The sequence below is a fragment of the Aeromonas sp. genome, from assembly GCF_051657805.1.
Classification (GTDB): Bacteria; Pseudomonadota; Gammaproteobacteria; order Enterobacterales; family Aeromonadaceae; genus Aeromonas.
Map to the genome: position 1 here is coordinate 166994 of NZ_JBOFLJ010000061.1, position 112232 is coordinate 279225.

Annotated in this window: 105 protein-coding genes, 1 pseudogene and 1 riboswitch (1 of these 107 cut by a window edge); of the genes and pseudogenes, 35 read left to right on the forward strand and 71 right to left on the reverse strand. The window is 62.4% G+C overall.

The features are described from left to right. The 3 genes from dapF to lptM form a co-directional block, all read right to left on the reverse strand. On the reverse strand, positions 1-462 hold the 5' portion of the coding sequence (gene dapF, locus ACRCYW_RS19520; protein WP_438551657.1) for a diaminopimelate epimerase. The gene continues 369 nt to the left of window position 1, outside the view; 462 of the gene's 831 nt are visible here — the first part of the coding sequence; it begins with the start codon at positions 460-462; the stop codon falls past the left edge of the window. A gap of 111 nt (positions 463-573) precedes the next feature. After that, the gene (lysA, locus tag ACRCYW_RS19525; protein ID WP_438551658.1) at positions 574-1824 is read right to left on the reverse strand and encodes a diaminopimelate decarboxylase; all 1251 of its coding nucleotides are present in this window, start codon (positions 1822-1824) and stop codon (positions 574-576) included. 20 nt (positions 1825-1844) lie between these two features. After that, on the reverse strand, positions 1845-2054 hold the full coding sequence (lptM, locus tag ACRCYW_RS19530) for an LPS translocon maturation chaperone LptM (RefSeq protein WP_438551659.1): 210 nt from the start codon (positions 2052-2054) through the stop codon (positions 1845-1847). A gap of 73 nt (positions 2055-2127) precedes the next feature. Here lptM and cyaY point away from each other — a divergent pair, with 73 nt between their 5' ends. Together cyaY and ACRCYW_RS19540 are read left to right on the forward strand one after the other, a co-directional pair. Next, positions 2128-2442, forward strand: a complete 315-nt coding sequence (gene cyaY / locus ACRCYW_RS19535) for an iron donor protein CyaY (RefSeq protein WP_438551660.1) — start codon at positions 2128-2130, stop codon at positions 2440-2442. Then, positions 2439-3092 (forward strand): alpha/beta hydrolase, encoded by a 654-nt coding sequence (locus ACRCYW_RS19540; protein WP_438551661.1) that lies wholly within the window; start codon positions 2439-2441, stop codon positions 3090-3092. Before cyaY ends, ACRCYW_RS19540 begins: the two co-directional genes overlap by 4 nt. 70 nt (positions 3093-3162) lie before the next feature. Here ACRCYW_RS19540 and ACRCYW_RS19545 read toward each other — a convergent pair whose 3' ends face one another. Then, on the reverse strand, positions 3163-5685 hold the full coding sequence (locus ACRCYW_RS19545) for a class I adenylate cyclase (protein ID WP_438551662.1): 2523 nt from the start codon (positions 5683-5685) through the stop codon (positions 3163-3165). 322 nt (positions 5686-6007) lie between these two features. On the opposite strand from ACRCYW_RS19545, the gene hemC reads away from it, so the two are divergent. From hemC to ACRCYW_RS19565, 4 genes are read left to right on the forward strand one after another with little or no spacing between them, the layout of a single operon-like run. Next, positions 6008-6937 (forward strand): hydroxymethylbilane synthase, encoded by a 930-nt coding sequence (hemC, locus tag ACRCYW_RS19550; protein WP_438551663.1) that lies wholly within the window; start codon positions 6008-6010, stop codon positions 6935-6937. A 46-nt stretch (positions 6938-6983) separates the two neighbouring features. Continuing rightward, the gene (locus ACRCYW_RS19555) at positions 6984-7718 is read left to right on the forward strand and encodes a uroporphyrinogen-III synthase (RefSeq protein WP_438551664.1); all 735 of its coding nucleotides are present in this window, start codon (positions 6984-6986) and stop codon (positions 7716-7718) included. After that, positions 7715-8785 carry a uroporphyrinogen-III C-methyltransferase gene (locus tag ACRCYW_RS19560; protein ID WP_438551665.1) on the forward strand — a complete coding sequence of 357 codons (1071 nt, stop codon included), beginning with the start codon at positions 7715-7717 and terminating at the stop codon, positions 8783-8785. Before ACRCYW_RS19555 ends, ACRCYW_RS19560 begins: the two co-directional genes overlap by 4 nt. Before the next feature lie 10 nt (positions 8786-8795). Continuing rightward, the gene (locus ACRCYW_RS19565) at positions 8796-9959 is read left to right on the forward strand and encodes a heme biosynthesis HemY N-terminal domain-containing protein (RefSeq protein WP_438551666.1); all 1164 of its coding nucleotides are present in this window, start codon (positions 8796-8798) and stop codon (positions 9957-9959) included. A 174-nt stretch (positions 9960-10133) separates the two neighbouring features. Here the strand turns inward: ACRCYW_RS19565 and ACRCYW_RS19570 are convergent, their stop codons facing one another. Beyond that, a complete protein-coding gene (locus ACRCYW_RS19570) occupies positions 10134-10385 on the reverse strand; it encodes a YkgJ family cysteine cluster protein (protein ID WP_438551667.1) in 252 nt (83 codons plus the stop codon). A 257-nt stretch (positions 10386-10642) separates the two neighbouring features. Further along, positions 10643-11653: a class II fructose-bisphosphatase gene (glpX, locus tag ACRCYW_RS19575; RefSeq protein ID WP_438551668.1), complete on the reverse strand. Its 1011-nt coding sequence runs from the start codon at positions 11651-11653 to the stop codon at positions 10643-10645. Between the two features lie 219 nt (positions 11654-11872). On the opposite strand from glpX, the gene ACRCYW_RS19580 reads away from it, so the two are divergent. Continuing rightward, entirely contained in the window at positions 11873-12931 is a 1059-nt protein-coding gene (locus ACRCYW_RS19580) for a porin (RefSeq protein ID WP_438551669.1), read from the forward strand. Between the two features lie 238 nt (positions 12932-13169). On the opposite strand, the gene ACRCYW_RS19585 is transcribed toward ACRCYW_RS19580, so the two are convergent. Together ACRCYW_RS19585 and ACRCYW_RS19590 are read right to left on the reverse strand one after the other, a co-directional pair. Next, positions 13170-13907, reverse strand: coding sequence for a class I SAM-dependent methyltransferase (locus ACRCYW_RS19585; protein WP_438551670.1), 738 nt, complete (start codon positions 13905-13907; stop codon positions 13170-13172). A gap of 463 nt (positions 13908-14370) precedes the next feature. Beyond that, a complete protein-coding gene (locus ACRCYW_RS19590) occupies positions 14371-14853 on the reverse strand; it encodes a GNAT family N-acetyltransferase (RefSeq protein ID WP_438551671.1) in 483 nt (160 codons plus the stop codon). Positions 14854-15125: 272 nt separating this feature from the next. Between ACRCYW_RS19590 and ACRCYW_RS19595 the strand changes: the two genes are divergently transcribed. The 4 genes from ACRCYW_RS19595 to ACRCYW_RS19610 all read left to right on the forward strand — a co-directional run bounded on the left by ACRCYW_RS19595 (position 15126) and on the right by ACRCYW_RS19610 (position 19797). After that, positions 15126-17168 (forward strand): TonB-dependent receptor, encoded by a 2043-nt coding sequence (locus tag ACRCYW_RS19595; protein WP_438551672.1) that lies wholly within the window; start codon positions 15126-15128, stop codon positions 17166-17168. 44 nt (positions 17169-17212) lie between these two features. Beyond that, a complete protein-coding gene (locus ACRCYW_RS19600) occupies positions 17213-17833 on the forward strand; it encodes a PepSY-associated TM helix domain-containing protein (RefSeq protein WP_438551673.1) in 621 nt (206 codons plus the stop codon). Positions 17834-18160: 327 nt separating this feature from the next. After that, positions 18161-19195, forward strand: a complete 1035-nt coding sequence (locus tag ACRCYW_RS19605) for an acyltransferase (RefSeq protein WP_438551674.1) — start codon at positions 18161-18163, stop codon at positions 19193-19195. Between the two features lie 167 nt (positions 19196-19362). Then, on the forward strand, positions 19363-19797 hold the full coding sequence (locus ACRCYW_RS19610; protein WP_438551675.1) for an N-acetyltransferase: 435 nt from the start codon (positions 19363-19365) through the stop codon (positions 19795-19797). 27 nt (positions 19798-19824) lie between these two features. On the opposite strand, the gene ACRCYW_RS19615 is transcribed toward ACRCYW_RS19610, so the two are convergent. Next, positions 19825-20157, reverse strand: coding sequence for a winged helix-turn-helix transcriptional regulator (locus tag ACRCYW_RS19615; RefSeq protein WP_438551676.1), 333 nt, complete (start codon positions 20155-20157; stop codon positions 19825-19827). Between the two features lie 121 nt (positions 20158-20278). Between ACRCYW_RS19615 and ACRCYW_RS19620 the strand changes: the two genes are divergently transcribed. Then, the gene (locus ACRCYW_RS19620) at positions 20279-20584 is read left to right on the forward strand and encodes a monooxygenase (protein WP_438551677.1); all 306 of its coding nucleotides are present in this window, start codon (positions 20279-20281) and stop codon (positions 20582-20584) included. A 31-nt stretch (positions 20585-20615) separates the two neighbouring features. Here the strand turns inward: ACRCYW_RS19620 and ACRCYW_RS19625 are convergent, their stop codons facing one another. Continuing rightward, on the reverse strand, positions 20616-21233 hold the full coding sequence (locus tag ACRCYW_RS19625) for an outer membrane beta-barrel protein (RefSeq protein ID WP_438551678.1): 618 nt from the start codon (positions 21231-21233) through the stop codon (positions 20616-20618). Positions 21234-21467: 234 nt separating this feature from the next. Here ACRCYW_RS19625 and ACRCYW_RS19630 point away from each other — a divergent pair, with 234 nt between their 5' ends. Beyond that, positions 21468-22106, forward strand: a complete 639-nt coding sequence (locus ACRCYW_RS19630) for an exopolysaccharide biosynthesis protein (protein ID WP_332504606.1) — start codon at positions 21468-21470, stop codon at positions 22104-22106. 77 nt (positions 22107-22183) lie between these two features. On the opposite strand, the gene ACRCYW_RS19635 is transcribed toward ACRCYW_RS19630, so the two are convergent. After that, on the reverse strand, positions 22184-23074 hold the full coding sequence (locus tag ACRCYW_RS19635) for a diguanylate cyclase (RefSeq protein ID WP_438551679.1): 891 nt from the start codon (positions 23072-23074) through the stop codon (positions 22184-22186). Between the two features lie 507 nt (positions 23075-23581). After that, on the reverse strand, positions 23582-24160 hold the full coding sequence (locus ACRCYW_RS19640) for a penicillin-binding protein activator LpoB (RefSeq protein WP_438551680.1): 579 nt from the start codon (positions 24158-24160) through the stop codon (positions 23582-23584). A gap of 307 nt (positions 24161-24467) precedes the next feature. Here ACRCYW_RS19640 and ACRCYW_RS19645 point away from each other — a divergent pair, with 307 nt between their 5' ends. The 4 genes and pseudogenes from ACRCYW_RS19645 (at position 24468) to ACRCYW_RS19660 (ending at position 27091) form a co-directional block, all read left to right on the forward strand. Then, positions 24468-24887 carry a GNAT family N-acetyltransferase gene (locus ACRCYW_RS19645; RefSeq protein ID WP_438551681.1) on the forward strand — a complete coding sequence of 140 codons (420 nt, stop codon included), beginning with the start codon at positions 24468-24470 and terminating at the stop codon, positions 24885-24887. A 72-nt stretch (positions 24888-24959) separates the two neighbouring features. Next, positions 24960-25167 (forward strand): annotated as a pseudogene (locus tag ACRCYW_RS19650) (chloramphenicol acetyltransferase); the annotation flags it as partial. Positions 25168-25352: 185 nt separating this feature from the next. Beyond that, the gene (locus ACRCYW_RS19655) at positions 25353-26405 is read left to right on the forward strand and encodes a DUF262 domain-containing protein (protein WP_438551682.1); all 1053 of its coding nucleotides are present in this window, start codon (positions 25353-25355) and stop codon (positions 26403-26405) included. Continuing rightward, a complete protein-coding gene (locus tag ACRCYW_RS19660; protein WP_438551683.1) occupies positions 26405-27091 on the forward strand; it encodes an MAE_28990/MAE_18760 family HEPN-like nuclease in 687 nt (228 codons plus the stop codon). The genes ACRCYW_RS19655 and ACRCYW_RS19660 overlap by 1 nt, the downstream gene beginning before the upstream one ends. A gap of 533 nt (positions 27092-27624) precedes the next feature. Here the strand turns inward: ACRCYW_RS19660 and thiH are convergent. The 6 genes from thiH to thiC all read right to left on the reverse strand — a co-directional run bounded on the left by thiH (position 27625) and on the right by thiC (position 34292). Further along, complete coding sequence (thiH, locus tag ACRCYW_RS19665) at positions 27625-28761, reverse strand: 2-iminoacetate synthase ThiH (RefSeq protein WP_438551684.1); 1137 nt, start codon at positions 28759-28761, stop codon at positions 27625-27627. A gap of 110 nt (positions 28762-28871) precedes the next feature. Continuing rightward, entirely contained in the window at positions 28872-29639 is a 768-nt protein-coding gene (locus ACRCYW_RS19670) for a thiazole synthase (protein WP_042032220.1), read from the reverse strand. A gap of 85 nt (positions 29640-29724) precedes the next feature. Beyond that, on the reverse strand, positions 29725-29931 hold the full coding sequence (gene thiS / locus ACRCYW_RS19675; protein ID WP_438551685.1) for a sulfur carrier protein ThiS: 207 nt from the start codon (positions 29929-29931) through the stop codon (positions 29725-29727). Further along, positions 29928-30722: a HesA/MoeB/ThiF family protein gene (locus tag ACRCYW_RS19680; RefSeq protein WP_438551686.1), complete on the reverse strand. Its 795-nt coding sequence runs from the start codon at positions 30720-30722 to the stop codon at positions 29928-29930. Before ACRCYW_RS19680 ends, thiS begins: the two co-directional genes overlap by 4 nt. Next, a complete protein-coding gene (gene thiE / locus ACRCYW_RS19685; protein WP_438551687.1) occupies positions 30712-32277 on the reverse strand; it encodes a thiamine phosphate synthase in 1566 nt (521 codons plus the stop codon). Before thiE ends, ACRCYW_RS19680 begins: the two co-directional genes overlap by 11 nt. Continuing rightward, entirely contained in the window at positions 32274-34292 is a 2019-nt protein-coding gene (gene thiC / locus ACRCYW_RS19690) for a phosphomethylpyrimidine synthase ThiC (protein WP_438551688.1), read from the reverse strand. Before thiC ends, thiE begins: the two co-directional genes overlap by 4 nt. Before the next feature lie 239 nt (positions 34293-34531). After that, positions 34532-34645: riboswitch (TPP riboswitch) on the reverse strand. Positions 34646-34729: 84 nt separating this feature from the next. Here thiC and ACRCYW_RS19695 point away from each other — a divergent pair. Then, positions 34730-36253, forward strand: coding sequence for an aryl-sulfate sulfotransferase (locus tag ACRCYW_RS19695; RefSeq protein WP_438551689.1), 1524 nt, complete (start codon positions 34730-34732; stop codon positions 36251-36253). Between the two features lie 90 nt (positions 36254-36343). Here ACRCYW_RS19695 and ACRCYW_RS19700 read toward each other — a convergent pair whose 3' ends face one another. The 3 genes from ACRCYW_RS19700 to ACRCYW_RS19710 all read right to left on the reverse strand — a co-directional run bounded on the left by ACRCYW_RS19700 (position 36344) and on the right by ACRCYW_RS19710 (position 39108). Next, on the reverse strand, positions 36344-37825 hold the full coding sequence (locus ACRCYW_RS19700) for an aerolysin family beta-barrel pore-forming toxin (protein ID WP_438551690.1): 1482 nt from the start codon (positions 37823-37825) through the stop codon (positions 36344-36346). Positions 37826-38129: 304 nt separating this feature from the next. Continuing rightward, complete coding sequence (locus ACRCYW_RS19705) at positions 38130-38609, reverse strand: hypothetical protein (RefSeq protein WP_438551691.1); 480 nt, start codon at positions 38607-38609, stop codon at positions 38130-38132. Positions 38610-38691: 82 nt separating this feature from the next. Then, a complete protein-coding gene (locus ACRCYW_RS19710; RefSeq protein ID WP_438551692.1) occupies positions 38692-39108 on the reverse strand; it encodes a DUF5666 domain-containing protein in 417 nt (138 codons plus the stop codon). A gap of 90 nt (positions 39109-39198) precedes the next feature. On the opposite strand from ACRCYW_RS19710, the gene ACRCYW_RS19715 reads away from it, so the two are divergent. Together ACRCYW_RS19715 and ACRCYW_RS19720 are read left to right on the forward strand one after the other, a co-directional pair. Beyond that, complete coding sequence (locus tag ACRCYW_RS19715) at positions 39199-39867, forward strand: response regulator transcription factor (RefSeq protein ID WP_438551693.1); 669 nt, start codon at positions 39199-39201, stop codon at positions 39865-39867. Positions 39868-39895: 28 nt separating this feature from the next. Beyond that, entirely contained in the window at positions 39896-41152 is a 1257-nt protein-coding gene (locus tag ACRCYW_RS19720; RefSeq protein WP_438551694.1) for a sensor histidine kinase, read from the forward strand. 79 nt (positions 41153-41231) lie between these two features. Here ACRCYW_RS19720 and rimK read toward each other — a convergent pair whose 3' ends face one another. From rimK to metH, 4 genes are all read right to left on the reverse strand, one after another. Continuing rightward, positions 41232-42128 (reverse strand): 30S ribosomal protein S6--L-glutamate ligase, encoded by an 897-nt coding sequence (gene rimK, locus ACRCYW_RS19725; RefSeq protein ID WP_438551695.1) that lies wholly within the window; start codon positions 42126-42128, stop codon positions 41232-41234. A 147-nt stretch (positions 42129-42275) separates the two neighbouring features. Continuing rightward, positions 42276-43337: a Gfo/Idh/MocA family oxidoreductase gene (locus ACRCYW_RS19730; RefSeq protein ID WP_438551696.1), complete on the reverse strand. Its 1062-nt coding sequence runs from the start codon at positions 43335-43337 to the stop codon at positions 42276-42278. A 132-nt stretch (positions 43338-43469) separates the two neighbouring features. Next, the gene (locus tag ACRCYW_RS19735; RefSeq protein ID WP_438551697.1) at positions 43470-43886 is read right to left on the reverse strand and encodes a hypothetical protein; all 417 of its coding nucleotides are present in this window, start codon (positions 43884-43886) and stop codon (positions 43470-43472) included. 28 nt (positions 43887-43914) lie between these two features. Next, positions 43915-47586 carry a methionine synthase gene (gene metH / locus ACRCYW_RS19740; protein ID WP_438551698.1) on the reverse strand — a complete coding sequence of 1224 codons (3672 nt, stop codon included), beginning with the start codon at positions 47584-47586 and terminating at the stop codon, positions 43915-43917. A 222-nt stretch (positions 47587-47808) separates the two neighbouring features. On the opposite strand from metH, the gene ACRCYW_RS19745 reads away from it, so the two are divergent. Beyond that, positions 47809-49086, forward strand: a complete 1278-nt coding sequence (locus ACRCYW_RS19745; RefSeq protein ID WP_438551699.1) for a cation:proton antiporter — start codon at positions 47809-47811, stop codon at positions 49084-49086. 466 nt (positions 49087-49552) lie between these two features. After that, positions 49553-49729 carry a hypothetical protein gene (locus ACRCYW_RS19750; protein WP_438551700.1) on the forward strand — a complete coding sequence of 59 codons (177 nt, stop codon included), beginning with the start codon at positions 49553-49555 and terminating at the stop codon, positions 49727-49729. A 73-nt stretch (positions 49730-49802) separates the two neighbouring features. Here ACRCYW_RS19750 and ACRCYW_RS19755 read toward each other — a convergent pair whose 3' ends face one another. Beyond that, entirely contained in the window at positions 49803-50324 is a 522-nt protein-coding gene (locus ACRCYW_RS19755) for a GNAT family N-acetyltransferase (RefSeq protein ID WP_438551776.1), read from the reverse strand. A gap of 194 nt (positions 50325-50518) precedes the next feature. On the opposite strand from ACRCYW_RS19755, the gene ACRCYW_RS19760 reads away from it, so the two are divergent. Together ACRCYW_RS19760 and ypfJ are read left to right on the forward strand one after the other, a co-directional pair. Continuing rightward, positions 50519-50782: a hypothetical protein gene (locus ACRCYW_RS19760; protein WP_438551701.1), complete on the forward strand. Its 264-nt coding sequence runs from the start codon at positions 50519-50521 to the stop codon at positions 50780-50782. Between the two features lie 74 nt (positions 50783-50856). Continuing rightward, positions 50857-51711, forward strand: a complete 855-nt coding sequence (gene ypfJ / locus ACRCYW_RS19765; protein WP_438551702.1) for a KPN_02809 family neutral zinc metallopeptidase — start codon at positions 50857-50859, stop codon at positions 51709-51711. 88 nt (positions 51712-51799) lie between these two features. Here ypfJ and ACRCYW_RS19770 read toward each other — a convergent pair whose 3' ends face one another. Next, positions 51800-52498: an ATP-binding protein gene (locus ACRCYW_RS19770; RefSeq protein WP_438551703.1), complete on the reverse strand. Its 699-nt coding sequence runs from the start codon at positions 52496-52498 to the stop codon at positions 51800-51802. 222 nt (positions 52499-52720) lie between these two features. Between ACRCYW_RS19770 and ACRCYW_RS19775 the strand changes: the two genes are divergently transcribed. The 3 genes from ACRCYW_RS19775 (at position 52721) to ACRCYW_RS19785 (ending at position 55228) form a co-directional block, all read left to right on the forward strand. Continuing rightward, complete coding sequence (locus ACRCYW_RS19775) at positions 52721-54037, forward strand: MFS transporter (RefSeq protein WP_438551704.1); 1317 nt, start codon at positions 52721-52723, stop codon at positions 54035-54037. Between the two features lie 168 nt (positions 54038-54205). Beyond that, positions 54206-54922: a MarC family NAAT transporter gene (locus ACRCYW_RS19780; protein WP_438551705.1), complete on the forward strand. Its 717-nt coding sequence runs from the start codon at positions 54206-54208 to the stop codon at positions 54920-54922. Between the two features lie 102 nt (positions 54923-55024). Beyond that, the gene (locus tag ACRCYW_RS19785; RefSeq protein ID WP_438551706.1) at positions 55025-55228 is read left to right on the forward strand and encodes a hypothetical protein; all 204 of its coding nucleotides are present in this window, start codon (positions 55025-55027) and stop codon (positions 55226-55228) included. Between the two features lie 111 nt (positions 55229-55339). On the opposite strand, the gene tldD is transcribed toward ACRCYW_RS19785, so the two are convergent. The 25 genes from tldD to ACRCYW_RS19910 form a co-directional block, all read right to left on the reverse strand. Then, the gene (gene tldD, locus ACRCYW_RS19790; protein ID WP_438551707.1) at positions 55340-56788 is read right to left on the reverse strand and encodes a metalloprotease TldD; all 1449 of its coding nucleotides are present in this window, start codon (positions 56786-56788) and stop codon (positions 55340-55342) included. A gap of 190 nt (positions 56789-56978) precedes the next feature. Continuing rightward, the gene (locus ACRCYW_RS19795; protein WP_438551708.1) at positions 56979-57785 is read right to left on the reverse strand and encodes a carbon-nitrogen hydrolase family protein; all 807 of its coding nucleotides are present in this window, start codon (positions 57783-57785) and stop codon (positions 56979-56981) included. Between the two features lie 124 nt (positions 57786-57909). Next, positions 57910-61806, reverse strand: a complete 3897-nt coding sequence (locus tag ACRCYW_RS19800) for a YhdP family protein (protein WP_438551709.1) — start codon at positions 61804-61806, stop codon at positions 57910-57912. Then, positions 61807-63276: a ribonuclease G gene (gene rng / locus ACRCYW_RS19805; RefSeq protein ID WP_438551710.1), complete on the reverse strand. Its 1470-nt coding sequence runs from the start codon at positions 63274-63276 to the stop codon at positions 61807-61809. A 92-nt stretch (positions 63277-63368) separates the two neighbouring features. Next, on the reverse strand, positions 63369-63956 hold the full coding sequence (locus ACRCYW_RS19810) for a Maf family protein (RefSeq protein WP_438551711.1): 588 nt from the start codon (positions 63954-63956) through the stop codon (positions 63369-63371). A 52-nt stretch (positions 63957-64008) separates the two neighbouring features. Continuing rightward, on the reverse strand, positions 64009-64494 hold the full coding sequence (gene mreD, locus ACRCYW_RS19815; protein ID WP_332503961.1) for a rod shape-determining protein MreD: 486 nt from the start codon (positions 64492-64494) through the stop codon (positions 64009-64011). Then, entirely contained in the window at positions 64494-65402 is a 909-nt protein-coding gene (mreC, locus tag ACRCYW_RS19820) for a rod shape-determining protein MreC (protein ID WP_438551712.1), read from the reverse strand. The genes mreD and mreC overlap by 1 nt, the downstream gene beginning before the upstream one ends. 41 nt (positions 65403-65443) lie before the next feature. Further along, complete coding sequence (locus tag ACRCYW_RS19825) at positions 65444-66484, reverse strand: rod shape-determining protein (protein ID WP_005308111.1); 1041 nt, start codon at positions 66482-66484, stop codon at positions 65444-65446. A gap of 216 nt (positions 66485-66700) precedes the next feature. Further along, positions 66701-70471, reverse strand: coding sequence for a DUF6701 domain-containing protein (locus tag ACRCYW_RS19830; RefSeq protein ID WP_438551777.1), 3771 nt, complete (start codon positions 70469-70471; stop codon positions 66701-66703). Then, the gene (locus ACRCYW_RS19835; RefSeq protein ID WP_438551713.1) at positions 70471-70929 is read right to left on the reverse strand and encodes an MSHA biogenesis protein MshP; all 459 of its coding nucleotides are present in this window, start codon (positions 70927-70929) and stop codon (positions 70471-70473) included. Before ACRCYW_RS19835 ends, ACRCYW_RS19830 begins: the two co-directional genes overlap by 1 nt. Next, positions 70919-71704 carry a PilW family protein gene (locus tag ACRCYW_RS19840; RefSeq protein ID WP_438551714.1) on the reverse strand — a complete coding sequence of 262 codons (786 nt, stop codon included), beginning with the start codon at positions 71702-71704 and terminating at the stop codon, positions 70919-70921. The genes ACRCYW_RS19835 and ACRCYW_RS19840 overlap by 11 nt, the downstream gene beginning before the upstream one ends. Further along, positions 71704-72321, reverse strand: a complete 618-nt coding sequence (locus ACRCYW_RS19845; protein ID WP_438551715.1) for a type IV pilus modification PilV family protein — start codon at positions 72319-72321, stop codon at positions 71704-71706. Before ACRCYW_RS19845 ends, ACRCYW_RS19840 begins: the two co-directional genes overlap by 1 nt. After that, positions 72308-72787: a pilus assembly FimT family protein gene (locus ACRCYW_RS19850; RefSeq protein ID WP_438551716.1), complete on the reverse strand. Its 480-nt coding sequence runs from the start codon at positions 72785-72787 to the stop codon at positions 72308-72310. The genes ACRCYW_RS19845 and ACRCYW_RS19850 overlap by 14 nt, the downstream gene beginning before the upstream one ends. A gap of 57 nt (positions 72788-72844) precedes the next feature. Further along, positions 72845-73291, reverse strand: a complete 447-nt coding sequence (locus ACRCYW_RS19855) for a prepilin-type N-terminal cleavage/methylation domain-containing protein (protein ID WP_438551717.1) — start codon at positions 73289-73291, stop codon at positions 72845-72847. Between the two features lie 18 nt (positions 73292-73309). After that, positions 73310-73969 (reverse strand): type II secretion system protein, encoded by a 660-nt coding sequence (locus ACRCYW_RS19860; RefSeq protein ID WP_438551718.1) that lies wholly within the window; start codon positions 73967-73969, stop codon positions 73310-73312. Positions 73970-74041: 72 nt separating this feature from the next. After that, positions 74042-74506: a hypothetical protein gene (locus ACRCYW_RS19865; protein WP_438551719.1), complete on the reverse strand. Its 465-nt coding sequence runs from the start codon at positions 74504-74506 to the stop codon at positions 74042-74044. Between the two features lie 24 nt (positions 74507-74530). After that, positions 74531-75754: a type II secretion system F family protein gene (locus ACRCYW_RS19870; RefSeq protein ID WP_438551720.1), complete on the reverse strand. Its 1224-nt coding sequence runs from the start codon at positions 75752-75754 to the stop codon at positions 74531-74533. A gap of 3 nt (positions 75755-75757) precedes the next feature. Beyond that, positions 75758-77470 carry an MSHA fimbrial ATPase MshE gene (mshE, locus tag ACRCYW_RS19875; protein WP_438551721.1) on the reverse strand — a complete coding sequence of 571 codons (1713 nt, stop codon included), beginning with the start codon at positions 77468-77470 and terminating at the stop codon, positions 75758-75760. A gap of 29 nt (positions 77471-77499) precedes the next feature. Then, positions 77500-78666, reverse strand: a complete 1167-nt coding sequence (locus ACRCYW_RS19880) for a tetratricopeptide repeat protein (protein WP_438551722.1) — start codon at positions 78664-78666, stop codon at positions 77500-77502. After that, complete coding sequence (locus tag ACRCYW_RS19885) at positions 78663-79553, reverse strand: ExeA family protein (RefSeq protein ID WP_438551723.1); 891 nt, start codon at positions 79551-79553, stop codon at positions 78663-78665. The genes ACRCYW_RS19880 and ACRCYW_RS19885 overlap by 4 nt, the downstream gene beginning before the upstream one ends. A 133-nt stretch (positions 79554-79686) precedes the next feature. Next, a complete protein-coding gene (mshL, locus tag ACRCYW_RS19890) occupies positions 79687-81363 on the reverse strand; it encodes a pilus (MSHA type) biogenesis protein MshL (protein WP_438551724.1) in 1677 nt (558 codons plus the stop codon). Between the two features lie 70 nt (positions 81364-81433). Then, on the reverse strand, positions 81434-81763 hold the full coding sequence (locus ACRCYW_RS19895) for a SctD/MshK family protein (RefSeq protein ID WP_438551725.1): 330 nt from the start codon (positions 81761-81763) through the stop codon (positions 81434-81436). 28 nt (positions 81764-81791) lie between these two features. Then, complete coding sequence (locus ACRCYW_RS19900) at positions 81792-82439, reverse strand: MSHA biogenesis protein MshJ (RefSeq protein WP_438551726.1); 648 nt, start codon at positions 82437-82439, stop codon at positions 81792-81794. Next, a complete protein-coding gene (locus ACRCYW_RS19905) occupies positions 82439-83032 on the reverse strand; it encodes a PilN domain-containing protein (protein WP_438551727.1) in 594 nt (197 codons plus the stop codon). Before ACRCYW_RS19905 ends, ACRCYW_RS19900 begins: the two co-directional genes overlap by 1 nt. Next, a complete protein-coding gene (locus ACRCYW_RS19910) occupies positions 83032-83895 on the reverse strand; it encodes an MSHA biogenesis protein MshI (protein ID WP_438551728.1) in 864 nt (287 codons plus the stop codon). Before ACRCYW_RS19910 ends, ACRCYW_RS19905 begins: the two co-directional genes overlap by 1 nt. A gap of 69 nt (positions 83896-83964) precedes the next feature. Here ACRCYW_RS19910 and ACRCYW_RS19915 point away from each other — a divergent pair, with 69 nt between their 5' ends. Then, positions 83965-84900 carry a 1-aminocyclopropane-1-carboxylate deaminase/D-cysteine desulfhydrase gene (locus ACRCYW_RS19915; RefSeq protein ID WP_438551729.1) on the forward strand — a complete coding sequence of 312 codons (936 nt, stop codon included), beginning with the start codon at positions 83965-83967 and terminating at the stop codon, positions 84898-84900. 52 nt (positions 84901-84952) lie between these two features. On the opposite strand, the gene ACRCYW_RS19920 is transcribed toward ACRCYW_RS19915, so the two are convergent. Next, the gene (locus ACRCYW_RS19920; protein WP_438551730.1) at positions 84953-86881 is read right to left on the reverse strand and encodes an EAL domain-containing protein; all 1929 of its coding nucleotides are present in this window, start codon (positions 86879-86881) and stop codon (positions 84953-84955) included. A gap of 509 nt (positions 86882-87390) precedes the next feature. Between ACRCYW_RS19920 and ACRCYW_RS19925 the strand changes: the two genes are divergently transcribed. After that, positions 87391-88923, forward strand: a complete 1533-nt coding sequence (locus ACRCYW_RS19925; RefSeq protein WP_438551731.1) for an EAL domain-containing protein — start codon at positions 87391-87393, stop codon at positions 88921-88923. A 161-nt stretch (positions 88924-89084) separates the two neighbouring features. After that, a complete protein-coding gene (locus ACRCYW_RS19930; RefSeq protein WP_438551732.1) occupies positions 89085-90176 on the forward strand; it encodes a calcium:proton antiporter in 1092 nt (363 codons plus the stop codon). 118 nt (positions 90177-90294) lie between these two features. On the opposite strand, the gene hutH is transcribed toward ACRCYW_RS19930, so the two are convergent. The 10 genes from hutH to ftsY all read right to left on the reverse strand — a co-directional run bounded on the left by hutH (position 90295) and on the right by ftsY (position 102404). After that, the gene (gene hutH / locus ACRCYW_RS19935; protein ID WP_438551733.1) at positions 90295-91827 is read right to left on the reverse strand and encodes a histidine ammonia-lyase; all 1533 of its coding nucleotides are present in this window, start codon (positions 91825-91827) and stop codon (positions 90295-90297) included. Position 91828: 1 nt separating this feature from the next. Next, positions 91829-93532 (reverse strand): urocanate hydratase, encoded by a 1704-nt coding sequence (gene hutU, locus ACRCYW_RS19940; RefSeq protein WP_438551734.1) that lies wholly within the window; start codon positions 93530-93532, stop codon positions 91829-91831. Positions 93533-93582: 50 nt separating this feature from the next. Next, positions 93583-94521, reverse strand: a complete 939-nt coding sequence (hutG, locus tag ACRCYW_RS19945; RefSeq protein WP_438551735.1) for a formimidoylglutamase — start codon at positions 94519-94521, stop codon at positions 93583-93585. Further along, complete coding sequence (hutI, locus tag ACRCYW_RS19950; RefSeq protein WP_438551736.1) at positions 94514-95749, reverse strand: imidazolonepropionase; 1236 nt, start codon at positions 95747-95749, stop codon at positions 94514-94516. The genes hutG and hutI overlap by 8 nt, the downstream gene beginning before the upstream one ends. Positions 95750-95905: 156 nt before the next feature. Then, positions 95906-96610: a histidine utilization repressor gene (hutC, locus tag ACRCYW_RS19955; protein ID WP_438551737.1), complete on the reverse strand. Its 705-nt coding sequence runs from the start codon at positions 96608-96610 to the stop codon at positions 95906-95908. A gap of 11 nt (positions 96611-96621) precedes the next feature. Then, positions 96622-97278, reverse strand: a complete 657-nt coding sequence (gene can / locus ACRCYW_RS19960; RefSeq protein ID WP_349920686.1) for a carbonate dehydratase — start codon at positions 97276-97278, stop codon at positions 96622-96624. 138 nt (positions 97279-97416) lie between these two features. Further along, positions 97417-98271: an RNA polymerase sigma factor RpoH gene (rpoH, locus tag ACRCYW_RS19965; protein ID WP_349920685.1), complete on the reverse strand. Its 855-nt coding sequence runs from the start codon at positions 98269-98271 to the stop codon at positions 97417-97419. A 456-nt stretch (positions 98272-98727) separates the two neighbouring features. Next, positions 98728-99681 carry a permease-like cell division protein FtsX gene (gene ftsX, locus ACRCYW_RS19970; protein ID WP_438551738.1) on the reverse strand — a complete coding sequence of 318 codons (954 nt, stop codon included), beginning with the start codon at positions 99679-99681 and terminating at the stop codon, positions 98728-98730. Next, entirely contained in the window at positions 99681-100355 is a 675-nt protein-coding gene (gene ftsE / locus ACRCYW_RS19975) for a cell division ATP-binding protein FtsE (protein WP_438551739.1), read from the reverse strand. Before ftsE ends, ftsX begins: the two co-directional genes overlap by 1 nt. 198 nt (positions 100356-100553) lie before the next feature. Further along, a complete protein-coding gene (gene ftsY, locus ACRCYW_RS19980) occupies positions 100554-102404 on the reverse strand; it encodes a signal recognition particle-docking protein FtsY (RefSeq protein WP_438551740.1) in 1851 nt (616 codons plus the stop codon). Positions 102405-102515: 111 nt separating this feature from the next. On the opposite strand from ftsY, the gene rsmD reads away from it, so the two are divergent. Together rsmD and ACRCYW_RS19990 are read left to right on the forward strand one after the other, a co-directional pair. Further along, positions 102516-103145, forward strand: coding sequence for a 16S rRNA (guanine(966)-N(2))-methyltransferase RsmD (gene rsmD, locus ACRCYW_RS19985; protein ID WP_438551741.1), 630 nt, complete (start codon positions 102516-102518; stop codon positions 103143-103145). A 121-nt stretch (positions 103146-103266) separates the two neighbouring features. Further along, positions 103267-103578 (forward strand): DUF1145 domain-containing protein, encoded by a 312-nt coding sequence (locus ACRCYW_RS19990; RefSeq protein ID WP_438551742.1) that lies wholly within the window; start codon positions 103267-103269, stop codon positions 103576-103578. A 43-nt stretch (positions 103579-103621) separates the two neighbouring features. On the opposite strand, the gene ACRCYW_RS19995 is transcribed toward ACRCYW_RS19990, so the two are convergent. Both ACRCYW_RS19995 and fabR read right to left on the reverse strand, forming a co-directional pair. Further along, positions 103622-103987: a YijD family membrane protein gene (locus tag ACRCYW_RS19995; RefSeq protein ID WP_438551743.1), complete on the reverse strand. Its 366-nt coding sequence runs from the start codon at positions 103985-103987 to the stop codon at positions 103622-103624. Between the two features lie 17 nt (positions 103988-104004). Continuing rightward, on the reverse strand, positions 104005-104625 hold the full coding sequence (fabR, locus tag ACRCYW_RS20000; protein WP_349920678.1) for an HTH-type transcriptional repressor FabR: 621 nt from the start codon (positions 104623-104625) through the stop codon (positions 104005-104007). Positions 104626-104774: 149 nt separating this feature from the next. Here fabR and ACRCYW_RS20005 point away from each other — a divergent pair, with 149 nt between their 5' ends. Continuing rightward, on the forward strand, positions 104775-105893 hold the full coding sequence (locus ACRCYW_RS20005) for a fatty acid desaturase (RefSeq protein WP_438551744.1): 1119 nt from the start codon (positions 104775-104777) through the stop codon (positions 105891-105893). Between the two features lie 464 nt (positions 105894-106357). On the opposite strand, the gene ACRCYW_RS20010 is transcribed toward ACRCYW_RS20005, so the two are convergent. Beyond that, positions 106358-107608 (reverse strand): phospholipase D family protein, encoded by a 1251-nt coding sequence (locus ACRCYW_RS20010; protein WP_438551745.1) that lies wholly within the window; start codon positions 107606-107608, stop codon positions 106358-106360. Positions 107609-107683: 75 nt separating this feature from the next. Between ACRCYW_RS20010 and ACRCYW_RS20015 the strand changes: the two genes are divergently transcribed. After that, positions 107684-107836 carry a hypothetical protein gene (locus ACRCYW_RS20015; RefSeq protein ID WP_438551746.1) on the forward strand — a complete coding sequence of 51 codons (153 nt, stop codon included), beginning with the start codon at positions 107684-107686 and terminating at the stop codon, positions 107834-107836. Between the two features lie 3 nt (positions 107837-107839). On the opposite strand, the gene ACRCYW_RS20020 is transcribed toward ACRCYW_RS20015, so the two are convergent. From ACRCYW_RS20020 to tatA, 3 genes are all read right to left on the reverse strand, one after another. Next, positions 107840-109300, reverse strand: a complete 1461-nt coding sequence (locus tag ACRCYW_RS20020) for a transglycosylase SLT domain-containing protein (RefSeq protein WP_438551747.1) — start codon at positions 109298-109300, stop codon at positions 107840-107842. A gap of 122 nt (positions 109301-109422) precedes the next feature. Then, a complete protein-coding gene (locus ACRCYW_RS20025; protein ID WP_438551778.1) occupies positions 109423-109719 on the reverse strand; it encodes a YfcZ/YiiS family protein in 297 nt (98 codons plus the stop codon). A 14-nt stretch (positions 109720-109733) separates the two neighbouring features. After that, a complete protein-coding gene (gene tatA / locus ACRCYW_RS20030) occupies positions 109734-109895 on the reverse strand; it encodes a twin-arginine translocase TatA/TatE family subunit (protein WP_100858833.1) in 162 nt (53 codons plus the stop codon). 270 nt (positions 109896-110165) lie between these two features. On the opposite strand from tatA, the gene ACRCYW_RS20035 reads away from it, so the two are divergent. Further along, on the forward strand, positions 110166-111134 hold the full coding sequence (locus ACRCYW_RS20035) for a LysR substrate-binding domain-containing protein (RefSeq protein ID WP_438551748.1): 969 nt from the start codon (positions 110166-110168) through the stop codon (positions 111132-111134). A gap of 34 nt (positions 111135-111168) precedes the next feature. Here the strand turns inward: ACRCYW_RS20035 and ACRCYW_RS20040 are convergent, their stop codons facing one another. After that, positions 111169-111768, reverse strand: a complete 600-nt coding sequence (locus tag ACRCYW_RS20040) for a YhgN family NAAT transporter (RefSeq protein ID WP_438551749.1) — start codon at positions 111766-111768, stop codon at positions 111169-111171. A gap of 99 nt (positions 111769-111867) precedes the next feature. Next, positions 111868-112113, reverse strand: a complete 246-nt coding sequence (locus ACRCYW_RS20045; RefSeq protein ID WP_438551750.1) for a YecH family metal-binding protein — start codon at positions 112111-112113, stop codon at positions 111868-111870. Positions 112114-112232 lie beyond the last annotated feature (119 nt).

Genomic DNA, 112232 nt, shown 5'->3' on the forward strand with positions numbered 1-112232 from the left:
CACACCGCACATCACAGTATGCTCCTGCGCGCGCAGCAGGTAGGTTTTTTCTGCCTTCTGGGCCCGGAACGGCACCTTGCCCGGTTCGAACTGGGGCACCCCCATGTTGACCGTGACCTGGTTCTCCCCCTCCAGCTGCAAGGTGATGCGGCCGCGGGCCGTGCTGACCGCGATCCTGTCACGGTTGACCAGCCCCTTCAGGCGCACGAAACGGGCGAAGCAGCGGGCACCGTTGCCGCACTGCTCCACCTCGCTGCCGTCAGCATTGAAGATGCGGTAGTGAAAGTCGAGCTCGGGATCATAGGGGGGCTCCACCAGCAGCAGCTGATCGAAGCCGATCCCGAAATGGCGATCCGCCAGCTTCTTGATGACATCGTTGCTGAAGAACACCTTCTGGGTGACGCCGTCCACCACCATGAAGTCGTTCCCCAGCCCATGCATCTTGGAAAAATCTATCAACATCCTGCGTTCCTCTACCCCTTGGGCAGTAAATCTCACCACACCGGCGACTGGTCAACGGCTCACGCTCTCGACTCGGCGGAACGTCTGGAAAACTCCGTGAAACCCGCGCACTCAGGGCAGCAGGTGCTCCCCGCGCCAGAGATCCGCCAGTTGCTCCCGCTCCCGGATGAGAAACGCCTTGTCCCCGTCCACCAGCACCTCGGCCGCACGGGGACGGGTGTTGTAGTTGGAGGACATGGTGAAACCGTAGGCACCGGCGGAACGCACCGCCAGAAGCGACCCTTCGGCGATCGCCAGGGTGCGCTCCTTGCCGAGGAAGTCGCCGGTCTCGCACACAGGGCCCACCACGTCGTACAGCGCCTTCTCGTGGCTAGCGCGGCTGTCCACCTCGATGATGTTCATCCAGGCGCCGTAGAGGGAGGGGCGCAGCAGGTCATTCATGCCGGCGTCGATCAGCGCGAAGTTGCGGGTCTCGCCCGGCTTGAGGAACTCGACCCGGGTCAGCAGCACGCCGGCGTTGGCGACGATGGCGCGGCCTGGCTCGAACAGCAGGGTCAGATCCCGACCCGCCAGCTTCTGCTTGAGGGCCTCGGCATACTCGCTCGGATGAGGGGGCTGCTCGGCGCCGTAGTTGACCCCGAGGCCACCACCCACGTCCAGGTGATGAATATGGATGCCTTCGGCAGCCAGCTCGTCGATGAGCCGCAGCAGCTTGTCCGCCGCCTCCATGAAAGGATTCAGTTCGGTGAGTTGAGAGCCGATGTGGCAATCCACCCCCTTGATCTCGATGTGGGCCATGGCCGCCGCCTTGCGGTAGATGGCGGGGGCCTGCTCGATGGGGATGCCGAATTTGTTCTGCTTGAGGCCGGTGGAGATGTAGGGATGAGTGCCCGCGTCTATGTCCGGGTTTACCCGCACCGACACCCGAGCCACCTTGCCCATGCTGCCGGCCACCCGGTTCAGGCGCTCCAGCTCGGCTTCGGACTCCAGATTGAAGCAGAGGATCTCTTTCTCCAGGGCGAGGCGCATCTCGGCCTCGCTCTTGGCCACCCCGGAGAAGACCACCTTGGCCGGATCACCGCCCGCCGCCAGCACCCTGGAGAGCTCCCCGCCGGAGACGATGTCGAACCCGGATCCCAGACGGGCCAGCAGGTTCAGCAGCGCCAGGTTGGAGTTGGCCTTGACCGCATAGCAGATCAGATGGGGGATGTCGCCCGCCGCCTGATCGAAGGCGTGCCAGTGGCGCTCAAGGGTGGCGCGGGAGTAGACGTAGAGCGGGGTGCCATACTGCTCGGCAAGTTGTTGCAGGGGCAGTTGCTCGGCCTGCAGCTGGCCGTCGGCGTCGTAGTTAAAGTGATCCAAGGGGGCGGTTCCTTCCTAAATTATTGCGGCGCGGCCTCGGAGGCCGGTTTGGCGGTCGCAGACGAGGTGGCTTGCGGTGTACTCTCTGTCTTGGATGGGGCAGGCTTGGGCTGCTCCGTCGGAGCGGGTTGCTCGGGGGGCGGCATGTAAAGCGGCCCCGTCAGACCACAGGCGCCCAACCCAAGGGAGAGAAATGCGGCCAACAGGCACTTGGTGAACTGGGTAGTCATAATGGTTCGCTGCGAAAAAATTTTTGGCCCTCTATAATCGCACTCACATTGTTAAAAGCAACAGGATAAACCGATGAAGGATCACGAGTATCACGCCCTGACAGACGCCTTTTTCCAGTATGTGGAGGACGTCATCGACGAGGGGTATCCGGATATCGACTGTGAACGGGCCGGCGGCGTGCTGACCCTGAGTTTCGAGAACAAGACCAAGGTCATCATCAACAAGCAGGAACCCCTGCACCAGATCTGGGTCGCCACCCGGGAGAACGGCTTCCACTTCGAGCTGCGCGGGGAGAGCTGGATAGACAACCGCTTCGGCGAGGAGCTCAAGACCCTGCTGACCCGGGCCTGCACAGCCCAGGCCGGCGAGCCGGTACACTTCCCATGATCGATCTGCACCCCGACGGCGCTCGCCATGCGGTGATCTGGCTGCACGGGCTGGGGGACTCAGGCGCCGGTCTGGCGCCCCTGGTGGATGCCCTGGCGCTGCCCGACTCCCTGCCGGTGCGCCACCTGCTGCCGGACGCGCCGGAGCGGCCCATCACCATCAACATGGGCTACAAGATGCGCGGCTGGTACGACATCCGGAGCTTCGAGCACCCGGAAGATCGCGCCGTGGAGTCCCATGTCCGTGAATCCGCCGAGCGCATCCAGGGCCTGCTGGACAGCCTGATCGCCGAGGGCTTCGCCCCCGAGCACATCGTGCTTGCCGGTTTCTCCCAGGGGGGCGTCATCGCCTCCTTCACCGCCCTGCGCTGCCCTCAGCCCCTGGCGGGCCTGCTCTGCATGTCCACCTATCTGGCGGCGCCCGATGCCCTGATGGCGGAGATGAGCGAGGCGGCTCGCGCCCTGCCCATCTGCTACATGCACGGCATCTATGACGACGTGGTGGCGCTCTCCATGGGCTGGGACGCGAAGAACCGGCTGGAAGCGGCCGGGCTCACCCCCGAGTGGCACGAGTACCCCATGCGCCACGAGATCTGCCGGCCCCAGCTCGCCGACATACGCGGCTGGCTGCTGGCCAGCCTCGACGGCTAAGCCCGGACGACGAATATGACAACGGCCTGCATCTGCAGGCCGTTTTCGTTGGGTTCAATCCGGTAGCACATCAACCTACCTCGCGGGCAGGCCCCGGATTATCCCGCTGCGGGTTCTGGCTGCGGTAGGGGATCACCTCAAGCTCATCGCCCTGCTGCACGATTTCGTAATACTGGGGCAGGTTGAAGTTGCTGAACTGGCCGGCGTCGCTGAAGCGCTCATGACCCGACGAGGTGTAGAAACGGTTCACCCCCTGCACCAGCTCATCCTTGTTGCCGGCGAAGTGTTGGTAGATCTCCACCCGGTTCGCCTCGTCCAGAATATAGATGTTGGTGCCGGCGTTGCGGGTGTCGAAGAAGAACTGCACCAACCCCTCGCTGGCATAGGCGTCGACGATACCGGGCAGGTGCTGGCTGTGGGTCTTGTCCAGGCGCAGGGGCAGGTGATCCAGCTTGTTGTGGGAGATGTGGCGATAGAAGTCGATGGCGTTCTCCAGCTTCTTCACCGAGACCCCGCGTCGCTCGAAGAAGATGCCGTACTTCTCCTTGCCGAGGGCGAGCGTCTTGACCAGCTGTTGCTTGTCCCGCGCCAGGCGCAGCTCGATGCACTCGGCCACCAGCTGCTGGAAGCGGGAACGCACCAGGGAGCGGAAGTGCTGGCTGTAGCAGAACACCTCTATCATCTCGGGGGCGGCGGCATCCTGGTGCATCTTGCCGAGTATGGTGGTGAGGGCATCCACCACCGCCTCTTCCCCCTGGAAGTGCAGGGTGCGGATCTCGCTCCAGGAGTTGCGATAGACGAGATCCACCGAGCCCACCAGGCACTCCTGATTGCGGCCGAAGGAGAAGACGTCGGCGGCGTTGGCATCGAACTCGATAACCTGCCCCACCCAGTGGCTGGACGGATCCGTCTCCAGGTTGAGGAAGATGGAGAGCTGATGGATCTCGCAGGGGCGGCTCAGGGCCAGGTTGGTGGCGCGCGGATACTTCACCGGGAAGGTGCCGGAGAGATCGCGACAGAACTGGTGCAAGTTGTCGATGTGCAGATCCGAGCCCTGATTGAACAGGTGCACCCTGGACTGGGGCGTCATCAGGCCGTTGAAGTAGGCCCAGGCCACCAGCTTGCTGATGTAACCGTTATATTCGAGCGGCGCCCGGCCTATGATGTCCACCGGCTCCAGGGAGTGCTTGTAGAGATACCAGCCGGCGCGGTTCAGGCGACCGTGGGGTACCTGCACCAGGCTGAGATCCGGCTCGCTCAAATCCGGCGCTATCTTGAGGTTGATGCGCTGCACCTTGCCCGGCAGGCTCTCGAAGGCGGCGTAGAGCTTGCGCGACAGTATACCGATGTCTTCCGGGTTGATGGACTCGCTGATGTTGTTGCGCCGGGCGAACTGGATGAGATTGCGGTAGCTCTGCATCAGGGCTTCCAGCAACTCGGCGTAGGCCACCTTGACCTCCTCGACCTTCCACTCCTCCCGGTGATCCAGGTGGTGCAGGCGCTCCGGGCTCCAGCCCCAGTAGGAGACCAGCTGCGCCATCAACTCTCGGCGCCAGCTCGGGCTGTGCTCCTCCTTCGGATGACTCAGGCCGTCGCACACCTTGAGGTAGAAGCAGCGGCGCACCAGGTCGAGGCGCTGCATGTCGCCGATGGACTTGAGGTAGTTGGTCACCTTGTCCAGCATCAGGCAGTAGTTGTCGAGCCGGTAGTGCATCCCCTCGTTGTGCTGGAACCAGTCGCGACTGGTCACCGACAACAGACGGGTGTTGGGATACTCGTGGGAGTAAGCCTCCATCAGCAGGGACTTGAGCACCGCCTTGTAGGGGGAGTCGATGCCCTTGTAGAGCTGCCAGAGGGCAGAGCCGAAGTACTCCTCCGCGGGAATGCGGTTGAAGCCGCCGAGATCGAGCCAGTCATCCTGGCTCAGCTTGCCGTGGGCAAACAGGCCGTTCACATAGTCGTCGTAGTGGTCGTCATAGTCGCCGGGCACCAGATACCAGAGCAGGCGCTTGCCGGCGATGTGCATGGCGCTGCGGTAGAACTCGTCGAGCAACAGCAGGTGCTGGGCGCTGCCGCAGCTCTCCCCCTGCATCTGGGCATCGTTGCGCTGGCGGAACTTGTCCTCGGGGATCAGGAAGAAGTTGAGATCGACTCCGCGCTGTTCGGCCCATTTGGAGAGGAGCTGGCACTTCTGATCCAGCAGGGCGAGCCGCTCCTGCGACAGACCCGCCACGTGGCAGACCCAGATGTCGAGATCCGAGTGGCAGCACTGGCCGATGGAGGAGGTGCTGCCCATGGAGTAGAGGCCCTGGATCGACTTGTCGTGGGTGTTGAGGCCACCCTGACAGTTCGCGTTCTGACACAGATCCTGGATGAAGGCCTGCTGGACATCGCTCGCGACAAAACTCCAGATACCATGGGGCACGTCACCTGCCACATAGCCGGGCAAGAGAGGGTGATTGAAGTGCAGCATGACGGGCAGCAACTGAAACACCTGCTGCCCATAGCGACTCATGAGATCCAGCGCCCGTTGCGTCTTGAGACGATTGATCTCGTCGTAGCGCGCCACCAGCGTGTCGAGTTTTACCAGCAATGCCCTACCTATCGGGGATAGAAATGACGCACCAAAATGGGGAGACGTCAAAAAAGTGTGATCATGTTAACAATGCAAACCGCCGTGGTAAACAAGCCCGCATGGAATCACCGTATTATTTCTGGTGGTGTCAATAATGGTATCGTAGGAAAGCAATAAATTTTAATGTTTTCAATCAATTAAATATCTATAGCGGATTAATGAAAATCATTTTCAGCCGCCTTTTTTGAGCCTGCCCCCGCTTTTGCCGGCTGCGCCATGAAAGCCCCTGCAAAGGGTGATAAGATCGTTTGCCTCACTAAAGATGAAACAACTGATTGATATGGCAGCCCGAACCCTGAGAATCGCCACTCGCAAGAGCCCATTGGCCCTGTGGCAGGCCAACTTCGTGAAAGAGCGCCTCGAGGCGCTCTATCCCGATCTGCACGTCGAACTGGTGCCCATGAGCACCCAGGGGGACAAGATCCTGGATACGCCCCTCGCCAAGGTGGGCGGCAAGGGCCTGTTCGTCAAGGAGCTGGAGACTGCCATGCTGGAGGGGCGCGCCGATATCGCGGTCCACTCCATGAAAGACGTGCCGGTGGAGTTCCCCGAGGGGCTCGGCCTGCACACCATCTGCGAGCGCGAAGATCCGCGCGATGCCTTCGTCTCCAACCGTTTCAAGCAGATAGACGATCTCCCCCAGGGTGCCGTGGTCGGCACCTCCAGCCTGCGCCGCCAGTGCCAGTTGCGGGCCGCCCGCCCGGATCTGGTGATCCGCGACCTGCGTGGCAACGTCAACACCCGTCTCGCCAAGCTGGATGCCGGTGAGTACGACGCCATCATACTCGCCGCCGCCGGCCTGAAACGGCTGGAGATGAGCCATCGCATCACCGCCTTCATCGAACCGGAACAGAGCCTGCCCGCCAACGGTCAGGGCGCCGTCGGCATCGAGTGCCGCGTCGACGATCACGAGTTGCACGCCCTGCTGGCACCGCTCGAGCACGGCGAGACCCGGGTGCGGGTGCTGACAGAGCGCGCCATGAACCGCGCCCTGCAGGGGGGCTGTCAGGTGCCTATCGGTGCCTATGCCCTGGTGCAAGGGGACGAGGTCTGGCTGCGTGGCCTGGTGGGCAGTCCGGATGGCAGCCGTATCATCCGTGACGAGATCCGCGGTCCCCTGGCGGACGGCGAGGCACTCGGCCACACCCTGGCTCAGCGCCTGCTGGCCAATGGCGCCGACGTCATCCTGGCCGAGGTGTACCACCCATGAAGGCAGGCCGGTCAGCCCTCCGGCCCCTGTCGATGAGGGGGATCGGATGATCCCGCTGGTGGTACGCCCGGCCGAGCAGGCCGGCGAGCTGGCGCAGCTGCTGCGCCAGCAGGGCCACCACCCCCTCTGCTGCCCCCTGCTGGAAACCCGGCCGGGGGACGAGCTCTTCCGTCTGCCAGAATGGCTGCCCGCGGCGGACATCGTCATCGCCGTCAGCATGCATGCGATTCATTTTGCTCATCATTTTCTGTTGCAAACTGGTCAGACCTGGCCACATATTGATTACTTTGCGGTCGGCCAGGCGAGTGCAGATGCCTTCGCCGAGATAGGGATCCAGGCCCAGAGCCCGGACGATCCCCGCAGCGAGGGGCTGCTGTTGCTGCCCGCCCTGCAAGGGGTGACGGGCAAGCGAGTGCTGATCCTGCGCGGCAATGGCGGGCGGGATCTCATCGCCCGGACACTGGCCTCACGCGGCGCACTGGTGCACTATTGTGCCACTTATGAGCGCCACTACCCCGAACTCGACGGGGACGCATTGACCCGCCATTGGCAGAGTGCCGGCCTCGACAGCCTGCTCATCACCAGTGGTGAACTGCTGCAGCGGCTGCTGGAACTGGTGCCAAGCCAGCAGCAGCCCTGGCTTTATGACCGCCTGCTGGTGGTACCCAGCCCCCGCGTGGCCGAGCAGGCCGAGGCGGCTGGCTTTACCCGTATCGTGATTGCCCAAGGTGCATCCAACCAGGCTCTGGTGGCCGCCCTGGAACTGAGGAAAATGGAATGACTGAACAACAAGAACCCGAGGTCAAATCCCAGCCGAGCAGTGCGGCCCCTTTGGCCAACGAAGTGGCAGGCAAGAAGCAGGGCCGCTCAGGCGCTCTCCTCGGCGGTGTCGCCATTTTGCTGGCCCTGGGGCTGACCGGCGGGCTCTATCTGCACGGCCACAAGAATGCCGTCACCCAGCAGGCGGAGATCGGTGCCCTCAAGCAGCAGCTGGCCGATATCATGGGCAAGCTGGATCAGAGCAACAGCCAGGACGCCGAACAGCTGGCCACCCTCGGCAAGAGCCAGCAGCAGCTGCAGGAGGCGCTGGACGCCCTGCAGCACAAGGTGCTGGATCTGGATGACAAGCGTCCCAACGACTGGATGCTGGCCGAATCCGAATACCTGGTCCGCATGGCAGGACGCAAGCTGTGGCTCGAGCATGACCTCATCTCCGCCATCACCTTGCTCGGCAACGCCGACGAACGGATCAAGGCCCTCAACGATCCCAGCCTGATGCCCATCCGCAAGGCGCTGGCGGAAGATATCGCCCAGCTCAAGGGCATGCCGCGGGTGGATCGCGAGGGGCTGACCCTGAAGCTCGCCGCCCTCTCCGATCAGATCGAGCTGCTGCCCCTCTCCACCGTCAGCATGCCGGAAGCCAAGGCCGAGGCCGACCAGGCCGTCAGCACCAACCCGGACGAGTGGGAGAGCAATCTCAAGAAGAACTGGGTCAAGTTCACCGAGAACTTCATCACCATACGTCGCCGCGATGGCGCCGTGGAGGCCCTGCTTTCCCCCCAGCAGGAGATCTTCCTGCGGGAGAACCTCAAGACCAAGCTGCTGCAGGCCCAGCTCGCCGTCTATCGTGAGCAGCAGGCGCTCTACACCGACAGCCTGGACAAGGCCGAACGCTGGCTGACCCAGTATTTCGACGTCGACAACAGCGCCACCCAGTACATGCAATCCGAGCTCGACAAGCTCAAGGGGGAGCAGATCCAGTTCGACTATCCGGATCAGTTCAAGACCCAGGCCATGCTGGAACAGGTGCTGACCGAGCGCCTGCAACGCATCCTGGCCGGCAACTGAGGAGGGCACCATGATCCGTCTTATCGTCATCGTCGCCGTCATGGTGGCGGGCCTCATCTTCGGCCCGCAGGCCTCCGGCAACAAGGGCTATGTGCTCATCTCCCTTGGCAACTACACGGTGGAGTCCTCGGTCACCAGCGCCGTCATCCTGGCGGTGCTGTTCTACGGTGCCCTGCTCATCGTCGAGTGGCTGCTGACCCGGGTATTCGGCCTGCGCCGCAAGACTCTGGGCTGGTTCGGTTCCCGCCGCCGCCGCAAGGCGAACCTGCAAACCGTCAACGCCACCCTGGCCATGGCCGAGGGGCACTATAGCCAGGCCGAGAAGCTGCTGATCAAGGGCGCCGACAACAGCGACACCCCGCTGCTCAACTACCTGAGCGCCGCCAGGGTGGCCCAGGCCCGCGGGGATGAGATCCGCCGGGATCACTACCTGCAAAAAGCGCAGGAGGAAAACCCCAAGGCCGAGCTGGCGCTGACCCTGATCCAGACCCAGTTGCAGATAGAGCAGGGGCAGTACGACAGCGCCCTCGGTCGCCTCGAGTCCGTCTATGCCCTCAACCCGCGCCACCCCATGGTGCTGGACCAGCTGCGTCAGGTCTATCTGGCACGGCAGGACTGGGCGGCCCTGATCGATCTCGCCCCCGCCCTGCGCAAGGTCGGTAAGCTGACGCCCCAGCAGGAGGACGATCTGCTGCAACAGGCCTGGTGTGGCCGTCTCGAGGCCGCCGGGGATGCCCTCGACAGCCTGCGCCCGGTCTGGCAGGAGCTGCCCCGCAAGCTGCGCCAGGATCCCGCCCTGCTCGCCAGCTACGGGGATCGTCTGCGCCGGCTCGGTGCCGACACAGAAGCGGCCGAGCTCTGGCTGGAGGCGCTGCGCAAGCAACCCGCCGCCGAGCTGTTCGCCCGCCTGCCCAAACTCAAGCTGGACGACTACCAGCCCATGCTGACCCAGCTCAAGAAGATGCAGGATCAACCGGGCGCCGAAGCGGCACTGGCCCAGGTCTATCTGCTGGCCGGCCAGCTGGATGAGGCCCAGCGCCTGCTGGAGCAGGAGGTGGCCAAGGCGCCGAGCCCGGCCCTCTGCCACGCCCTCGGCCAGCTGATGGACAAGCGCCGGCTCACCAACAAGGCCAACGAGTACTATCGCCAGGCCCTGGAGCTGGCCGGGATCTGATCCCGAGCCATTGAGTCATCGAATGAAAAAGAGGCCGCATGATGCGGCCTCTTTCTATTGGTGTTGCTCCGGATGATGTTGCCACGCTTTTCTCCCTTCTCCCCTCGCGGGAGAAGGGCTGGGGATGAGGGACGACAGGCAAGCATCCTCTCCCTGAGGGAGAGGGCCGGGCGTTCAGGCCGTCAGTCGCTCCAGCTCGCCGATCAGCCAGATGGCCTCCTGGCGGTGAGTGCCGCACACATCCGCCATGGGGCGAAAGCCGCTGCACACCGCCGGGCGTTCGGGCTGACCGAAGATCTTGCAGCCGAGCTTGGCATCGAGCTGGATGCAGGGGACGCCGGCCGGTTTGCCCTGGGGCATGCCGGGAATGGCGCTGCTGATGCTGGGGGCGATGCAGCAGGCACCACAGCCCTGACGACATTCCATGTGATTCTTCCTCAGTAGGGCGAAGCAGTGTAGCAAGGAGTCTGATTTCTCCTAAGCCTTATCCCTGCCAGAAAGCACGGCGCCCTGCCGCGGGCAACAAAAAGCCCGACGAGTGTCGGGCTTTGGCATTCCGATGACGGCATTGACACATCACAAGATGATATCGCGCACCACGCTGTCCTTGCGATCCAGGAAGTGGATCGACTCGATGCGGCGGCATGAGAGCACGTGACTTGCCGCCACTGCGCCCATCCCTCTTACAGGATGATATCCCGCACCACACTGTCCTTGCGATCCAGGAAGTGGATCGACTTGATGCGACGGATGGTGCGCGACTTGCCGCGGATCAGCAGGGTCTCTGTGGTCGCCATGACGCCGTCGCTGGTGATGCCTTCCAGCAGGTCGCCCTTGGTGATGCCGGTGGCCGAGAAGATGACGTTGTCGTTCTTGGCCAGATCTTCCAGCTTGAGCACCTTGGTCACGTCGATGCCGAGGGCCTCGCAGCGGGCGATCTCCTGCTCACCCAGGGCACGCACGTCCGGGCTGTCGCCCTTGACCTGATGGCGCGGTACCAGGCGGGCCTGCATATCGCCGTCCAGGGCACGGATCACCGCCGCCGAGATGACCCCTTCCGGTGCGCCGCCGATGCCGTAGAGCATGTCCACTTCGCTGTCCGGCAGACAGGTCAGGATGGAGGCGGCCACGTCGCCGTCGGGGATGGCGAACACTCGCACGCCCAGTCCCTGCATCTCCTTGATCGCCTTGTCGTGGCGCGGTTTGGCCAGGGTGATCACGGTCAGGCGGGAGAGCGGCTTGCCGAGCGCCTTGGCCACGGCCTTGAGGTTCAGCTCCAGGGCCTGATCGAGGTCGATGGCGCCCTTGGCCTTGGGACCGACGATCAGCTTCTCCATATACATGTCGGGGGCCTTGAGGAAGGAACCCTTGTCGCCGACCGCCAACACCGCCAGGGCATTGGCCTGACCCATGGCGGTCATGCGGGTGCCTTCGATGGGATCGACCGCGATATCCACCGCATCGCCCTGACCCGTACCCACCTTCTCACCGATGTAGAGCATGGGAGCCTCGTCGATCTCCCCTTCGCCTATCACAATCTCACCGTCGATCTGGATCTGATTGAGGATGTGACGCATGGCCGCCACGGCCGCCCCATCGGCGATATTCTTGTCACCACGTCCGAGCCACTTGTAGCCAGCCAGTGCAGCCGCTTCCGTCACTCGGGAAAACTCGATTGCCAGTTCACGTCTCATCGCAATATCCAACCTTTGGAGCCCGAAAACGGGCGGCATTCTATCACAAGGGCAAACCTTTGCGCGTAAAAGTGGCGGATCGCCACATAAATCGCGGCTTTCATCGGAATGACACCAAACCGCAATCCCTTGTTCACGGCACGGTCACCCCGCTGTCATCTGCCGCTTCTAGCATGGCCCCGTCTTTTAAAACAGAAGCTTGCAACACAAGGGATTAAGATGAAAAAGCTGACAGTAGTCGCATTGGCGCTCACCGCGGCCTTCCAGGCTCAAGCCGTCGAAGTATACAAGAATGACAGCACCATGCTGGACATCTACGGCCGCATCTATGCCGGTCAATTCTTCGGAGAGAAGAAGGAACTGGATACCAACGGCGACATCAAGAACGAATATAGCGACAAACAGGGTGCCAACCAGTTTGTTCGCCTGGGCGCCAAGGTAGAGAGCGCCATCAACCCGGGCCTCAAGGCCCTGGCCCAGTACGAGCTGCAGTTCTACATCAACGACAGCGAGAAGACCGTCAGCGAGAACTCCGACAACCTGCGCACCCGTCTGGCCTTCGCCGGGGTCGGCGCCGACTGGGGCAACGTGACCTTCGGTCGTCAGCAAGGCGCCCCCGGCATGCTGGCCAACTGGACCGACGTATCCCTCTCCGATGGCTATGGCAACGACGCCCTCGGCGCCAAGACCGACACCTTCGCCACCAACCGCGCCGGCTCAGTGCTGAAGTACTCAGGCCTGTTCAACGGCTTCCAGGTCGATACCAGCTACAAGTTCGATGGCGGTGATACCGAAGAGACCACCAGCAAGGACAGCGATGCCGCCTACGGCGCCGCCGTCTCCTACACCTTCCCGTTCAACCTGGCGCTGGGCACCGCTTACAACGTGGGGATCCGCGACAAGAGCAACGAGGAAGACGCCAAGCTGTGGCTGCTCTCCGCCAAGTATGACAACAAGGCCGTCTACGCCGCCCTGAGCTACGCCGACGGCACCGACTTCCTCGCCACCGGCAAGGATCACACCGGTTGGGAAGCCGCCCTCGGTTACAACTTCGAGAACGGCATCGGCCTGATGGCCCTGTGGAACAAGCAGAAGGTGGAACAGGACGGCAAGGCCGACTACGACTCCATCGACTACTACACCCTGGGCGCTCAGTACAAGTTCAACAAGAACCTGAGGGTCATCGGCGAGTACCGCATCAATAACCTGGACAGCCATGACAGCGGCAAGCTGAACACCAAGGATGACTTCCAGCTGGCAGCCCGTTACGACTTCTAAGTCGGGCCTGACTTAAGCTGAACACCATAGAAAAACGGCGCGCAGAACCCTCTGCGCGCCGTTTTCATTTCCCCCTGGTCTCAGAAGCTATTTACGATCTGTCGCGAGAGGCCGTCAACAAGGTGAAGAGCAGCGCAGGAACCGGAGTGTATGCGAATACATGAGCCTCTTTACCACACATAAGAGAGCAGCACATGAGCCTTGATCACGGCCTCACAGCAAGATCATGAACAGTTTCTCAGCGCAGCGGCTTTTGCACCGCTACCAACAGCAGCATGGGACGCTCGGCCTCCTCCGCCAGCGACGGATTGGCGGCGATCTGCTCGGCCGTGGGGCCCCAATCCTCCATGTGACGGATCTCGAATCCCGCCGCGATCAGCGCATTGAGGTAGGTGCCCAGGGTGCGGTGATACTTGATCACCCCGTCCGCCAGCCAGTTGCTGACCCGCTTGCCCTCCGCCTGATAGCCGTTGATGGGCCAGGAGCGGCGCCCCTCCCCATCCACCAGCCAGCCTTGCGGCTGGGGGCAGGTGAAGATGGGATGCTCCACCGAGAACACGAAGCTGCCGCCCGCCCCCAGGGCGCCGTGGATCTGCGCGAACAGGGGGGCGACTTCCGGCAGGTAGTGCAGCGCCAATGAGCTGTAGACCAGATCGAACGATTCCCCCGCCAGATCTAGTCGACTCAGATCCCCCTGCCGATAGTGGATCCCCTCGTCCCGGGTCAGCTCGGCGGCGCGGGTCAGCATCCTGGCGGAGAGATCGATGCCGACCGTCTCGGCCGCCCCCTGCTCCCTGACGGCGCGGCAGAACCAGCCATAGCCGCAACCCAGATCCAGTACCCGCCTGCCGCCAAGGGGTGGCAGCATGGCCTGCAAGGCCGGCCACTCGGGTGCCCCCGCCAACCCCTGTTGAGAGCGGGGCAACTGGGCGTAACCTTCAAAAAAGCCTGGATTATCATAGATATTTTGTGACATTTAACGCTTCCTCATACTGGTCAGGAGCAAGACGGGTATCCATGAGCATACCCCGCCACTCGTGACCAGAGACCAAAAAAAAAAGCAGAGAACCCGGGCGGGCCTCTGCTCTGCTTCGCGCCCGCATCCTGGATGCGGGCCAACAAAAAAGGCCATAGACGAGGCAGCGTCTATGGCCTTGATTCATTCGCACGGTCGCGACTCGGCGCCCGCGTCAGCGCGGGCTCCGATAGGCAACGATGCGATGAATGAGTGGGAGGCTCAGGCCTCCCCGGGCTCCGGACAATGCTTCATCGCGCGCATCTGTTCGGAGTTCACTCGGGTCACTCGCTGATCCGAGGCATAAAGGGTCATCTGATTCACCGGGCCAAGGCTGGCCGTTGAGAGAATGGAGAAATTGGGCGTCACTCTAGGGGCTGATCGGCCCGATGACAAGCAGACTGTCCCGATTCTGCCGGACGGCTCACGCCAGCTTTTTCTGCCAGAACATAGCCCGCCCCACCTCTGGGCTCAGCTCATAACCCGCGAAGCCGCTTGCGCGATAGGCGGCCTGGGCTACCTTGTTGCCCTCCAGCACCTCCAGGGTCAGCTTGCAGCAGCCGAGCTCGCGGGCGAGGCGCTCCGCCTCCGCCAGCAGCCGCTTGCCAAGGCCCCGACCGCGGTAGTCCGGGTGCACGGCGATGTCGTGGATGTTGAGCAGGGGCTGGCAGGCGAAGGTCGAGAAGCCCTCGAAACAGGTGGCCACCCCGGCGGGCTGCCCGTCCACCCAGGCCAGCAACACATGGGCATTCGCTCTCGCCGCCAGCGCCTTGGCCAGGTTCGCCTGCACCTCATCGGCGAGGGGGCTGCCGCCCCCCATCTCGTCTTTCGCGTATTCGTTGAGCAGATAAACCAGCGCCTCGCCGTGCTGCCGGTTATGAAGATCTGCCTTGATGATCTCGTCCATGTCTCTCTCCTCCGTGTCCCTGAGATGGATGATGAGAGCCGATGGTAAACCAGCACCTCGCCCTTACCAAGACTCGCCCGATACGCATAAACGCCCTAATAGGCGCCATCTGGCGATCCAACTGGTCGTAGGTGTGGACTTTTTGCATCTTTGCCTTGCCAGCCAAATGAAAATAAATATCATTAGCGCCCTCCCGGTTCGGGAGCATTTTAATAATTACTAATAAATCAATAAGTTCAGGCCAACAGGTCGATTAGAAGAGTCACACGCAGATGCAGAACCCCAACCACCCGCGCGCCCTGCTGGGCGTCGCCTTGCTGTCCCTTTGCGCCAGCGCCCAGGCCGAGGACGAGACCCTCACCGTCGTCGGCAAACGCAGTCAACACGAAGAGGTCGCCACCGCGACCCGTACCGCCACCCCGGCCAAGCTGGTGCCCCAGACCATAGAGAGCGTGTCCGCCAGCGAGCTGACCGCCTACGGCCAGCCGACCCTGAGCGAAGCCCTAAGTGGCATTCCCGGGGTCAACGCCAGCGGCGACACCCGCTTCGATAGCATAAATATCCGCGGCTTCAACGCCAGCAACGACTTCTACCTGGACGGTCTGCGTGACGACATGCAGTACACCCGCGACCTTGGCAACATAGAGAGAGTCGAGGTACTCAAGGGCCCGGCCGCCGTGCTCTACGGCCGTGGCAGCACCGGCGGCATCGTCAACCGGGTCAGCAAGAAGCCCCAGCGGGGTCAGGCCTCCAGCGTTACCGCCCGAGTCGGCAGCTTCGACAGCCAGCGTCTCGCCGCGGATCTCAATGCCGAGGCAGGCGAGCGGGTACAACTGCGCCTCAACATGGCGCAGGAAGACAAGGAGAGCTTCCGCGACGGGGTGACCAGCAAACGCACCCTGCTGGCCCCGTCCGCCAACTGGGAGATCACCGACAACCTGAACTGGCTGGTGCAGTACGAGCGCAACGGCAGCGATCGCACCCCGGATCGCGGCATCCCCGGCGTCAATGGCCGTCCGGCCGATGTACCCATCGAGAGCGTCTACAGCGACACCAGCCGCGACTACATAGATGACGTGGCCCAGTCCACCCGCTCACAGCTGACCTGGGATCTGAACGAGCAGTGGCAGCTGCGCCAGCAACTCGGCTACACCACCCTCGACAGCCAGTTCGACAACACCTATGTCACCAGCGTCAAGGGCGACCAGGTGACCCGCGCCCGCTGGCAGCAGGCTCTCAAGGCCAAGAGCCTGACCAGCAACACCGAGGCCGAAGGCCAGCTGCAGACCGGCCCCGTCGAGCACCGCCTGCTGGTCGGGCTGGAGCAGAGCTGGCAGGAGCGCACTCCCAAGCTGTACCAGAACGCCACCGCTATCCCGCCGGGCAACCTGTACGATCCGGGCTCACTGCCCACCTACAACGGTGCCATGAAGCTCTCCAGCGACGCCAACCACAAGGTGCGTGGCTACGGCCTCTATGTGCAGGATCAGCTCAGCCTGGGTGACTGGCACCTGCTCGGCGGCCTGCGCCGGGACGAGTTCACCGTCACCAGCCGCCGCAACGACCTCAACAAGGAGGAGACCCTCTCGGTCACCAGCCTGAGCCCGCGTCTGGGTCTGGTGTGGAACCCCATCGAGGAGCACGCCTTCTACACCTCCTACAGCAAAACCTTCACCCCGGTCGGTGGTGAGCTCATCGGCATCACCCCGGGGGACAAGAACAACAACCTGGATCCCCAGCACACCCGGCTTTACGAGGGTGGGGTGAAGAGCGACTGGCTGGATGGCAAGCTGGCCACCACCCTCTCCATCTACCGGTTGGAGATGTACAACAAGCGCAGCAAGGATCCGCTGGATCCCACCAAGGTGATCCTCACCGGCCTGCAGCGCACCGACGGCATCGAGCTGAGCGCCCGCGCCCAGCTGACCGACGAGATCTACCTGCACGGCGGCGTCGCCATCCAGGACGCGGAGCAGGTCAAAGCGGATGCGGATCTGCAGGGCAAGCGACCGATGAACGTCTCGCGCGAGAACGGCCAGCTGTTCGCCGGCTACCAGAGCGGCCCGCAAGGCTGGTATGGGGAAACCGGGGTGACGGCGGTGGGGGATCGCTTCGCCGACAACGCCAACACTACTGTGCTGCCGGGCTACGCCCGCTATGACGCCCGCGCCGGTTACCGCTGGCAGCACTGGGATACCCAGCTCAGCGTGGAGAACCTGACCGACCACCAGTACTACGTCAGCGCCACCAGCGCCTCCCAGATCATGCCGGGCAGCCCCCGTCAGCTGAACCTGACCGCGGCCTACCGCTTCTGATCCCCCCCTGACCAGACTGGCCGGCGCAAGCCGGCCAGATACGTATGAAAACCAAGAAACTCCCGCTCCACAACAACAAGTGGGTGCGCCGCATCCACGCCTGGGCCGGCTTTGCCACCCTGGCCCTGATGCTGATCTATGGCCTCACTGGCCTCTGGCTGCAGCACAGGGCCGTGCTGCCCCTGCCCGGCCCTCATACCGACAAACAGAGCGAGACCCTGGCGCTGACGACGCCGCTGGCGGATCCCGCCGCGCTCACGACGCTGTTGCAACAACACTATGCCGACGGGTTGGCAGAGGCGCGTACCAATGTGACCCCACCCCAGATCCTGCCTACCCCGAACGGTACACTCACCCTGCCTGCGCGCTGGGAGCTCAAGGGGGTCACCCTGAGCGAGAGCCTGGCCGCCAGCTATGTGGTCGGCACTCTTGAGGTGCGCATCGAGCGCCAGCAGGCCAACTTCGCCGCCAGCCTCAACCGGCTGCACCGCGGCATGGGCACGGGGCTCTCCTGGCAGCTGATGGGGGATCTCGCCGCCCTGGCACTGCTGCTGCTCGCCCTCACCAGCTTGCTGATGTGGAACAAGCTGCACGGCCCGTCCCGCCGCGGTATCACCTTGCTGCTGGGGGGGACTCTCGCCACCCTGCTGATCGCCCTGCTCTAGACCCCAGCCCTGTTATCTGCACCGAAGCGGGATCTCCCTCTCAGAGCCTGTTCACGGTCTGCGACGAGAGGTCGTCAGCAAGGTAAAGAGCAGCTAAGGAACCGGAGTGTGTACACACACATGAGGATTCCGAGCAGCACATGAGCCTTGATCACGGCCTCGCAGTCAGCGCGTGACCAGGTTCCCACAGGGGGTAACGCCTTTTTTGAGGGAGGTAACAAAGGGTAACCGGGCGCTGGCCCGGGTCACAGTTGCGGCCACCGCGGCTGGCGGGGGTCAGGCGCTGCTGTTAGGGTGCGGCCAGAACTCCAGATCCCGAGAGGAATCATGCGCATCGCCAGCATAGAGTGTGGGCGGGTACTGGCCATCCTGGCCGTGATGACCATTCACATCTCCCCCTTCAGCAGCCCCTTCGATCCCGACCTCTGGGGTGACCCCTTCTATCTCTGGCTCGGGGGCATCATCAACCAGCTGTGCCGCTTCGCCGTGCCGCTGTTCTTCCTGTGCGCCGGTTACTTCCTGCAACCCAGGCTGAACCAGGATCCCATGGGGGTGGCTCTGCGCTACTGCCGCCCCCTGCTGCTGCTCTGGCTGGGCTGGAGCCTCATCTATCTGCTGGTGCCTTTCAACCCGCTGGCGGCGGTGCAGCAGGGTTATCTGCCGACCATGGCGGGTCAATGGCAGATGCAGATTGGGGATCACCTCAACGCCTGGCTGGTCGGCGGCATGATCCATCTCTGGTTCCTGCCCGCCCTGATGCTGGCGGTGCTGATCCTGGGGCTGTGTAGGCACGTGGGGCTCCCCGGCCTGGCGCTGGTGATGGGTGCCCTGCTCTATCTGCTGGCTCTGCTCGGCGGCTCCTATGGCAAGCCGCTGCTGGACGGTGAATGGGCCCTGCTGACCCGCAACGGTCCGTTCTTCTCCCTGCTGTTCGTGGCCCTCGGCGCCTATCTCAAGGCCCGTAACTGGCGACCGGATACCGCCTCGAGCCTTCGTCTGCTGGGGGCGGGTCTCGCCCTCTACGCCCTGGAGGCCTGGGGGCTGCTGCGCTTTGCCGAGGTGCCCCTCAATCGTCACGACTTCCTGCTGGGCTCCATCCCCTGGGCCCTGGGCTTGTTCGGCCTGCTGCTGGCCAATCCCTCTTGGGGTGAGGGGAGCTGGCTGGCGCGCCAGGCCCCCAAGGTGCTCGGCCTCTACTGCGTGCACATGATGCTGGTGGTCTGGCTGATGGTGTTCGGCCCACAAGGCAAACACCTCTGGTGGGAACTGCTGAAGGTGCCTGCCCTGCTCGCCAGCTCCCTGCTGGTCTATCGACTGCTGGAGGTTATTCCGGCCAGCCGCTGGCTGCTGCGGGCCCGCTGAACATGCACCTGTAAGGACAGCGATGGAAGCTGCGCCCAGTCGGGGCGGCTCAGCCGCACACCATCAAGCCAGTTGTGATGGGTGCGACAACTTGGGCCCCCATCAGGTGACGACGGAACGCCCCCTGCTACCATGCCCTCTTTATCACCAACCCAGACGAGACCATCATGCAGATCCGTCCATTCACCCCTGCCGATATGGAGGCCGTCCTCACCATCTGGCTGGAGGCGTCCCTGCAGGCTCATCATTTCATTGCGCCAGCATACTGGCATGCCAATGTGGGCCCGATGCGGGAACACTATCTGCCTGCCGCCGACAACTGGCTGCTCTGCCAGGATGCTGTCGTTCTGGGCTTCTACTCCCTGTACGAAGAGAATCTGGCAGCCATCTTTGTCGCGCCGGGGAAGCAGGGACGCGGCCATGGCAAGGCCCTGCTCGCTCACGCGAAACAGCAGCGACAACACCTACAACTGCGGGTGTACCAGCAAAACAGGGCCAGTTGCGACTTCTATCTCTCTCAGGGTTTCCAGATCGAGGAGGAAGGATTGGACAGTGACACAGGCAGTCCTGAGTGGCTCATGGGCTGGTCGGCAGAGGACTAGCACAGATTTGAGGAGCGCTGAGGAGACTCACTCGCCGAGATCACTGCGTGCCAACAGCTCGCCATGACTCAAGGCGAAGTCGTGCATCTGTTGCAGCAAGGGGATGAGGGCGATGCCGAGCGGGCTCAGGGCGTATTCCACCCTGGGGGGCACCTCGGGATAGAGGGTACGACGTATGACCCCATCGGCCTCCAGCTCCTTGAGCTGGGCGGTGAGCACCTTCTGGCTCACATCCGGCAGGCAGCGGCGCAAGTCCCCGAAGCGCAGGGTCTGCTCACGCAGATGAAACAGGATGGCGGGCTTCCACTTGCCGGTCAGCAGGCGCAGCACCTCGTAGGCGGGACAAAAAGCAGAGGTCACGGCACGTCTCATGAGTGGTTACTTTGGGGTAAATATGCCACGAAAAGGTGCCTTCTTGCAGCCAAGATGCCGGCTTCTTATGATGTGGACTCAGCCATTCCAGCCCATCGAGAGGTAAATCATGCCCAGCCTGCTGCAGATCCATTTCAACTTCCCCCGCGAGATGATGGGGCCGGCCCTGACCGAGGCGGCCCTGCCGCTGGCCGAATCCATCACCCGGGAGCCCGGCTTCATTTCCAAGATCTGGACCGAGAACCCGAGCACAGGCGAGGCCGGCGGCATCTATCTATTCGAGGATGAGGAGAGCGCCCTCACTTACGCGACCATGCACGAGCAGCGGGTGCTCGCCATGGGTGCGAGCGACGTGCAGTACAAGCTGTTTGAGGTCAACGAGCCCCTGAGCCGGATCACCAAGGGGATCCTCTGAATCGAGTCCATAGTGGATATGATCGAGTCACTTAGAACCTCAGGGTCAAGCCAAGATTGGCCTGCCACTGGGTGACCAGATCCCCCCGCACCCGAAAGGCGCACACCTCTGGGTTGCAGAGAAAATTCGTGTCCTCGTTGAGCAAGGAGCCGTAGCCGCGCACCTCGGCCCGCAGCGCCAGCATCCTGGTCAGGCGTGGCTGCACCCCGAGCGCCAGGGACATGGAGGGGGCCGTCTCGCTGCCGTAGGCATCGAAGTGGGTCACCCCGATCCCGGCGCCTATGTAGGGGGCCATGATGTTGTCCGACAGGGTCAGGGCACCGGCGAAGTGCAGGGTATCCACCGTCAGTCGATCCGGCTGATCCGGTGACATGGGGGTGGACTGATGGCTGTAGAGCAGCTCTATCATGCCGGGATCGTCCACCTCCTTGCTGATGAAGAAGCCCCAGTTGGCCGAGCTCTCTCCTTGCAAGGAGTCCAGGCTGGTCGACACGGGCGCCGGGGCCGGCTCGTCCGCCTTGTCAAAGTCGATGGCCGAGCTGTAACCCATGAAGGGAGTCAGCTGCCAACTGAGATCCCCATCCTCGGCCGCCCAGCTCTGACCCAGCGGCAACAGCAGCCCCATCACCATCATTCCTGCTCTCGTCACGGCCCTCTCCCTGCTCGTCAGTTGATTGCAACTCGTTGTGCCAAAAGCATATCAGAGCCCTTCGCTTCCCATCCTAAATAGGGGCTGTATCGCACCGATTTGGTGGCAGGCAAGGGGCATAGCCCCTAGCACCCATAAAGATCCATCCGGTTTACGCCATTCATCTGGGATTAACCTCCACCCCGTAAGCTAGCGGCGCCACAGAGGTGGCATTCACAGACGAGGATTTCAGGAATGGTTGCCGCGCAACTCAACGACCCACAGAACAAGCTGTCCGATACCTTGCGTACCACGGCCCATGCCATCGAAGAGAGCCACATCAGCCTGCGGGAGATGCTGACCCTGGTGGGCGAGCAGGGCATGCTGCTGTTTTGCGTGCTGCTCACCGTGCCCTTCCTGCTGCCCGTCTCCATCCCGGGCGTCAGCACCCCGTTTGGCCTGCTGATCCTGTTTATCGGCATCGGCATCACCCTCAACCGGGTGCCCTGGCTGCCAAGCATACTGATGGAGCGCCGCTTCGCCGCCGAGCAGCTCAAGCCGACCCTGCACAAGGGGGCCGACCTGCTGGCCCGCATCGATCGCTTCATCCGCCCGCGCCTGCTGCTGTTGACCGGCAGCACCACCATCAATCGCTGCAACGGCCTGCTGATCATGCTGGCGGCCATGTTGCTGATGCTGCCCCTCGGCGCCATTCCCTTCACCAACGCCATGCCCGCCTGGGCTATCCTGCTGCTGGCCATCGGCATGCTGCAGCGAGACGGCCTCTTCGTCGCCGCCGGCTACGCCCTGGTGAGCGCCACCGTCGTCTGGTTCAGCGTGCTGGCCCTGGGGCTGCTGATGGCGGGCCAGAACGTCTCGACCCTGTTCAGCTAAGGCAGGCTCGGCCAAGGCCGGGAGAAACGACAAGGGCGACCCTGGGGTCGCCCTTGTTCGTTGGAACGCCTTGCCATTCAAGGATCGGAGTCGTGGGCCACCCGGTTGCGCCCGCCCCGCTTGGCCCGGTAGAGCCACTCATCCGCCCGCGCCAGCACGGCGCTGACCGTCTCCCCGGGGCGCACTAGCGTGGTGCCCAGGCTCACCGTGATGGGGGCGGGATCCGGCGCCATGGCCGCCACCGCGACGCGGATGCGCTCGGCCACCTTCAACAGGATCTGCTCGTCGATCTGCGGCAGCAGGATCAGAAACTCCTCACCGCCGCTTCGCACGAACATGTCCTCGGCCCGCAGCTGGGCGGCCACGCACTCGCTGAAGCTGCACAGCACCCGATCCCCGGTCTGGTGGCCGAAGCGATCGTTGATCTGCTTGAAGTGATCGATATCCAGCATGATGAGGCCGGTGCGCCCCTCCCCCTGCAACTTGTGGTGATAGTGCTCGAAGAAGAAGTGCCGGTTGTAGAGGCCGGTGAGCTGATCCGTCTCGCCGAGCCGCTTGAGCCGCTGCTGCAGTTCGTACTGGCGGGTGATGTTGCGGGTCATCCAGGCCACCGCCCGCTTGCCCTCGTACAAGGACGGCAGCGGCGCTATCTTGCCCTCGAAGCGCTGCATCCCCTGGGGACCCGCATCGGCATTGATGCCCTCCACCTCGGCCGGAGAGAGGTCGTACTCCACCACCTGCACCTCGCCGGTGGCGAAGGAGCGAGCCACCTGCTCCAGCACCCACTGCGCCTTGTCGATGGGCAGAATATCCAGCAATCGCTTGCCAATCAGCGGGTTACCATCCTGATAGGACTGCTGCTCCACCCCGCCGATGTATTCCACGTAGTAGCCATCCTCGCTGAGGATGAAGACGGGATCGGGCAGTTGGGTCATCACTTCATAGAGTTGTGCCACCGAGAGTGCCATCTGTTTTCCTTTCACTACGCGGTCGAGCGACCCAGTGTTGTTTGTTATACACGACCCGTTAAGTATCGCACACGGTCCCACCGCCCGTATGGCGGGCACCCGAGTGCGACATGCCGCCGTTGTCAGGGCGACCGACAGGGAAAGAGGGGGAATTTGCCGATTGCTTGTCGCCAGCCGGCTCACCGTCAAGACCCCTGGTGGCAACCGACATGGCGGGCGAGGCAGTGACTTATGACAGGCCAGTTCCGTTCGGCGTCGATACTAAGTCAGCACATGGCCATCGGATAGTGATTAATATCAAAAAACAAATCATCTGTAGATTTATGCACTTAAAAACCGGAAAACGATGGGGTTGAGGCGAGAGGGTCAGGATATTGCGCTACCAACAAGGTGGGAGTCAAAGGCTGGTGGTGCGGCCTCCCCAGCCCGCCATCTAGCCCCGGGGTGAAAACAAAAAAGCCATCGGACAGGGCGCGATGGCTTTTCGGGAAGGTGTTGGGAGAGGCCTTAGCGATTGGCGGAGCGGCTCCCGTTCCACAGCAGCTCGCCGCTTTTCAGATCCATCAGGCTCATGGCGAGTCGGTAGCGGCTCCCCTCGGAGACCAGATCCCCGTACAGCATGTAGTTGGCCCCGGTCTGGCGACCCAGACGTACCAGAGACGCCGGGTTCATGCCCCCCTGCTGATATTCCAGCTGGCCGGTGATGGCCGCCACCTGGCCAGGGTCGGCGAAGCTGAAGCCACCGTGCTGCTGGATGCGCTGGCTCATGGCCACCGCCATGGGCTGGGTGCTGAACGGCTCACCCGTGCCGTTGCGTGGCGGGGTCAGCAGCAACACAGGGTTGCTACCCGCCAGCGCCCGTACCTCCGGGGCCTTCAAGAAGGCATCCGCCATGGCGAGCGCCAGGCCGGTCGGCGCCTCGGGTTTGGGGGCAGGTTTCACCACCTCGGGCTCGGTCACCGGTTTCTCCGGCTGGGTCACCGGCTGCTGCGGCTCTGACACCGGTGCCTGAGTGCCACCATAGGGATTGACCGCACAACCGCCCAGCACCAGGGCACCCAACACCAACAAGGAACGCAGCTTCATCTCTTCTCTCCACCAAAAGTCCGTAACCGAACGCCACCAACATCCGCAACCGGGCGCCATCAACCCCCATCAACCGGGCAGCGCCAACCATCCATATAACGGAGCCCGGCTCCGCGCCCCTCCATGCTAGAGAAAAACCGGCCCGAGCGCGAGACGCCTTGCCCACCAAGCGACAGGGATTGGCCCAATCAAGCTCTCATCCCCACCTGGGCAACGGTGAGAGAGGACCGACAACCACTCATTCTCCACCTTGACCCTCTGCCGTTGCCGGGTGATGCTGCTCACTCTTCATTTGGAGCTAACCACCATGCAACTGACCCCACCCCAGGCCCCACAGAGCGATGATCTGGATGCCCTGCGCGCCGGCCTCTCCGGCTACAACCTGGCCATGGCGGGCGCCCATCAACGGGAACAGATCGCCAGCTTTATCAAGGACGAAGAAGGCAAGGTACTGGGAGGCATACTCGCCGACATCAAGTGGGGCTGGCTGCACGTGGACTGGCTCTGGATAGACGAACGTATTCGCAAGGATGGCTGGGGCGCCCGCCTGCTTGGCGCCATGGAGCAATACGCCAGGAGCCAAGGCATCACCAATTTTCACCTCGAAACCACCAGCTTCCAGGCCCTGCCCTTCTACCAGAAACAGGGCTATTCCGTCTTTGGCGAGCTGCCGGATATGCCACCGGGGCATGTCAGTTATTTTCTGAGGAAGATGATGAAATGCTGAGACGCCAAAACCATCAGAGAATGCGGTTTCAGCACACAGAGATTGGTAGTCGGAAAGTGTGTTTGAACCGACTATGAGACCTTCATCATGTCCTGTGTGAAAGTCGGCATTGGCGTACCCAATTACGTAGTCGTCAGCGGCAACCCAGCCCGGGTGCTTCAACGATCACACCATAGCCCGTCTCAACGCCATCGCTTGGTGGGACTGGCCAGTGGAGCGGATCAGCCGGAATTTGAAGCTGACTGGCAGTGGGGAGATAGCGGAGTTGGAGAGATCTGCCATAACTCATGGAAGCACGAGCTTGTTCGGCCATAACGATGTCACCACATCTAACTCCTCTTGATAGAGGGCTTCATGAAATACCTAGATAGCGGTACACTAGGTTTCATTGAACAGTTGAATACATGAATAATTAATTAAATAAAAACTGAGATACTTCCCAGAAATAAATAAAAAGGTTTAAATATGAAAATAGATATTCTTGCAATACAAAGCCAGCTAGACAGCAATAGACGTTCAGTCGCCTTCGATAGTTATGACATAACACTCAAACAATTATATGACATGCTTTTAGAAGGAATGATAGATATAGCTCCAGAATATCAACGGCATTTCGTTTGGGATGCAACTAGACAGTCTGCCCTAATCGAGTCATTATTCCTTGGCATTCCTATACCTAGCTTATTTATGGCAACAAATCCTGATGCATCTTGGGAGGTCATTGATGGTCTACAAAGAATAACTACTATTTTGAACTTCATTGGTAATCCGGCTGAGCTAGAAAATGTGAAAGCAAACTATCATGAGCTGGAGCTAGCAGATTTAGAAAAGCTAGAAACAATGAATGGTTTAACCTTTAAAGAACTACCAAAATCCATGCAGTTTATGCTACTAACTAGACCACTAAGGGTTACTGTTCTAAATGATAGAAGCGACTTTAGCGTTAGATATGACCTATTTGAGAGGTTGAACACTGGCGGGGTTAAACTTCATGAACAAGAGATTAGAAACTGCATTTTCATTGGCGAATTTAACGATTTCATTAAAGAGCTATCTGAGCACCCCGATTTTAGAGCTGTTGTAAAAATGACAGCAAATGCCGAAAGGAGTGGTAGCTATGAAGAACTAGTTTTACGATTCTTTGCCTATTTTTATAACTCAGAAGAATTTGTACATAGCGTCAAAGGTTTTCTCAATGACTTTATGGCTAAGAAAACTGAATCGTTTAAAGACAAAAAAGAATACTCCAAGCTATTTGAGATCACATTTAAGTCTCTCAAAGATAACTTGCCGGATGGTATTGTAAGAGGAAACAGAAAAAATATAACACCAGTTATCCTTTTTGAAGCAATTTCAGTTGGTTGTGCAAAGGCAATAAAAAGCGGAAAAAAAGTTGACCTAACTAAACTTCTTACTCTCTTAAATGATTCAGAGCTCAAAAAATACACTACTGGTGCAACAAACAATAGAACTTCGGTATTGAAGCGTATTGCAATAGTAGAAGAGGCGCTTATCTAATGCCATTCAATATTGTCCGGTCCAACTCAAGAGGGCTGTTCAATGAGGTGCTCGTTAATTTAAATTTCATTGAGTCACTTGAGCCAAACGAGCCTCAAAAAGAGACACCAATAAATGTGAAAATTTTAAGGGGTCTCTTTTATGTTCATTTGTATGCAGCTCTCGAAAAGGTCGTGAACGAAACTGTTGAACAAGTAATGTTAATTATTAAAAGCAATGCAATAAAAAATAAGCATTTTGCTATGCATCTTAATGTAATAACCCTAAATTCCAAGATGCAAAGTTTTAAGGAGTGTGGATATAAAGACTATTTTAAAAAGTCACGTGATATTTTTAACAACATTGATTCAGAAGAGTCATTTGAAATTAGCAATACTGTTTTCTCAGGTGGATTACAGAACATTTGGTTCAAGACAATAGAGGAAATCCTTGATAGTTTTGGTGTACAAGAAATGCACGTGCCCCCTAGAGTAAAAATGACAATTGACGAGGTTGTTGATAAAAGAAATTCTATAGCCCATGGAAGGGAATCTCCAACCAAGGTCGGAGAAAGACATAGATGTTCAAATTTAAGAATCAAAACTCAAGAGATCCAGCTATTTTCTGAGGACTTCATAAGTGCATTTGAAATTTATATTTTAGAGAAAAAATACTTAAAACCAGAATGTGTAAATGAATACCCTTGATATAGATAAAGCAGATATTATTGTGGGAAGAAAGAAATTTGGAATATTCATCGTTTTTATAGGTGCATAACTGACCAAATTGAGAATCCAGTATGAACAAGAGATGCTCTTCAAGCGAAAGCAGGCACGGTTTTGGTTCCCCCTCTTATTCGCTGAGGCGAGCCCGCTTGTCCAGGCCGCGAGACAGGATGTCGAGCGAGCGGCGCCGGGCCATGGACGGCCCGTCGCCGCGTGCCGTCGGACAAGTTGGTGAGCCTAAGGAACTCGACGAAGTCGGGTGAATAAGCGGGGGTGGCCTTTCTTTTGGTGACTTTTCTTTGGCCACGCAAAGAAAAGTTACTCGCCCAAGCCCGAAGGGCGGGCGAAACCCCTTCGAGGCCAGCGGCCTCGCGTCCTGCACGGCGAAGCCGCGCCGTATTCCTTCCAAAAGCAGCAAAACAGACGATTACACGGCGCAGCCGTGCCTGCTCGCCACAGGCACGGAGTCTGGCTGAACGCCGGGAAGCCACCGACAAAGGGGGCATGGCCGCCCCCTATCGGCCCAGGAAAGGCTCCCAGTCCTTGAACACCGGCTGCAACCCGGCCTGCCGCACCGCGGCGGCCACTTCCCCCACCGGGCGGTCGTCGTGGATGGCGAACTGCTCCAGCTCCTCCGCATCCCCCTCGGCATAGCCACCCGGCTGGGTGCGCGACTCGGCCGACATCTGGGTAATGCCAAGACGCACCGCACCGTTGCGAAAGGTGGCCGACTCGCGGGTGGAGAGTGACAAGTCCAGCGTGGGCGAGAAGAGGCGCCAGGCGCAGATAAGCTGGGCCAGCTGGCGATCCGACATGACCACTTCAGGTTCCAGCCCACCGGTGCAGGGGCGCAGGCGCGGAAACGACAGCGAATAGCGGCTCTGCCAGTGGTGGCGCTCAAGCCAGCTCAGGTGCTCGGCGACAAAGTAGCTGTCGGCACGCCAGTCCGAGGAGAGACCGATGAGCGCACCCAACCCGATTTTGTCGATACCGGCGCGGCCCAGCCGATCCGGCGTGGCGAGACGCCATACGATGTCCCGCTTGTTGCCACGCAGATGGTGGCGGGCGTAGGTGGGGGCGTGGTAGGTCTCCTGATAGACCATGACGGCGTCGAGGCCGAGGCTTTTCAGCTCGGCATATTCGGCCTGCGAGAGGGGCTGCACCTCCATCCCCACCGTGCTGAAGTGGCGGCGGATGATGGGCATCACCTCGCGAAAATAGGCGAGCCCTACCTTGTGTTCGTGCTCGCCTGTCACCAGCAGCACGCTGTCGAAACCGCGCGCCTTGATGGCCAGACACTCGCGCTCAATTTCTTCGCTATTCAAGGTCTTGCGCTTGAGGCGGTTGCTCATGGAGAAGCCGCAGTAGGTGCAGTCGTTGGCGCAGAGGTTCGACAGATAGAGCGGCACATAGAAGCCGATGGTGTTGCCAAAGCGCTGGCGGGTGAGCCGCTCGGCCTCGGCCGCCATCTGCGGCAGGTACGCCTCGGCGGCTGGCGAGATCAGTGCCATAAAGTCCGCCAGCGTGCGGCGCGATGCGCTCAGGGCTCGCGCCACATCGGCGTCGGTCTTGGCGCGGATCTGCATGCCGATATCGTCCCACTCCAGATCCTGCCAACGGTCGAGAAAGGAGGGGGCTGTCTCTGATTCCATTGCCCCCTGAGCCCTCACCCCCAGCCCCTCTCCCAGAGGGAGAGGGGAGCAAACCTCTGGCTGCGCTTGGGGCAAGGGGGAGATGTTCATGGTCGCCCCTATTTCATGACTCATAACGCCCCCAGAAAATCGGTGAGCGGGCTTGAGGCCTGGGCCTGCAGGGCGCGGGCGCCGAGGCCTGCCTCATAGGCGCTGCGACCGGCAGTGCAGGCCAGCGCAAAGGCGCGGCCCATGGCGACCGGGTCGCCGCTCACCGCGATGGCGGTGTTGACCAGCACGGCGTCGGCACCCAGCTCAAAGGCGGCGGCGGCGTGGCTCGGCGCACCTATGCCCGCATCAACCACCACAGGCACATTGGCCTGCTCGACGATGATGGCGAGAAACTCCCGCGTCACCAGCCCTTGATTGGAGCCGATGGGTGCACCGAGCGGCATCACGGCGGCGCAGCCCACCTCTTCGAGCCGCTTGCAGAGCACGGGGTCTGCCCCGCAGTAGGGCAGCACCACAAAGCCCTCTTTCACCAGCTGCTCGGCAGCTTTGAGCGTCTCGATGGGATCGGGCAAGAGATAACGGGGATCGGGGTGGATCTCCAGCTTGAGCCAGTTCGTCCCCAGCGCCTCGCGGGCGAGGTGGGCGGCAAACACTGCCTCGGCGGCGGTCTTGGCGCCGGAGGTGTTGGGCAGCAGCTTGACCCCGAGTTGCAGCAAGGGGCTCAGGATATCGTCGTGAGCCTTGCCCGGTTCGAGCCGCTTGATGGCCATGGTGACCAGCTGGGAGCCGCTCGCCTCGATGGCGGCGGCCATCAGATCCGGGCGGGCAAACTTGCCGGTACCGGTAAAGAGACGCGATGAGAAGGTGTGATCGGCAATTGTCAGCATGTCAGCCTCCCGCCACTGCGATAAGAAGAGATGAGGCCCCGCCGCAAGGCTGAGCACTCAAAGATGGGACTGCGAGCATCATGGGTCAGCCTCCGGCAATGGCGGTAAAGAGGTGAAGTTCGTCTCCGTCATTGAGACGGGTCTCGGCCCAGCGGCCACGGGGCAGCACGGCGCCGTTAAGGGCCACCGCCACCCCCTGGGGGTTGACCCCTTGCGCCGCCAGCAGGTCGGCCACGCTCTGCCCTGTCGCCAGCGGCTGGGCTTTATCGTTGAGTCGAATGGTCAAGGTCATGGGGTGATCTCCTTATCGTGTGTCGGGCATCGGCGCTGCCCGCAGACCGGGCAATCGGGATCGGGGGCCAGAGTGAGGGTCTGCCACTGATGGGCCAACGCATCGAAACGGCGCAATGTGCCGGCCACCGGGCTCGGCATCCCGAGCAGCAGTTTCAGTGCCTCCAGCGCCTGCAAAGAGCCCATCACTCCGACCAGCGGGCCGGTGACGCCGCTGCTCTGGCAGCTCTCTTTGATCTTGGTATCCAGCGGATAGAGGCAGGCGTAGCAGGCGTGATCCGTACCTGTACGCGCCATCAGCTGCCCCTGCCAGCCCACCGCAGCGGCACAGATCCAGGGCTTGCCCTGCTCCACGCAGGCGGCGTTGATGGCCTGGCGGGTGGCGAGGTTGTCGCAGCAATCGATCACCAGATCTACCTCGGCCACAAACTCCGGCAGGCTGGCGGCATCGAGTCGCTGGTTGATGGCAATCAGCTCCACCAGCGGGTTGTGGGCCGCCAAGCGCTCGCGGGCCAGCTCCGCCTTGGAGTGGTTGACCGCCTCGCTATCGAACAGGATCTGGCGCGGCAGATTGCTGGAATCCACCGTGTCGCCATCGGCCAGCCAGAGGGTGCCCACCCCGGCCCCGGCCAGATAGAGGGCCAGCGGCGAGCCCAGGCCGCCGAGGCCGACCACCAGCACCGACTTCTCTTTGAGCCGTGCCTGCCCCGCCTCACCGATCTCGGCCAGCATCAGCTGGCGGCCATATCTCAGGTACTCTTCGTCACTGAGAGGCACCTCGTCAGAGAGCATGTGCAGCCTCCTTTGCCGGGATGGCGGAAAGTGCCGGATCCCCTGCCCCCACGGCGGCCAGCAGCCGGGCCGTGGCACTTTGCCAGTCGTCGCTGGCTGTGATGGCAGAGACCAGGGCTATGCTGCCGACCCCACTCTCCTGCACCGCCGCTATGCGCGACTCGCCTATGCCGCCGATGGCGACCGTGGGCCAGTCCGCCATCAGGGAGCGGTAGTGGTACAGCCGCACCAGCCCCTGGGGGCGGGACGGCATCTGCTTGGTGTTGGTGGGGAAGATATGGCCAAGCGCGATGTAGGACGGGGCGAGTTCCCGCGCCCGCATCAGCTCGAAGTAACCGTGGGTGGAGATGCCGAGGCGCAGGCCGGCAGCCTGGATGGCGGCAAGATCCGCCGTCTCCATGTCCTCCTGCCCCAGGTGCACGCCGTAGGCGCCAGCCTCGATGGCTTGCTGCCAGTAATCGTTGATAAAGAGCCGGGCCCGATGCTGGCGCCCGAGCGCTACCGCCCTGGCGATGGCAGGCGCCACCGAAGCAGCCGGTAGGTCTTTTATCCGCAGCTGGATTGTCTTGACCCCCTCACCCAGCAGCCGCTCCAGCCACTGCACCGAATCCACCACGGGATAGAGGCCGAGGCTGTGTTCGGTTTGGGCGAAGGGGCCTCGGGGCAGGCGAGCCTCGCTGGCAGGACAGAGACCGAAGCGGCGATCCAGTTCAGACCCCGGCAGCACGGCGCGGGGGAACCGGGCGAGCTCGGTCGGCCAGCCGAGGTGGGCGATGGGGCCTGGGCCGGCCCCCACCCCTTGCGCCCCTGCCAGCCCTTGTTGCAAATAGGCGCGCGCTAGCGTGATGGCATCCTCCACCGGGTAATCCAGCGCCACGACGGCGGCGATGGCGCTGGCGTAACAGCAGCCGGTGCCGTGGCCGTGACGGGTGGCGAGGCGCGGCGCTGCCAGCCAGAACTCACGGTCCTCATCCTGGTAGTAGTCGAGGCAGTGATCCCCGCTCCAGCCGAGGTGGCCGCCCTTCACCAGCACGGCGCGGGCACCGAGTTCACGCAGCCGAGCCGCCCCCGCCCGCACCAGCGCCGGGCTGGTCGACGGAATGCCGGTCAGGGCTTCCAGCTCTGGGCCGTTGGGGGTGATGAGGGACAGCTTTGGCAGCAGGTGATCGCGCACCGCCGCCAGCATGTTTGGCTCCGCCATGGGGGTGCCTGTGCTCGCGATGGCGACCGGGTCATAGACAACGAAGGGGGCGCTCAGGGTATCGAGCCGCCGGGCCAGCACCTCCACGTGCAGCCGGGTCGGCAGCAGGCCTATCTTGATGGCGGCGGGGGGCAGATCGACGCCGAGGGCGTCGATCTGGGCACAGAAGCTCTGCATCAGCACGGGATCCACCATCTTCACCGCCACCGAATTCTGGGCCGTGATGGCGGAGATCACCGAGCAGCCGTGCACGCCGAGGGCGTGCATCGTATGCAGATCGGCCTGGATGCCGGCGCCGCCCCCGGAGTCCGAACCAGCTATGGTCCAGACGATGGGTTTGGATTCGCCACTCATGCTTCTTCCCGCTCCTGCTTGAGCGCGGCGGCCTGATGGTAGAGCTCGCCCCCCTTCTCCTTGAACACTTCGGCCATCTGGGCCATGCCGGTTTCCACCTCGGCCATTACAGACTCGGGCTGACCATCCATACCCACCAGTTTCACCTCGACCGCTTCCAGCTTGGCGGCGTAGTCGCGCACGTCCTGGGAGATCTTCATGGAGCAGAACTTGGGGCCGCACATGGAGCAGAAGTGCGCCACCTTGCCGGACTCCTGGGGCAGGGTCTCGTCGTGGTAGGCGCGGGCGGTCTCGGGATCCAGCGCCAGGTTGAACTGATCCTCCCAGCGGAACTCGAAGCGCGCCTTGGACATGGCGTTGTCGCGGATCTGGGCACCCGGGTGGCCCTTGGCGAGATCCGCTGCGTGGGCGGCGATCTTGTAGGTGATGAGGCCTTGCTTCACGTCTTCCTTGTTCGGCAGCCCCAGGTGCTCCTTGGGGGTGACGTAGCAGAGCATGGCGCAACCGTACCAGCCGATCATGGCGGCGCCAATGCCGGAGGTGAAATGATCGTAGCCGGGGGCAATATCGGTGGTGAGCGGCCCCAGGGTGTAGAAGGGCGCCTCATGACAGTGTTCCAGCTGCTCGGTCATGTTGCGCTCGATCATATGCATGGGCACGTGGCCCGGCCCCTCGATCATCACCTGCACGTCATACTCCCAGGCGATCTTGGTGAGTTCACCCAGGGTGTGCAGCTCGGCGAACTGCGCCTCGTCGTTGGCGTCATAGACGGAGCCCGGACGCAGGCCATCCCCAAGGGAAAGTGCCACGTCGTAGGCCGCGCAGATCTCGCAGATCTCGCGGAAGTGCTGGTAGAGGAAGTTTTCCTTGTGGTGGGACAGGCACCACTTGGCCATGATGCTGCCACCGCGGGAGACGATGCCGGTGAGGCGCTTGGCGGTCATGGGCACGTAGCGCAGCAAGACGCCGGCGTGGATGGTGAAGTAATCCACCCCCTGCTCAGCCTGCTCCAGCAGGGTGTCGCGGAACAGCTCCCAGGTGAGATCCTCGGCGATGCCGTTGGTCTTCTCCAGCGCCTGATAGATGGGCACTGTACCGATGGGCACAGGGCTGTTGCGCAGGATCCACTCGCGGGTCTCGTGGATGTAGCGACCGGTGGAGAGATCCATGACGGTGTCGGCGCCCCAGCGGGTGGACCAGACCAGCTTCTCCACTTCCTCTTCGATGCTGGAGGTGACCGCCGAGTTGCCGATATTGGCGTTGATCTTCACCAGGAAGTTTCGGCCGATGATCATGGGCTCGGCTTCCGGGTGGTTGATGTTGCTGGGGATGATGGCGCGGCCGGCGGCCACTTCATCGCGCACGAATTCCGGCGTGATGTTCTCGGGCAGACGGGCACCGAAGCCCTGACCGGGATGCTGGCGCAGCAGCAGCTCGGAGCGCACGCGCTCGCGGCCCATGTTCTCGCGAATGGCGATAAATTCCATCTCGGGGGTGACCATGCCCTGGCGGGCGTAGTGCAGCTGGGTTACCCACTTTCCAGCCTTGGCGCGGCGGGGTTTTGGCAGGTGTTCGAAGCGCAGATGATCCAGCCCCTCGTCCGCCAGGCGCTCCTGGGTGAAGGTGGAGCTCAGGCCCGGCAGCGGCTCTGTGTCGCCCCGCTCCAGTACCCAGGCTTCCCGCAGGCGCGGCAGGCCGAGGCGCACGTCGATCTGGGCGTTCTCGTCCCCGTAGGCGCCCGAGGTGTCATAGACGGGCACGGGATCGTTCGGCTCGAACTTCGGCTCCTCCTTGCTGCCACCGACGAAGGTGTCGGCCAGGGCGATCTCCCGCAGCCCTACCCGGATATCGGTGCGAGAGCCCTGGATGAAGATGCGCCTGGAGTTGGGATGGGCCATGCCCTTCAAGTTGTCGATAAAACGCTGGGCGCTGGCACGCTGCTCGCGGCGGCCGGCAGGTTTGGCTTGTTCTGAAACGGACTGGACTTCTGGTGCGGACTGGATTGGGGTAGACATAGCAAAACTCACATTAACTGGTTGAAGTTATGGGTGTTTGCTTGTCTGGAGTTCGAGGAGAAGATGAACCTGCGAGCGGATGTGCGTCGAGAGTGAGTGGTGCCAGTCTGCTGACCCCTCCTGCCCTGCACAGACCCTCCCTGATGGGTGGTTCGGCGAGGCTGGCTCCCTCTCGTGCGCTGGCTTGCCGGGGCTGACCCTGTAGCAAGCAGGAAGCTGATGCTCCCAAGCGCGGCAACTCGCAAGTTACCCTTGTTTCCCTTCGCAGGTTCTAGCCTGATCAGGTTCCACGGATCCCGAATTAACGGTCTCAGCTTAGCGTCGTTCGACGGTCAGCACTCCGACAAGATGGCGCCAGTATATACGGCTCCGTCACTAACTCAACTGTGATTTTTTCACTACAATGGAGGCGGTTCATTAACATAAGGATGATGTTTATGAAGATGCATGAACGAGCTTGTCTAATTAGTCTGGTTTGCTTGGGGATCAATGGATGCAATAGCGAGAATGATAGCAAGACGTTGGCTGAGCAACTGAACTTTGATACCACAACACAAGCCGTCGAGAATGACATTAGTCCATCCGTCTTTGTGTCCGCCATTGACTTGAAAGGACTGGATGCTGCTAATATAAAGAATATTTCTTTCACGATAAGACCAAAAGGGGGAAACTATGCGAAACCCGTTTCTGCGACTTACAGTCAGGAATATTTATCTCGCAACGGCTTGTATGACCCCGTGAGTCAAAAAATACAAATACCTGTATTTGGGCTTTACAGCAGCTACAGCAATGAACTGACACTGAACATTTCATTTGTCGACAACAGTATTTATTCATTCCAAAAAACTCTTATGACAGAGCGTTATACAGACAGTTTCGGTGTCTATGATAACCCTGGAATTACTATCAGGCCGACCGCGACCCCAAGTTACAGCTATTTTTATCTTAAAAGCTCGTTGAAGTCGCCCATCATCATGGATATAGATGGTGAGATTCGCTGGGATATAGATATTAAGAGAGTATCCAGCTCATCAATTTTCATCAATAATGCATTTATTACCGGTAACCCAAAGAGTAAAACAATGGACAGTGTGTCACTCTATGGGGTGCAAAAATCAATCAGCCTCAATGGTACATCCATGGGTTCCGATGCCTACTTCCATCACAATATAGACCCAGGTAAAACTGGAATGCTTATTGAATTGGACGGCACCACTGATGGGGCATTAAAGATTGAGTCTTTCTTGAGTGAAATAGATACAGATGGCAATGTCATAAAAGAGTGGGATCTCGGGAAAATATTCTCCGAATATATGCTGCAGGAAGGTGATGATCCCAGCAATTTCGTTCGTAACGGCATTGACTGGTTTCATATGAATGCAGCTGCCTATGATCCCTCGGATGATACGCTAATCATTTCCAGTCGTGAAAATTTCGTCGTAAAACTGGATTACAACACAGGGAAACTAATCTGGTTGCTGGGAGATGAGACCAAGCATTGGTATTCCTATCCTTCACTGCAGAAGCTAGCCATTTCTCTCACCTCAGGCCAAGTCCCCATAGGTCAACACGCCGTCTCGATCACCAATGAAGGGAAATTAATGCTGTTCAACAATGGACGGAAAAGCTTCAATAATCCATCAGGGACTCCGGCCGGCATTGATCTGGCCAGCAGCCAGACTGCGATTTTTGATATAGATTCTCAGAATAGAAAGGGCCAGATGGTATGGAACTTCGATGATGGGATCTACTCAGATATTTGTTCGAGCATCTATCAAGACAAAACCACGCCTCAAGGAGATTATCTTATTAATTATGCTGCAGCAGAGAATAGAACTCGCGTCGTAATCCAGGGTGTGGATCAGAACAAGCAGAAGCTGTTCGAGTTTACCTATCCGAGCCCCTGTCCAACCTCATGGAATGCAATCCAGATCCCCTTGGAAAACATTACTTACCAGTAAAAAGGCTGGCAGTGAAAAGACTAAAATGCCCCCCACAAATAAAAACCGGGCCAAGGCCCGGTTTCACATACTGTTCTCACTGCCACAGGATCACTGGTCGGTGGCGGGCTCCAGCTTGATCTGAACGTTGTCAAAGCCCAGCGCCGAGAGCTCGCTGGCATCCAGAGGCATCTCCAGACGCAAGCCTGGTGTCGGGCTATCGACGCTGCGGGCGCGGCGCACCTTGCTGTCAGCCCCGATGGGCACGGGGGCGCCGATTTCGATGTTGCCGGCAAACTGGCTCTCGGCGTGGAAGTCACCCGTGATGCTGGCGCGCACCGGGCGCAACACCCTGGCCAGGGCATTCTTCATGGTATCGGCACCGTTCTGCTGTATGGTCCAGTTCCAGTCCCACCACTTCACCTCACCCGGGATGTAGCGCTTGTCCCACTGGTAGCGGATGCTGCTCGCCTTGTCCTTGAACGGACCCATGACGAAGGTGTGGTTCCAGGTCGGCCGGTTGTCCGGATGGGTGTGCCAGGCGTTGCCGCCCCAGCGCAGGAAGCCATTCAGAGCGAGATCATAGCTGACGTCCGCCTTGAACTCGTAGGGGTAGGAGATGTTCGCCTTGTAGAGCTCGATCTTCACCGGGATCTTGGAGCGGGCAGGCACGGTCGGGCGCGCCGACTGGGAGAGGGAGGTGGTGGTCGCCCCCCCGTTCTGGGAGGCCCAGGACTGGCTCGCGGCGATCTCGATGGAGAGCTCAGTCTCCCCCACCAGGGGCCACTTGAACTTGTTCTTGGTGGAGACCTTCTCGCTCAGGCCATAGGTGTTGGTCTTGGACCAGTTGGTGGCCGTGTCGTAGCGCAGGGTTACGTCATAGCCGGACTGGGGGGTATCGCTGTCGTTGACGGCCCAACCCACCACCGTCTTGATCAGGGTGCGATCGGACTGGGTCACCTCACCGTGGCTGAAGCTCTCGGGATCCAGGGTGTAGGCGAAGTTGCTGACCCGGATGCTGGTCTTCTCGCCGCAGCGATAGCCATCGCAGCCGCCGCTGTTGTTGCCGCGGATCAGCCAGCTGTCGCCGTCTTGGGTCACGTCCATGTCCTCGCCCACATAGGGGCTGTGGTTACCACCGACCCAGGCGTAACCGAGATAATGGGCGAGGTAGCTGGCGGGCTTGATGAAATTCGCGCTGTCATGGACCAGCCGCCATTGCACGTCCACTTCATCCCCGTCAGGAATATTCAGCGCAGGCAATACGGGTATTTCGCTGGTGACCGGGTTGGTCGGATAACACCAGGTGTTTGACGCCTTGCCGGGCTTTATTTCGCCATTGTATCCCGACCCCATAATAACCCAGCCATTGGCCAGTCCGGTTATCTGCCATTGCCCCATCATGGCCACAATATTATTGCGGACACTCTGTGCCTCTTCCCGATTAACAGGGCGATAATTGGCCCCGCACACCTCTTCCCCGAGCGAGAAGAGACGCAACTGGTCAGGGTAGATGGGCTCTGCCCCGTAGGCCTGGCTCATCATCAGCGTCGAGATGGTCAACGCCAAACCGGTTATTTTCAGTTTATCCATAGCTCCCCCAATATTGTAGGTATAGGCATGCGAATGATATTTATCTTGCTGCATGCCAGAGGGAACATATCAGTCAGAAAAATGATTGATTGCGATCGAGTCCACACTTTAATTATCAAATGATGTTCTAAACATAATTAATTGGTGAATTTCCATTTGATGACAAATTAAATATCAGAGTAATTACTTTATTATTTAATTTGTAATTTTCGTGGTGTTAAAGTTTTTAATTATTGAATATGGGGCCGATGCCATTAACGCTGGCTATCACTCCGTCAGATATCTTCGTCATATTCCAGGCAAACTATTCGGGATCCTCTTCCGGATTGGGGATCAGCACCTCGGTCAGCCGTCCCTCCTCATCCCGGGTCAATACCAGTCTGCGGCCCACTTGCAGATCCGCCGGGCTGCCGTTCAACCAGCGGGTCTGGGTATCGAGCACCAACACCCCCAGCTCCTGCAGCAACAGGGTTTGCCCCACCACGGCGAGCAGCCGATCTTCGGCCCGCGACCACTGGCCGCTCTGGGCCGCGCTCGGCGGTCTGCTGAGGAGGTGGATCAGCTCGGCGACCCCATGGCGGCTCTCGATGGCGAGCCGCATGCCTGGCCTGAGGGCATCCGGCCCGTCGATGCCCACCAGATCGGCGCTGCCGAGCTCCAGCTCAGCCCCCTGAAACTGCAGGCGGATGCCGTCGTTGTGTTCCAGTTCCACCAGCCAGAGCTCGGGCTCCATGGCCAGGGCTCCGAGTGGCAGCATGCAGAGGATGAGCGGGGTATTTGTCATGGGGGACCTCAGGGTCGTGGCGACTCGAGGTTTAACTATGGGCCGGGTCTGGCCTTTTTTCCGGCCGTCGGCAATCCGGGGGTCAGTCCTCTTCCTGGCAGCGGCTCAGACGCATGCCGTCAAACTTGCACTCCAGCTCCAGCCAGCGTCCCTCGAAGGGGGCCAGGCTGCCGTCCGAGGCAACATAACCCCAGATCCGTCCCTGCTCCACCGGCCCCTCCAGATCCATCTCATCCTCCTCCTCCAGCGCCTCCACCTCGCGGATCAGGCGGCGATCACCCCGCATCTCCCCCTCCAGCTCGACCCAGGTGCCGCCGAGATGGTCTTCATCGAGGCCATCCTTGAAGCGGGTCTCCTCATCGATGACGAAGGGAATGCCGTTGACCATCAGCTGACCCAGCTGCCAGCTGGTGCGGCCGATCAGCTTGAACTCAGATGCATGCGCCGCGCCAAAGGGCAGCAAAATCAATAGCAAGAGAGCACACAGGGGCTTCGTCATCGGGGATCCTCGGGGTTACACTGGCACACAGCATGCCTCATCCGGTGTGAAGCGGCCGTGAAATCGCGGCCACAACCAGGAGATCAGAACATGAAAATACTGGTGGTGGAAGACAATCCCCAGGTGACGGAGACCATCATGGACTACCTGGAGCTCGCGGGGCACCAGCTGGACTGCGCCTATCACGGCCAGGCCGCCCTGCAACTGCTGGCGGAACAGCGCTTCGATGTCATCATCATGGACGTCATGATGCCGCGCCTCGACGGCCTGCGCACCGTGGAGCAACTGCGGGCCGACGGCATCCCGACCCCTGTGCTGTTTCTCACCGCCCGGGACAGCCTGGACGACAAGCTGGCAGGCTTTCGCGCCGGTGGCGACGACTACCTGGTCAAGCCTTTCGCCATGGAGGAGCTGGAAGTCAGGTTGCAGGCCCTTGCTCTGCGTGGCCCCCGCGGCGATCTGGGGGTGCTCAGCTTCGGCGAGCTGACGGTGGATCCCGCCAGCGGCCGGGCCAGGCGAGCCGGGGTTGAACTCAAGCTCGGCAAGATCCCGTTCCAGATCCTCAGCCTGCTGGTCAAACGCGCCCCCCAGCTGGTGACGCGCCAGGAGGTGCTCGATACCGTCTGGGGGGATGAGGAGCCGGACTCCGACGCCCTGCGCAGCCACATCTATGCCCTGCGCAACGCCCTCGACAAGCCCTTCCCCACCCCCATGCTGGAGACCCTGCACGGCCAGGGTTACCGGCTGGTCTCCCCATGAGACGGTCACCGATGCCGAGGGCCATCCCATGAGCCTGCCGAGACTGCGCCATCGGCTGATCCTGGTGCTGGGGGGGGCCGGGCTCCTGCTGCTGGCCACCCTCAGCCTGCTGATGGTGGTAGCCGAGAACAAGATGGAGGAGCTGAGCCTGCGCCACTGGCTGGAGGCGGAAGTCACCCGTTACGGCGACGACTGGCTGCGCCTCGGCGAGCTGGCCCCCGCCCCCAGCCCTCGCCAGTTCTCCAGCTACTGGACCCAGGCCGGGCGCCTCCCCGCCTGGCTCAAGCCCTACCAGACCCCGGGCTTCTATGAGCACCAGCTCGGCGAGGAGGACAAGCACTTTCTGGTGCGCCCCCACCCCTCCGGTCAGGGCCTGCTCTATCTGGTGTTCAACGACGACGCCGACGACTACCTGGATCCTTACGAGGACAGGCTGCACCTGATCACCCGGCTGATCGGCCTCACCCTGCTGCTGGGCTGCGTCGCCTTCGGCATCTGGCTGGTGCGCCACATCACAAGGCCGCTGGAGCGGCTGCGTCAGCGAGTCGCCCACCTCACCCCGGATCAGGCCGACTTCGTGCCGGACGCCCCCTGGCAGGAGCTGCGGGAGATAGAGCTGGCGCTGCTGGCGGGCAAGCAGGAGGTCGCCGCCGTGTTCGCCAGGGAGCAGGAGTTCAGCCGTTTCGCGAGCCACGAGCTGCGCACCCCCAACATGGTGATCCAGGGTTCCGCGGCCCTGCTCGGCAAGGTCACCGACCTGCCCGCCCCGGCGGCCCGGGCGGCGGGGCGCATCCGCGCCGCCAGCGACGAGATGGCCCTGCTCACCGAGACCTTCCTGCTGCTGGGTCGCAAGGAGGCGGTGGAGCGTCCGTCCCAGCAGGTCGCCCCGCTGATCCGCCGGGAACTGGCCCGACTCGCCCCCCTGCTGCAGCGGGAGAGCGTCGAGATCAGGTTGCAGCTGGACGAGCAGAGCGAGGTAGAGGCCCCCCTCTCCCTGCTCGCCATCGCGCTCGGCAACCTGCTCAAGAATGCCCTCAGCTACGCCGACGGCCACATCGAGATCACCCTGAACCAGCAGACCCTCACCATCAGCAACCCCACGGCGGCGGCGCCGGATCAGATCCTGGGATACGGCTGTGGCCTGACCATCATCCAGCGCATCTGCGAGAAGCTGGGCTGGCATATCAGCACCCGGCTGGAAGAGGGGGTGTTCAGCGCCAGGCTGGAGATGAGCCCAGGCACCTTGAGCAGTGAGGCCTCATCAAACGCTGATGAGGCGGGGTGAGGACTCTAAACCCCACCAGGAGCCAGAAACGACAAGGCGCCCGAGGGCGCCTTGTCTGTTCCAACCATCCGTTGTGCCGTCACTCCGCCGGCTTGTGCTTGCGGCTGGCCTTGAGTTCGAGGAACTCGATGATCTTGCCCGCCACGTCCTTGCCGGAGGCGGCTTCCACCCCCTGCAGGCCGGGGGAGGAGTTCACCTCCAGCACCAGGGGGCCACGGGCGCTGCGCAAGATGTCCACCCCGGCCACGTCCAGCCCCATGATCTTGGCGGCCTGCACCGCGGTCGCCCGCTCTTCGGGGCTAATCTTGATCGCCTCGGCGGTGCCGCCGCGATGCAGATTGGAGCGAAACTCCCCCGGCTGGGCCTGACGGCGCATGGCGGCCACCACCTTGCCGTTGACCACCAGGCAGCGGATGTCGGCGCCGTTCGCCTCGCGGATATACTCCTGCACCAGGATGTTGTTGTTGGTCTGGATGAAGGCCTCGATCACGCTCTCGGCAGCCTTCTGGGTCTCGCACAGAACTACCCCTATGCCCTGGGTGCCTTCCAGCAGCTTCACCACCAGGGGCGCGCCGCCCACCATGGTAATCAGATCCGGTACGTCGTGGGTGCTGTGGGCATAGCCGGTGATGGGCAGGCCGATACCGTGGCGTGACAGCAGTTGCATGGCACGCAGCTTGTCGCGGGAGCGGGAGATGGCCACCGAACTGTTCAGGGCCATAGTATTCATCATCTCGAACTGGCGCAGCACGGCGGTGCCGTAGAAGGTGATGCTGGCGCCGATCCGCGGGATCACGGCGTCATAGCTCTCCAGCTCCCGGCCCTCGTAGTGGATGGAGGGGCTGTGGGAGGCGATGTTCATGTAGCAGCGCAGGGTGTCGAGCACCTCGACCTGATGCCCGCGGGCCCGGGCCACCTCGACCAGGCGGCGGGTGGAGTAGTTGTTGGGCTCGCGGGATAAAATGGCAATATTCATGGAAATGGCAGACCTGATAATCGGACTGGAGAGTATAAGGTGCCATGAACGACTGGCAACGCCAATCCTTTCCCCTCACCATGCGCCGTTCTGCAAGAAGGCGCCAAGACAGAGAGCGTTGTTTTGCAAACGCCCTCCAAGACAGTTTCAATGCGGGCCGCGCAGCCTCTGTTGCAGTCCGAGCAGCAGCCCCACCTCCTGCAGACGACGTGCCGTGACCCCGGCCCATCCCGCAGGGGGGATTGGCGCCAGCAGGGTCTGTGCGATACAGTGACGATAGAGGGGCCCCTCCAGTTGCCAACTCTGTACCAGGCCGTTCTCGTGATGGTGCAACCAGGCCCGGTTGCCACTGCGCAGCAGCTCCAGCACGCGGCCATCTTTGAGCGTCAGGCATACTCCCTTCTTCTCCATCCCGGGTCCCGCGTACTTGTCGAGCCAGAGGGTCAGCGGCACCCCGGCCGCCTCCCCGCGCAGGCAGGCGCGCCCCTCGGCGGTGCTCAGATCCCCGAACGCTATAGGCTGGCCCAGCCGATCGCAGACCCCCTCCGCCACCAGACGCAGGCTGTTGTCCCCGCCGAGGGCCACCAGCAGCTCGCGGATCATGGCCAGCACATGGGTGCCGATGTCGAGGATGACCCCGTCCGGGTGATGGAAGATCCGCTGATCCGGCTCACCCGTGGCGAAGTTGAGGGCGAAGGGATGACCCTCTGCATCTATGCCGCAGGGCTCCAGCAGGAAGCCCTCCACCTCGGCCACGTCCAGAATGGTCGCTGGCCGAACTCTGGTCTCCCCCGTCAAGGGCTGCCAGCCGGCATCCAATCCACCGCCGAGCAGTTGCTGAACGGCAATGCGCGCCATCCAGTGATCCAGTGCCAGCACCCGACCCGCCACGGCGGGATCCGCCAGCAGGGCCTGCAGGCGGTCGTGCTGGGCCAGGCTGGCCACCACGGGCTTCTCCACAAGGATGAGGGGGATGGCGCTCGCCAGCGCCTGCTCCAGCACCGGCAGGTGCAGCAGAGAAGGCGTTGCGATGACCAGCCGGTCCAGGGGCAGAGCCAGCAGGGCCTCCAGACTCGGGGTTTGCGTCACCCCAGGCAGGGTTCGCGCCGGATCAAAGCCCCAGATCTCAGCATCTTCCGCCAGCGCAGCGAGGGCAGGTAGATAGGCGGTCTGTACCACGGCCCCCAGGCCGACAAATCCAATCTTCATAACAACCTCGCTGCAGAGTCCATAGACCCGTGAATGGGCCAACCGGGTGGCAGGTTACACTGAGCTGGCACAGGTCAGGTGACACGCCGAGAGAAAGCATCACCTTCATATCAATAAAAAGAGGAAGCTGACTCAATGGAGGTGGCCGACACCGCTTTGCTCCATGCGCCAGCGCAGCACTGCCCGATCAAAATCTGCCCTGGCCCGGGTGATGTATCGCTCCGACCGTTGCAGAAAGCACGCAAGATGATCCCGATGGATCTGCGCCCTCTTCACCACGAACCGGGCCGGTTCATGGGAAGTGCCGTCCCGCCGCTTGCGTTCACGCCACTCCACCCTGTGGTTCAATCCTTCACGCAGGGCCACCATCTCCGGTGAGTCATAGAAGCGATCCCGCTCATGGAAGAAGCCGGCCAGCGCAGAGGCCGATACATCCAACGCCCGGCAGAAGACCTTGAAGTCGATAAATCCCTCGTCATCCGCTTCGGCCAGACAGCGGCTGATCAGTGCCTCATCCGGCCATGCCTCATTATCTCTTGCCTTGTCCATGTCTTCTCCTAGCCACTTACTGACCTGATCAATGCAGGTTAGGTCCCAGCCAGCGCTCGGCTTCCACCAGCGTCATGCCCTTGCGCACCGCATAGTCTTCCACCTGATCCTTCTGGATCTGCGCCACCGCGAAGTACTTGCTGTCGGGGTGGGAGAAGTACCAGCCGGACACCGCCGCCCCCGGCCACATGGCGTAGGACTCGGTGAGTTTCATGCCGATGGCCTGTTCCACCTCCAGCAACTCCCAGATGCTCCCCTTCTCCGTGTGCTCCGGGCAGGCGGGGTAGCCGGGTGCCGGGCGTATGCCGCGGTAATTTTCGCGAATGAGCTCTTCGTTGCTGAGCGCCTCGTCCGGGGCATAGCCCCAGTGCACTTTGCGCACCTGTTCGTGCAGGTACTCGGCGAAGGCCTCCGCCAGACGGTCGCACACCGCCTGGATGAGGATGGCGTTGTAGTCGTCATGCTCCGCCTTATAGGCGTTGGCGATGGCCTCCTCGCCGATGCCACCGGTGACGGCGAAGGCACCGATCCAGTCCGCCTTGCCGCTCTCTTTCGGCGCCACATAGTCCGCCAGGCAATAGTTCGGGAAGCCCTGCTTCTCGCTCTGCTGGCGCAGGTGATGCAGCACTTTTCTGACCTGGATACGCGACTCATCGGTATAGACCTCTATGCTGTCTCCCACGGCGTTGGCGGGGAACAAGCCTATGATGCCGGCGCAGCGCACGCTTTGATCCAGCTCGAGTTTATCCAACATGGCGTTGGCATCGGCAAACAGCTTGGTCGCCTCTTCACCAATGATCTCGTCTTCCAGGATGCGCGGATACTTGCCCGCCAGCTCCCAGCTCAGGAAAAACGGCGTCCAGTCGATGTAAGGGCGCAGCACGGAAATGGGCACGTTCTCGAATTTCTGCACCCCGGGCTCGCGGGGCGCGGGGGGCTCATAGCCGACCCAGTCCAGCTGATGACGGTTGGCGCGGGCATGGGCCAGGCTGACCGGCTTGGATCTCGGTTGCTTGCGGGCGTGCTGATCCCGCGCGATCTCGTACTCCTTGTCGATGCGAGCGACGAAGGCGGGCTTGAGCTCAGGGCTCAGCAGGCTTTGGGCCACCCCGACCGCGCGCGACGCGTTCGACACATAGACCACGGGCTCGGAGTAGTTCTGCTCTATCTTGACCGCGGTGTGAGCCTTGGAGGTGGTGGCGCCGCCGATGAGCAGGGGCAGCTTGAAACCCTGACGCTCCATCTCTTTGGCCACGTGCACCATCTCGTCCAGGGACGGGGTGATCAGGCCCGACAAGCCTATGATGTCGGCGTTCACCTCCCGCGCCGTCTTGAGGATGGTCTCGCAAGAGACCATGACCCCGAGATCGACGATCTCGAAGTTGTTGCACTGCAGCACCACGCCGACGATGTTCTTGCCGATGTCGTGCACGTCCCCCTTCACGGTGGCGAGCACTATCTTGCCGTTGCTGAACCCCCCCTGCTTCTCCGCCTCGATATAGGGCTGCAGATAGGCCACCGCCCGTTTCATCACCCGGGCGGACTTCACCACCTGGGGCAGGAACATCTTGCCGGCACCGAACAGGTCGCCGACCACGTTCATGCCGTCCATCAGGGGGCCTTCAATGACGTGCAACGGCCGCTCTGCTCCGGCCCGCGCCTCTTCGGTATCCTCCTCGATGAAATCGGTGAGCCCCTTGACCAAGGCGTGCTCCAGCCGCTTGCCCACCGGCCAGCTGCGCCACTCCTGATCCCGCGGATCCTCGGCCTGGGCACCGGCGCCGCGGTACTTCTCGGCGATGGCCAACAGCGCCTCGGTGGCATCGGGATTGAGGTTGAGCACCACGGCCTCAACCTTCTCTTTCAGCTCCGCCGGTATGTCTTCATAGATGGCGAGCTGGCCAGCGTTGACTATCCCCATGTCCATGCCGTTCTGGATGGCGTGATAGAGGAAGACGGCGTGGATGGCTTCACGCACCGGCTCGTTGCCGCGGAAGGAGAAGGAGACGTTGGAGACGCCGCCGGAGATCATGGCGTGGGGCAGGTTGTCTTTGATGTCCTTCACCGCCTCGATGAAGTCCACCGCGTAGTTGTTGTGCTCCTCGATCCCGGTCGCCACCGCGAAGATGTTGGGATCGAAGATGATGTCTTCCGGCGGGAAGCCCACTTGATCCACCAGGATGCGATAGGCACGCTGGCAGATCTCGAACTTGCGTGCGCGGGTGTCCGCCTGGCCCACCTCGTCGAACGCCATGACGATGACGGCGGCGCCGTAGCGACGCAGCAGTTTGGCCTGTTGGATGAATTTCTCCTCCCCCTCCTTCATGGAGATGGAGTTGACTACCGGCTTGCCCTGCACGCACTTGAGGCCAGCCTCCAGCACCTCCCACTTGGAGGAGTCGATCATCACGGGCACTCGGGCGATGTCCGGCTCGCCGGCGATCAGGTTCAGGAAGCGCACCATGGCCGCCTCGGCGTCCAGCATGCCCTCGTCCATGTTGATGTCGATGATCTGGGCGCCGCTCTCCACCTGCTGCTTGGCCACCTCGAGGGCCTCGTCGTAGAGTCCCTCCTTGATCAGCCGCTTGAACTTGGCCGAGCCGGTGACGTTGGTGCGCTCCCCCACGTTCACAAACATGGAGTCCGCCTGGATGATGAGGGGCTCGAGGCCAGACAGCCGGCAGGCCACCGGGATCTCCGGCAGGGCGCGAGGGCGGATGCCGGCGACCGCGTCGCTCATGGCGCGGATATGGGTCGGGGTGGTGCCGCAGCAGCCCCCCACCAGGTTCAGGAAGCCGCTCTGAGCCCACTCGCGGATATGTTCCGCCATCTCGACCGCGTCGAGATCGTACTCACCGAACGCATTGGGCAGGCCGGCGTTGGGGTGGGCGCTGACATGGGACTCGCTGATCCGCGACAGCTCCTCCACGTACTGGCGCAGCTCGTCCGGTCCGAGGGCACAGTTGAGGCCGAAGGAGATGGGTTTGACGTGGCGAAGCGAATGATAGAAGGCTTCCGTGGTCTGGCCGGAGAGGGTACGACCGGAGGCGTCCGTGATGGTGCCGGAGATCATCACCGGCAGGGCGTGGCCCAGCACCTCGAATACCCCTTCCACCGCGAAGGCGGCGGCCTTGGCGTTCAGGGTGTCGAAGATGGTCTCGATGAGGATGATGTCGGCGCCCCCCTCGATCAGGGCGTGGGTCGACTCCGTGTAGGCGGCCACCAGCTCGTCATAGGTGACGTTGCGCTTGCCGGGATCGTTGACGTCCGGCGAGATGGAGGCGGTGCGGTTGGTGGGCCCCAGCACCCCGGCCACGAAGCGCGGCTTGGACGGATCTTTCGCGGTCCACTCGTCCGCCACGGCGCGGGCCAGACGGGCGGCCTCCCGGTTGATCTCGGCGGAAAACTCCTCCATCTCGTAATCGGCCATGGCGATACGGGTGGCGTTGAAGGTGTTGGTCTCGAGGATGTCGGCCCCGGCGGCGCAGTATTGATCGTGGATCTCTCGGATCACCGCGGGCTTGGTCAGCACCAGCAGGTCGTTGTTGCCCTTGATGTCGGTGTGCCAGTCGGCGAAGCGCTCGCCCCGGTAGTCCGATTCACCGAGCTTGTAGCCCTGGATCATGGTGCCCATGGCCCCGTCGATGATCAGGATCCGTTCCTTCAGGCAGGCTTCCAGCTTCTTTTTTATGTTCGACATTGTGTTCGACACCGCTCGTTCCTCTTACATCCATGCAACTGCGCGAAGCCCATCCTAGCAGCAAACAAATCAAATGGAAATCTAGCCGTCTATCTGTCTATTTCAACGATTAAATATAACCATAAATAGGTAATGAGTGCATCAGGTGCCGAGAGTACCCTATGCCCGTCCTCCATCGGGATACGTGCTTGCTGTTTACTAAAGATAAAGAGAAAAATAACTATGAGCGTCTACTACACACTCTGCTTCCTGGCAGCCTTGGCGATCTTCATCGCCTTTGCCAATCAGTATGTTGTGAAGATCCAGACCACCATCGCCATCACCGCAGGATCCATGCTGATCTCCGCCCTGATGGTGCTGTTTGGTAAGTTGGGATGGTTCAATCTGGAACCTCTTGCCGTCAAGACCATGGAGAGCATCGACTTCCAGAATTTCCTGTTGAAGGGGATCCTGGGCTTCCTGCTGTTCGCCGGTGGCCTCGGCATCAATCTGAAGGCGCTGCGTAGCCAGAAGTGGGAGATCACCATTCTCTCCATAGTGGCGACCCTGCTCTCCACCTTCCTCATCGGCTACGGCTTCTGGTTCATCGCCAAGCTGCTGGGCTGGGAGCTGCCGCTGGTCTACTGCATGCTGTTCGGCGCGCTGATCTCCCCCACCGACCCCATCGCCGTACTGGCCATCGTCAAGAAGATGAAGGCGCCACCCCAGATCGCCATCCAGATCGAGGGGGAATCCCTGTTCAACGACGGCGTCGGCCTCGTCATCTTCGCCACCGTGTTTGCCGTGGCCTTCGGCGGCGTGGAGCCCACCTTCACCAGCGTGGCCGGCCTCTTCCTGCATGAGGCCCTCGGCGGCATCCTGTTCGGCGCCGTGCTGGGCCTCATCGCCCACGTGATGATCAGCGCCACCGACGACGGCTCCCTCGAGCTGCTGCTGACCCTGTGCATCCCGACCGCGGGCTTCGCCTTCGCCAACATGATCGGCGTCTCCGGCGCCCTGGCCATGGTGGTCACCGGCATCATGATCGGCAACTGGACCCGGAACGTGGGCTTCTCCGAGCAGAGCAAGCATCACCTGGACCACTTCTGGGAGTTGATGGATCAGTTCCTCAACGCCCTGCTGTTCCTGCTGATCGGTCTGGCGCTGGTACTGCTGGAACTCGAATGGCAAGACTGGATCCTGCTGGTCATAGCAGTGCCACTCTGCCTGGCCGCGCGCTTCATCAGCGTCTCCCTGCCCTATGTGGCCTTCCGACGTTTTCGCCGCTACAACACCTTCTCCATCCGCATCCTGACCTGGGGCGGCCTGCGCGGTGGCCTGGCCATGGCCATGGCCCTGGCGCTGCCCTCCGGCGTCATGGTGCTGCCGGAGCACGGTGTCGATCTGCGGGAGGTGATCCTGGTGATGACCTATGCGGTGGTGATGTTCTCCATCGTGGTGCAGGGGATGACCATCACCCCCATGATCACGGCAGCCAAGAAGGCCAGCGGCGGCTACTAAGCTGTCGTTTTGAGCCATCACGGCCAACAAAAAGGGCTCCCTATGGGAGCCCTTTTGCTGTACTGTCACTGGTGAACCCGGTGGCTTTTCTACTCACCAGCGAAATATCTGTTTGCTTTTCATTCATTTTGCGGAGAGAATGCGCGCCGGCTAGTTAATCAGCCCTGATTATGTTCGTAATGCTTCACCGTTAGATGAATCCTGCCAGTACACACATAACCTCCCTCTGATTTACTCGCCTCGAAAACCGTCAGGCTGTCTGCCTGCGTTGCCCGGTTTTCACGGCGCAGACCCGATCTGCCCACTCCCAAGTAGCACCATGCCTTCGCATGATCCTTGGCTCATTCCTTGAAAAGTGCAGACGCCCCTGTAGGGCTGGGTATTCCTGCGTGGATCTGACCACGCCCATCGACCTGATATTTGCAAAAACAAGGAGCAAAACACCTAATTTATATAGAGAAATACCATGATGAAAGCAGTACAAACACACAAACCCCTGCGTCGCAGCAAGCCCATCAACCTGCCCCCGCAAGAGCAGGATCATGATGCCTTCCTGATCCAGTTCAGCACCCGTTTCAGCGGTGGCTTCGCCATCTCCTGTGACGGCATCCCCGGCGAGTTCTCTATCGAGGATCTCAACTGATCACCCTGCCTCACGGCAGACTCGACGCAGACAGGCCGCAACTCACGGCGGCCTCCTTTGCTATCTCGCCGACTCAGACCGGCACGCTCTCCCTGCCCGGATCCTCCAGCAGCAGGCACTCCTCCTCGCTGTCACCCAGTTTGACCAGTTTGCCCTGACTCAGCCCCAGCTTGGCCAGCAGCGCGACCGAGCGCTCGTTGCCCGGGGTGACGATGGCGATCACCCGCTCTATGCCGAGCCGCTCCCGCCCATCCTTGAGCGCAGCCTGCGCCGCCTCGACCCCGTATCCCAGACCGCGGTAAGCCGGCAGGAAGGCGTAACCGATGTCTTCGCAGGGCAGGGTATCGCGCTTGATGAGACCGCAGATGCCGATCCTGGCGTCATCCTCCCGCCGGCTCACCAGATAGAGGCCGTGCCCGTGCCGGGCATAGCTGACCACCGGCCCCTGCTGGATATAGTCTTCGGCATCGCTCAGGGTGCGAACACCCCGATCGCCGATCCAGCGGTGGAAATCCCCATCGTTGAGCAGTTCGAGGATGAAGGGGGCATCGGTGAGATTGAGCTCGCGCAGGGCGAGACGCTCGGAGAGGATCATGGCAAGGGCTCTTCTTCTGGTCATAAACGGGAACACGACGAGCCAACAAGACTGCCCCCCCGCTTCGCCCTTGGCAAGGGGGGTGGGTAAAAAGTGCGGCAACCCTGTCGCCACATGGCCGGGAGTCACGAGCCGGAACCGGCTATACTGCTCCCCCTATTCAGACAATCAGTACCAAGATCAGGACAGAGACCATGACGGAATCCACCGAATTTTTCGACGAACAGACCCTGCTGGAGATGGTTGATAACCAGCTCGCCGACGGCAACCCGCTGCAGGTGAAGGCTACTCTGATGCGGCTGGTGATGAAGGGCACCCCGCGGGAAGAGGCGCTGCAATACATCGCCTGCGCCCTCGGCGCCGAGCTGATGGCGATGGAAGCGGACCAGGGTCCCTTCAACCTGACCCGCTACGCCGATTTCCTCGACAGCCTGCCCGAGATGCCCTGGGCCGAATGACCTCCCCTCGTTAGGCAAGGCGCTCTGCCAGCCATTATCATTACTGCCACGGCCAATCACGGGAGCAGGCAGACATGCGCTGGCAAAATCGTCGGGAGAGCAACAACGTGGAAGACAGGCGCCAGGAGGGCGGTGGCAGTGGGGGCGGCGGCTTTCCCATCGGCGGCAAGGGTCGTCTCATCCTGGTGGTCGTGGTGATGATCGCCGGCTACTACGGCGTGGACTTGAGCCCGCTGCTCAACGATCCTGCCCCGCAGACCCAGGCACAGCGCCAGAATGTGTCTCAGCCGGCCAATGATCCCCTCGCCAAGTTCACCTCAGTGATGCTCGCCTCCACCGAGGATGCCTGGAGCGAGATCTTCGCCCAGAGCGGCAGCCAGTATCAGCCCCCCAAGCTGGTGCTCTATCGCGGCGCCACCCGTACCGGCTGCGGTCAGGGCCAGTCGGTGATGGGCCCCTTCTACTGCCCGGCGGACAGATCCGTCTACATCGATCTCTCCTTCTATCAGGACATGCGCGACAAGCTCGGGGCCGACGGCGACTTCGCCCAGGGCTATGTGGTCGCCCACGAGGTGGGTCATCACGTGCAGAACCTGCTCGGCATCTCCACCAAGGTGCGCCAGCAGCAACAGGGGCTGAGCCAGGCCGCCCAGAACAGGCTGTCGGTCAAACTCGAACTGCAGGCCGACTGCTTCGCCGGGGTCTGGGGCCACTACATGGAGCGGGAGCAGGTGCTGGAACACGGCGATCTGGAGGAGGCCCTCAACGCCGCCCAGGCCATAGGTGACGACCGACTGCAGCAACAGGGTCAGGGCCGGGTGGTGCCGGACAGCTTCACCCATGGCAGCTCGGCCCAGCGTCTCGCTTGGTTCAAGAAGGGCTTCGACAGTGGCAAGCCCGCCAGCTGCGACACCTTCGCCGCCCGCTAGGCGAAGATGCAGCAAGTTAAAGAGCCGACCTCAGGGTCGGCTCTTTGTTATGGATCCGTCGGTGTTATGGTCTATCGACATCGCCGGATCAGGACTCGTCACTCGCCTCGGCCACTGAGCCGACCGGCAGCAGATCCGTAAAGACGAAGCCGTCCCGCACCACGGTTTCCCCTGTTTCAATGGCCAGCGGCCGCTGGAACATGGGGCCATCGTAGGCCAGGGTGTGAAACTCCCCGTTCTCCCCGCAAGGGTCCACTCCATCGGGCAGGGCCGCCAGCAAGGCTTCATCGAAGTCATGCCCCCCGAGGCTCATCTCCAGCGTCCTGGGATCCAGCGTGCTGATCCGTGCCTTGAGCCCAGCCACCATCATCTCCCGCGCCAGGACCCGGGTATCGCTACCCCAGAGCGGGAACAGGGCCGTGATGCCGGTTCCCTCGAGCTGGCGCTCCCGATAGGCACGCACATCCTCGAGGAAGAGATCCCCGAACGCCATATGCCGGATCCCCCGCGCCACCACCTCTTCGATGAAGCCGGTCATGATGCGGCCATACTCCTCGTTGCTACAGGGCCAGGGCAGATCGATGGCCTCTATGGGCAACCCCACGCACTCGGCCTGCTGCATCAGCAACTGCTTGCGCACCCCGTGCATGGCGACCCGCTCGAACGCCTGGTTGAGGGTGGTGAACAACCCCACCACCTCGATGGCCGGGTCTTGGCGCAACCGATGCAGCGCCCAGGCGCTGTCCTTGCCGCTGCTCCAGGAGAGCAGTACCTTGGTCTTCGTCATTCTCTATCCAACCCTCGTTTATGGGAACCATGCAACCTCTGCCACGGATCCGGGCTCCACGGCCGGTCGCCATCAGGTCCGCTTGTGACCTCAGTGTTGCAAGACTGTGTTGCGAATTGTGCGATTTACATTTCGGGATACAAAAGCATACCCTCGTGGGTGAGCGTATCCCCGCAAAGGATGGGGAACAATAACTAAAAAAATGATGGGAAACATAAGGATATGACTACAGTCCACACACCGCATGAGCACAATCGCCCCCTCAACCGACAGGATTACAAGACCCTGAGCCTGGCGGCCCTCGGCGGCGCCCTCGAATTCTACGACTTCATCATCTTCGTCTTCTTCGCCGTGGTCATCGGCGAGCTCTTCTTCCCGGCCGACATTCCCGAGTGGCTGCGCCAGTTCCAGACCTTCGGCATCTTCGCCGCCGGTTACCTGGCTCGCCCCCTCGGCGGCATCATAATGGCGCACTTCGGCGATCTCATCGGCCGCAAGCGCATGTTCACCCTGAGCATCATCATGATGGCGCTGCCCACCCTGCTGATCGGCCTGCTGCCCACCTATGCGGCCCTCGGCATCGCCGCCCCACTGCTGCTGCTGCTGCTGCGGATCCTGCAAGGAGCCGCCATCGGTGGCGAGGTGCCCGGCGCCTGGGTCTTCGTGGCGGAACACGTGCCCGCCAAACGGGTCGGCGTCGCCTGCGGCACCCTCACCGCCGGGCTGACCGCCGGCATCCTGCTCGGCTCCCTGGTGGCCACCGCCATCAACCGCGGCATGAGCCCGGTCGAGGTGAGCGAATGGGGCTGGCGTCTGGCCTTCGTGCTGGGCGGCGTGTTCGGCATCGTCGCCATGTACCTGCGCCGCTGGCTGCACGAGACCCCGGTGTTCGCCGAGATGCAGGCCAACAAGGCGCTGGCCGAGGAGCTGCCCCTCAAGACGGTGCTGCGCGAGCACAAGGGCAGCGTCATCGTCTCCATGCTGCTGACCTGGTTGCTCTCCGCCGGCATAGTCGTGGTGATCCTGATGACCCCGACCTATCTGCAGAAGGTGCACGGCATCAGTCCGACCGACGCCCTGACCGCCAACTCCCTGGCGATCCTGGCCCTGACATTAGGCTGCGTCTTCTACGGCCGGCTCATCGACGCCATCGGCAGCGGCCCCACCTTCATGCTGGGCTCCTTGCTGCTGGCCGGCACGACCTACGCCTTCTACCACGGTCTGGCGGCGGGCATGGATCAGCTGATCCCCCTCTACGTCCTGGTCGGCTTTTCCGTCGGCATCGTCGGGGCCGTGCCCTATGTCATGGTCAACGCCTTCCCGGCGGTGGTGCGCTTCTCCGGGCTCTCGTTCTCCTACAACGTGGCCTACGCCATCTTCGGCGGCCTGACCCCCATGCTGGTCACCCTCTGGATGAAGGAGGACCTGCTGGCGCCGTCCCACTACGTAGTCAGCCTGGCTGCCCTGGGCTTCGTCCTTGGCCTGATCTTCTGGTTCCGCCAGCGTGGCCAGCATCAGGGCCGTCCACAAACCGCCTGACCCAGGCAGCGTCAACTCGTGCCACAAGAGATCCGATGTGAACAAGGGCCCCGACTTTCGGGGCTCTTCCGTTCCGGCTATATTCAGCCGGGCTCCCGTAGAGTAGCCCCCCTTTCGGACCAGACCCGCGTCTGGTCCCTGTGTTTGCCAACCCTTCCGAGGTGAAAGATGTTCTTCCAGGTCGTATTCATCGCCTTGCTGGCACTGCTGCCCATGGTCAATCCGCCCACCACCGCCACCCTGCTGCTGGGGCTGAGCAAGGGCATGTCCCGCGAGCATATCCGCCGCCAGATCAATCTGGCCGCCATCTACCTGTTCAGCACCCTGTGCGTCAGCTTCTTCATCGGCTCCTCCATCCTGGATCTGTTCGGGATCTCCATTCCCGGCCTGCGCCTGGCCGGCGGCCTCATCATCGCCTTCATCGGTTTTCGCATGCTGTTTCCGGCGCCGTCCCAGGCCACCGAGAATGACATCAACCAGAGCATCGCCTTCGTGCCCCTGACCATGCCCAGCATGTGCGGCCCGGGTACCATGGCCCTGGTGATCAGCGGCGCCGCCCAGATTGCCGAGCTGCCGGCGGACTACAACCGCTTCGTCATCTACTCCGGCATGGTCACCGCCTTCGCCCTGATGAGCCTGCTCAGCTGGGGCGTGCTCAAGCTGGCGGATCCCGTGTGCAAGATCCTCGGCGCCACCGGCATCGACGCCATGACCCGCATCATGGGCTTCCTGCTGGTGTGCATGGGCATGCAGTTCTGCATCAATGGCATCAAGGAGGTGGCGCAAGATCCCGTGTTCCACGGTGCCCCTGCTCCCCAGGTGCAACACCATATCCCCGCAGGCGAGCACGGCATCAAGCCCGGTCTGGTCTCCCCCGGATCCTGAGGACGGCAGCAGCCCAATTAGCATGTTTTTTGTACAGCAAGGGTTCAGCTTGTGAGGCCTACAGTGGCTTGGCCCGTCAAGCTACCACTTAGGAGAGATGGAATGGATAAGATGCTGACCGAGATCCGTAGCTACAGTCTGTTTCATGAGTACCTGAACGTGGTGGGTGCCACCAGCCCCAATCCGGCGCAAGTCACGCAGGACTGGGAGTACAAGAGCGCCAACCGTCTGCTCGCCAGGATCAAGAAGGATCCCCAGGGCAACACCCGCTACTACATAGATGCCCGCGCCATTTCGGTCAATTGACCCGCCTCTGCCCAGCCCCGGCCTTCGCCGGGGCTTTTTATTGCCCGCTCACCCAACAAAAACCCCGGCACAGGGCCGGGGTTTCTATTGGATAGGTCAGGGAGAGCCGCCCTACTGGGTGCCGCCCACGGTGAGGCTGTCGAGCCTGAGGGTTGGCTGACCCACGCCGACGGGGACACTCTGCCCCTCCTTGCCACAGATTCCCACCCCGCGATCCAGCTGCAGATCCCGGCCCACCATGGAGACCTGGCTCATGGCCTCAGGGCCGTTGCCGATGAGGGTCGCCCCCTTGATAGGTGCGGTAATTTTTCCGTCCTCGATGAGGTAGGCCTCGGAGGCGGAGAAGACGAACTTGCCCGAGGTGATGTCCACCTGACCGCCGCCGAAGTTCGGGGCATAGATCCCCTTCTTCACCGAGGCGATGATCTCCGCCGGATCATACTGACCCGCCAGCATATAGGTATTAGTCATGCGCGGCATCGGCAGGGCGGCGTAGGACTCGCGCCGGCCATTGCCGGTCAGCGGCACGCCCATCAGGCGGGCATTCTGCTTGTCCTGCAGATAGCCCTTGAGGATGCCGTTCTCGATCAGGACGTTATAGCCACCCGGCGTCCCCTCGTCGTCGATGGAGACCGAGCCGCGACGCCCTGGCAGGGTGCCGTCGTCGACTATGGTGCAGTGCTTGGAGGCGACCTGCTCGCCGATGCGGCCGGCGAAGGCGGAGGATCCCTTGCGGTTGAAGTCCCCCTCCAGACCGTGGCCCACCGCCTCGTGCAGCAAGACCCCTGGCCAACCTGCCCCCAGCACCACGGGCATGGCACCGGCCGGCGCATCGATGGCCTCCAGGTTCACCAGCGCCTGGCGCACGGCTTCGCGCACATAGCCGAAGGCACGGCTCTCCAGACCATCAAGTTCCAGGAACCAGTCGTAACCGAAGCGGCCACCGCCACCGGCGCTGCCACGCTCGCGCTTGTCCCCCTTCTCGGCGATCACGGTCACCGACAGCCGCACCAGGGGGCGCACGTCGGCGGCTAGGGTGCCGTCGGTGGCAGCCACCAGGATCTCTTCATAGACGCCGCTGATGGAGGCCATCACCTGATTGATGGCGGGATCCAGGCTGCGGGCAAACTTGTCCATCTGCTCGAGCAGGGCGATCTTCTGCTGCTTGTCGAGGGTCTGCAGGGGATCCATGGCCGGATAGAGCAGGTTTGCCGAGGTTCTGGCCCAGGCCTTCACCTTGCCCTGGGCCCCGGCGGCGGCGATGCCACGGGCGGCGGTCACAGACTGCTGCAAGGCCAGCAGGCTCAGCTCGTCCGAATAGGCGAAGCCGGTCTTCTCGCCGCTGACGGCACGTACCCCCACCCCCTGATCGATGTTGTAGCTGCCATCCTTGACGATGCCATCCTCCAGCATCCAGGACTCGTGCCAGCTGCGCTGGAAGTAGAGGTCACCGAACTCCACCTGATGGCTCATCAGGCTGCCGAGCAGCTGCTGCAGTCGCCCTTCATCGAGATCGTTCGGGGCCAACAAGGAGGCACTAACCTGGCTCAATAGACTCAATTTCTTCTCCAATCTCGATATGAGATGTCATGACGGTTCATTCATGGGGGCCAACCCATGGGGATCACAGCAAACCGGCGTGGCTCAGTACCGGCAAACGGCTGCGTTTCGATTCACTTTATATCCATCACAGTAGTCGGGCGTGGCTCAGTACCGGCAGACGGCCGCGTTTCCATTCTTCACCACACCATCAGAGCAAACGGGCGTGCTCCATCACGGGCATGGTGCGTTTCAATTCATCGATAAGCCCGGCATCCATCCGCGCCAACACGGTGGCGCAGCCCGATGGCTGGCAGGCCAACACCCGACCCCAGGGGTCGATCACCATGCTGTGGCCCCAGGTCTGGCGCCCCGTCTCGTGGGTTCCCCCCTGGTTGGCGGCCACCACGTAACACTGATTCTCGATGGCGCGGGCCCGCAGCAGTGGCTCCCAGTGCGCCTCCCCGGTCACGGCGGTGAAGGCGGCGGGCACCAGCAGCACCCTGGCACCGGCGAGGGTCAGCCGACGATAGAGCTCGGGAAAGCGCAGATCATAACAGATAGAGAGGCCGAGGGGACCAAAGGGGGAGTCCACCAGTGCGGGCTCGCGGCCCGGGCTGAAGGTTTCAGACTCCCGGTAGCGGCCGTGGTTGTCCGCCACGTCCACATCGAACAGGTGGATCTTGTGATAATGCCCCTTGCACTCCCCGTCCGGCGCGAACACCAGCGAGCTGGTGTGAATATGCTCGGAGCCTGCGATGGTGGTGGGCATGGCTCCGGCCACCAGCCAGATCCCGTGGGTTTTGGCCCAGTCGGCCAGCTGTCGCTGGATGGGGCCATTCCCCAGGGGCTCGGCGCCATCCAGATAACCCTGCCGCTCCCCGAAGAGGGCGAAGTTTTCCGGCAGCAAGGCCAGCAGCGGGCGTTCCGGTGGCAGAGCAGCCAGCTCAGCGGCGATCCTTGCCTGGTTGTCTTGCCAGTGACGGCCTGAAATCAACTGTATGGCGGCTAACCACATGACGCGCTCCTTGTCGTTGGGCAAGCCATGGGGGTCTCCCTCTCGCTTGCCGGGATTACAGCACTATGAGGACTTTGGGGCCGGGGGGAAAGGGAAATGAGCGGCCCCTTGCAAGGGCAGGCACTCAACGCTGGCCTGAACCCTGATGCTTGGGATTGAGCAGGAAGGGGGTCACCTCTTGCGCCGGCAGGCTGGGGGCGACCGCATCTACCGCCTCTTTCTGCTGCTGGTTGAGCTTGATCCGGGCCCTGTCCCGTCCCGCCTCGATGAGCTTGGGATCGTCCAGCGGGCCCGAGACCCGGAAGTCGATGCGGGTCACCACGTCCACCACCGGCTCCAGCAGCTTGGAGAGGGCCAGCACATAGAGGCCTGTGATGGGCGTCAGGGAGAAGGCGGCCACCACAGGCAGGGTGCCACCCAGGTTCGGGGAGAAGCTCAGCTCGTAGTCGAGGCGCCAGCGCACCAGATCGGCGATGCCCTCTCCGCGCAGGTTGCCCGCCGCCCCCTTCATGTAGAAGTCCTTGTTCTCCGCCACCCCCTGCTTGATCCTGGCCGAGGCGGACATGGACTCGAAGTAGAAGCCCTTGTCGAACACGTCGCGAAAATCGAGGCGCAGCTTGCGCAGCAGGGAGTCCAGGCTCAGCAGGGAGAGCAGGCGTGCCCCCTTGTCGTTGACCTCCCGCAGGGTCCCTCCTTCCAGCTGGTAGTCGGCCGTGCCGGTCAGGGTCGGCAGGTTCAGGCGGTAGGGGACGTCCTGCCAGTTCAGATCCAGCGCCAGCTTGCCAGGGGCGTCGCCTATGGGGGAGGTGAAGCCGAGTCGCTTGAGCAGCAGCTCGCTGTTCTGGGTGCTGAGCCGGGCGCTGGCCCGGGTCTGCATCTGGCCGGACCGGGACAACCATTGCGCGTTGCCCTTGAGGGTACTGCCGGCGAGCTTCATCTCCAGCCCTTTCAGCGAGAGGCTGTTGGTGCCGGGCACCAGCTCCCCTTTCAGCTCCCCGAGGGGCAGCTTGCCGAAACGGCAGTCCACGCAGCTGAAACGCAGCCAGGGGATGGCATCCATGATGGCCCGATCCTGGCGGGCATCGGCCTTGGGACTGAGATCCGACCCCTTGCCGGACCAGAAGATGCGGGCGAACTTGGCGTCTATGGGTTGCTTGTCGGTGACGGGCACCCGCACCACCCCCATGACATCCGGGCTGTCTATCATCACCTCGGTGGCCTGGCTGACCGGCCCCACGGTGAAGTGCACCGCCTTGAGGTTGGCGCTGCCGATGTCGGCGCGGGCCAGCTGACCATCCACCCACCACTCCTGGGGCAGGAAGGAGGGGCCGACCACGGCGTTGCCGCTCTGTACCTGGCCTGGCAGCCACTGCTTGAGCCGCGCCAGCCAGCCGGCCACGTCCGCCTGTTGCTGATTGATGGCGAGCAGCATGGGCTTGTCCTGCAACACCCGGGCACCAGGCTGACCGACATCGACCCGCACCCGGCTCAGGTAGGGGGCCCCTTCGCCGTACACCAGCCGGCTCTGCATATCCACGTCCGCCCCCAGCACGCCGCGAATGTCGGCGCTGCCGTCGCGCCCCCGCGCCGTGACCTTCAGCGGCAACCGGCTGTCGGCGGGCTTGGCGAGGGGAGACGGCAAGTCCAGCCCCATGCCCTGCAGGTTGGAGTCCAGCGCCAGCTGGAAGCTGAACGGCTTGTCGTGGGGCAGGGTCAGCCCCAGGGTGCCGCTCCAGTTGCTGCGTCCCTTGAGCAGATCGAGGGCCGGAATATCCCGGCGCTGGCGGCTGCTGTCCCAGATCCCCCTGAACTTGAGGTCGACCTGGTAGTGATTGGGCTGTTGCTTGCCCTGATAATCCAGGGTCAGCGGCTGGTTCCACAGGGTCGCCTTCAGGTTGCTGAAGCGCGTGTGCTCGTTGTCATACTCGAGTCTGCCCTGAACCCCTTCCAGCGGCATGTCCAGGGTAGCGATCCTGACCTTGTTGTTGTGGAAGCTGGCATCCCCGCTGGCCTTCACCTCCCCCTCTCCGTCGAGGGGGATGTCCAGCTTGACCGTGCCCTTCATGGGCCCGCGGATCTCGATTTCCCTCAGCGCCTGACCGACCGAGCCACCCAGGGGGGAGTCCTGCAGATAGTCGCTGATGGCCTTGCCCTCACCCGCCACCTTGGCATCCACGTAGAGGTGGGCACCGGGGGAGAGATCCGGGATCCAGGCGTGCACCGAGTCGGAGCTGGCCTTGCCGAGGCGGGTGGACCGGCTGTTCATGTCCAGGCCCGCATTCTGGAACAAGAGATCGATCTGCAGGTCGGTGAGGGGTTGCCAACCGGGGAAGAACTGGAAGGTGGCCTTCTCCAGGGGGACGGCCACCTGGAAGACGCCCTTGCCGTTGTCATAGGGGAAATCCCTGAACTCCCCATACCAGAGCAGATCGGCGCTCGAGGCCTGACCCCCCTTGATGGCGCCGCTCAGGTAGTCCACCAGACCATCGCTCATCACCGCCAAGGGGTAGTAGCGATCCGCATGGGCCGCCGTCTTGACGTCGATGCGACCGGTCAGGGCGAGGAAGGGGTGCTCGAACAGCTCGAGCCGGAAGCGGCTCGCGAGGTGCAGGTCCGAGTTGTCCAGCACTATGTCCTGGCCATAGAGCACCCAGCCCTGCGGCGCCTTCCACCAGTCGAGCCGCGCCTTCAGGTTGTCGACCGGAATGGGCTCCTTGAAGTGACGGGCCGGATCCACCTTGCCCTTGCCGAGGGTCAACCGGGTGCTGCCCCCCTCCGGGGTCAGCCAGAACTCGCCGTTCAAGCCCTGCAGGCCGGGCACATCGTGCCAGGCCTTGGTGCCGAGCCCGACGAACTGACCGCTGAGGGAGAGTTCCTGCCAGTTCGCATCCGCCTGCAGGATGAGATCCTGCAACCTGCCCTGAGGTTGGGTGCGCTTGAGGGTTTCGGTCAGCCTGGGATAGAGGCCGGAGACCAGCTGGCTCAGGCCGGCGACCTGCTTGAAGTCGATGGCGGGCACATAGCCCTGGATGCGATCCCCCACCCGTTCGAGCTGCAGCCGGCTGTGCAGCCAGGTGGCCCCATCGAGCTTGAAGATGACGTCGTGGCTGGCGAGCTGCCACTCCTCCCCTTTCCGCCGCAGCTGGATCTTGCCTCCCCGCAGTTCGAGGCGATGGGGCTCGCCCTTCTCCTCGTCCTTCCAGATGAGGTGGTTGTTGCCAAAGGCCAGCAGGGAGTCGCCGAGCTGACCGTTCGCAAAGTCGCTCCAGAGCTGGAAGTCGAGCTGACCGGTCACCCTGGGCTCGCCGGCGTGGATCCTGGCCAGCATGGGGCTGATATCGAGCTCGCTGGCCCCCAGGTAGAGCCGCCCCTTGAGCCTGTCGAGGCGAACCTCGGGGGCATCCACGTCAAGGATGAGATCTATGGTGCTCTCGCCGATGCCGTTGATGAGGTAGGCCTTGCCCACCCCTTGGTGGCGCTTGCCGCGATTCTGCCAACGGAGCTGGGCGATGTTGAGGGCGCGCACCTCCCCCAGGGCCGTGGTGACGCTGAGGCGGGTGTCGTGGATGTCGAAGGTGGAGAGCTGGGTCAGCAGGAAGCGCAGCAGGGCCTCCTGCTGGCTCGGGTTCTTCTCGCCGCTCGGCGCCGCTGGCTGGGCCAGATCCAGCGCAATGTCCCCATCGCTCAGCATCAGCTGGCCGAAGACGGGCTTCCATTCGTTGAGGGAACGCCAGAAGTCGAGGTGGGCCCAGACCTTGCCGAGGCGCAGGGAGAAGCGGCCGGAGTCGGGGTCGATGGCGAGCCCCTGCAACTCGAGGGCCGGCCCGCGCTGGGTCCAGTCAAGGCCGACGTGCTCGACGCTGACCTCCAGCTTGCTGTCCCCCAGCAGGGTGGCGATCAGCGCCTGTCTGTGCTGGTTGAGCAAAGGGCCGCCGAGACGCACCACACTGACCAGGATGGCCAGCAGCACGAAGAAGACCCCGAGGGCTAACCAGCCCCGACTCAACCAGCGATAGACCAATTACATCATCACCACATCGAATTGTTCCTGCCCACAGAGCGGTTCCGTCACCACCCTGACCTGTTTGCCGATGAAGACCTCCAGCTCGGCCAGACTGTGGGACTCCTCGCCACGCAGGTAATCGGCCACGGAGGGCGCCGCATAGACGGTGAACTGATCCGCATCGTAGGCGCGGTTGACCCGGATGATCTCCCGCAGGATCTCGAAGCAGACCGACTCCACCGTCTTGACCCGACCGCGCCCCTTGCACTCGGGGCACTCGGAGCAGAGCACGTGTTCCAGGCTCTCGCGGGTGCGCTTGCGGGTCATCTCCACCAGGCCGAGCTGGGAGAAGCCATTGACGTTAGTCTTGGCCCTGTCTTTCGCCAGCGCCAGCTCCAGGCTGTGCAGTACACGCCGGCGATGATCCTCGGACTGCATGTCGATGAAGTCGATGATGATGATGCCACCCAGGTTGCGCAGGCGCAGGTGGCGCGCGATGGCGGCGGTCGCCTCGACGTTGGTGTTGAAGATGGTCTCTTCCAGATTGCGGTGGCCGACGAAGGCACCGGTGTTGATGTCCACCGTGGTCATGGCTTCGGTCTGGTCGATGATGAGGTAGCCGCCGGATTTGAGCTCCACCTTGCGCTCCAGGGCGCGCTGGATCTCGTTCTCCACGTCGTAGAGATCGAAGATGGGGGAGTCGCCGAGATAGTACTCCAGCTTGCCGGCGAGCTCGGGCACGTACTCCTCGGTGAAGCGCTTGAGCTGATCGAAGCTCTGGCGGGAGTCCACCCGGATCTTGTCGAGCTCGGTGCCGACGAAGTCGCGCACCACCCGGAACGCCAGGCTGGGATCCTCGTACAGGATCTTGCAGGGCGGGTACTTCTGCTTGCGCTCCAGGATCTTGCGCCACAGCCGCTTGAGGAAGGCGGCGTCCTGCTCCAGCTCCTGCTCCCCCACCCCCTCGGCGGCGGTGCGGATGATGTAGCCACCGAGCTCGTCCACATAACCGGCCACGGTGCGCTTGAGGCGCTCGCGCTCGGCTTCCGACTCGATGCGTTGGGAAACCCCCACATGCGCACTCCCCGGCATAAATACCAGATAGCGGGATGGCAGGGTGATGTCGGTGGTGAGGCGGGCGCCCTTGGTGCCCAGCGGATCTTTCACCACCTGCACCATGATGTCCTGCCCCTGGCGCACCAGCTCGGCGATGTTGCCGGCTTGGAACTGCTCCTTCTCCTTGATCGCCACGCACTCGGTGTGGGGCACTATGTCGGAGGCGTGCAGGAAGGCGGCCTTGTCCATGCCGATGTCGACGAAGGCGGCCTGCATGCCGGGCAGCACCCGGCTGATCTTGCCCTTGTAGATGTTGCCCACTATACCGCGCTTGGCCTGGCGCTCCACGTGCACTTCCTGCAGCAGGCCATTCTCGACCAGGGCAACCCGGGTCTCCGAGGGGGTGACGTTCACCAGCAGTTCTACTGACATAAGTTACCTTGCCTTTCTAGTTTTGAATTCTGGCTGGCCAACTGGCACATGAATGCACGCAAGTGGTAACGCAGCAGGGATCGCTGGACGGGTTATCGACCCTGTTCGAGCTGCTGGCGGATCAGCAGATCCGTCTCCAGCAGGGGCAGGCCGACCACGGCGCTGTAGCTCCCCTCGATCCGACTGACAAACTTGCCGGCTATGCCCTGAATGGCGTAAGCGCCAGCCTTGTCGCAGGGTTCACCGGTGCGCCAATAGGCCTCGATCTCGGCCTCATCCAGCTTGCGAAACGCCACATTGGTGGTGACCAGCCGCACGTCGCAGCGCTCCGGGGTGGCCAGGGCCACCGCCGTCATCACCTGATGGACCTTGCCGGAGAGCGCCTCCAGCATGTCCTTGGCGTCGAGCAGATCGGACGGCTTCTCCAGCACCCGCTCTCCCAGCACCACTATGGTGTCGGCGCCCAGCACGGGCAGCGCCGTCGGAGCCGCCGCCACACCGGCCATCGCCTTGTCACGGGCCAAGCGGCAGACGTAGTCCTGGGGCTTCTCCCCCTCGCTGCGCTGCTCGGGCACATCCAGCCTGAGCACCTCGAAGCGGTAGCCCAGCTGGGTCAGCAGTTCGTGCCGGCGGGGAGAGCCCGAGGCGAGATAGAGTTGCAGTTCGTTGTGCTTGTTCATATTCGCTTAAATGAGATGAGGTACGGTTACAATTTATTGTTTTTACTCATATTCACTTGATATTGAAGTGACGGCGCACCTTGCGCAAGACCATAAAGATCCAGGGCCATATTAGCATCGTCGTCAACGTCGACCAAAAGTAGGCGAAGTTGAGGCTGGCGCGGCTGAACAGGTGCTCGGCCCAGAACACGGTGATCTTCCCCACCAGGGAGAGCAGACCGATGATCAGCGCCTGTTGCCAGAGGGAGAAGTTGCGGATCTTCTGGAACTGGAAGGCCGCCAGGTAGGTGGTGATGGCCATGGCCATGGCTCGCACCCCGAGGGTGCTGCCGAGCAGCACGTCCAGCAGCAGACCGGCTACCCAGGCGGTACCGACGTTGGTTCTGTGGGGCAGCGCCAGAGCCCAGTAGATGAGCACCATGGCGAGCCAGTCCGGCCTGAACGGCTCGAATTGAAAGGGAAGCGGCAGGATGGAGAGGCACAGGGCCAGCAGGATCGAGACCCAGATCCAGATCCTGCCGCTGGCAGGTTGCAGCATCAGCGGGTCGCCCCCGCCGCCGACGTCGCGGACGCGGCAGAAGCTGCCGCGGGCGCGTCCAGGGCCTCGTTGTCATGCACTTCCGGCTTCTTGTCGGTCCACAGCAGCAGCAGGTAGCGCAGACGGTCCAGCGCCACCAGAGGCTTGGCCTCGATCTGGGCGAAGGGCTTGCCCTCCACGTAGTCGGAACGGGTCACGGTTGCCACCGGATAGCCTTCCGGGAAGCGGCCGCCGAGGCCCGAGGTCACCAGCAGATCGCCGACCTGCACATCCGTGTTGCGCGGCAGGTTGCGCAGCTCCAGCTTGTCCAGCTCGCCGCTACCGGAGGCGATGGCGCGCAGGTCGTTGCGCAGCACCCGTACCGGGATGCCGTGGCTGGAATCGGTGATGAGCAGCACCCGACTGGTGGTGGAGCCCACGTGCAGCACCTGGCCGACCACCCCCTGATCGTTGATCACCGGCTGGCCGTTGTAGACGCCGTCCAGCGCCCCCTTGTTGATCAGCACCTGATGGCTGAAGGGATCGGAATCCACCGACAGCAGCTCGGCCACCATCTTGCGGGACTCCTTGTGCACCGGCGAACCGAGCAATTCCCGCAGCCGCTGGTTCTCGTGCTCCAGTTGATCCAGCTTGAGCAGACGTGCACGCAGGGTGAACAGCTGTTGCTCCTGTTGCTTGGTCTGTTCGATCAGGCTGGAACGGGTCTGCACCTGGGTCGACATGGTGTCGAGCAGGGTACCGGGCGCGTTGGCGATGTATTGCAGCGGGCTGACGAGGGAGCTCAGATAGACGCGGACGTGCGTGAACACACCGAAGCGGGAATCCGCGACGATGGCAGCAACCGAGATGATGACGGCGAGAAACAACCGTAACTGAAGCGAAGGGCCTCTACCAAAGATGGGTTTCATGAGTCGTCAAAAAAGAGCCGGCGCTCGGCCGGCTTTGGGTCTTATTCGTAGTGGAACAGATCGCCACCGTGCATATCGATCAGCTCCAGCGCCTTGCCGCCGCCACGGGCGACACAGGTGAGCGGATCCTCAGCCACGACGACCGGGATGCCGGTCTCTTCCATCAGCAGACGGTCGATGTCTTTGAGCAGGGCACCACCACCGGTCAGCACCATACCGCGCTCGGAGATGTCGGACGCCAACTCGGGCGGGGACTGTTCCAGCGCCACCATGACGGCGGAGACGATACCGGACAGCGGCTCTTGCAGCGCCTCCAGGATCTCGTTGGAGTTCAGGGTGAAGCTGCGCGGTACCCCTTCGGCCAGGTTGCGGCCACGCACCTCGATCTCGCGCACCTCTTCGCCCGGATAGGCGGAGCCGATCTCGTGCTTGATGCGCTCGGCGGTGGCTTCCCCGATCAGGCTGCCATAGTTGCGACGCACGTAGCTAATGATGGCTTCGTCGAACTTGTCACCACCGATGCGTACGGATTGGGAGTAGACCACACCGTTCAGGGAGATGATGGCCACTTCTGTGGTACCACCACCGATGTCCACCACCATGGAACCGGTCGCTTCGGAGACCGGCAGGCCGGCACCGATGGCGGCGGCCATGGGCTCGTCGATCAGGTACACCTCACGGGCGCCGGCGCCCAGTGCGGATTCCTTGATGGCACGACGCTCTACCTGGGTGGAGCCGCACGGCACGCACACCAGCACACGGGGGCTGGGGCGGAAATAGTTGTTATCGTGAACCTGCTTGATGAAGTGCTGCAGCATCTTCTCGGTCACGTAGAAATCGGCGATCACGCCGTCTTTCATCGGACGAATGGCGGAGATGTTACCCGGGGTACGACCCAGCATCTGCTTGGCGGCATGACCGACAGCAGCGACCGATTTGGCGTTCCCGCGCTCTTGGCGAATGGCGACAACTGAGGGTTCGTTAAGGACGATCCCTTGATCTTTTACGTAGATCAGGGTGTTGGCAGTTCCCAAGTCGATCGACAGATCGTTGGAAAAGACGCCTCTGAGCTTTTTGAACATGGCTACGGGAAATCCTAAGAATTTGGAGGTGCAGAAAACCGGCTAACTTTACCAATGCCCACCCCAATCGGCAAGCGCTCAAACTGTCGCCAATCAATCAGGCGCGACAAAAATGCGAGTCATCACTCACCCGCACAGGCCGACAAAGACTAAGAAACAAGGAGATAAGGTGCTGACTCATGCCAAAGCCCCCCTCTCCCCGTCAGCATATCAATTTCAGGGCATCACTTCGCGGCGATAAATAATCCGATCATTGCCCCGATCCCGGCCAAAAATAGCCTCTCCCAGCAGGTGATCCGCGGTCGCGGGATCCGCCAGCCAGATCGGTTGGGACGGCTGCTTCTCCAGCACGATGCTATAAGGAATCCGTACGGACTGGTTCGGCGGCGCGAAGTGGAACCAGGTTGCACCGGCATTGAAGCGGGTCTGGCTGCCACCGGGAGCCTGGTGGCCCAGCCCGAGGCGAATGCGAGTGCTGTCTTTTAGGATCAGGTCCCCGCTCGCAGCATCATAGCGTTGATCGGCATCGGTGAACGCCATGCCGCCCCCGATCAAGGCTATCTGGGTGCAGATATCCTCCGAATTGGTGCGCCACAGCCCCCCTTCGAAATACTGCACCTGCATGGGCAGCGCCAACGGGGCGCTGTCCACCCCCTGGCGGGTGCTGGCCAGCAGGCGGCCGTAGTAGGCGACCATGGTGTCGCCCGCCCCCTTCGGAATGGAGAGCTGCCTGGCGGTGCAGTTCACCCCGCTCTGGCAACTGCCGTTGACGGCCGGATTCATGTTCCGATCCGCGAGGAAGCTGGTCTCGGTGGCCTCACCATCCCCCACCTTGAGCCCCAGCCGCAGCAGCCGCAGTGGCTCCTCCGGGGCGGTCAGGCTCGGAGTGAGTTCACGCAGGCGCACGAAGCGGCTCTGACCATCGAAGCTGGTCTGCCCGCTCACCCAGTTCTGGCTCAAGGGATCCAGCCGGTTGGATCTGTCGACCCCGTCCTGATTATTCGCGGCCACCAGGGAGATCACTCCCTTGGCGAAGGCGTCCCGGTAGTTCTGGGTGACCCCACCCTGCTTGTTGCGCGCCTGCACCGTCGTCTGTACCCCGAACGGCTGACTCATATAGCTGAAGCCGCCGCAGGCGGGAGTGACGAAACCACTCACCAGATTGAAGTCCCAGGGCACGAAGCGCCCCACGGGCACGCTGGTGGCGGCGGGTATGGTGTAGCCGAAATAGCCCGTCGAGGCCGAGCTCGCGACCGGCGGTGTCGCCGTCATCCGGAAGACCCCGACCTCGTTGACCGACTGGGTGAGGGTGTTGAGGTTGTTGCTGCCTTTCGTGTTTGAGTGGTCATAACTGGCCGTGCCGACCACCGCCTCCACACCGGGCTTGGGGGCCACCAGCTGGCTGCCGAGGGCAATATTGGCCAAGGCGAAGTTGGGGGTGGGCAGGTTACCGCTACACAGATCCCCGTCGTTATCGGCCTGCCAGGCCATGGCCGCTATGGCCAGCGGGAAGTCTTCCCCCGTTCTCTTGAACAGGGGGCAACTGCTGCTCCCCGCCGTGCAGGCCCCCTGGGTTGGCGTGATGCAGAGCCCGACCGGGCGGCTGACGAAGATATCCGAACCCGTCATCACCAGACCCTCGGTATCCCCGCTGCCGTCGTGACGGGCATTGAGCCGCATCTGGCCCGCATCCGGATAGCGGACATTCTTCAGGGTCGCCTTGCCCTGGCTATCGAAAGTCAGGTTGAGGGGTGTCGCCGCCGGGGAAGTCACGCTCGCAGCATAGGTTGAGATAGGGTTGCCATCTATAGCAATCTGACTGCCGAACCCATTGGCACTTGGGTTTGTATAAGTACCCCAGAAGCCGACCGAGCGTGCGCCGGTAAAACCAGGGACGCACTGCTGGGTCGCATTGTCTTTCTTGACCGCGCTGATCACCACATCCTGAGGCTTGTTGGCCAGGGTATCCAGCACGTCAAACACGAAGCCGCTGTCGGCGAAGTTGAGGGTACAGGCGGCGGCGCTCAGGGCGCCGCTGCCTGCCCGACAGAGGGTGGTGCTTAGCGGCTTGGTGGACGGCGAGGAGCCGCTCACCCCCACCGTCACGGCGCTCGCCAGGTTGTTGCGAAGCTGCAAGGTAGTAGTGCCGCCGCTGAAGGTCACGGTGGCTGTGTTGCCGCTATAGGTCACCTGGTTGCTGGCCACCCAGCCGTTGCTGCCACTCTTGAGCGGCATCAGGGTGGCGCTCACCTGATCCGTGATGAGGGAGCTGCAACTGGCGTTGGCACAGGCGCGTATGGTCAGAGTCTCGGGATTGCAGGTCAGGGCATTGCCGCTGTGATCGAACTCGAAGTGATCGATCTGGGTTCCCACCGGGCTGGAGTTGAGGGCGCAGATCTGGACGTTGTCGATCTGGTGGGCGTTGGTGAGATCCCCGGTAGACCCTGTCAGCGATAGCAGGAGATTCTCCGGAATGGCTGCCTGACCGCTCTGTCCCGCAGCATTGAAGCTGCCTATCAGGGTGCTGTAGCCGCTGCCGGTGTTGCGCTCCACCTTGACCAGAGACTGGCCGCTGGTGCGGGAATCCACCGTCAAACGGTAACGGTGGGGGCGATTGCCGTCCGAGCCGCTGTCCACGGTCGGCGAGAGGCAGTTGCCCGTGGTATTGCTGCTGCCGTCGTTACAGGTGCCCTTGAGGTAGTTGTAGCCGCTGGTGCCGGAGCCCGAGCCACGCACCGCCACGGCCTGCTGGCGCCGCCCCTTGTTGGTGCTGCCACCTTCGCCGGAGAAGTTGCCGTACTCGTCGATCCCCACCCCCAGCCAGCCGCCGGCAAAGCCGTTCACCCCCGTCTTGAAGCCATAACCGAGGGGCCCGCCGAAGGCACCGGGTTGAGGGGTTATCTTGGCATCGGACAGCACCACCGCCATGCCGTCCGCCCCGTTGCCGCCATAGGCGTAGTGGTCGAACTCTATGGTCACCAGGTTGTTGGCGGCGGGGAAGAGCCGCTGATAAGTCGCCGAGGTGGACTGGCGGGTACTGGCCTGGGTCATGCCGAGGCGACCATTGACGATGGAGGGGGTAAAGGTGCCGCTGCTGCTCGCCACCACCCAGCTGCTGCTCAGGGCACTGGCCGAGAAGTCATCATTGAAACAGCTGAGCGGCGGAGTAATGACATTGTCATTGATGCTGGACTGCGCATCCATGCTCAGATAGCGGGTCGTGACACGACCATAAATGGTTGCAGTATTATTCATGGTCAACTTTTCGTCGGTATAAAGATAACCATAAAACTTGGTACTGCTATCAAGCACCATGTTGTTGTAGTTAACCCAGATCAAACTGCCTTTATTGTCTTCATTGACATCAACGTTATTTACAAACTTTACGTCATTATTGACGAATATCCTGGTCAAACCCGAACCGGTTAATTTTATGGTGGCATTATCGATCGTCAGTTGGTCGATATAATAATCACCTTCACCAAGCAGTATCGTTGCGTTGTTTCTCAACGTCAGATTTTTCAACAGATACTGGCTACGGCTAGGAAACGTCAAAGTACAGTTTTCGGCAGTAATAGAACCATAGCTATCCGATGACACCGTCTGCTGTCCGGACTGACAATACAGAGTATTAGTGGCTTTGATAGATGGAAATTGATTGGAACCATCCATCTTGAGCCCACGAATATCCGTCTGGGTTATCTGACAGACTTGATAGCCGCCGACGCCATTATCACAGCGCGGGGTATTGTTCTGATCCTTGTTAATCGAACAGAAGTTTAATGCCTTGCCCCCTGTCCCGTTAATCTTCGGGTTATTGACCTGATACAGCTGATCACCACTGATCTGATGGCAGCTGTTGTTGTTATTGCCATGGTGACCTTGCACAACGGCAGGGAACACTTCACCCGTATCGATTGTGTCAAATGCCCCCCAAGCCATCGGAGCGGCGACAGACAAGACAAGCATTATCAGCCAACGGCTCATCATGGATTCACTCCATCAAAAGCTTCCGCCACCAGGGTGCGGCTGACGGCAAAGTCCGGGTTGGGTCCACTGTTCACCCCGGGATCCCCGCAGCGCCCCTCGCTGCTGAAGCGATAGCCGGTCTGGGTGATACCGGCCGTGCTCACCGGCACCGGGGTACAACTGACGATCGCCTTGCAACCCACCAACCCCGCCTCCGTGAAGTTGAGCGTCAGGGGGGCGCAGGTCTGCCCGATCCATTGGCCGCTTGGATAGAGCCGGTAGAGGGCGATTTCCAACCCGCTCTGGGCCGCCATCAGGGCTCGCACCCCGCGCACCTCGGCGGTGTGCTTCTCGCCGCTGTCCAGCAAGAAACGGCCCATGGCCGCCGCCAGCAGGGCCATGATGACGATGACAAAGAGCGCGATCATGATGGCGCTGCCCCGCTGATGCCTGTGGGAGGCAGGCTTAAGGGACATTGAGCACCTCCAGCTTGTGGTTGAAACTGACGCTCTCGCCGCGCTGTTCGAAGATGAGTCTCAGCCCTACCTCACTCTGGTTGAAGGCGGCGGGATCCCGATAGAAGTAATAGGCCGCAGGGCGAATATGCTCGGCCATCAACTGCGTGGTCTCGTTACTGCTCAGACTGCTGCTGACGGGCTTGGCCATTCGCCACAGGCTCCCCCCTCTTATGCAATAGAGCACCTGCTGGTTCGCAAAATAGATGCGCTGGCCCGGGGAATCCTTGGCAAGAGCGGCGGCCAGGGTCAGCGGCAAGGCCCCGGACACGGGCGTCCCCACCTCGGTCACCTTGGCAGTGCAACGCCCCTGCAGACAACCTTTGTCCAGCGTGGTTGTATTGCCTGCCGTGACATCTGGCAGCGGATAGACGACGGCCAAATCCTGTTTGGCAGGCAGTTTGACTGGGGTGACTATGCGCAGCACCGTGCTCACCGCCGGCCCCAGATAACGGCTGGTGGTGACGATGGGCCAGAAGCGCAGGCAGCTCCCCCGCTCCGCCAGGCCGCCCGCATCATCCTCCACCCGCACCGAGCCCGGCACGGCGTCACGCAGCTCGCGATTGAGCCGCTCCATGGCGAAGCGGGCATCGCTCATCAACTGCTCGCGACTGCTGGCATCCCCGTAGATCTGGGTGCCAATGCCGATAAACTGGCTGGTGAAGGTGGCCATGACCCCGAGCAGCAGGATCACCATCACCAGCTCTATCAGGGTGAAGCCCCGTGCCGCCCGCATCAGTAGTTCCCCCGATAGACGGCAAACGCCAGCTCACTGCGATCCGGCAGCCGCACCCAGAGCTCGATGCGCTTGCCGGTGAAGCAGGTGCCGCTGCAAGCGGGCAGCGGATCCTTGGTCAGATCGACCCCGCTCACCCGGATCCGGATCCCGAACTGGCGATACTCGCTCGCATCCAGGTTTGAGCCGCTCTGAGCACTGAAGTAGTTGGCAGGCACCCAGCCACCGTCGCAGCTGGCCAGCCCCTTGGCGCAGATGGCGCTGGTCTGGTAGTCATCCACATCGTTGAACTGGTAGGGGCGAGTCTCGCCGCTGTCCGGGCCATAGCTGGCACTGTCGGTGCAGGCCGGGTAGGTCACCGCCGGGGTACCCGCCGTCTCGCCGCAGCGAAAACGCCCGCCATTATGATCCGAATGCTCATCGAAGGACTTCTCCAGCACCTCGCTCAGGATCCGCTGGGCCAGTTGGGCGGCCCGCACCTGCTGCACCGGATCCACCGCCTGGGGTGCCTGGTTGACAAGCAAGCCCAGGATGCCGGTGAGGGCCACCGCCAGCAGCACTATGCCGACGATAAACTCGATCAGGGTGAAGCCGCGGTGTGCATCAAGGGAGGGCATGGATATAGCCCTCCGGCTCGATGCGCAGGCGGGCGCTCTCCCGGCCATCGCTCACCACCAGGTTGCAACCACTGGCACAGGTCGATGGAGAGAGTGGGCGGCCGCTGCGCTGGTCGAAAGAAAAGCTGCCTTGGGGCAAAGACAGGCCGCTGGAGGCCGTGACCACTCGTCCACGGAGCTGCTCGGTCTGATTCCAGCCCGAAATGGGCCTGGCCGTGCAGCTGCCAAGCTGGGTCAGATGACCGAAACGGGCCTGTTCCACCACCAGCTGGGTGCAGCGCGCCCCCCCTTCCTGCATGTTCATGGTCTGCACCAGCCGCAGGCGGGCCACCAGCTCGTCCCTCAGTGTATGGGTTTCAAAGCCGCCTTTGCCCAGCCATTTGGGCACGGCAAAGGTGGCCAGAATCCCGAGCAACAGGATCACTATCACCAGTTCAATCAGGGTGAACCCCTTTTGTGTAGGCATTTGGTATCCCATTAAATAAAGAAAAAGCGAGGCCGAAGCCTCGCTTGCCAACACGTATTACTTACAGTTCTGCAATTCAGTTTTGAAGGGAACTGTGTCACTGGTTGCGGCTGTGTATTTCACGGTGCAGGTATTGCCACTGGTATTCGCAGGGGCAAAAGTGGACTCTAGAGCAGTTGCGCCTGACGCGACGACCCATCCGTCCAGAGTCACAGCGGCGGAAATGGTATTAGCGGTCGGGTAGCCATAGATGACCTTGACACCAGTCATCCCGGTCAAGTCCGTACCACCTGCTGCAGATGCCTTCTCCTGCCCATTCAATGCTGCTTTGCTATAGACCAGATTGGCTGCGCTGGACAATGCTGCCTGCACGCCCTGCGCGGCAGATTTCTTGGCATCATCCTGCAGATTCAGGAACTTGGGAGCGGCGGTGACCGCCAGAATGCCCAGGATGATGATCACGATCACCAGTTCGATCAGGGTAAAACCCGCTTGCTTCTTCATTGCATTTTCCTCGGTTAATCAATTGATATTGGTAATTACCTGGCCGGAGGCCGGGCGATAACTGAAACTCATGAACTCATTCGTGCTCCCTTGCGGGTCCTGATAGCGTCCATCACTGCCCTTGCTCAGGCTGTTGACCAGATAGTAACGGCAGACCGAATCCAGCCCGTTGTTGCTCACCGTTGCATAAAACTTCAGGTCATTGCCGCTACCGCGCACTTCATCGAAGCTGGCAGTCGCCTTGGGAGGATTTTGCAGCAATCCCTCCCAAATATAGAGACAGCGCTGGGCCGTCAGATTGGCCGGGTCCACGTCGGCATTGCCACTCGCCGCAGTGTCCATAGGATACCCGGGAGAGAGTTCACCATTATTGACCTGAGTGTCGGTGGGCGTCGTCAAATAGAAACGCGACCCGTCGTAGAGCACGGTGTTGAGGCCATCCTGCTTGGCGCGCCCTTCCGCTTCCCACTGGGCTCGCACCAGGGAGACGCCGGTCGCAAACCCGCCGGAGACCCCCTCCACGCTGGCCTTCTTCGCCTCGTCGGTGACGTCGAGGAAGCGAGGCAATGCGGTGACTGCCAGGATCCCCAGGATCACGATGACGATCACCAGTTCGATCAGGGAAAAACCCGTCATCTGACCGGGCCCACGACCGGATATCACTCTTGTTGCTGCCATGCTGCCTCCGTAATGATCCGCATTATTTCATGCAGTTAGAAAAAAATCATGTTGCCGGACCCACACGCTCACCTATTGAGGGAGCGATTGCACCCGCCCATCGCCAAAGCGGTAGAGGAGTCGCTGGGCCTCCCAGCCAAATTCACAGCCGCCCCCATCCTGGCTGGCCAATGCCTGTAGCGGCGGCAGGTTCTGCCCCCTATCGCCAATCAGGGTCACCCAGAGCCCACGGCAGTCGTCGGACGGGGACTGCAGCGGCACCACCCCGAGGGGCCAGCCTCGCTCATCGAACTGCCAGGCTACCCCCTGGGCGTGCAACACAGCGGGGCGCCGCTCGTCGAGCCAGAGCCCGTGCAGACGTTGGACCCGTTCGGCAAATTGCTCCCCCAGCAGGCTCAGGCTGACCGCCAGTGCCTGCTCCCTGTGGTTGCGATAGCTCATGGCCAGGGTGGCGATGATGACCAGCAGCAGGATCACGGCGGCAATTCGCCGATACCCTCCCAGCCAGCGCTCATCCTGCTCGGACTGTCTGCTCATCCTTGTCTCTCCGACAGAGGGCCGTTACGAACCGCCACGAACGGCCCGCATCATGTCCCACATGGGCGTAAAGATGCCGAGCGCCAGGATCAAGACCATGACGGCCACTATGCCGATCAGGATGGGTTCGATACGGGCGGTGAGGCTCTTGAGGTCATAGTCCACCTCCCGCTCGTAATATTCCGCCGCCTCGTGCAGCAGGTCGTCCACCTGGCCCGTCTCCTCTCCCACGGCGATCATCTGCATCACCAGTGGGGTGAACAGGCCGCTGGCCCCTGCGGTGCGCAGCAGGCTCTCCCCCCGCTCTATGCCAGCCCGCATGTCGCGGATCTGGCCCGCCATCCAGGCGTTGTCCACCGCATCCGCGACCAGGGTCAGCGCCTGATTGAGCGGCACCCCCGCCTTGAGCATCATGGAGAAGCTGCGGGCGAAGCGCGCCAGCAGGGAGCGCTCTATGATGGTGCCGACGATGGGCAGCCTGAGCTGCCATCTGTGCCAGGTCAGCTTGCCGTTTGTCGTGGCGACCCAACGCCGCCAGCCGACCACGACCCCCACCAGGATGGCGAGCAGCAGCCACCAGTAGTGAACGAAGAAGTGGGAGGTGGCGAGCAGGATCCGTGTCGCGAGCGGCAGCTCCACCCCGAACTTGGCAAACATGTTGGCGAACACCGGGATCACCATGATGTTGAGGATCACCATGGCGACGGCGATGGCCATCATCACGAAGCTGGGATAGCGCATGGCGGTCTTGATCCGCTTGCGGGTCTCCAGCTCCAGATCGAAATAGTTGGCGAGCTGCAGGAAGGCCTCCTCCAGCTGACCCGTGTTCTCCCCCACGTGGATGATGGAGACGAAGAGGCTGCTGAACACCTTGGGATGAGACTGCATGGCGTTCGACAGGGGGCGACCGTTGCCAAGATCCTCCCCCAGGGCGTGGAGCGCCCGCTTCAGCGGCTTGCTGTGGGTGCTCTCCTCCAGCCCGGCGATGGCCCGCAGTATGGGGATGCCGGCCCGGGTCAGGGCGTACATCTGGCGGCTGAACACCACCAGCTCCTCGAGCCTGACGTTGCCCTCCAGCAGCAATGACCAGTCGATGCTGGCGGATTTTGCCCGGCCCGGTTTGAGCTCGGTCGGCATCACGCCGCGGCGCATCAGTTGCTCGGCGGCGGCCATCTCGCTCGCCGCCTCCAGGGTGCCGTTCACGGCATTGCCCTGGCTGTCCCGTCCCTTGTAGTTGAAGCTGCCCATGGCTTAACCGAGATCCTCCGCGAGCCTGAGCACCTCGTCCACCGAGGTGATCCCTTCGCGGGCATAGTCCAGCGCCGTCAGGGCCAGGGGCCGGTAGTGCTCGTGCTCCCGCGCCGCCCGGGCAAAGCCTTCCGCATCGTTGCGACGCAATGCATCCATCATGGGTTGATCCAGCTCCAGCAGCTCGTAGACCCCGATCCGGCCGGAATACCCGGTGAAGTTGCAGCTCTGGCAGCCGCGCCCCTTGTGATAGACGTGCTGGCCCGGGGCCTCCCCGGAGAGCACGGAGAGCCAGGTGGCCTGCCCCTCGTCCGGTGCGCTCACCTCGACGCAGTGCTCGCACAGCCGCCGCACCAGGCGCTGGGCCACCACGGCCCGCAGCGCGCTCGCCACCAGATAGCCGGGGGCCCCCATGTCGATGAGGCGCAGGGCGCTGGTCACCGCATCGTTGGTGTGCAAGGTAGTCAGCACCAGGTGGCCGGTGATGGCGCCGCGCAGGCCTATCTCCACCGTCTCGTTGTCCCGCATCTCCCCCACCAGCAGGATGTCCGGATCCTGACGCAGGGTGGATCTCAGCACCTGGGAGAAGGTGAGGCCTATCTTGGGATTGACCTGCACCTGGTTGATCCTGGGAAGCCGATACTCCACCGGGTCTTCCACCGTGATGATCTTGTGGCTCGCCTGATTGAGCTCGGACAGCGCACCGTAAAGCGTCGTGGTCTTGCCGCTGCCGGTGGGGCCCGTCACCAGTATCATGCCGTGGGGGCGTTTGAGCTGACGACGGAAGCGCGCCAGGATCGCCGGCGGCATGCCGGTCTCGGCCAGCGACAAGATTCCGGAGGATTGATCCAACAGACGCATCACCACGGATTCCCCGTACTGCACCGGCATGGTGGACAAGCGCACGTCCACGTCGCGCCCGCGCACCTTCATGTTGAAGCGGCCATCCTGGGGCAGCCGCTTCTCCGAGATGTCGAGCCCGGCCACCAATTTCAGGCGCAGCACCAGCGCCTGGGCGATGCGCACCTCGTTCAACACGTTCTCGTGCAGGATGCCGTCGATACGCTGGCGGATGCGCAGCACCTTCTCGTCCGGCTCGATATGGATGTCCGAGGCTCCCACCTGCACCGCGTCCTCGAACAGGGAGCGAAGCAGCTTGGCCACCGTCGCCTCCCCCTCGTCGGCCCCGCCGTTGAGGTTGCTGGCCCCCAGCTCGAAGCCGGTGTCCTGATGCTCCTCGTGCAGCTGCACCGCGAAGTTCTCGATCTCCCGGGTACGGCGATAGAGGCGGTCGAAATACTCCAGCAGCTGGCCTTCCCGCGCCACCGCGAGCACCAGCTCCCGCGGGCTCAGCAGGCCGGCGATAGCGTCGAGGGCGCTGAGATCCGCGGGATCTGACATGGCCACCGTCACCCTGTTGTCGCTCTGGTTCACCGCCAGCGCCCGGTAGCGACGTGCCTGCACCTCGGGCAACAGAGCCACGGCGGCGGCATCTATGGTGAGGTTGTTGAGATCGAAGAAGGGCACGTCCAGCTGGCGGGCGAGGAATTGCAGCAGCTGCACCTCGCTGATGAAGCCGAGATCGATGAGGGTGGTCCCCAGCTTGCGGCCGGTCTGGCGCTGCTGCTGCAGGGCGAGCTGGAGCTGGTCATCGGAGATGATCTGCTCTTGCACCAGCAGGTCGCCGAGCCGCATTTTCAGTCTGGGTTGTGCCATGGCTACTCCGAAAAAGTGAACACAGCCCCTCAGGGGGCGAGTTGGGCGATGCGCTGATCCAGCCACTGGCTGGATGCCTCGCCGAGGTTGCCGTGCAGCTGGGCGTTGCGATAGGCATCCAGCGCCTGCTGGCGATGACCCTGGCCATCTTCCGCCACGCCGAGGCCGAGCCACCAGCGGCCCTGATCCGGCTGCTGACGCAGCAGCCTGACGTAGAGATCCGCCGCCTTGGCATTCTGTCCCAGCTCCTGGGTCAGCCCGGCCCAGGTGGCGTAGTAGTCGAGGTTGGCGGCGAGTTCGGGCTGATAACCCGCCAGCCAGTCCAGCGCCTTCTGGCGATCACCGGCGCTGATGGCCACCCGGGCCAGCAGCAGGCGGAAATCCGCCTGTTGAGGCTCCAGTCTGAGCCCCTCCTCCAGCACCTGGTTCGCCTCGTTCAGGCGTCCCTCTCCATAGAGCAGCGCCGCCAGCTGCTCGCGGGCCCCCTGGTTGTGGGGATCGTGGGCCAGCACCTGGTAGTAGTTGTCCTGGGCCCCCCGCATATCGCCCTTGGCCAGGGCTGTGGTCGCCTTGCGCTCGGACAGGGCCGCCAGCTCTGGCTCGGAGAGATCCACCTGCTCAATCTTGAGCACCCCGGGCTTGCGGGGCGGGGTGGCCGCTGCCCGCTCTGCCGCGAGCTCGGCCTGCAGATCCGGCTGCAACTCCTCGTCGCTCGGGATGACCTCCCCGGCCATCTGCTCCTCCCCGGCGGGGTCAAACACCTCGTCCGATGGGGGGAGCGCCTCGTCGGCGGCCTCGTTGATGTCGGCTTCGTCCATGTCGGCCCGGGGCGTCACCAGGGCAAGGGCAGCAGGGGAAGCGGACTCTTTTTCTGGCTCCGGTTGGGCGACCAGGCTGGCCGCCGCCGACACCGGCAAAACCACCGGCGTTTCGGCAGCCGAAGGCGCTGATTTCGAAGGATTCACGGCACTGACGGGCCGAGAAACCTCGGTCGAGACAGTGGCAGTCTCTGCCTGATGGCTCTGTTGCCAGTAGATCCAGGTGCGCCAGCCGAGGATGCCGAGCGCCAGCCCGCACATCAGGGTCAATACCAGCATCCACCAGCCTTGCTGGCGAGGGGGTGCCACGTAGACGGCGGTTCCCTCCCCGGGTTGACGCCGTTCCAGATCCTTGAGCATCTGATTGATCACGCTCATGACCAGACTCCATAAGCCAGGGCTCCGCCCAGCAGCAACAACAGCGGCCACCAGCGGATGAATGGGAAATGGCTGGCGTCCTCGGTATCCCGGATGGCGAGGCGCACCAGCTTGCCGTCTATCTGCCGCTCGCCCCGGCCGTAGGCCAGCATCAGGCACTTCTGGGCCAGCACATTGATGAGGCGCGGCACCCCGCGGGACGCACGCCACAGCTGGCGCAGGGCGCGGCGACCAAACAGGGATGCCCCGCGATAGCCGGACATCTGCAGCCTGTGCTCCACATAGGCACGGGTCTCATCGAGACGCAGGGCCCGCAGGCAGTAGGAGAAACCGATGCGCTGACGCAGCTGGCGCAGATGGGGCTTGGCCAGGCGGGCATCCAGCTCGGGCTGACCGAACAGCACGATCTGCAGCAACTTGCAGGACTCCGTCTCCAGGTTGCCGAACAGGCGGATCGCCTCCAGGGTCTCGTCCGGCAGGGCTTGGGCCTCGTCGATCAGCACCACCACCCGCTGCCCCTGCTGGTGCAGGGCGATGAGGTGGCGGTGGATGCGATCGGTGAGATCCAGCTCGCTGCCATCCCGCACCGCCAGTCCCAGTTCCAGCGCCAGGGCGATGCGCAGCTCGGCGGGGCTGAGGTGGGGGTTCGGCAGCCAGGCCAGGCGCACGGGCCGCTGCTCCGACCCCAGCTCGGTCAAGAGCTTGCGGCACAGCAGCGTCTTGCCGGTGCCCACCTCGCCGGTCACCTTGATGAAGCCCTCTCCCTGATCCAGCGCCCAGTTCAGCACCTGCAGGGCCTCCTCGTGAGGGGGCAGGCCGTAGTAGAGGCTGGTGTTCGGAGTGAGGCCAAAGGGCGCCTCCCGCAAGCCGAAGTGGCTCAGGTACATAAGACCTCCCCGCCCCCATCACGACCGGCGCCGTTCAGGCCAAAGGCGTTCCCCCGCAAGCCGAGGTGACTCAGGTACATCAGGCCTCCCGAAGCAGGGAGGCATGGGGATCAAGCCGCAGCACGCTCATGGCTTAGCCCTTGGGGGGATACCACTTGTCGAGCAGCTCGGAAGAGCGCTGCAACTCGTTCTGCCAGGTCCCCTTCTCCACCACGGTCGGCTTGAGCATGATCACCAGCTCCACCTTCTTGGTGCTCTCCCGGCGGTTGGTGAAGGCCTCGCCGACCCAGGGAATATCCCCGAGCAGGGGCACCTTGCTGATGATCTCCTGCTTGTCGGTCTTCATCAGGCCGCCGATGACGACGATGTCGCCGTTGTTGGCCTGCACCACGGTATCCGACTCGCGGATGGAGCTCTTGGCCAGCGGCAGCACCAGGGGATCGGCGGTGCCGACGTTGATGGTCTTGCTCTGCTCCTCGGTGTCGATGACCGAGGGGTGAATGTGCAGCAGCACCCGCCCTTGCTCGTCGATCTGCGGCGTCACGTCCAGGGCTATGCCGGAGAAGAAGGGGGTCAGCTCCACGTTGGGGGTGACGATGGGAGCCGAGTTGCCCGAGGTGGTGGTGGTGGTGGAGGCGTTGGTGACGAAGTACTCGTCCGTCCCCACCTTGATCACCGCCTTCTGGTTGTTGGTCGCGGTGACGCGCGGGCTCGACAGAGTGTTCACGTCCCCCTGGGTCTTGAGCAGGTTGACCGCCACGTTGAAGTTGCCGTCCGAGATGGTGAAGCCGGCGCCGCCCCCCAGGGCCCGGAAGATCTGGTTCGGAGTGCTGGCGATGGGGCTGTTCATCAGGGAACCGCCGCCCGTGATCCCCTTGCCCCCATCCCAGCTGGCGGAGAGACCGCTCCAGTCCACCCCCTGCTCGTAGCCTTCGTTGAGGGAGACCTCGAGGATCCGCGCCTCCAGCACCACCTGGCGCTTGAGGTGCTCGCCGGACTGATCCAGGAACTCGCGCACCGCCTTGAGCTCCTTGGGATAGGCCCGCACCGTCACCAGGCCCGCCTGGGGGCTGGTGATGATGGCGCGGCCCTCGCCGTTCCCGATCAGGGTCTGCAGGGAGTCCCGCAGATCGGTCCAGTAGTCGTTGTTGCTGTCCGTCTCGATCCGGGTGCCGTTGCTGTTGGTGTTGTTGTCACCGTTGGAGGAGGAGCCGAAGTTGTTGTTGCCGTTATTGTTGTTCAGGCCGTTGTCGAAGTTGTTGTTATTGCCGTTATTGTTGTCGTTCGCGGTCACGCCGCCGGTGCTGACCGAGGTACGGGAGAGACCGCGACGGGCCATCATCAGGTAGTTGACCGGTATGGTCTCGGTACGCAGGCCGGCCGGGTAGACGTGGAACACGTTGCCCTTGCGCTGCACGTCAAAGCCGTACATGTCCCCCACCGTGGCCAGCGCCTCCTGCAGGGTCACGTCCTTGAGCTCCACCGAGATGGAGCCCGCCACCCCGGGATGCACCGCCACGCTGTAGCGGGAGCCCTTGAACAGGGAGCCGAAGAACTCGACCGCATCCACGTCGTGGGCCGCGATCCGCAGCCGTTTCTCGGGGATGGCCATGGGCTGCTGGGGGCGGTTGAGCTGCAACAGTTCGCTTTGCACCGATGGCGGCAAGGTGGTCAGAGGGGCGGTCGGGGTCTGCTCCGCCATGGCCTGCTTGAGAGCATCCTTGGCCTGCACCGGCTCAGGGTGCCTGTAGGTCGTGCAACCCGCCACCGCCAACGCGAGGGGAAGCAGACAGAAATGGTGTTTTTTCATGTTATTAACGCACCTGACTCGCAATTAAACTCGGACAAACCGGCCCACGACATCCCGCGCTGGGCCTACTTCAGATTCTGATCTTGCTGCCAAACAGGGTCAGCGACTGGCGCTTGCCCCCCTTCTCCAGCACCACGGAATCGGTGCTGATGGCCACCAGCTGATAACCCTCTATCCGCTGGCCGACGCGATAACTCTGGCCGTTGAGCACCGCCAGCGCCGGCCCGTTGCCGATGATGATGCTCTGCAGCCTCGGCACACCGGCCGTGGCCGACTGGCCCGCCCCCTTGCCGGCGCTCATCCCCGCCAGGGGGGCCGTCGGATCCTGCAGCACCTCGGCCTGGGCCAAAGGGCTCAGCAGACAGGCCCACAGCAGACACCAGGCAGAGCCCGGCATCATTTGAATGTTGTTTTTACTTATCAGCCTGTTAGCCACGGATAAACTCCTTGCTGGTGCTGAGGGTGTAGATCTCCATCGTCACCGCGGCCCTGGGGTGCTCGACCACTCTGTAGTCAAATCCCTGCCAGTAGAAGTGGCGGGGCAGCGCCTCCAGCGCCTTCAGATACTGGTAGACATCGAAATAGCCCCCCTCCAGCTGGAGGCGGATCCCGTGCCTGAACAGGTTGACCTTCTGCTCCCCCGCCATCAGGGGCTCGGGCTTGAGAGAGGTCAGCGCCAGCATGTGCAGGTTGGCGGAGCGGGACAGCAGGGCCTCCAGCACGGCGGGCATCTCCCGGGCCGGGATCAGGTCCACGGTCTGGGCCTTGAGCTCCCCATCCAGCCTGGCGAGATCCGCGTCCACCCGCCCCAGCTGTTCCCTTACCTGGGCGTTGGGATCCCGCGCCAGCCTGGCCTGCTTGCCCTGATTCTCAAGATCCAGGATCTCCAGATCCCGCTGGGCGGCCGTCAAGGCGGCGCGATCCTGGCTCAGACGCGTGTCGGCGTCATCCAGCCAGCCGTAGATGCCTGCGGCGCCGATGAGCACCAGCCCGGTCAGCAGGATCAGCACTCGTTCCCGCAAACTGAGGGCGGCCACTCTCTGGGTCCACTCCTGCCACTGCGCTTTCAACTCCATCAGGGCTTCTCCTGCTCGATGCCGCTGAGCTGGAAGGCCAGCTGGCCCTCCTTGTTCCGGCTCAGGGTCAGCTCACCGAACTGCTTGCCGGCCAGGGACGGCGTCTGTTTGAAACGGTTCACCCAGGCGGGCACATCCTGACTGCGCTCGGTGAAGCCGGAGAGGTTGATGTGCCCCTCGTTGATCTCGATCCGCTGCAGGGAGAGACGGGTGTCCCGCAGGCGGGCGAGATCCGCCATCAGGCCCGCATACCCCTGGGATTTTTGCAGGGAGAGGCTGCCAAGCTGCTGCATCAGCCCCTGTCTCGCGCTCAGCTCCTCCTGCTTGTTGACCAGTTGCTGCCGCAGCTGGTCGTCGGCCTGATGGCGGGCCAGCTCGGCGTCCAGGCGCTGAGCCTCGCCCCGTTTGACGTCGAGGGCGGCGCGCAACTGTCCCAGCTCGCGGCTGACCCCCTGCTGTTGCCAGCCATAGAAGGCCGCGACGACGAGCAGCAGCAGCAGGGCTCCACCCCAGGCCAGCGCCATCTGATTGAGGCTGGCCCACTGACGCTTGGGTCTGAATTCGGCTCCGTAGAGGTTGATATGACGCTTCATCACTCGCTCCTGCCCAGGGCGGCGCCGTAAGCCGAGAGGTACTCAACCCCGGCCAGGACCGCCTTGTTGGCCATGGCAGACACAGGGAAGCCGAATGCCTGCTCCAGGTGGCGCACCAGAGTGCCGATGAAGGAGGAGGCGATGGCGAGCTGCATCTGCCCCGGTTCCGGCAACTTGAGTTGACCGGCGAGATAGTCGATGGAGCGCTGGATCTCGAGGGCCAGCCCATCGAGCAGCCCGGGATCCGGCTCCTGACCGCCGGCGAGGCAGCCAAAGCCGCGCAACTGGCGGGAGAAGCAGAGCCCCCCCTGATGGAACACCAGCAGCTGCAGATCCTGACCCTTGGGTTGCCAGAGCAGGATGCGTACCGTCTGATCCGCCTCGTACAGCGCCGTCATGGCCAGCTCGTCGCTGACGATGGCCTCCAGTTGTGCCACCCCGTTGACCGCATCCGCCAACTGCTGCACCCGGCTCTTGGGCAGGCAGATCACGTTGACCCTGGGCCGGCCCGCCGGGGGCGTCGGCAGATCCACATAGTCCATGGCGAGTTGCAGCACGGGTTCGTTGACGAAATCCTTGATGGCCCAGGGCAGGGCTCCGGCCATCTCGGCATCGGGCACGGCGGGCTTGTCGATCTGGATCTGTTGATAAAGGCTGGCGGCCAGCGCCACCCGCACCTTAGACTTGGCCAGCCCATGCTGGCCGAACAGCTCGCCCATGGCCTGGGGCCAGTCGTGGGGGCCGTTGATGGCACGGCTGGTGAAGAGGGGGCGTGGCTCTACACAGGCCAGCAGGATGCGATCGCTGGCCAACAGGAGTCCGACCTGATGGCTGGGAGACGAACGACGGAAGAGAGATTTCATCGAGACCGGCACCTGGCTGCGTGAAACGGATTAAACCTTAACATAAACAGGCGATTAGCCTCCATATTTATGACAAACGATGCATGGCTGGCCATGGCGCCGCCCCAGACCGACGATCCCCTCATCCCCTCGCCGCTGCACCCGATCCGGCATCCCTTGCTGGATGCGTACGGAGTCAAACTCTGGTGCAAACGGGACGATCTGATCCACCCGACCCTCTCCGGCAACAAGTGGCGCAAGCTCAAATATCATCTGCTGCAGGCCAGGAAAGAGGGGAAAGATCACCTGCTCTCATTCGGTGGTGCCTATTCCAATCACATCCATGCGCTGGCGGCGGCAGGTCACCGGGCCGGGCTGAGCACCACGGGCATCATACGCGGTGAAGCCGGCACCGTCAGCAATTCCACCCTGAGTGCGGCCAGAGAATGGGGCATGACGCTGCACTTCGTGGACAGGCAGAGCTACCGGCGGCGCCAGGATCCCGAGTGGCTGGCCCAGTTCGAGGCCCCCCATACCCTGATAGTCCCCGAGGGGGGCAGCAGCCCGCTCGCCGTACCCGGCGTGGCCGAGCTGGTAGCCGAGGTGCCCTTCTCGCCGGATCTCTGGGTGCTGCCCTGCGCCAGTGGTGGCACCCTGGCGGGACTGGTCGCGGGCAAACGGGAGACGGAACAGATACTGGCCATCGCCGTGCTCAAGGGGGGCGCCTTCATCCATGACGAGGTGTGCCGGCTGTATCCCCAAGCTGCCAGCACGACCGGCTGGCGCATCGCGCTGGATCACCACGACGGCGGTTATGCCAGGTTCAGCCAGGCCATGTGGCAGTGGGTGCAATCTTTTAGCGCAGAGACGGGTCTGCCCCTCGAGCCCATCTACAGCGGCAAGGCGATGTGGGGGCTGTTTCGGGAGTTGGCGGCGGGCAGGATCCCCCCTGGCAGCGAGATCGTCTTCATCCACACCGGCGGCCTGCAGGGGTTGGCGGGGCTGAGGGAGCAGGGCCGGATCTGACGGGGCTCATCAGGGCTTACTCCCCAGGTGCGGGCGGCCCCAAACGCCAGGCTCAGGTGCCGGCCGCCTCCGCCGGCAGGCGCTGCGGCTCGGCGAACCAGGGCCCCTGCCCCGCGTGCACCCCGAGGTGGCGCAGCATCTTCCACTCGTCGCCGCTCTCCACCCCCACCGCAATCACCCGGGTCTGGGTGTTGGCGCAGCCTCCCACCAGGCTGCGTACCGCCATCTGGTTCACCTGACGCAGGTGGATCTCCCGCACCAGGCTGGGGTGCAGCCTGAGGAAGTTGATCTCGAACTCCTTGATGTACTGGGTACTCACCACGTCCTGGCCTGCATGATCGATGGCCAGCTGGCAACCCAGCATGCGCAGCGCCCGCAGCGGCCGCTTGAGGGCCTCATAGTGACGGGTCACCTGAGCCTCCGACAGCTGCAACACCAGGGTCTCATTGGTGCTGCGGGGCAACTGGAACAGGTCGAAGAAGAGCTCGCGCTGGAACTCCCGATTGAGCAGGCTCTGGGCGCAGAGGGACAGGCTGATGGGGCTGCCCCCCTCAGGACGCTGACGCAGCAGGCGCAGGGTGCGGGCGACCACCAGCTTGTCCAGGGGCAGCAAGAGCCCGGCCTTCTCCGCCATGGGCATGAAGACACCCGCCTGCAGCTCCCGCTCCTGCTCATCCTGGATGCGGATCAGCAGCTCCTGCTGCAGGATCACCTGATCCTGCTCCTGCTGTACCGGCTGCAGATAGAAGTGGACCCCCTGCTCCTCGATGCGGCGGGTGATCAGGGTGCGCCAGCGCACCGTCCCCTTGCTGCTCCCCTCCTCATCCAGGGATTTCTCGTACAGGAACCAGCCGCTGTGCCCCTGCAGCCGCGCACTCTTGAGCGCCAGCTCCGCCTCTTCCTGCACCTTGAGCAGCGAATCCTGCGCCTGATAGCAGACGGCCCCGAGATAGATGGCGGTCTCGACATTGACCGCCTCCGGCCAGTGCAGGCGTTGCAGGCTCTTGAGCAGCTGGCTGGCACCGTCGACCATCTCGCTCTCGGACATGTTGGGCAGCAGCACGGCGAACACCTGGCCGGCATAGCGGGCCTGCAGGGCACCGCTGTGCTTGCGCACGAAGGCGGCGATGGAGGCGCTCGCCTCCATCAGCAGATCCTGGCTGGGCCGTCCCGCCAGCTCGGGATCCAGCTCCTCCAGACCAGCCAGCTCGATCAGCATGACACCGCCGCTGATCACGCTCGCCTCCATTATGGCGCTCTCCAGCCGGTTGTCGAAGAACAGGCGATTGCCGATGCCGGTCACCTTGTCGACGAAGGCGTTGCTACGGATGAAGTTGTCGAAGCGGCTGCGCTCCTTGCGGGCATCCGCCAGCTCCGCCAGCAGATGGTTGAGTGCCTGGCTGGCGGAGGCGGGCCACTCGTCGGCCGGATCGTGCGCCAGCTTGGTGAGCTTGCCGTCCAGAATGAGCTGGGCTCGATCGGCCAGGAGTTCGGCCCCCCGCAGTTGCAGGCGCAGCCAGCGAATGGAGTACCAGAGCCCGAACACCACTATGGTGATCCCGAGGGAGATGCCGGACATGGCCTGCATGGAGTATTCGAACTCCTTGAACGGTCGCTCCAGCTTGAAGTCGGCCCGCATGCCCGCCTGGTTGGGGATCGCCTTGCTGTAGGGGATCAGCAGACTCTCGTCGGTCTGTTGCTGCACATCGCGAAACCAGTAGACCCGCTGCTTGTCCTGACGGATCTCCAGCTCCACCACGTGGGAGGCGCGCAGCAGGGAGGGCAGCCAGCGGGCCAGATCCTGGGGATCGTCGGCAGCGCCCACCTGCTTGTCGATGATCTCCACCAGCGAGTCGACCCGGTTCTGCTGCAGCTCCATCCCCATCTGACGAAAGCTGAACACCCCGCCGAGCAGCACCATGGTCATGGCCGAGATCACGCACAGGGTGATAAAGGAGACGAGTTGAGTGGTCAGTTTCATGTGCCTTTCCGTAGCCGACAGCATCCATTAGGGCATCATGGTATCAGCCTTGGTCAAAACCCGCCTATGGATGAAGATCCCGCTTCTGCAAATAAGCGGCAACGGGCGTCGTGCCCGGGGAATGCAATGACCAAACGGGGAGAGGAAATGGGCCGGAAAATGGCGGAGAGTGGCGCGCGGGCAGAAAAATGGTCCCGCAGAGGGGACCAAAAGAAACACTCAATATCAAAACTAACACTCTGTGCTACTGACAAAAATAGATACAGGAGTATTGAACACACGGTGAGTCAAACCGCACGGCTACTCTAAACCAGTTCGGATAAGCTGAACAATTGTCACTTATGACAGGTTCACGATTGAATCTTAAGCATTCATTATCACTAAATCAGAATTTATCAATGACTTAGCAATTAAACACTTAAAGGTTTTTTGCATTTATCAAATCGAAACAGCTAATGAACTATGATGGTCCGCCTCGACGCCTCGCCCCCATGTTCAACAGGTATGTTTTGAAACGATTCTCTTCCCTCTGGATCAGCCTGCTGCTGTTCGTGCTTCCCATCCTCGTCGGCCTCTCCCTGAATCAACTGACGGGCAGCCTGCTGGCACAGCATCTGCTGCACAAGAAACGGAGCGAGATCGAGGCTGCCATGAACGATCGCCAGCTGGCGCTGGAGCGGAGCATGGGCGACCAGATGGCCCACTTCGCCTTCGACTGTGGCGAGCGGGACATGATACTGCTGCGGGATCCCAAGCATTACAGCCGTTACATCCGGCTGCAGGGGGTGAAGCTGGCTTCGGGCAAGGGGTGCTCCAGCCTGGGACCGGATCTGCCGCTCTTCGATGCCGACAATCTACCCGACCCCGGTCTGGACACCACAGGCCTGACCGCCACCGAGCAGGATTTCAATACCGAGCAGGAGCTGGTCATCTTCTCCAAGCACCAGGGCCACCTCGCCTACTGGGTGCTGAGCAACAGCTGGAGCCACACCATTCTGGAGAAACCCTGCCTCGACTGTTTCTACCTCGAGCTCATTCCCCTGGTGCCAGGCCTCTCCCGCCAGGAGCTCTTCCCCCGGGGTGACAAGCGCATCAAGGAGGAGGCCGACAGCCTGAGCCTGAGCTTCACCCCCATCTCCAGCCAGCTCCAGCAGACCCTGTGGGCGGGGCGGGCGCTGCAGAAATATGCCCAGAACAAGGCCAGACGGGACACCTTCTGGATTGGCGGAGCCCTGGGGCTCCTGCTGCTCGTCGGTTACTGGCTCCATCGCAACTACAGACGCTCTCTCAAGGGACTGATCTATCGCGGCCTTGCCCGCCAGGAGTTCGTGCCATTCTATCAGGCCGTCGTCGACAGCCGGACCCGGGCTGTGGTCGGCTTCGAGGCGCTGCTGCGTTGGGAGCGCGAGAATGCGTTCACGCCACCCGGCGCCTTCATCGCCTACGCGGAGGAGCAGGGGCTGATACTGCCGATGACGGAGCAGTTGCTGGAGAAGATCATCGCCGATCTTCCCCACCTGGCCCCCCAGCAGTGGGTCAGCGTCAACCTGGTGGCGGCCCACCTCGAGCACCCGCACCTGCGCAGCCAGCTGCAGCGCCATGACTGGCCGTCCCCGACCAGACTCACCTTCGAACTGACCGAGCGCGAGCCCATACTGGATATCCAGGCCGCCATCAGCGAGATCACCCTGCTGCAGGAAAAGGGATACCACTTCAAGCTGGACGACTTTGGCACCGGCTATGGGGGCTTTGCCTACCTGCAGCGCCTCGGCATCCGCCAGTTCAAGATCGACAAGATGTTCATCGACACCATAGGCACCGACGATCCCAAGCGCAATCTGCTGGAGGCCATCATTGCCTTCGGCCTCAAGTCGAGCATGGAGATGATCGCCGAAGGGGTCGAGACCCAGGAGCAGGTCGACTATCTCGCCCACCGTGGCGTGTACCTCATCCAGGGTTATCTGTTCGCCCGCCCCATGCCCCTGCGCGACCTGCTGCCCTGGCTGCAGGCTCAGACGGCGGCTCCGCATTCGGCGGGATGAGTCGCGGCAGGGCACCAGATCGGCAGGCTGATACCGGTCCCGCCGGAAAAATGGTGTGACCTGCCGGCAACTACCCTTATCATGTGCGGATTCGCCATGGTCCATGACGGACTGTCCTGTCCCCGTCGGCATCCGCCGACCCGAGATGAGAACTACCGCCTATGAAGTCATTTATCCGGCAAGAGCTTGCCCTGCCCGTCAGCCTGCTGGCCCTGCTGTTCTTCAAGACGCAAGGCAGCGACCTGCTGACGGAGGCCACCCCCCTTGCCATCTATCTACCGGTCTCCCTGGCCCTGCTCGCCATCGTCACCTGGGCCATCTTCTCCGTCGTGCGCCACTCCGATGCCCTGGCCATCAAGCTGGGTGAACCCTTCGGTACCCTGATCCTGACTCTGTCGGTCATCTCGCTGGAAGTGGTGATGATCTCCTCCGTCATGCTGACCGGCGAGCCCAATCCCGAGATGGCGCGAGACACCATGTTCGCCGTGGTGATGCTGGTCACCAACGGCCTGGTGGGCTTCACCCTGCTGTTCGGGGGCTGGCGCTACCACACCCAGAGCTTCAATCTGGATGGGGTGAAGTCCTATCTGGTGGCCATCATCCCCCTGGCCCTGCTCTGCCTGGTGCTGCCGAACTTCACCGAAGGGGGCGACCTTGGCAGCATGTCCCGCCCCATGTCCTGGATGCTGATCATCATCTCGGTGCTGCTCTACGGCGTCTTCCTGCTGATCCAGACCCGCAGCCACAGCCACTTCTTCGTCGACAGCGATCACGAGGATCACGAAGAGCACCACGGCCCGCTGCAGAGCAACGTCTACCACACCCTGCTGCTGCTCGCCTATCTGGTGGTGGTGATCCTGCTGGCCAAGACCCTCGCCATCCCCATCAACTACGGGGTCCACGTGATGGACGCCCCGGCGGCCCTGGGTGGCTTCATCGTCGCCTGTATCGTGTTGGCGCCCGAGGCAGTCGGCGCCATCAAGGCGGCGTTCAACAACCAGTTGCAGCGCGCCATGAACCTCTATTTCGGATCCGTGCTGGCCACCATAGCGCTCACGGTACCGGCCGTGCTGTTCATCGGTGCCATGATGGGGCAGGAGGTGCGCCTCGGCCTCTCAGCCGCCGACATGGTGCTGCTCATCACCACCCTCATGGTCTGCAAGGTGACCTTCAGCAGCGGTCGCACCAATGCCCTGCACGGTGCCACCCACCTGGTGCTGTTCGTGGTCTATCTGTTCCTGATGTTCGAATAAGCCTAGCGAGTCACGACCGTCAATCGAAACGAAAAGACCGCCCCTCGGGGCGGTCTTTTGTTATGGGGCCAAATAACCTCCCTTCACCCCCTGTTGCAAGGGAAGAGGGGAAGGAAACCTAGAGGCTGGGCAGCACCCCGGCCGGGATCAGATCGTTGTAGCTGGCACGGCCCAGCAGGGCGGCGGCGGCCTCGATATCCGGTGCGAAGTATCTGTCCTTGTCGTAGAAGCTGACCTCATCCCGCAGCCGGCCCTTGGCCAGCTCGACGAGTTCGGTGCTGCGCAGGGGGGCACGGAAGTCCAGCCCCTGGGCCGCCGCCAGCAACTCCACCGCCAGGATGCCGCGGGTGTTCTCGGCCATGTCTGCCAGACGGCGACCGGCGAAGGTGGCCATGGAGACGTGATCCTCCTGGTTCGCCGAGGTGGGCAGGCTGTCCACCGAAGCCGGGTGGGCCAACGTCTTGTTCTCGGAGGCCAGCGCCGCCGAAGTGACCTGGGCGATCATGAAGCCGGAGTTGACCCCGCCGTTGTTGACCAGGAAGGCGGGCAAGCCGGACATGCGGGAGTCGATGAGTAGGGCCATGCGACGCTCAGACAAGGAGCCGATCTCGGCGATGGCCAGGGCCAGGTTGTCGGCGGCGAAGGCCACGGGCTCGGCGTGGAAGTTGCCGCCGGAGAGGATCTCCTCGTCATCGGCAAACACCAGGGGGTTGTCGGAGACCGCGTTGGCCTCGCACACCAACACCTCGGCGGCCTGACGGATCTGGGTCAGGCAGGCCCCCATCACCTGGGGCTGGCAGCGTAGGGAGTAAGGATCCTGCACCTTCTCGCAGTTGTGGTGGGACATGCCGATCTCGCTGCCATCCACCAGCAGGTGGCGATAGCAGGCGGCCGCATCGATCTGGCCACGTTGGCCGCGCACCGCGTGAATGCGGGCATCGAACGGACGGCGGCTGCCGAGCGCCGCCTCCACGCTCATGGCACCTATGGTGATGGCGCCGGCGTAGAGATCCTCGGCGTGGAACAGCCCCTCCAGCGCGAACGCCGTGCTGGCCTGGGTGCCGTTCAGCAGGGCCAGCCCCTCTTTCGGTGCCAGGGAAATAGCCTCCAGCCCGGCAATGCGCAAGGCGGTGACGGCGTCGATAAGCTCACCCTTGTGACGGGCCTTGCCCTCCCCGATCAGCAGGCAGCTCATATGGGCCAGTGGCGCCAGATCGCCGGAGGCGCCGACGGAGCCCTTCTTCGGCACAACCGGGTAAACCTCGGCATTGATGAGCCGCATCAGGGCCTGCAGCACCTCCAGCCGGATACCGGAGAAACCGCGAGCGAGGGAGTTGACCTTGAGCACCATCATCAGCCGCACGGTGGCGTCATCCATGTACTCGCCGATCCCCGCCGCGTGGGACAGCACTATGGAGCGCTGCAGCTCGTCGAGCTGCTCCACCGGGATCCGGGTGTTCGCCAGCAGGCCGAAACCTGTGTTGATGCCGTAGACAACGCGGTTCTGCTCGATCACCTTGGTCACCACGGCCGCCGAGGCCTCGATGGCGGGTCTCGCGGACGGATCCAGGCTGATATGGACCGGCTCGCGGCTGACGCGGCGTAGGGTGGCGAGGGTCAGCTCGCCGGGCAGCAGATTGAGTTCAAACATCTTATTTCACTCCTTTGCCGGCAGCCGCCAGCATGGGCAAGTCTAGTTTCGCCTTATGGGCACAGTCGATGGCAATCTCGTAACCCGCATCCGCGTGGCGCATCACGCCGGTGGCCGGATCGTTGCGCAGCACCCGGCCGACCCGTTTGGCGGCGTCATCCGTGCCGTCGCAGACGATGACCACGCCGGAGTGTTGGGAGAAGCCCATGCCCACGCCGCCGCCGTGATGCAGGGAGACCCAGGTCGCCCCGCCGGCTGTGTTGAGCAGGGCGTTGAGCAGGGGCCAGTCGGAGACCGCATCGGAACCGTCCATCATGGATTCCGTTTCGCGGTTCGGGCTCGCCACCGAGCCGGAGTCCAGGTGATCGCGACCGATGACCACGGGGGCCTTCAGCTCGCCGTTTTTGACCATCTCGTTGAAGGCGAGGCCGAGGCGCACTCGATCCTTGACCCCGATCCAGCAGATCCGCGCCGGCAGGCCCTGGAAGGCGATGCGCTCACGGGCCATGTCGAGCCAGTTGTGCAGGTGGGGATCGTCCGGGATCAACTCCTTGACCTTCTGATCCGTCTTGTAGATGTCTTCCGGATCGCCGGACAGGGCCACCCAACGGAAGGGGCCTATACCCTCGCAGAACAGCGGGCGGATATAGGCGGGCACGAAGCCGGGGAAGTCGAAGGCGTTCTTCACCCCCTCCTCCAGGGCCATCTGGCGGATGTTGTTGCCGTAATCCAGGGTCGCGGCGCCGCGGCTTTGCAGGGTCAGCATGGCTTCCACCTGACGGGCCATGGAGTGGCGGGCGGCCACGTTTACTTCCTGAGGCGCGGTTTTTTGCAGCTCGCGCCACTGGGAGACGCTCCAGCCCTGGGGCAGGTAGCCGTGGATGGGGTCATGGGCTGAGGTCTGATCGGTCACCACGTCCGGGGTGATGCCACGGGCCACCAGCTCGGCGAACACATCGGCGGCGTTGCCGAGCAGGCCGACGGAGACGGCGGTGCCGTTACGCTTGGCCTCCTCGACCAGGGCCAGCGCCTCATCCAGGCTGTGGGCCTTCTTGTCCACATAGCGGGTCTTCAAGCGAAAATCGATGCGGGTCTCGTCGCATTCCACCGCGATCATGGAAAAGCCCGCCATGGTCGCGGCCAGGGGCTGGGCGCCGCCCATGCCGCCGAGGCCACCGGTCAGGATCCAGCGACCCGCCGGCTTGCCGTCGAAGTGCTGGTTCGCCACCGCGAAGAAGGTCTCGTAGGTGCCCTGCACTATCCCCTGGGTGCCTATGTAGATCCAGGATCCGGCGGTCATCTGGCCGTACATCATCAAGCCCTTCTTATCGAGCTCGTTGAAGTGCTCCCAGTTCGCCCAGTGGGGCACCAGGTTGGAGTTCGCGATCAGCACCCGGGGCGCATCCTTGTGGGTCTGGAACACCCCGACCGGCTTGCCGGATTGCACCAGCAGGGTCTGATCCTCCTCGAGCCGGGTCAGCACCTCGACGATCTTGTCGTAACAGGCCCAGTTGCGGGCGGCGCGGCCTATGCCGCCGTACACCACCAGAGACTGGGGATGCTCTGCCACCTCGGGATCCAGGTTGTTCATTAACATCCGCAGGGGCGCCTCGGTGAGCCAGCTCTTGGCGGTGAGCGCGGTGCCGCGCGGCGCGCGGATGATCCGATTGGGATCGTGGCGGGGATCCTGGTGTTGCTGGGACATATACACTCCTTGTTTATCGATGCAGCAGGGTGGCGGACTGAGACAGGCCGCTACTTGGTTAACTGGTGGATCAGCCGGGCGGCCACGCGGGCGCTGCGGTTGTCCTGATCCAGACTGGGGTTGTATTCGGCCAGATCGGCGAGCCTGAGCTTGCCGCTGGCCCGGATATGGGCGATCAGGGGTTCGATGACCGCCAGCTCGACGCCGCGGGCGGCGGGGGCGCTCACCCCCGGCATGACGGCAACCGGCAGCACGTCGAGATCTATGGTGAGGTAGAGGTGATCGCAGCGGGCGATGAAGGCATCCAGCCCGTTCAGCAGCTCGGGCAGATCGGCCGGGGTCATGGCCTCGTCCAGCACGTGCCAGGCCCCCAGCGCCTCGGCGCGGGCGAACAGGGCCGCCGTGTTGGCGGTCTCGGCCACCCCGAGGCAGGCGTAGTGGAAGGCCGTGCCCTGGGCGGCGCACTGCTCGGCAATCTGGAAGAAGGGGGTGCCAGAGCTCGCCTGCTCCACCTTGCGCCGCAGATCGAAGTGGGCATCCAGGTTGATGATCCCCACCCTTCCCTGCTGTTTCAGATGACGGTTGAGGCCGCTCCAGCTGCCGAAGGCCACCTCGTGGCCGCCTCCCAACACCAGTGGAAACTGTCCCTCATCGAGCAAGTGAGCGACCCGCTCCGCCAGCCGATCGTGGGCGGCGTCGAGATCCCCGTCCTCACAGGCCAGATCGCCACTGTCGTAAACCGGTTGGCTCAGATGCCAGGCGCTGTTGGCCAGCATCTTGCGGATGGCCTGGGGCGCACTTGCGGCCCCCACGCGCCCCTTGTTGCGGCGCACGCCTTCGTCGCAGGCGAAGCCCACCAGGGCCACGCCGGGGGCTGCATCCCCTTGCCAGGGCAGAACTTTGTCGTGCCAGCGCCGGGCCAGCTCGCCATCTTCCGGATCCTGACGCCCCCGCCAGACAGACATGTCGATCCCGTTGTGCTCAGCCATGGAGCGTCTCCTCGCCGTTGAATACCCGGCTCACCAGCTGATCCACGCCGACCAGGTAACTGAGTTCCGCCGGGTGGGCGCAGTTCCAGACCAGGAAGTCCGCCTGCATGCCCACTCTCAGTTGGCCGAGTTTCTCCTGCTCGCCCAGTGCCTGGGCCGCATGACGGGTCACCCCGGCCATGGCCTCAACCGGCGTCAGGCCAAACAGGGTGCAGGCCATGTTCATGGCCATGCGTAGGGAGACGATGGGGGCCGTGCCCGGGTTGATGTCGGAGGAGACCGCCATGGGCACCCCGGCCCGGCGCAGCGCCTCGATGGGGGGCAGCTTGGTCTCTTTCAGGAAGTAAAACGCGGTGGGCAACAGGGTGGCCACCACGCCGCGATGGGCCAGGGCCTGGATCCCGGCGGAGTCCAGATGCTCCAGATGATCCACGGAGAGGGCGCCGAAGTGGGCGGCGAGCGTGCTTCCCCCCAGGTTGGAGAGCTGATCCATGTGCCCCTTCACCGCCAGACCGTATTGATCCGCCGCCAGATAGACCTGCTCGGTCTGGGCCAGGGAGAAGCCGATGTGCTCGCAGAAGACGTCCACCGCGTCCGCCAGCCCCGCCTCGGCGGCCGCCGGGATGATCTCCTGACAGATGGTCTCGACCCAGGAATCGGGATCGTCACGAAACTCGTGCGGTACCGCATGGGCGGCCAGCAGGGTGGTCTTGACCCGGATGGGTTGCGACTCCCCCAGCCGCCGGGCAACCCGCAGCATCTTGAGTTCGTCCTCCAGGGTGAGGCCATAACCGGACTTGATCTCCACCGTGGTAACCCCTTCCCGGATCAGGGACTTGATCCTCGGCAGCGCCAGCTCATAGAGCCGATCCTCACTGGCGGCGCGAGTCGCCCGCACCGTGCTCAGGATGCCCCCCCCCTTGCGGGCGATCTCCGCATAGGGCACGCCCTTCTGGCGTTGTTCGAACTCCTCGGCGCGGCTGCCGGCGAAGATGAGGTGGGTATGGCAGTCGATGAGGCCCGGCGTGACCAGTTTCCCCTTCATGTCGCGCCAATGGGCGGGATGCGGCCCCTTCAGATCCTGCATGGGCACCAGGGCGTGGATCTTGCCATCGTGGATCCCCAGGGCATGGGGTTCCAGCAGACCGTAGTCCGCCAGGTCCGGGCGCAGGGTGGCGGGCGTCACGTTGAGCCAGACCCGCTCGCAGCTTAACAGTTCCTTGTTCATAGCGACCTCAAATGTATATACAATAATTTATAGCCGATCTCGAACGAGAAAGATAGGATCTATTTCACATCTTGATAACAGCGTTTTTATTAGAGTTTAGGCACAAAAAAGCCCACCGGATGGGTGGGCTGTTTCAGTGCCAATATGTATATACAATCAACTGAATTGGGTCTTGGAACTCAGCTTGTAGCGGGATCCCGGCGACAGCAACCTGGCATAGGAGACCAGATAGCCGTCCGACCAGGTGCGGCGATGCAACAGCAGGCAGGGGGTATCGACCCGCACCTGCAACAATCCCGCCTCACCGGCGCTCGGCAGCACAGCCTCCACCACATGCTCCATCTCGGAGAGGGGGCAGATCTCCATCAGATAGCTGTTCGGCGTCTGGCGGGTGAAATCCTGATCCCCATAGTCCGGCAGGCGTTCCGCATCGACGAAGCGCTCCTCCAGCTGCAGCGGCTCCCCATCGGCCTGGTGGACGATGAGGCTGTGGAAGGTGGGCGCCCCCACCCTCAACCCCAACCGCACCGCCACCTTCTCGTCGGCGGCCTGGCGCTGCAGGCGGATCACCCTGGCGCTGTACTGGCTGCCCCGCTCGGCGATCTCGTCGGCGATGTTGCGAATGGCCAGCAGGGGCGACTCCGTACGCCTGTCCGCCACGAAGCTGCCCGAGCCGGCGGTTCGCACCAGCCAGCCCTCGGCCACCAGCTCCCGCAGCGCCTTGTTGACCGTCATCCGGCTAACGGCAAACCGCTCGCACAGGGCCGCCTCGGTCGGGATCCTGTCCCCCGCCTGATAGTGGCGTTCGCGGATCCCGTCGAGGATGTGTTGCTTGATCTGCAGGTAGAGGGCTGGAGCCAAAGGCGGGATCCTCAGCGACGGCGGGGCGGACGGGTATCCGGCCAGGCACGATAGACGTCGGCGATCTGGTCCGGTCCGCTGATGCAGAGATCCAGATCGTGCAGCAGACCGTCCTTGATCCCGTAGATCCAGCCGTGCACCGCCAGCTCCTGCCCCTTGCGCCAGGCGTTCTGGATGATGGTGGTGTGGCAGACGTTGGCCACCTGCTCGGCCACGTTCAGCTCGCACAAATAGTCGTGGCGCTCATGCTCGTCTTCGATGGCATCGAGCTGCTCACGGTACTTGAAGTACACATCTTTGATGTTGCGCAGCCAGTTGTCGATGAGACCCAGCTCGGTGTTTTTCATGGCCGCCAGCACGCCGCCACAGCCGTAGTGGCCGCAGACGATGATGTGCTTCACCTTGAGTACCTCGACCGCATATTGCAGCACGGAGAGGCAGTTGAAGTCGGTGTGTACCACCAGGTTGGCGACGTTGCGGTGAACGAATACGTCCCCCGGCAGCAGGCCCATCAGCTGGTTGGCGGGCACCCGGCTGTCGGAGCAGCCGATCCAGAGATACTCCGGCGCCTGCTGGGCCGAGAGGGTGGCGAAGAACTCGGGGTCTTCGGCCTTGATCTGCTCCGCCCACTCGCGGTTATTGGTAAACAAGTCGTTTAACAGTTTCACTTCAACTCTCCCTAGAGTGTTAACCGCGGCAACATAACACATTCAAGGCCATTGGGGGCACAGCGTCACCACAGATCCGATCTGGTGGTGCAGATACAAAAACAGGGCCATCAGGCCCTGCTTCGTATGGGAGTGCCCTCAGGCATCCATGGCGTCTTTCAGTTTCTTGAGCGCATTCTTCTCGAGCTGACGCACCCGCTCCGCCGAGACGCCGTAGGTATCGGCCAACTCCTGCAGTGTGGTCTTGCTCTCTTCGTCGAGCCAGCGGGCACGGATGATGTGCTGGCTACGCTCATCCAGGGTCGCCATGGCCGCACTCAGACGACGGGTGGCATGGTTGTCCCAGTTGTCGTTCTCTATGGTGGCGGCGAGATCGGAAGACTTGTCTTCCAGATAGTGAACCGGGGCGAAGCCACCTTCGTCTTCATCATCGCCGACCAGATCGAACGCCTGATCGTAGTTGCTCATCCGGGCTTCCATCTCGGTCACATCGGACGGGGAGACCCCGAGCTCGGCGGCGACGGCCTGTACCTCGTCGTGGCTGAACCAGCCCAGACGCTTCTTGGATTTACGCAGGTTGAAGAAGAGCTTGCGCTGGGCCTTGGTGGTCGCCACCTTGACCATGCGCCAGTTGCGCAGCACATATTCGTGGATCTCGGCCTTGATCCAGTGCACGGCGAAGGAGACCAGACGCACGCCGACGCTCGGGTCGAAACGCTTCACCGCCTTCATCAGGCCTATGTTGCCTTCCTGCACCAGATCGGCCTGGGGCAGGCCATAACCGGCATAGCTCTTGGCCACGTGAACGACAAAACGCAGGTGCGACATGACCAGCTGACGGGCAGCCTCGAGATCGCCACCCTGCTGCAAACGCGTCGCCAGCTCACGCTCTTCCTCTGCGCTCAGCACAGGAATCGAGTTAACTGCCTGGATATAGCCTTCCAGACTACCTTGCGGGATCAGGGCCATAGTGCGTTGCAATGAAGTTCCCATGTTCTACCTCTTACTTTTCAATCGAATCAGTCTAACACCCTGAGAGGGTCTGTCTACTGACCGGATGCCATTCTGGGGTCTGAATCAAACATCGGCGATCCCAGCGCGAACCCGGCTTATCTTAGGACTGGGGGATGAATCATAAATGAACAATCAAAAAAAAGGGGTCACAGTGAAGGACCCCTGAAAAGTAGCATGCTAAGTCCATTGTTGCGGAGCTCGCAACCTTCACATGCTTGCCAAGTCAGACGAGCAAGGCAGAGGGGCCATACCCGTATACATTCTGTCGCACTTAATAGACTGCTTATAAATCAAAAGGTTCACGGGACTCAGACAAGATCCTGCGATCAGGTATCATTCAGATTACTCTGAGAAACTTGCCCGTGCCAGAAACGGGCCCTTCTTTTACTTGATCCAGTTCTCAAAATCCAGCGCTTTGCAGCGCTGGTAAATCAATCAGGAAGGTTCTATGTCACGAATGTGTCTGTGCACCGAAAACCAGGACGCGATCAACCCCAACAAGGCACCCAGCAGTATCAGATTGAGACCATCGACGGCTCCCATCCCCACCAGCCGGAAATTGCTGTTGTAGAGACCGGCCAGCTCCTTCACCACCCCTTCGCTCCAGATCACCATCACCTCGGTCAGCCACCAGGCCAGCATACCGCCGATGACCCCGAACCAGATACCGGTATAGAGGAAGGGACGGTGGATGAAGGCATCCGTCGCCCCCACCAGCTTGAGCACCTCGATCTCGGAGCGCTGGTTGAGAATATTCAGCCTGAGCGTGTTGCCGACGATCAGCAGCACGGCGGAGAGCAGCAGCACGGCGATGCCTGTGATGGTGTGGCGCAGCAGGTTCATGATCCCCTGCAACCGGGTCAGCCACTGCAAATCCAGCTTGCCCTGCTCGACACCGGGTTCGTTCTCCAGCTTGGCGAGCAGCTCGGCGGCCCCTTCCGGGTTCTGCCAGCGGGGATCCGGGATCACGCTCAGCACAGGCGGCAGCGGGTTGCTGTCGAGGTAGTCGAGGGCATCCCCGAAGCCGGAGATCTCGCGAAACTCCTTCAGCGCCTCGTCCCGGTTCATGTAGGTGACGGATTCCACCTCGGGATAGAGCAGGATCCGCTGCTTCATGTCGAGGATGCTCTGCTCCGGCAGGTCCTTGCGCAGATAGAGGGAGATCTGGGAGCTGGTCTGCCAGCTCCCCTCCACGATCTCGGCGTTCTTCAGCAGCACGTGGAAGCAGGAGGGCAGTGCCAGGCTGACGCCGAGCACCGCCAGGGTCATCAGGGAGGCGAGTGGATTGCGCCACAGCTCCCCCATGCTGGCGAAGGCCTGACGCAGGTGATCCACCCAGTACATGACGAGGCGACGCAACAGGGGCTGCTTGTGACGAACGATGGCCATCAGACTTCCTCCTCCGGTTGCTGTGAATACATGCGGCCCGCCTTGAGGGTCAGGGTGCGATAGCGCATGCGGGCGATGAGACCCAGATCGTGGGTGGCGATCAGCACGGAGACGCCGAAGCGGTTGAACTCCTCGAACAGCCGCATGATGTCCATGGAGAGCTGAGGATCCAGGTTGCCGGTGGGCTCATCCGCCAGCAGCAGCGGCGGCTTGTTGACGATGGCACGGGCGATGCCGACCCGCTGCTGCTCACCGCCGGAGAGCATGCGCGGCTGGTAACGCTCCTTGCCGAGCAGGCCCACCTTGTCCAGCGCCGCCGCCACCCGCTTGTTGATGTCCCCATGGCTGTAGCCGTCGATCACCAGGGGCAGGGCCACGTTGTCGAACACGGTTCTGTCCATCAGCAGGCGGTGATCCTGGAAGATCATGCCGATCTGGCGGCGCACATAGGGGATCTGGCCCCGCTTGATCTGGCTGACGTCATCCCCATGGAAGAAGACCCGGCCGTCGGTCGGCCGCTCCATCACGCTGATGAGCTTGAGCAGGGTACTCTTGCCCGCCCCGGAGTGACCGGTCAGGAAGGCCATCTCCCCCTTGCGCAGGTGGAAACTGACCTTCTGCAGCGCCTGATGGCCACCGCTGTATACCTTGCTGACCTTATCGAAACGAATCATTCGGCTCCCTCATATTGACCAGTCCCGACCGGGATCGAAGCACGGGACGCTCACTCATGGTGGCATCACCTGACTGCTTGCGTGCCGTCACCGCGACCGTACATCTTGTTGATCTTGTCCCTGTGAGCCATCACAGACCCCGATAGCGACATGCCCCGATCTGGGTCGGGGCATGGCACAGGTTCATCACGACAGGACTTATTCGTCCCGGCTGAACAGCGCCTCGATAAAGTCGTTGGCGACGAAGGGACGCAAGTCATCGATCCCCTCGCCCACCCCGATGTAGCGGATCGGGATCTGGAACTTGTCCGCCACCGCGAAGATGACGCCACCCTTGGCGGTACCGTCCAGCTTGGTGAGGGTGATGCCGGTCAGGCCCACCGCCTCGCTGAACAGCTTGGCCTGGCTCAGGGCATTCTGGCCTGTGCCCGCGTCCAGGGTCAGCATGACCTCGTGGGGAGCGGCATCGTCCAGCTTCTTCATCACCCGCACAACCTTCTTGAGCTCTTCCATCAGGTTGCTCTTGTTCTGCAGGCGGCCGGCGGTGTCGGCGATCAGCACGTCGGCGCCACGGGAGCGAGCCGCCTCGATGGCATCATAGATGACGGAGGCGGAGTCGGCGCCGGTGTGCTGGGCGATCACCGGAATGTTGTTGCGCTGACCCCAGACCTGCAGCTGCTCGACGGCGGCGGCACGGAAGGTATCGCCGGCGGCCAGCATGACGCTCTTGCCCTCGGCCTGGAACTGCTTGGCCAGCTTGCCGATGGTGGTGGTCTTGCCCACCCCGTTGACGCCCACCATCAGGATCACGTAGGGCTTCTTGCTGGTGTCGATCACCAGGGGCTGCTCGACCTTGGTCAGCATCTCCCCCATGTCCTGCTTGAGCAGGCCGTAGAGCGCCTCGGCATCCTTGAGCTGCTTGCGATCTGCGTGCTGGATCAGGCCATCTATGATGCGGCTGGTGGTATCCACCCCGAGATCCGCGGTCAGCAACTGGGTCTCCAGCTCCTCGAACAGCTCGTCGTCGATCTTCTTGCCGCTGAACAGGCCGAAGAAGCCGGAACCGATATTCTCCTTGGTACGCACCAGGCTGCGCTTGAGGCGAGCGAAGAAGCCCTCTCGCTGCGGCTTCTCCTGGGTGTCGTCGTCAACCTTGGCGGCCAACGGCAGGGCAGCCAGGGCGGCGGCTTCTGCCTCCATCTCGGCCACCAGACGCAGATCTTCCGCGCGCTGGGCCTCCTTGGCGATGCGGGCCTCCTCCGCAGCCTGAGCTGCGGCGGCGATGCGGGCCTCTTCGGCGGCCTGTGCCTCAACGGCAAGACGAGACTCCTCCGCAGCCTGAGCCTCGGCGGCGATGCGAGCCTCTTCGGCAGCCTGAGCTGCGGCAACGATGCGCGCTTCCTCCACAGCCTGAGCCTCGGCGGCGATGCGAGCTTCCTCCGCAGCCTGAGCCTCGGCGGCGATACGGGCTTCTTCGGCAGCCTGGGCCTCGGCGGCGATGCGATCCTCTTCCGCAGCCTGAGCTGCGGCAACGATGCGCTCTTCCTCCGCAGCCTGAGCCTCGGCGGCGATACGAGCCTCTTCGGCAGCCAGAGCCTCGGCGGCGATGCGGGCCTCTTCGGCGGCCTGGGCCTCGGCAACGATGCGGGTTTCTTCGGCAGCCTGAGCGGCGGCGGCGATACGAGCCTCTTCGGCGGCCTGAGCCTCGGCGGCGATACGGGCCTCTTCGGCAGCCTGGGCCTCGGCGGCAACGCGGGCCTCTTCAGCAGCCTTAGCCTCGTCGGCGATCAGGGCTTCGTTGACGATGACGGGTTCGAGCTCGGAGGCGCACTCCTCCACCACCAGGGGGCCTTCATCCGGTGTCTCGGGGAACTCTTCGACAGTTGCAACGGCTGCCTCGGGCAGGGGAGTCTCGGCGACGGGAGCGGAGGCCGCACCGGCCTCGGACTCAGGGATCACCGGGGTGGCTGCGGGGGCCTCTGATGGGGCGACCTCGGCCTCTTCTTTCTTGCGGCCGAAACCCAGCCAGGAAAACAAACCTTTTGCCATCTAAAAAATACTCACTTCGTTGGCTGACTGCTAAGATAGCCGTCCCTCGGTGGGCCGGCATAAAAATGAACCGGCTTATACTACCACTTTATTTTCTGACGACGAAACGCGATGCCCAGAGTGAAAACCAGCCGTAATAACCCCAACCCCAAGCCATCTTCACAGGGCAAGAGCGGGTTTGTAAGAATCATCAGCGGCCAGTGGAAGGGGCGTAAACTGCCGGTCAGGGATCTGGACGGGCTCAGACCCACCACGGATCGCGTCAAGGAGACCATCTTCAACTGGCTGGCACCCCATGTGCGCGGCACCCGCTGCCTCGATCTCTTTGCCGGCAGCGGCGGCCTGGGGCTGGAGGCGCTCTCCCGCTATGCCGAGCAGGTGACCCTGGTCGAGATGGACAAGGGGGCCGCCGAGCAGCTCAAGAAGAACCTGGCGGTACTCGGCAGCCCGCAGGGCCAGGTCATCCAGGCCGATGCCGTCAGCTGGCTGCAGGGGCCTGCGACTCCTTTCGATCTGGTGTTCCTGGATCCGCCGTTTCGCCGTGAACTGCTGCCCCAGGTGTGCGACCTGCTGGAGCAGCGTGGCTGGCTGGCGCCGGACGCCCTCATCTATCTTGAACGGGAAAAAGAGATGGCCGATCTGGCGCTGCCCGCCAGCTGGCAATTGCTCAAGGACAAACAGGCCGGTCAGGTCTGCTACCAGCTCTATCTGCGGGACACCAAGAATGACGCTGCGGTTTAAACACCGGTCGGGAGGGGAACATGGGCGATTGCCCCTCCCCGGTCAATGTGGGCAACAGCCCAAGGACAAGCAGGTCGATCAAATCGGGTCTGCTATCAACTCTATGTGCGGGAGGTAAGTGATGAAGCGGGTGTTTAATCTGTTGGCGATGGGTGTGCTGCTGTTCTTCTGGCTCGGCGTGATCCTCGCGCTGCTGGGTACCCTGCCCGGCAAGTTGAACGGCTTCCTGCCGGTCTGCGGCCTGATCGTGGCCCTGATGCACTGGGTACAGGCGAGCCTCATCAAGGCGGCCTGCAAGCCCTACTTCGCGGTCACCCGGCTCGAGTTCACCCAGGTGCTGGTCTTCGGCGTCTTCGGCATGATGGAGATCCGCGCCAAGCTGCAGGCCATCATAGATGCCAAGCAGAAAGGCACGCCCCCTCAAGCCGATTGAGTCCGAGCCCTCAATCCAATCCCAATGAGAAAGGAGTGACTCGTCACTCCTTTACTTTTTTCCCCAGGCTGATGCCGAGCTTGATGGAGAGCACGGCCAGCAGCAACAGCATGGCGATCAGGGAGAAGAAATTGCTGCCCAGTTCCGGGTACTGCACCTTGATCAGTGCCGAATGGCCGAACACGCCGATGAAAAAGCTGAGCACCATGCAGGCCGGGGTATTCCCCACCATGGGCTCATGACGGTAATGCTGATAGAGCTGATAGGCCGCCAGCATCAGGGCGATCAGGGGGAAGAAGGAGAAAGGCACGGCCGACTCGGTCAACACCGACAGGAAGGCGTCACCACAGATGCCGACGAGCAGGGCCAGCAGCAGCGGTTTCTTCGGGATAGGGTTCGGTTCATGCATGTCAGTCCATCCTTGCATTAAGAGAGTGATTCACGACGCTTGCGGTTCAGCACCTCGGCACCCATGGCGATCATCCGCAGCTGGCTGATGGTGCGATCGGAGAGGGCCTTGCACTCCTCGCTGGTCATGTCGAGGGCATCGGCGCCGGCGCTGAAGACGATGGTCACCATGGCCTCGGCCTGGATGAAGGCCTCTTCCCGCGGAGCCTCCGTGGTCGCCTCCAGGTAATCGGTCAGCTCGGCGATGAAGTGCTGGATCTCCCGGGCCACCGCCTGGCGGAAAGCCGCCGAGGTGCCGGAGCGCTCGCGCAGCAGCAGGCGGAAGATGTTCGGGTTGTTTTCCACGAATTCCATGAAGGTCTGCACCGAGGTGCTGATGACGCTGCCACCCCCCGCGATGCGCTGGCGCGCCTGGCGCATCAGCTGGCGCAGGGTCAGGCCCCCTTCGTCCACCAGGGTCAGCCCCAGCTCTTCCATGTCGCGGAAGTGCCGATAGAAGGAGGTCGGCGCTATGCCCGCCTCCCGTGCCACTTCCCGCAGGCTGAGGTTGGAGAAGCTGCGGTTGGCACAGAGTTGACTGAATGCAGCCTCGATCAGCGTACGCCGGGTTTTTTCTTTTTGTTGTGCGCGAATACCCACGAAAACAGTCACCTTGAGGTTAGCGAGGCCAAATGATAACCCGAAGGGCGGGCCGGGATCAGGTTTGTCTCCCACTTTTTTACCATTGACCCGCATTCCGGCTCAATGGAGAATGGCGCACAGCTGTTCGCTGAAAGGAACCGAGTGAGATGGAACGTCCCCCTATCATCATGACCAACACCCTGCTGTTCACCCTCTCCGGGCTGACGGCACTGATTGCTGTGCCCTGGTACGGGCTGACCCATGGCTACGATCTCTGGCAGTGGCTCAGCTTCCTGCTGCTGTTCTGCTATTGCGGCATCTCCATCACTGCCGGTTATCATCGGCTCTGGTCCCACAAGGCCTACAAGGCGCATCCGATCCTGCAGTGGATCTTCGCCATCGGCGGCGCCCTCGCCCTGCAAAACTCGGCCCTGCACTGGTCGTCCGATCACCGTCGCCACCACCGCCATGTGGATGACAACCAGCAGGATCCCTACAGCGCCGGCCGCGGTTTCTGGTACTCCCACATCGGCTGGATGCTGCGGGAATACCAGGGCGAGCGCTATCACGACTATGGCAACGTGCGGGATCTGCAGAACAACCCTATCGTCGCCTTCCAGCACAGGCACTACCTGGCCCTGACCCTATGCACCAATATCGGCATCCCGCTGCTACTGGGGCTGATCCACGGGGATCTGCTCGGCATGCTGCTGCTGGCCGGGGGGCTGCGCATGGTGATGACCCACCACACCACCTTCTTCATCAACTCCCTCGCCCACATCTGGGGCAGTCAGCCCTTCACCGATCGCAACAGCGCCCGGGACAACGGCATCCTGGCCTTCTTCACCTTCGGCGAGGGGTACCACAACTTCCACCACCTGTTCGAGAACGACTACCGCAACGGCATCCACTGGTGGCAGTTTGATCCCACCAAGTGGCTGATCCGAAGCGCCGCCTGGTGCGGGCTGGCGAAGGATCTGAGATCCTGCCCGGAGGAGCGCATCGAACAGGCCAGGCTGCAGATGCAGCTGAAACGGGCCCAGGCCAGGTTGCACAAGGAGGACGATCGGGAGTTGTGGCAGGCGCTGCTGCAGGAGGAGTACGACAAGCTGAGCCAGCAGATCCAGCACTACTATGCCAGTCGCAAACGGCTGCTGGAACAGCGCAAACGCAAGGCGCTGGCCCGCTATGATAGGCTCAGGTTGCAGCTGGAGTACCGCACCCTGCGCGATGGCTTCATCGCCAGCAAACGCAACTGGAGCCGACTGCTGGCAGGCCTTGCCTGACGCCGCCCTCGCTCATTCGCAAGACCGCCCATGGGCGGTCTTTTTATTGCCGCCAGGGGCAGAGGGGCATAAAAAATGGGGCGACATTCGCATGTCACCCCCTCGCAAATAGCATGTTCCATATTGGGTTCCGAACAGGGGAAGCGTCTGTTTCACCTCAGGGGTTTCCGCTCCCCGAAGGTGGCGCCTGCCGGAGCAATCCGGTCGACCATTCCCTTCCACTCCCTTCACCCACACGGCAGCACGCCGCCGTGTTTGTCCTTGCCCTTGAAATACTACGCAGTTAAATAAAATAAAAAACCGCTTTGTACGACCCCGTATGCAAACCCCTGCTAGACCTCTTGCTTCAAGCTTGAACATAAAGTGATTAAAAACAAAGCGATAGGATGGTGAAGAGAGATTGGATGGCAAACGTTATCCACCAAGGCGCACAAGGCTTTGCGAGATCTCGCACAAGGGTGCCGTCACAGCCAGGGCTGCAAGGGCAACCAGTCGCTCAGCCTGGCCAGCAGGCGCCGTATCGCCGACGGGGTCGCCACCCGCTGGACGGCAACCTGCAGCCAGCACTCCAGCCACAGTTGCAACTCGGCGCACAGGGAGGAGCTGTGCAGATGCAGCATCAGCTCGGTGTTGAGCATCAGGGAGCGAGGATCCAGATTGAAGCTGCCGAGCAGGGCCTCTTCCTCCCCCATCAGGATCAGCTTGGCGTGCAGGCTCAGGGCCTCGTCATCCAGCTCGAACAGGGCTATTTGCTGGCGCGCCAGCCAGGGCCTGTGCCGGCGATAGGCACCGTACACCAGGGGCACATCCGTGCTGGCCAGGGAGTTGGTCAATATGGTGACATTCACCCCCGCCTCTCGCTGGCGTCTGAGGCTGCGGCGCAGGCTCCGGGTCAAGACAAGGTAAGGGCTCACCAACCGCAGCGCTCCCGGATTGCGGCTCAGACGGCGGCTCAGCTCCCGCGCCATGGACGGCCGGGCCACCAGCCCCTTGCCCGGCCTGTCGAAGCAGAATTCACCCAGACCCGCGTGCCAGCGCAGGGGGACGGGCTCGTCGTCGAACAGGCTGGCGGGCAGGTCGTAGAGGGCCGCCACCGCCGGCTCGGTCAGGGTGAGCAGGAAGCCATTGACCGCCGCCACCTCGGCGGGCAGCAGTTTGCGTCGCAGCAGACGGCGGATGGGGTGGCTCCAGCGGCTGCGCCAGTAAAGCGCGAAGCCCTGCTCGGCCTGCTGGCAGAGCGGCCCGCGGCAGACCAGATCCAGGTCGACGAAGTGGGGGGCCTCCCCCAGCCCGAAGTAGGGATCGCCGATGTTGCGGCCCCCTATCACCCCCTGGCAGCCGTCCACCAGCAGCAGCTTGTTGTGCATGCGGTGATTGATGCGCCGAAAGCTCAGCAGGCCCTCCAGCAACAGGGTCAACCGTCGCCAGCCCCGCAGCCAGAAGGGGTTGAACAGGCGCACCTCGATACCGGGCTCATGGGCCACCATCTCCAGCAGGCGGTTGTCACCAGCATAGAGATCGTCGATCAGCAGTTGCACCCGCACCCCGCGCCTGGCGGCGTGCAGCAGCTCCGCCAGCAGCAGCTTGCCGCTGCCATCTTCCTCCCAGCTGTAGTACTGGGCCTGGATCCGGTCGCAGGCACCGCGGATCAACTGGCAACGCAGCTTGAGGGCCGCGCCAGGATCGTCCAGCAGAGCAAACTCGGCGGGGATCAAGCGTCATCTCCTTGTCATGGGATCGTGGCATAACCCGGGCAAGCGCCCCAAACGCAGCGTGCCAAGGAGTCGACTATGGAGCTTCATGACAGCCCCTCACTCAGCCACAGGCCAGCGGCCTGTCAGCCGGATCCCGTCGCCAGGCCGCTGGCCCCCTGGTACCTGCAACACAGGGATCAGGGCTGGGATGCCTCGGTCGATGTCCGGCAGGATCCTTGCCTGGGATAAGCGTCAGGGTTGCGCCGCCTCGATGGCCTCCGTCTTGCCCTCCAGCTGGGGCAGGCTGAAACGATAGGCCACGTAGTACTTGTAGATGGTGCCGACGTAGTTGATGGGCCCCTGGCCCACCTCGTTTGCCACCAGCTGCTCCACGTTGCCAAACCAGACGTTCGGATCCAGCCCCCTGTCCTTGGCCTTGGCCTGCAGCGCCTGCACCCGGTTGGGCCCAGCGTTGTAGGCCGCCAGCGCGAACAGGTGGCGGTTGATGTTGTCCATCTCGGGGTCGTTGAAATAGGTGTCGAGGATGTGGCGCATGTAGCGGCAGGCCGCCTCCACATTGCCCTCCAGGCTGGTGAGCCTGGCTCCGCGGATCCCCACGGCGCCGCCGGTGCTCGGCAGCAACTGCATGATGCCCACCGCCCCCTTGTTGGAGCGCACGTTGGGATTGAGTCCCGACTCCTTGTAGCCGAGCGCCGCCAGCATCAACCAGTCCAGCTGGTACTTGCCCGCCTGGGTCTCGATCACCTTGCGGATGGTGGAGAGCCGCCCCAGGGGATCCGGCGCCAGTATGTTGCTCATCCGCTCGCTCTGGGCCAGCAGGCGGCGCAACGTCATGTCGCTGTAGAGGGTGCGCTTGCTCGCCTCCGAGATGTAGTCGTTCACCGCCTTGAGCAGCCCGGTGTCGTCCTTGCGCAGAGCCCAGGCGCTGCGGCCCTTGTCCCGCAGGGGGATCAGCTTGTGGGCCTTGAGCCCCCCAATCATGTCGAGCCAGATCCGCCCCTTGAAGCTGTCGGTCACGGTGAGCGGTATGATGCCCGCCGCCACCATCTCCATCAGATCCCCGTCCTGCAGGTACTCGGGCACCTTCTCGATATAGACGGGGGGCAGCCCCAGCTCCCGGAACAACCAGTTCAGCTGATTGAGGCTCTCGTAGTAGCTGGAGCTGGCACGCACCCAGATCCGCCGCCCGGAGAGCTGGGTGATGCGGTTGAAGGCGGGCAGCTCCCGCTGGCTCACCACCCACTCTTCGATGGGGGTGATGAGGGGCTGGGAGAAGGTCACCTGCTCGCGCCGGGTCGGGGTCACCGTCATGTTGGCCGCCACCAGATCCCCGCGCCCCTCGGTGAGGTAGTCCAGCAGCTTGTCCTGGCGCACCGGGATATAGATGATCTTGAGCTTGAGCTTCTCCTTGGGGAGGTAGGTCTTGTTCAGCCAGCGTTCGAAGCCCTGCAGCTGATTGACCAGGATGCCGTACTGGGCGCCCTTGTCGAAGAAGAAGAAACCCCGCTCATAGACCACCAGGGCCCTGAGCTCCTTCTTTTCCAGGATATGGGCGAGATCCCCGGGTTGAGGCAGGAGCTTGGGTCTGACGTCCGGGGCGCGAGAAGGGGTGGCGCCAGACTGGGGATTGAGATCCGCCGCCGGCAGGGGAAGGGAACAGAGTATCAGCAGGACCCAGAGCCATAGCCGCATATCTTCTCCTTCTGCTGGCCGACGCCCGGAACAGGGTTGCCCGCGGGATAACTCAATATAGAACGGGAGAAGCAGGCTGGAGGGGCAAGACGGCAGGCGGGCCTGCCGTCAGATCGCAGGGCTCAGATCGAGCGGGCACGCATCTCGAAGATAAGCTTCTCGGCGGTGCAAGTGAATTGCAGGCGGGCCTTGAGGATCACCCCGTCGGCACCCTGGGTCAGTTCGCTGTGGCACTGGGCCTCGGCGGTGACCTGCTTGGCCAGCGCCTCATAGGCGGCCAGCTTGGCACGGGCGTCGGCTTCTGCCGCGGCCTCGATCACCAGCTCCATCACATCGTCACCCTCACCTATGATGGTTCCAATCTCGGCCATGCTGCCGCAGCTGTCACAGGTTTCCAGCACTTCATCTTTTACAGACATCATTCAACTCCTACTTATTTCGGCTGCGTATCATCGTCACGCAAGGCCTTGCGAAAGTCCTTGATGGCGGTACCCAGATCCTCACCGGCGCCGGCCAGGCGCTTGCTGCCAAACACCAGGACCACGACCACCAGCAGGATCAACAAATGCCAAATATGAATGCCACCCAGTCCCATCGGGATACTCCTGACTGATAGATACCCATTGTTTGTATCAAAAGAAAGCGTAGAAATTGTTGGGCGAAATCAAGGCAGGTGCAAGTTTACAAATCAATCGGCAAAAAAATACGGCGACCATGGCCGCCGTACGAGTCAGTGCTACTTGTCCCCTCAACCGCTACATCCTGTACCAGCCGCCACAAGGCGAGAGACGAATCGAGCATAGAGTCGCCAAGATATGAAAACAAATGGTATAAATTCAACTAAGAATTGACGAGGATTCATATCATGTTGCTGGAGCAGCTCGGCCGTATCGACCTTAATCTATTGATTATCCTGCAAGTGTTGCTGGAGGAGCGCAACGGCAGCCGGGCCGCCCGCCGGCTGCACCTGAGCCAGTCCGCCGTCAGCAAGGCCCTGGGTCGCCTGCGGGAGACCTTCGACGATCCCCTGTTCGTGCGCTCCGCCTACGGGCTGGATCCCACCCCCCGCGCCCTGGATCTGCAACAGCAGTTGCAGCCCATACTGCTCTCCCTGGACAACCTGATCCAGCCGCCGGCCTTCGATCCAGCCAGCACGGAGCGGGAGTTCGTCATCGCCAGCATGGACAGCGCCTTCACCCTGTTTGCCCCCCTCTACCTGAGCGAGCTCAAGCGCCAGGCCCCGGGCATGCGGCTGCGCTACGAGGAGTGGACAGAGCACAGCCTGACCGAGATGAGCCAAGGCCAGGTGGATATCGCCTTCACGGTGCGGGAGAACTGCATCAACTCGGACTTTCGCCTCGATACCCTGCCCAACGCCATCTGCCAGCGGCTGCTGGCCATCGATGACCTCACCTGCCTGGTGCAGCAGGATCACCCGGCGCTGCGCGACCCCGACTGGGATCTCGCCCGCTACCTAGCCTACCCCCATGTGCAGACCTATTGCGAGGGACGGGATCGCTGGATGCTGGATCACAAGCTGGCGGAGCAGGATCTCTATCGCCGCATAGAGGCGACGGTCCCCACCTTCGAGGCGGCGCTGCGCATGGGAATGCACTCGGACATGATAGTGACCCTCTCCCGGCTCTACGCCCGCCACGCGACCCAGGTCTATCCGCTGGTACCCCTGCCCCTGCCGGTGGCCCTGGACAGCATCTCCCACCTGCTGATCTGGCATCAGCGCCACGAGGAGGATCCGGGACACCGCTGGCTGCGGGAGACCCTGCTCACCCTCATCATGGGCAAGCTGGAGACCCCTGCGGCCGAGGCAGCCTGACCCCTCAGGGCTGGTCCGGCGCCAGCCCCTGGCCTTACCCCTTGCCGGTCACTTCCAGATAGTGGTGCACCCCGTCCAGCAGCATCTGCACCGAGATCATCACCAGCAGCATGCCCATCAGCCGCTCCAGGGCGGTGAGTCCTCGCTCACCCAGCAGCTTGTTGAACACCTCGTAGAACATCAGGATCACCGCGCTAGCGCCCCAGGCCATCAGCAGGGCCAGGGACCAATCCGTCATCCGGGTCGGCTCCTGGTTGGCCAGCAGCAACAGGGAAGCGAGGATGGAGGGGCCCGCTATCATGGGGATGGCCATGGGCACCAGGAAGGGTTCCTCCCCGGCGGCCAGTCCGGTCACGCCCCCCGGAGTCGGGAAGATCATCTTGATGGCGATGAGGAAGAGGATGATGCCGCCGGCGATGCTCACCGCCTCCTGGCGCAGGTTGAGGAAGCTCAGGATCTGCTGACCGGCGAACAGGAAGGCCATCATGATGACCAGAGAGAACAGCAGCTCCCGGATCATCACCTTGCGGCGCCGCTTGGGATCGACGTGACGCAGGATGGAGAGGAAGACCGGCAGGTTGCCCAGCGGGTCCATGATCAGAAACAACATGACGGCAGCGGAGAAAGTATCCATACAACGCCCTGGCTAAGCCTTCAGCTAGAGAAGAGAGGGCAGAATACTAACAAAGGGAGGGAGATTGCGCGAGCCACCCAGAGCGGCTCGCCGCCGGCCTCAGCCGTGATTGCAGATCTTGTCGGCGTGGGTCTGGAAACCCTCACCGGATTCGATGAACTTGCCGCGCTTTGCCAGGAAATCGATCAGAGCCTCGGCATCCATCTCGCTGGCGCTGCAGGTGTGAAAGTGGGCGTCGGCGCCGAAGTGCTCGTCGATCGCCTGCTTGAGGCTGGCACGGCTGAACTGCCCCCCCTGCGCCAGCATCATCTCCATCACCTCGTGACCATGTATCGATTGGGACATCTGAAACCTCGTTAATTATCATGTCAGATGCCAATTAGAACCCCAAGCCGACTCCCCGATCTTGACATAGACCAATAAATTGCCGTTTTTCACCCCGCCGGGCTGGTCGTGGCCGCCGC

What these genes read in the sequence shown, in the direction of transcription:
- ACRCYW_RS19640 (WP_438551680.1), bottom strand. Translation starts at nt 24,160, where the DNA reads ATGAAGCTGCGTTCCTTGTTGGTGTTGGGTGCCCTGGTGCTGGGCGGT.
- ACRCYW_RS19745 (WP_438551699.1), top strand. Translation starts at nt 47,809, where the DNA reads ATGAGCGTCTACTACACACTCTGCTTCCTGGCAGCCTTGGCGATCTTC.
- glpX (WP_438551668.1), bottom strand. Translation starts at nt 11,653, where the DNA reads ATGAGACGTGAACTGGCAATCGAGTTTTCCCGAGTGACGGAAGCGGCT.
- ACRCYW_RS19700 (WP_438551690.1), bottom strand. Translation starts at nt 37,825, where the DNA reads ATGGATAAACTGAAAATAACCGGTTTGGCGTTGACCATCTCGACGCTG.
- mreD (WP_332503961.1), bottom strand. Translation starts at nt 64,494, where the DNA reads ATGCTGCAACCTGCCAGCGGCAGGATCTGGATCTGGGTCTCGATCCTG.
- ACRCYW_RS20015 (WP_438551746.1), top strand. Translation starts at nt 107,684, where the DNA reads ATGGAGCTTCATGACAGCCCCTCACTCAGCCACAGGCCAGCGGCCTGT.
- ACRCYW_RS19705 (WP_438551691.1), bottom strand. Translation starts at nt 38,609, where the DNA reads ATGACAAATACCCCGCTCATCCTCTGCATGCTGCCACTCGGAGCCCTG.
- thiE (WP_438551687.1), bottom strand. Translation starts at nt 32,277, where the DNA reads ATGAGTGGCGAATCCAAACCCATCGTCTGGACCATAGCTGGTTCGGAC.
- ACRCYW_RS19870 (WP_438551720.1), bottom strand. Translation starts at nt 75,754, where the DNA reads ATGGGCAGCTTCAACTACAAGGGACGGGACAGCCAGGGCAATGCCGTG.
- ACRCYW_RS19590 (WP_438551671.1), bottom strand. Translation starts at nt 14,853, where the DNA reads ATGGACGAGATCATCAAGGCAGATCTTCATAACCGGCAGCACGGCGAG.
- lptM (WP_438551659.1), bottom strand. Translation starts at nt 2,054, where the DNA reads ATGACTACCCAGTTCACCAAGTGCCTGTTGGCCGCATTTCTCTCCCTT.
- mreC (WP_438551712.1), bottom strand. Translation starts at nt 65,402, where the DNA reads ATGAAACCCATCTTTGGTAGAGGCCCTTCGCTTCAGTTACGGTTGTTT.
- ACRCYW_RS19595 (WP_438551672.1), top strand. Translation starts at nt 15,126, where the DNA reads ATGCAGAACCCCAACCACCCGCGCGCCCTGCTGGGCGTCGCCTTGCTG.
- ACRCYW_RS19865 (WP_438551719.1), bottom strand. Translation starts at nt 74,506, where the DNA reads ATGAGCAGACAGTCCGAGCAGGATGAGCGCTGGCTGGGAGGGTATCGG.
- ACRCYW_RS19795 (WP_438551708.1), bottom strand. Translation starts at nt 57,785, where the DNA reads ATGTGGTTAGCCGCCATACAGTTGATTTCAGGCCGTCACTGGCAAGAC.
- ACRCYW_RS19810 (WP_438551711.1), bottom strand. Translation starts at nt 63,956, where the DNA reads ATGAACAAGCACAACGAACTGCAACTCTATCTCGCCTCGGGCTCTCCC.
- metH (WP_438551698.1), bottom strand. Translation starts at nt 47,586, where the DNA reads ATGTCGAACATAAAAAAGAAGCTGGAAGCCTGCCTGAAGGAACGGATC.
- ACRCYW_RS19895 (WP_438551725.1), bottom strand. Translation starts at nt 81,763, where the DNA reads ATGATGCCGGGCTCTGCCTGGTGTCTGCTGTGGGCCTGTCTGCTGAGC.
- ACRCYW_RS19645 (WP_438551681.1), top strand. Translation starts at nt 24,468, where the DNA reads ATGCAACTGACCCCACCCCAGGCCCCACAGAGCGATGATCTGGATGCC.
- hemC (WP_438551663.1), top strand. Translation starts at nt 6,008, where the DNA reads ATGGCAGCCCGAACCCTGAGAATCGCCACTCGCAAGAGCCCATTGGCC.
- ACRCYW_RS19730 (WP_438551696.1), bottom strand. Translation starts at nt 43,337, where the DNA reads ATGAAGATTGGATTTGTCGGCCTGGGGGCCGTGGTACAGACCGCCTAT.
- ACRCYW_RS20045 (WP_438551750.1), bottom strand. Translation starts at nt 112,113, where the DNA reads ATGTCCCAATCGATACATGGTCACGAGGTGATGGAGATGATGCTGGCG.
- rng (WP_438551710.1), bottom strand. Translation starts at nt 63,276, where the DNA reads ATGTCAGTAGAACTGCTGGTGAACGTCACCCCCTCGGAGACCCGGGTT.
- ACRCYW_RS19915 (WP_438551729.1), top strand. Translation starts at nt 83,965, where the DNA reads ATGACAAACGATGCATGGCTGGCCATGGCGCCGCCCCAGACCGACGAT.
- ACRCYW_RS19655 (WP_438551682.1), top strand. Translation starts at nt 25,353, where the DNA reads ATGAAAATAGATATTCTTGCAATACAAAGCCAGCTAGACAGCAATAGA.
- ACRCYW_RS20040 (WP_438551749.1), bottom strand. Translation starts at nt 111,768, where the DNA reads ATGGATACTTTCTCCGCTGCCGTCATGTTGTTTCTGATCATGGACCCG.
- ACRCYW_RS19910 (WP_438551728.1), bottom strand. Translation starts at nt 83,895, where the DNA reads ATGAAATCTCTCTTCCGTCGTTCGTCTCCCAGCCATCAGGTCGGACTC.
- ACRCYW_RS19710 (WP_438551692.1), bottom strand. Translation starts at nt 39,108, where the DNA reads ATGACGAAGCCCCTGTGTGCTCTCTTGCTATTGATTTTGCTGCCCTTT.
- ACRCYW_RS19565 (WP_438551666.1), top strand. Translation starts at nt 8,796, where the DNA reads ATGATCCGTCTTATCGTCATCGTCGCCGTCATGGTGGCGGGCCTCATC.
- ACRCYW_RS19580 (WP_438551669.1), top strand. Translation starts at nt 11,873, where the DNA reads ATGAAAAAGCTGACAGTAGTCGCATTGGCGCTCACCGCGGCCTTCCAG.
- ACRCYW_RS19585 (WP_438551670.1), bottom strand. Translation starts at nt 13,907, where the DNA reads ATGTCACAAAATATCTATGATAATCCAGGCTTTTTTGAAGGTTACGCC.
- ACRCYW_RS19995 (WP_438551743.1), bottom strand. Translation starts at nt 103,987, where the DNA reads ATGCATGAACCGAACCCTATCCCGAAGAAACCGCTGCTGCTGGCCCTG.
- ACRCYW_RS20005 (WP_438551744.1), top strand. Translation starts at nt 104,775, where the DNA reads ATGGAACGTCCCCCTATCATCATGACCAACACCCTGCTGTTCACCCTC.
- thiH (WP_438551684.1), bottom strand. Translation starts at nt 28,761, where the DNA reads ATGGAATCAGAGACAGCCCCCTCCTTTCTCGACCGTTGGCAGGATCTG.
- ACRCYW_RS19630 (WP_332504606.1), top strand. Translation starts at nt 21,468, where the DNA reads ATGGTTGCCGCGCAACTCAACGACCCACAGAACAAGCTGTCCGATACC.
- ACRCYW_RS19680 (WP_438551686.1), bottom strand. Translation starts at nt 30,722, where the DNA reads ATGCTCTCTGACGAGGTGCCTCTCAGTGACGAAGAGTACCTGAGATAT.
- ACRCYW_RS19755 (WP_438551776.1), bottom strand. Translation starts at nt 50,324, where the DNA reads ATGATCCTCTCCGAGCGTCTCGCCCTGCGCGAGCTCAATCTCACCGAT.
- ACRCYW_RS19635 (WP_438551679.1), bottom strand. Translation starts at nt 23,074, where the DNA reads ATGGCACTCTCGGTGGCACAACTCTATGAAGTGATGACCCAACTGCCC.
- ACRCYW_RS19785 (WP_438551706.1), top strand. Translation starts at nt 55,025, where the DNA reads ATGGATAAGATGCTGACCGAGATCCGTAGCTACAGTCTGTTTCATGAG.
- ACRCYW_RS19605 (WP_438551674.1), top strand. Translation starts at nt 18,161, where the DNA reads ATGCGCATCGCCAGCATAGAGTGTGGGCGGGTACTGGCCATCCTGGCC.
- hutI (WP_438551736.1), bottom strand. Translation starts at nt 95,749, where the DNA reads ATGAACAAGGAACTGTTAAGCTGCGAGCGGGTCTGGCTCAACGTGACG.
- ACRCYW_RS19840 (WP_438551714.1), bottom strand. Translation starts at nt 71,704, where the DNA reads ATGCGGGCGGCACGGGGCTTCACCCTGATAGAGCTGGTGATGGTGATC.
- ftsY (WP_438551740.1), bottom strand. Translation starts at nt 102,404, where the DNA reads ATGGCAAAAGGTTTGTTTTCCTGGCTGGGTTTCGGCCGCAAGAAAGAA.
- ACRCYW_RS19770 (WP_438551703.1), bottom strand. Translation starts at nt 52,498, where the DNA reads ATGACGAAGACCAAGGTACTGCTCTCCTGGAGCAGCGGCAAGGACAGC.
- ACRCYW_RS19560 (WP_438551665.1), top strand. Translation starts at nt 7,715, where the DNA reads ATGACTGAACAACAAGAACCCGAGGTCAAATCCCAGCCGAGCAGTGCG.
- ACRCYW_RS20025 (WP_438551778.1), bottom strand. Translation starts at nt 109,719, where the DNA reads ATGTCTGTAAAAGATGAAGTGCTGGAAACCTGTGACAGCTGCGGCAGC.
- ACRCYW_RS19835 (WP_438551713.1), bottom strand. Translation starts at nt 70,929, where the DNA reads ATGTCCCTTAAGCCTGCCTCCCACAGGCATCAGCGGGGCAGCGCCATC.
- ACRCYW_RS19610 (WP_438551675.1), top strand. Translation starts at nt 19,363, where the DNA reads ATGCAGATCCGTCCATTCACCCCTGCCGATATGGAGGCCGTCCTCACC.
- thiC (WP_438551688.1), bottom strand. Translation starts at nt 34,292, where the DNA reads ATGTCTACCCCAATCCAGTCCGCACCAGAAGTCCAGTCCGTTTCAGAA.
- ACRCYW_RS19660 (WP_438551683.1), top strand. Translation starts at nt 26,405, where the DNA reads ATGCCATTCAATATTGTCCGGTCCAACTCAAGAGGGCTGTTCAATGAG.
- thiS (WP_438551685.1), bottom strand. Translation starts at nt 29,931, where the DNA reads ATGACCTTGACCATTCGACTCAACGATAAAGCCCAGCCGCTGGCGACA.
- ACRCYW_RS19760 (WP_438551701.1), top strand. Translation starts at nt 50,519, where the DNA reads ATGACGGAATCCACCGAATTTTTCGACGAACAGACCCTGCTGGAGATG.
- cyaY (WP_438551660.1), top strand. Translation starts at nt 2,128, where the DNA reads ATGAAGGATCACGAGTATCACGCCCTGACAGACGCCTTTTTCCAGTAT.
- ACRCYW_RS19695 (WP_438551689.1), top strand. Translation starts at nt 34,730, where the DNA reads ATGAAGATGCATGAACGAGCTTGTCTAATTAGTCTGGTTTGCTTGGGG.
- hutH (WP_438551733.1), bottom strand. Translation starts at nt 91,827, where the DNA reads ATGTTTGAACTCAATCTGCTGCCCGGCGAGCTGACCCTCGCCACCCTA.
- ACRCYW_RS20035 (WP_438551748.1), top strand. Translation starts at nt 110,166, where the DNA reads ATGTTGCTGGAGCAGCTCGGCCGTATCGACCTTAATCTATTGATTATC.
- ACRCYW_RS19990 (WP_438551742.1), top strand. Translation starts at nt 103,267, where the DNA reads ATGAAGCGGGTGTTTAATCTGTTGGCGATGGGTGTGCTGCTGTTCTTC.
- ACRCYW_RS19885 (WP_438551723.1), bottom strand. Translation starts at nt 79,553, where the DNA reads ATGTACCTGAGCCACTTCGGCTTGCGGGAGGCGCCCTTTGGCCTCACT.
- ACRCYW_RS19775 (WP_438551704.1), top strand. Translation starts at nt 52,721, where the DNA reads ATGACTACAGTCCACACACCGCATGAGCACAATCGCCCCCTCAACCGA.
- ftsX (WP_438551738.1), bottom strand. Translation starts at nt 99,681, where the DNA reads ATGGCCATCGTTCGTCACAAGCAGCCCCTGTTGCGTCGCCTCGTCATG.
- ACRCYW_RS19720 (WP_438551694.1), top strand. Translation starts at nt 39,896, where the DNA reads ATGAGCCTGCCGAGACTGCGCCATCGGCTGATCCTGGTGCTGGGGGGG.
- ACRCYW_RS19855 (WP_438551717.1), bottom strand. Translation starts at nt 73,291, where the DNA reads ATGAAGAAGCAAGCGGGTTTTACCCTGATCGAACTGGTGATCGTGATC.
- ACRCYW_RS19540 (WP_438551661.1), top strand. Translation starts at nt 2,439, where the DNA reads ATGATCGATCTGCACCCCGACGGCGCTCGCCATGCGGTGATCTGGCTG.
- ACRCYW_RS19600 (WP_438551673.1), top strand. Translation starts at nt 17,213, where the DNA reads ATGAAAACCAAGAAACTCCCGCTCCACAACAACAAGTGGGTGCGCCGC.
- rimK (WP_438551695.1), bottom strand. Translation starts at nt 42,128, where the DNA reads ATGAATATTGCCATTTTATCCCGCGAGCCCAACAACTACTCCACCCGC.
- ACRCYW_RS19845 (WP_438551715.1), bottom strand. Translation starts at nt 72,321, where the DNA reads ATGCCCTCCCTTGATGCACACCGCGGCTTCACCCTGATCGAGTTTATC.
- tatA (WP_100858833.1), bottom strand. Translation starts at nt 109,895, where the DNA reads ATGGGACTGGGTGGCATTCATATTTGGCATTTGTTGATCCTGCTGGTG.
- rsmD (WP_438551741.1), top strand. Translation starts at nt 102,516, where the DNA reads ATGCCCAGAGTGAAAACCAGCCGTAATAACCCCAACCCCAAGCCATCT.
- ACRCYW_RS19900 (WP_438551726.1), bottom strand. Translation starts at nt 82,439, where the DNA reads ATGGAGTTGAAAGCGCAGTGGCAGGAGTGGACCCAGAGAGTGGCCGCC.
- ACRCYW_RS19780 (WP_438551705.1), top strand. Translation starts at nt 54,206, where the DNA reads ATGTTCTTCCAGGTCGTATTCATCGCCTTGCTGGCACTGCTGCCCATG.
- ACRCYW_RS19860 (WP_438551718.1), bottom strand. Translation starts at nt 73,969, where the DNA reads ATGGCAGCAACAAGAGTGATATCCGGTCGTGGGCCCGGTCAGATGACG.
- ACRCYW_RS19750 (WP_438551700.1), top strand. Translation starts at nt 49,553, where the DNA reads ATGATGAAAGCAGTACAAACACACAAACCCCTGCGTCGCAGCAAGCCC.
- mshE (WP_438551721.1), bottom strand. Translation starts at nt 77,470, where the DNA reads ATGGCACAACCCAGACTGAAAATGCGGCTCGGCGACCTGCTGGTGCAA.
- ACRCYW_RS19830 (WP_438551777.1), bottom strand. Translation starts at nt 70,471, where the DNA reads ATGAGCCGTTGGCTGATAATGCTTGTCTTGTCTGTCGCCGCTCCGATG.
- ypfJ (WP_438551702.1), top strand. Translation starts at nt 50,857, where the DNA reads ATGCGCTGGCAAAATCGTCGGGAGAGCAACAACGTGGAAGACAGGCGC.
- ACRCYW_RS19715 (WP_438551693.1), top strand. Translation starts at nt 39,199, where the DNA reads ATGAAAATACTGGTGGTGGAAGACAATCCCCAGGTGACGGAGACCATC.
- ACRCYW_RS19930 (WP_438551732.1), top strand. Translation starts at nt 89,085, where the DNA reads ATGAAGTCATTTATCCGGCAAGAGCTTGCCCTGCCCGTCAGCCTGCTG.
- ACRCYW_RS19825 (WP_005308111.1), bottom strand. Translation starts at nt 66,484, where the DNA reads ATGTTCAAAAAGCTCAGAGGCGTCTTTTCCAACGATCTGTCGATCGAC.
- ACRCYW_RS19905 (WP_438551727.1), bottom strand. Translation starts at nt 83,032, where the DNA reads ATGAAGCGTCATATCAACCTCTACGGAGCCGAATTCAGACCCAAGCGT.
- ACRCYW_RS19850 (WP_438551716.1), bottom strand. Translation starts at nt 72,787, where the DNA reads ATGCCTACACAAAAGGGGTTCACCCTGATTGAACTGGTGATAGTGATC.
- ACRCYW_RS19735 (WP_438551697.1), bottom strand. Translation starts at nt 43,886, where the DNA reads ATGGACAAGGCAAGAGATAATGAGGCATGGCCGGATGAGGCACTGATC.
- ACRCYW_RS19570 (WP_438551667.1), bottom strand. Translation starts at nt 10,385, where the DNA reads ATGGAATGTCGTCAGGGCTGTGGTGCCTGCTGCATCGCCCCCAGCATC.
- ACRCYW_RS19920 (WP_438551730.1), bottom strand. Translation starts at nt 86,881, where the DNA reads ATGAAACTGACCACTCAACTCGTCTCCTTTATCACCCTGTGCGTGATC.
- ACRCYW_RS19620 (WP_438551677.1), top strand. Translation starts at nt 20,279, where the DNA reads ATGCCCAGCCTGCTGCAGATCCATTTCAACTTCCCCCGCGAGATGATG.
- hutU (WP_438551734.1), bottom strand. Translation starts at nt 93,532, where the DNA reads ATGTCCCAGCAACACCAGGATCCCCGCCACGATCCCAATCGGATCATC.
- ACRCYW_RS19880 (WP_438551722.1), bottom strand. Translation starts at nt 78,666, where the DNA reads ATGAGCGTGATCAATCAGATGCTCAAGGATCTGGAACGGCGTCAACCC.
- ACRCYW_RS19670 (WP_042032220.1), bottom strand. Translation starts at nt 29,639, where the DNA reads ATGCTGACAATTGCCGATCACACCTTCTCATCGCGTCTCTTTACCGGT.
- ftsE (WP_438551739.1), bottom strand. Translation starts at nt 100,355, where the DNA reads ATGATTCGTTTCGATAAGGTCAGCAAGGTATACAGCGGTGGCCATCAG.
- rpoH (WP_349920685.1), bottom strand. Translation starts at nt 98,271, where the DNA reads ATGGGAACTTCATTGCAACGCACTATGGCCCTGATCCCGCAAGGTAGT.
- hutG (WP_438551735.1), bottom strand. Translation starts at nt 94,521, where the DNA reads ATGGCTGAGCACAACGGGATCGACATGTCTGTCTGGCGGGGGCGTCAG.
- ACRCYW_RS20020 (WP_438551747.1), bottom strand. Translation starts at nt 109,300, where the DNA reads ATGCGGCTATGGCTCTGGGTCCTGCTGATACTCTGTTCCCTTCCCCTG.
- ACRCYW_RS19555 (WP_438551664.1), top strand. Translation starts at nt 6,984, where the DNA reads ATGATCCCGCTGGTGGTACGCCCGGCCGAGCAGGCCGGCGAGCTGGCG.
- mshL (WP_438551724.1), bottom strand. Translation starts at nt 81,363, where the DNA reads ATGAAAAAACACCATTTCTGTCTGCTTCCCCTCGCGTTGGCGGTGGCG.